This is a genomic window from Oceanobacillus sp. CF4.6 (assembly GCF_051262635.1).
Classification (GTDB): domain Bacteria; phylum Bacillota; class Bacilli; order Bacillales; family Amphibacillaceae; genus Oceanobacillus.
The window spans coordinates 1-111,587 of record NZ_JBIMEX010000014.1; the positions used below are offsets into that span (position 1 = coordinate 1).

General features: G+C 38.0%; 137 protein-coding genes, 1 tRNA gene, 1 pseudogene and 1 riboswitch. Of the genes and pseudogenes, 105 read left to right on the plus strand and 34 right to left on the minus strand.

What is annotated here, in order from left to right; genetic code table 11:
• Positions 1–390 precede the first annotated feature (390 nt).
• Entirely contained in the window at positions 391–1,377 is a 987-nt protein-coding gene (locus ACHABU_RS17210) for a P1 family peptidase (RefSeq protein ID WP_435766199.1), read from the minus strand.
• Positions 1,378–1,557: 180 nt separating this feature from the next.
• Here ACHABU_RS17210 and ACHABU_RS17215 point away from each other — a divergent pair, with 180 nt between their 5' ends.
• Positions 1,558–2,055: a peroxiredoxin family protein gene (locus ACHABU_RS17215; protein WP_435766200.1), complete on the plus strand. Its 498-nt coding sequence runs from the start codon at positions 1,558–1,560 to the stop codon at positions 2,053–2,055.
• Positions 2,056–2,198: 143 nt separating this feature from the next.
• Here the strand turns inward: ACHABU_RS17215 and ACHABU_RS17220 are convergent, their stop codons facing one another.
• The 4 genes from ACHABU_RS17220 to ACHABU_RS17235 form a co-directional block, all read right to left on the minus strand.
• Positions 2,199–3,494, minus strand: a complete 1,296-nt coding sequence (locus ACHABU_RS17220; RefSeq protein ID WP_435766201.1) for a tyrosine-type recombinase/integrase — start codon at positions 3,492–3,494, stop codon at positions 2,199–2,201.
• A 117-nt stretch (positions 3,495–3,611) separates the two neighbouring features.
• A complete protein-coding gene (locus tag ACHABU_RS17225) occupies positions 3,612–4,115 on the minus strand; it encodes an ImmA/IrrE family metallo-endopeptidase (RefSeq protein ID WP_435766202.1) in 504 nt (167 codons plus the stop codon).
• A gap of 97 nt (positions 4,116–4,212) precedes the next feature.
• Complete coding sequence (locus ACHABU_RS17230) at positions 4,213–5,052, minus strand: hypothetical protein (RefSeq protein ID WP_435766203.1); 840 nt, start codon at positions 5,050–5,052, stop codon at positions 4,213–4,215.
• Between the two features lie 74 nt (positions 5,053–5,126).
• Entirely contained in the window at positions 5,127–5,537 is a 411-nt protein-coding gene (locus ACHABU_RS17235) for a helix-turn-helix domain-containing protein (RefSeq protein WP_435766204.1), read from the minus strand.
• Positions 5,538–5,711: 174 nt separating this feature from the next.
• On the opposite strand from ACHABU_RS17235, the gene ACHABU_RS17240 reads away from it, so the two are divergent.
• From ACHABU_RS17240 to ACHABU_RS17595, 72 genes are all read left to right on the plus strand, one after another.
• On the plus strand, positions 5,712–5,939 hold the full coding sequence (locus ACHABU_RS17240) for a helix-turn-helix transcriptional regulator (protein ID WP_435766205.1): 228 nt from the start codon (positions 5,712–5,714) through the stop codon (positions 5,937–5,939).
• Complete coding sequence (locus ACHABU_RS17245) at positions 5,939–6,718, plus strand: Rha family transcriptional regulator (RefSeq protein WP_435766206.1); 780 nt, start codon at positions 5,939–5,941, stop codon at positions 6,716–6,718. Before ACHABU_RS17240 ends, ACHABU_RS17245 begins: the two co-directional genes overlap by 1 nt.
• Positions 6,719–6,910 (plus strand): helix-turn-helix domain-containing protein, encoded by a 192-nt coding sequence (locus tag ACHABU_RS17250; protein WP_435766207.1) that lies wholly within the window; start codon positions 6,719–6,721, stop codon positions 6,908–6,910.
• Between the two features lie 71 nt (positions 6,911–6,981).
• On the plus strand, positions 6,982–7,497 hold the full coding sequence (locus ACHABU_RS17255; protein WP_435766208.1) for a helix-turn-helix domain-containing protein: 516 nt from the start codon (positions 6,982–6,984) through the stop codon (positions 7,495–7,497).
• Positions 7,494–7,772 carry a hypothetical protein gene (locus tag ACHABU_RS17260; protein WP_435766209.1) on the plus strand — a complete coding sequence of 93 codons (279 nt, stop codon included), beginning with the start codon at positions 7,494–7,496 and terminating at the stop codon, positions 7,770–7,772. Before ACHABU_RS17255 ends, ACHABU_RS17260 begins: the two co-directional genes overlap by 4 nt.
• The gene (locus tag ACHABU_RS17265) at positions 7,762–7,902 is read left to right on the plus strand and encodes a hypothetical protein (protein WP_435766210.1); all 141 of its coding nucleotides are present in this window, start codon (positions 7,762–7,764) and stop codon (positions 7,900–7,902) included. The genes ACHABU_RS17260 and ACHABU_RS17265 overlap by 11 nt, the downstream gene beginning before the upstream one ends.
• A 13-nt stretch (positions 7,903–7,915) precedes the next feature.
• Positions 7,916–8,194: a hypothetical protein gene (locus ACHABU_RS17270; RefSeq protein WP_435766211.1), complete on the plus strand. Its 279-nt coding sequence runs from the start codon at positions 7,916–7,918 to the stop codon at positions 8,192–8,194.
• A 221-nt stretch (positions 8,195–8,415) separates the two neighbouring features.
• Positions 8,416–8,688: a hypothetical protein gene (locus tag ACHABU_RS17275; RefSeq protein ID WP_435766212.1), complete on the plus strand. Its 273-nt coding sequence runs from the start codon at positions 8,416–8,418 to the stop codon at positions 8,686–8,688.
• A gap of 92 nt (positions 8,689–8,780) precedes the next feature.
• On the plus strand, positions 8,781–10,745 hold the full coding sequence (locus ACHABU_RS17280; RefSeq protein WP_435766213.1) for a hypothetical protein: 1,965 nt from the start codon (positions 8,781–8,783) through the stop codon (positions 10,743–10,745).
• Positions 10,746–10,961 (plus strand): hypothetical protein, encoded by a 216-nt coding sequence (locus tag ACHABU_RS17285; RefSeq protein WP_435766214.1) that lies wholly within the window; start codon positions 10,746–10,748, stop codon positions 10,959–10,961.
• Positions 10,962–10,980: 19 nt separating this feature from the next.
• A complete protein-coding gene (locus ACHABU_RS17290) occupies positions 10,981–11,901 on the plus strand; it encodes a recombinase RecT (RefSeq protein ID WP_435766215.1) in 921 nt (306 codons plus the stop codon).
• Positions 11,902–12,603, plus strand: a complete 702-nt coding sequence (locus tag ACHABU_RS17295; protein WP_435766216.1) for an MBL fold metallo-hydrolase — start codon at positions 11,902–11,904, stop codon at positions 12,601–12,603.
• Between the two features lie 14 nt (positions 12,604–12,617).
• Positions 12,618–13,055: an HNH endonuclease gene (locus ACHABU_RS17300; RefSeq protein ID WP_435766217.1), complete on the plus strand. Its 438-nt coding sequence runs from the start codon at positions 12,618–12,620 to the stop codon at positions 13,053–13,055.
• Positions 13,056–13,084: 29 nt separating this feature from the next.
• The gene (locus ACHABU_RS17305) at positions 13,085–14,035 is read left to right on the plus strand and encodes a Lin1244/Lin1753 domain-containing protein (RefSeq protein WP_435766218.1); all 951 of its coding nucleotides are present in this window, start codon (positions 13,085–13,087) and stop codon (positions 14,033–14,035) included.
• Positions 14,032–14,298 carry a hypothetical protein gene (locus ACHABU_RS17310; protein ID WP_435766219.1) on the plus strand — a complete coding sequence of 89 codons (267 nt, stop codon included), beginning with the start codon at positions 14,032–14,034 and terminating at the stop codon, positions 14,296–14,298. Before ACHABU_RS17305 ends, ACHABU_RS17310 begins: the two co-directional genes overlap by 4 nt.
• Positions 14,299–14,889 carry a hypothetical protein gene (locus ACHABU_RS17315; protein WP_435766220.1) on the plus strand — a complete coding sequence of 197 codons (591 nt, stop codon included), beginning with the start codon at positions 14,299–14,301 and terminating at the stop codon, positions 14,887–14,889.
• Positions 14,886–15,077 (plus strand): hypothetical protein, encoded by a 192-nt coding sequence (locus tag ACHABU_RS17320; protein ID WP_435766221.1) that lies wholly within the window; start codon positions 14,886–14,888, stop codon positions 15,075–15,077. Before ACHABU_RS17315 ends, ACHABU_RS17320 begins: the two co-directional genes overlap by 4 nt.
• A 220-nt stretch (positions 15,078–15,297) precedes the next feature.
• The gene (locus ACHABU_RS17325; protein WP_435766222.1) at positions 15,298–15,471 is read left to right on the plus strand and encodes a hypothetical protein; all 174 of its coding nucleotides are present in this window, start codon (positions 15,298–15,300) and stop codon (positions 15,469–15,471) included.
• Positions 15,471–15,605, plus strand: coding sequence for a hypothetical protein (locus ACHABU_RS17330; RefSeq protein ID WP_435766223.1), 135 nt, complete (start codon positions 15,471–15,473; stop codon positions 15,603–15,605). The genes ACHABU_RS17325 and ACHABU_RS17330 overlap by 1 nt, the downstream gene beginning before the upstream one ends.
• A complete protein-coding gene (locus ACHABU_RS17335) occupies positions 15,602–15,844 on the plus strand; it encodes a hypothetical protein (RefSeq protein WP_435766224.1) in 243 nt (80 codons plus the stop codon). The genes ACHABU_RS17330 and ACHABU_RS17335 overlap by 4 nt, the downstream gene beginning before the upstream one ends.
• Before the next feature lie 26 nt (positions 15,845–15,870).
• Entirely contained in the window at positions 15,871–16,299 is a 429-nt protein-coding gene (locus ACHABU_RS17340) for a hypothetical protein (protein ID WP_435766225.1), read from the plus strand.
• Positions 16,300–16,425: 126 nt separating this feature from the next.
• Positions 16,426–16,935, plus strand: coding sequence for a dUTP diphosphatase (locus ACHABU_RS17345; RefSeq protein WP_435766226.1), 510 nt, complete (start codon positions 16,426–16,428; stop codon positions 16,933–16,935).
• A 5-nt stretch (positions 16,936–16,940) separates the two neighbouring features.
• On the plus strand, positions 16,941–17,138 hold the full coding sequence (gene fbpA, locus ACHABU_RS17350; protein WP_435766227.1) for a Fur-regulated basic protein FbpA: 198 nt from the start codon (positions 16,941–16,943) through the stop codon (positions 17,136–17,138).
• Positions 17,135–17,662, plus strand: coding sequence for a Holliday junction resolvase RecU (locus ACHABU_RS17355; RefSeq protein ID WP_435766228.1), 528 nt, complete (start codon positions 17,135–17,137; stop codon positions 17,660–17,662). The genes fbpA and ACHABU_RS17355 overlap by 4 nt, the downstream gene beginning before the upstream one ends.
• Positions 17,663–17,686: 24 nt before the next feature.
• A complete protein-coding gene (locus ACHABU_RS17360) occupies positions 17,687–17,947 on the plus strand; it encodes a hypothetical protein (protein ID WP_435766229.1) in 261 nt (86 codons plus the stop codon).
• 21 nt (positions 17,948–17,968) lie between these two features.
• A complete protein-coding gene (locus ACHABU_RS17365; protein WP_234402331.1) occupies positions 17,969–18,346 on the plus strand; it encodes a replication terminator protein in 378 nt (125 codons plus the stop codon).
• Positions 18,347–18,367: 21 nt separating this feature from the next.
• Positions 18,368–19,078: a hypothetical protein gene (locus ACHABU_RS17370; protein ID WP_435766230.1), complete on the plus strand. Its 711-nt coding sequence runs from the start codon at positions 18,368–18,370 to the stop codon at positions 19,076–19,078.
• Between the two features lie 52 nt (positions 19,079–19,130).
• On the plus strand, positions 19,131–19,319 hold the full coding sequence (locus tag ACHABU_RS17375; RefSeq protein ID WP_435766231.1) for a hypothetical protein: 189 nt from the start codon (positions 19,131–19,133) through the stop codon (positions 19,317–19,319).
• A complete protein-coding gene (locus ACHABU_RS17380) occupies positions 19,319–19,504 on the plus strand; it encodes a hypothetical protein (RefSeq protein ID WP_435766232.1) in 186 nt (61 codons plus the stop codon). Before ACHABU_RS17375 ends, ACHABU_RS17380 begins: the two co-directional genes overlap by 1 nt.
• 29 nt (positions 19,505–19,533) lie before the next feature.
• On the plus strand, positions 19,534–19,668 hold the full coding sequence (locus tag ACHABU_RS17385) for a DUF3797 domain-containing protein (RefSeq protein ID WP_435766328.1): 135 nt from the start codon (positions 19,534–19,536) through the stop codon (positions 19,666–19,668).
• On the plus strand, positions 19,665–19,850 hold the full coding sequence (locus ACHABU_RS17390; RefSeq protein WP_435766233.1) for a hypothetical protein: 186 nt from the start codon (positions 19,665–19,667) through the stop codon (positions 19,848–19,850). Before ACHABU_RS17385 ends, ACHABU_RS17390 begins: the two co-directional genes overlap by 4 nt.
• Positions 19,847–20,008 (plus strand): hypothetical protein, encoded by a 162-nt coding sequence (locus tag ACHABU_RS17395; RefSeq protein ID WP_435766234.1) that lies wholly within the window; start codon positions 19,847–19,849, stop codon positions 20,006–20,008. Before ACHABU_RS17390 ends, ACHABU_RS17395 begins: the two co-directional genes overlap by 4 nt.
• A gap of 166 nt (positions 20,009–20,174) precedes the next feature.
• Positions 20,175–20,372 carry a hypothetical protein gene (locus tag ACHABU_RS17400; RefSeq protein ID WP_435766235.1) on the plus strand — a complete coding sequence of 66 codons (198 nt, stop codon included), beginning with the start codon at positions 20,175–20,177 and terminating at the stop codon, positions 20,370–20,372.
• A gap of 11 nt (positions 20,373–20,383) precedes the next feature.
• Positions 20,384–20,492 (plus strand) — tRNA-OTHER (locus ACHABU_RS17405).
• A gap of 111 nt (positions 20,493–20,603) precedes the next feature.
• Positions 20,604–20,759, plus strand: coding sequence for a hypothetical protein (locus ACHABU_RS17410; protein ID WP_435766236.1), 156 nt, complete (start codon positions 20,604–20,606; stop codon positions 20,757–20,759).
• Positions 20,760–20,885: 126 nt separating this feature from the next.
• Positions 20,886–21,374 carry a sigma-70 family RNA polymerase sigma factor gene (locus tag ACHABU_RS17415; protein ID WP_435766237.1) on the plus strand — a complete coding sequence of 163 codons (489 nt, stop codon included), beginning with the start codon at positions 20,886–20,888 and terminating at the stop codon, positions 21,372–21,374.
• Between the two features lie 180 nt (positions 21,375–21,554).
• A complete protein-coding gene (locus tag ACHABU_RS17420; RefSeq protein WP_435766238.1) occupies positions 21,555–21,794 on the plus strand; it encodes a hypothetical protein in 240 nt (79 codons plus the stop codon).
• A gap of 59 nt (positions 21,795–21,853) precedes the next feature.
• Positions 21,854–22,702, plus strand: a complete 849-nt coding sequence (gene terS / locus ACHABU_RS17425) for a phage terminase small subunit (protein ID WP_435766239.1) — start codon at positions 21,854–21,856, stop codon at positions 22,700–22,702.
• Positions 22,702–24,042, plus strand: coding sequence for a PBSX family phage terminase large subunit (locus ACHABU_RS17430; RefSeq protein ID WP_435766240.1), 1,341 nt, complete (start codon positions 22,702–22,704; stop codon positions 24,040–24,042). The genes terS and ACHABU_RS17430 overlap by 1 nt, the downstream gene beginning before the upstream one ends.
• 3 nt (positions 24,043–24,045) lie before the next feature.
• Positions 24,046–25,578, plus strand: a complete 1,533-nt coding sequence (locus ACHABU_RS17435) for a phage portal protein (RefSeq protein WP_435766241.1) — start codon at positions 24,046–24,048, stop codon at positions 25,576–25,578.
• Positions 25,571–26,482 carry a phage minor head protein gene (locus ACHABU_RS17440; protein WP_435766242.1) on the plus strand — a complete coding sequence of 304 codons (912 nt, stop codon included), beginning with the start codon at positions 25,571–25,573 and terminating at the stop codon, positions 26,480–26,482. The genes ACHABU_RS17435 and ACHABU_RS17440 overlap by 8 nt, the downstream gene beginning before the upstream one ends.
• 12 nt (positions 26,483–26,494) lie before the next feature.
• Positions 26,495–26,656 carry a hypothetical protein gene (locus ACHABU_RS17445; RefSeq protein WP_435766243.1) on the plus strand — a complete coding sequence of 54 codons (162 nt, stop codon included), beginning with the start codon at positions 26,495–26,497 and terminating at the stop codon, positions 26,654–26,656.
• Positions 26,657–27,778: an XkdF-like putative serine protease domain-containing protein gene (locus tag ACHABU_RS17450; protein ID WP_435766244.1), complete on the plus strand. Its 1,122-nt coding sequence runs from the start codon at positions 26,657–26,659 to the stop codon at positions 27,776–27,778.
• 21 nt (positions 27,779–27,799) lie between these two features.
• Entirely contained in the window at positions 27,800–28,756 is a 957-nt protein-coding gene (locus ACHABU_RS17455; RefSeq protein ID WP_435766245.1) for a phage major capsid protein, read from the plus strand.
• A gap of 18 nt (positions 28,757–28,774) precedes the next feature.
• Positions 28,775–29,116, plus strand: a complete 342-nt coding sequence (locus ACHABU_RS17460; RefSeq protein ID WP_435766246.1) for a hypothetical protein — start codon at positions 28,775–28,777, stop codon at positions 29,114–29,116.
• A 6-nt stretch (positions 29,117–29,122) separates the two neighbouring features.
• The gene (gene yqbG, locus ACHABU_RS17465; protein ID WP_435766247.1) at positions 29,123–29,503 is read left to right on the plus strand and encodes a protein YqbG; all 381 of its coding nucleotides are present in this window, start codon (positions 29,123–29,125) and stop codon (positions 29,501–29,503) included.
• Complete coding sequence (locus ACHABU_RS17470; RefSeq protein WP_435766248.1) at positions 29,500–29,856, plus strand: DUF3599 family protein; 357 nt, start codon at positions 29,500–29,502, stop codon at positions 29,854–29,856. Before yqbG ends, ACHABU_RS17470 begins: the two co-directional genes overlap by 4 nt.
• Positions 29,853–30,359 carry an HK97 gp10 family phage protein gene (locus tag ACHABU_RS17475; RefSeq protein WP_435766249.1) on the plus strand — a complete coding sequence of 169 codons (507 nt, stop codon included), beginning with the start codon at positions 29,853–29,855 and terminating at the stop codon, positions 30,357–30,359. Before ACHABU_RS17470 ends, ACHABU_RS17475 begins: the two co-directional genes overlap by 4 nt.
• Positions 30,360–30,370: 11 nt before the next feature.
• Positions 30,371–30,814 carry a phage portal protein gene (locus ACHABU_RS17480; protein WP_435766250.1) on the plus strand — a complete coding sequence of 148 codons (444 nt, stop codon included), beginning with the start codon at positions 30,371–30,373 and terminating at the stop codon, positions 30,812–30,814.
• 53 nt (positions 30,815–30,867) lie between these two features.
• The gene (locus tag ACHABU_RS17485; protein ID WP_435766329.1) at positions 30,868–31,044 is read left to right on the plus strand and encodes a hypothetical protein; all 177 of its coding nucleotides are present in this window, start codon (positions 30,868–30,870) and stop codon (positions 31,042–31,044) included.
• On the plus strand, positions 31,045–32,385 hold the full coding sequence (locus tag ACHABU_RS17490) for a phage tail sheath family protein (RefSeq protein ID WP_435766251.1): 1,341 nt from the start codon (positions 31,045–31,047) through the stop codon (positions 32,383–32,385).
• A 3-nt stretch (positions 32,386–32,388) separates the two neighbouring features.
• The gene (locus tag ACHABU_RS17495) at positions 32,389–32,835 is read left to right on the plus strand and encodes a phage tail tube protein (RefSeq protein ID WP_435766252.1); all 447 of its coding nucleotides are present in this window, start codon (positions 32,389–32,391) and stop codon (positions 32,833–32,835) included.
• Between the two features lie 64 nt (positions 32,836–32,899).
• A complete protein-coding gene (locus tag ACHABU_RS17500) occupies positions 32,900–33,367 on the plus strand; it encodes a phage tail assembly chaperone (protein ID WP_435766253.1) in 468 nt (155 codons plus the stop codon).
• Positions 33,368–33,408: 41 nt separating this feature from the next.
• Positions 33,409–33,555: a hypothetical protein gene (locus ACHABU_RS17505; RefSeq protein WP_435766254.1), complete on the plus strand. Its 147-nt coding sequence runs from the start codon at positions 33,409–33,411 to the stop codon at positions 33,553–33,555.
• Between the two features lie 22 nt (positions 33,556–33,577).
• The gene (locus tag ACHABU_RS17510; protein WP_435766255.1) at positions 33,578–37,975 is read left to right on the plus strand and encodes a hypothetical protein; all 4,398 of its coding nucleotides are present in this window, start codon (positions 33,578–33,580) and stop codon (positions 37,973–37,975) included.
• Complete coding sequence (locus ACHABU_RS17515; protein WP_435766256.1) at positions 37,968–38,651, plus strand: LysM peptidoglycan-binding domain-containing protein; 684 nt, start codon at positions 37,968–37,970, stop codon at positions 38,649–38,651. The genes ACHABU_RS17510 and ACHABU_RS17515 overlap by 8 nt, the downstream gene beginning before the upstream one ends.
• Positions 38,648–39,625 (plus strand): XkdQ/YqbQ family protein, encoded by a 978-nt coding sequence (locus ACHABU_RS17520; RefSeq protein ID WP_435766257.1) that lies wholly within the window; start codon positions 38,648–38,650, stop codon positions 39,623–39,625. Before ACHABU_RS17515 ends, ACHABU_RS17520 begins: the two co-directional genes overlap by 4 nt.
• Positions 39,622–40,005 carry a DUF2577 family protein gene (locus ACHABU_RS17525; protein ID WP_435766258.1) on the plus strand — a complete coding sequence of 128 codons (384 nt, stop codon included), beginning with the start codon at positions 39,622–39,624 and terminating at the stop codon, positions 40,003–40,005. The genes ACHABU_RS17520 and ACHABU_RS17525 overlap by 4 nt, the downstream gene beginning before the upstream one ends.
• Positions 40,006–40,020: 15 nt before the next feature.
• Entirely contained in the window at positions 40,021–40,440 is a 420-nt protein-coding gene (locus ACHABU_RS17530; RefSeq protein ID WP_435766259.1) for a DUF2634 domain-containing protein, read from the plus strand.
• On the plus strand, positions 40,441–41,505 hold the full coding sequence (locus ACHABU_RS17535) for a baseplate J/gp47 family protein (protein WP_435766260.1): 1,065 nt from the start codon (positions 40,441–40,443) through the stop codon (positions 41,503–41,505).
• The gene (locus tag ACHABU_RS17540; RefSeq protein WP_435766261.1) at positions 41,502–42,374 is read left to right on the plus strand and encodes a putative phage tail protein; all 873 of its coding nucleotides are present in this window, start codon (positions 41,502–41,504) and stop codon (positions 42,372–42,374) included. Before ACHABU_RS17535 ends, ACHABU_RS17540 begins: the two co-directional genes overlap by 4 nt.
• On the plus strand, positions 42,375–42,665 hold the full coding sequence (locus tag ACHABU_RS17545) for a hemolysin (protein ID WP_435766262.1): 291 nt from the start codon (positions 42,375–42,377) through the stop codon (positions 42,663–42,665).
• 3 nt (positions 42,666–42,668) lie between these two features.
• On the plus strand, positions 42,669–43,178 hold the full coding sequence (locus ACHABU_RS17550; protein ID WP_435766263.1) for a signal transduction protein: 510 nt from the start codon (positions 42,669–42,671) through the stop codon (positions 43,176–43,178).
• 196 nt (positions 43,179–43,374) lie between these two features.
• Entirely contained in the window at positions 43,375–43,758 is a 384-nt protein-coding gene (locus ACHABU_RS17555) for an AAA family ATPase (protein WP_435766264.1), read from the plus strand.
• A complete protein-coding gene (locus ACHABU_RS17560; protein ID WP_435766265.1) occupies positions 43,758–44,765 on the plus strand; it encodes an SUMF1/EgtB/PvdO family nonheme iron enzyme in 1,008 nt (335 codons plus the stop codon). Before ACHABU_RS17555 ends, ACHABU_RS17560 begins: the two co-directional genes overlap by 1 nt.
• Positions 44,766–44,842: 77 nt before the next feature.
• The gene (gene avd, locus ACHABU_RS17565) at positions 44,843–45,187 is read left to right on the plus strand and encodes a diversity-generating retroelement protein Avd (RefSeq protein ID WP_435766266.1); all 345 of its coding nucleotides are present in this window, start codon (positions 44,843–44,845) and stop codon (positions 45,185–45,187) included.
• Positions 45,188–45,207: 20 nt separating this feature from the next.
• Positions 45,208–45,414: a hypothetical protein gene (locus tag ACHABU_RS17570; protein ID WP_435766267.1), complete on the plus strand. Its 207-nt coding sequence runs from the start codon at positions 45,208–45,210 to the stop codon at positions 45,412–45,414.
• Positions 45,415–45,508: 94 nt separating this feature from the next.
• On the plus strand, positions 45,509–46,606 hold the full coding sequence (locus ACHABU_RS17575; RefSeq protein ID WP_435766268.1) for a reverse transcriptase domain-containing protein: 1,098 nt from the start codon (positions 45,509–45,511) through the stop codon (positions 46,604–46,606).
• Positions 46,603–46,749 (plus strand): hypothetical protein, encoded by a 147-nt coding sequence (locus ACHABU_RS17580; protein ID WP_435766269.1) that lies wholly within the window; start codon positions 46,603–46,605, stop codon positions 46,747–46,749. The genes ACHABU_RS17575 and ACHABU_RS17580 overlap by 4 nt, the downstream gene beginning before the upstream one ends.
• A gap of 158 nt (positions 46,750–46,907) precedes the next feature.
• Complete coding sequence (locus ACHABU_RS17585) at positions 46,908–47,255, plus strand: hypothetical protein (protein WP_435766270.1); 348 nt, start codon at positions 46,908–46,910, stop codon at positions 47,253–47,255.
• A 4-nt stretch (positions 47,256–47,259) separates the two neighbouring features.
• On the plus strand, positions 47,260–47,493 hold the full coding sequence (locus ACHABU_RS17590) for a phage holin (RefSeq protein WP_435766271.1): 234 nt from the start codon (positions 47,260–47,262) through the stop codon (positions 47,491–47,493).
• Positions 47,494–47,509: 16 nt separating this feature from the next.
• Positions 47,510–48,511: a peptidoglycan-binding protein gene (locus ACHABU_RS17595; RefSeq protein ID WP_435766272.1), complete on the plus strand. Its 1,002-nt coding sequence runs from the start codon at positions 47,510–47,512 to the stop codon at positions 48,509–48,511.
• 73 nt (positions 48,512–48,584) lie between these two features.
• Here ACHABU_RS17595 and ACHABU_RS17600 read toward each other — a convergent pair whose 3' ends face one another.
• The 7 genes from ACHABU_RS17600 to ACHABU_RS17630 form a co-directional block, all read right to left on the minus strand.
• Positions 48,585–49,067, minus strand: coding sequence for a helix-turn-helix domain-containing protein (locus ACHABU_RS17600; protein ID WP_435766273.1), 483 nt, complete (start codon positions 49,065–49,067; stop codon positions 48,585–48,587).
• Positions 49,064–49,627 (minus strand): hypothetical protein, encoded by a 564-nt coding sequence (locus tag ACHABU_RS17605; RefSeq protein ID WP_435766274.1) that lies wholly within the window; start codon positions 49,625–49,627, stop codon positions 49,064–49,066. The genes ACHABU_RS17600 and ACHABU_RS17605 overlap by 4 nt, the downstream gene beginning before the upstream one ends.
• Before the next feature lie 128 nt (positions 49,628–49,755).
• Positions 49,756–51,975: an ATP-binding protein gene (locus ACHABU_RS17610; RefSeq protein WP_435766275.1), complete on the minus strand. Its 2,220-nt coding sequence runs from the start codon at positions 51,973–51,975 to the stop codon at positions 49,756–49,758.
• A complete protein-coding gene (locus ACHABU_RS17615; RefSeq protein WP_435766276.1) occupies positions 51,976–52,110 on the minus strand; it encodes a hypothetical protein in 135 nt (44 codons plus the stop codon).
• Entirely contained in the window at positions 52,110–52,532 is a 423-nt protein-coding gene (locus ACHABU_RS17620; protein WP_435766277.1) for a hypothetical protein, read from the minus strand. Before ACHABU_RS17620 ends, ACHABU_RS17615 begins: the two co-directional genes overlap by 1 nt.
• 109 nt (positions 52,533–52,641) lie before the next feature.
• Positions 52,642–52,815 (minus strand): hypothetical protein, encoded by a 174-nt coding sequence (locus ACHABU_RS17625; RefSeq protein WP_435766278.1) that lies wholly within the window; start codon positions 52,813–52,815, stop codon positions 52,642–52,644.
• Between the two features lie 97 nt (positions 52,816–52,912).
• Positions 52,913–53,095 carry a helix-turn-helix domain-containing protein gene (locus ACHABU_RS17630; protein WP_435766279.1) on the minus strand — a complete coding sequence of 61 codons (183 nt, stop codon included), beginning with the start codon at positions 53,093–53,095 and terminating at the stop codon, positions 52,913–52,915.
• Positions 53,096–53,596: 501 nt separating this feature from the next.
• Positions 53,597–53,744: riboswitch (FMN riboswitch) on the plus strand.
• Positions 53,745–53,935: 191 nt separating this feature from the next.
• Between ACHABU_RS17630 and ribE the strand changes: the two genes are divergently transcribed.
• The 5 genes and pseudogenes from ribE (at position 53,936) to helD (ending at position 61,017) form a co-directional block, all read left to right on the plus strand.
• Positions 53,936–54,586: a riboflavin synthase gene (ribE, locus tag ACHABU_RS17635; protein WP_435766280.1), complete on the plus strand. Its 651-nt coding sequence runs from the start codon at positions 53,936–53,938 to the stop codon at positions 54,584–54,586.
• A gap of 17 nt (positions 54,587–54,603) precedes the next feature.
• Positions 54,604–55,206, plus strand: a pseudogene (ribB, locus tag ACHABU_RS17640) (3,4-dihydroxy-2-butanone-4-phosphate synthase); the annotation flags it as partial.
• Between the two features lie 33 nt (positions 55,207–55,239).
• A complete protein-coding gene (gene ribH, locus ACHABU_RS17645) occupies positions 55,240–55,710 on the plus strand; it encodes a 6,7-dimethyl-8-ribityllumazine synthase (protein WP_435766281.1) in 471 nt (156 codons plus the stop codon).
• Positions 55,711–56,036: 326 nt separating this feature from the next.
• Complete coding sequence (locus ACHABU_RS17650) at positions 56,037–57,920, plus strand: ABC-F family ATP-binding cassette domain-containing protein (protein WP_435766282.1); 1,884 nt, start codon at positions 56,037–56,039, stop codon at positions 57,918–57,920.
• 778 nt (positions 57,921–58,698) lie between these two features.
• Entirely contained in the window at positions 58,699–61,017 is a 2,319-nt protein-coding gene (gene helD, locus ACHABU_RS17655) for an RNA polymerase recycling motor HelD (protein WP_435766283.1), read from the plus strand.
• A 65-nt stretch (positions 61,018–61,082) separates the two neighbouring features.
• Here the strand turns inward: helD and ACHABU_RS17660 are convergent, their stop codons facing one another.
• Positions 61,083–62,801 (minus strand): DNA-binding protein, encoded by a 1,719-nt coding sequence (locus ACHABU_RS17660; RefSeq protein ID WP_435766284.1) that lies wholly within the window; start codon positions 62,799–62,801, stop codon positions 61,083–61,085.
• A gap of 306 nt (positions 62,802–63,107) precedes the next feature.
• Here ACHABU_RS17660 and ACHABU_RS17665 point away from each other — a divergent pair, with 306 nt between their 5' ends.
• Complete coding sequence (locus tag ACHABU_RS17665; RefSeq protein ID WP_435766285.1) at positions 63,108–63,776, plus strand: hypothetical protein; 669 nt, start codon at positions 63,108–63,110, stop codon at positions 63,774–63,776.
• A gap of 53 nt (positions 63,777–63,829) precedes the next feature.
• On the opposite strand, the gene ACHABU_RS17670 is transcribed toward ACHABU_RS17665, so the two are convergent.
• Both ACHABU_RS17670 and ACHABU_RS17675 read right to left on the minus strand, forming a co-directional pair.
• The gene (locus tag ACHABU_RS17670) at positions 63,830–65,173 is read right to left on the minus strand and encodes a CoA-disulfide reductase (RefSeq protein ID WP_435766286.1); all 1,344 of its coding nucleotides are present in this window, start codon (positions 65,171–65,173) and stop codon (positions 63,830–63,832) included.
• A gap of 59 nt (positions 65,174–65,232) precedes the next feature.
• Positions 65,233–66,576 carry a sodium-dependent transporter gene (locus tag ACHABU_RS17675; protein ID WP_435766287.1) on the minus strand — a complete coding sequence of 448 codons (1,344 nt, stop codon included), beginning with the start codon at positions 66,574–66,576 and terminating at the stop codon, positions 65,233–65,235.
• A 384-nt stretch (positions 66,577–66,960) separates the two neighbouring features.
• Here ACHABU_RS17675 and ACHABU_RS17680 point away from each other — a divergent pair, with 384 nt between their 5' ends.
• Positions 66,961–68,181, plus strand: a complete 1,221-nt coding sequence (locus ACHABU_RS17680; protein WP_435766330.1) for a saccharopine dehydrogenase family protein — start codon at positions 66,961–66,963, stop codon at positions 68,179–68,181.
• Positions 68,182–68,258: 77 nt separating this feature from the next.
• Here the strand turns inward: ACHABU_RS17680 and mreBH are convergent, their stop codons facing one another.
• Positions 68,259–69,266, minus strand: coding sequence for a rod-share determining protein MreBH (gene mreBH, locus ACHABU_RS17685; RefSeq protein WP_435766288.1), 1,008 nt, complete (start codon positions 69,264–69,266; stop codon positions 68,259–68,261).
• A 462-nt stretch (positions 69,267–69,728) separates the two neighbouring features.
• Here mreBH and ACHABU_RS17690 point away from each other — a divergent pair, with 462 nt between their 5' ends.
• From ACHABU_RS17690 to ACHABU_RS17700, 3 genes are all read left to right on the plus strand, one after another.
• Positions 69,729–70,688, plus strand: a complete 960-nt coding sequence (locus tag ACHABU_RS17690; RefSeq protein WP_435766289.1) for a CAP domain-containing protein — start codon at positions 69,729–69,731, stop codon at positions 70,686–70,688.
• 331 nt (positions 70,689–71,019) lie between these two features.
• Complete coding sequence (locus ACHABU_RS17695; protein WP_435766290.1) at positions 71,020–72,015, plus strand: glutaminase; 996 nt, start codon at positions 71,020–71,022, stop codon at positions 72,013–72,015.
• Positions 72,016–72,030: 15 nt separating this feature from the next.
• Positions 72,031–72,696 (plus strand): SOS response-associated peptidase, encoded by a 666-nt coding sequence (locus ACHABU_RS17700; RefSeq protein WP_435766291.1) that lies wholly within the window; start codon positions 72,031–72,033, stop codon positions 72,694–72,696.
• A 51-nt stretch (positions 72,697–72,747) separates the two neighbouring features.
• Here the strand turns inward: ACHABU_RS17700 and ACHABU_RS17705 are convergent, their stop codons facing one another.
• Positions 72,748–74,118, minus strand: a complete 1,371-nt coding sequence (locus tag ACHABU_RS17705; RefSeq protein WP_435766292.1) for an alanine/glycine:cation symporter family protein — start codon at positions 74,116–74,118, stop codon at positions 72,748–72,750.
• A 174-nt stretch (positions 74,119–74,292) separates the two neighbouring features.
• Here ACHABU_RS17705 and ACHABU_RS17710 point away from each other — a divergent pair, with 174 nt between their 5' ends.
• The 3 genes from ACHABU_RS17710 to ACHABU_RS17720 are packed head-to-tail and all read left to right on the plus strand — an operon-like array spanning position 74,293 to position 75,941.
• Positions 74,293–74,766: a low molecular weight protein-tyrosine-phosphatase gene (locus ACHABU_RS17710; protein WP_435766293.1), complete on the plus strand. Its 474-nt coding sequence runs from the start codon at positions 74,293–74,295 to the stop codon at positions 74,764–74,766.
• A 14-nt stretch (positions 74,767–74,780) separates the two neighbouring features.
• The gene (locus ACHABU_RS17715; RefSeq protein ID WP_435766294.1) at positions 74,781–75,077 is read left to right on the plus strand and encodes a YtxH domain-containing protein; all 297 of its coding nucleotides are present in this window, start codon (positions 74,781–74,783) and stop codon (positions 75,075–75,077) included.
• 42 nt (positions 75,078–75,119) lie between these two features.
• Positions 75,120–75,941 carry a YihY/virulence factor BrkB family protein gene (locus tag ACHABU_RS17720; RefSeq protein WP_435766295.1) on the plus strand — a complete coding sequence of 274 codons (822 nt, stop codon included), beginning with the start codon at positions 75,120–75,122 and terminating at the stop codon, positions 75,939–75,941.
• An 18-nt stretch (positions 75,942–75,959) separates the two neighbouring features.
• Here the strand turns inward: ACHABU_RS17720 and ACHABU_RS17725 are convergent, their stop codons facing one another.
• On the minus strand, positions 75,960–77,894 hold the full coding sequence (locus ACHABU_RS17725) for a heavy metal translocating P-type ATPase (protein ID WP_435766296.1): 1,935 nt from the start codon (positions 77,892–77,894) through the stop codon (positions 75,960–75,962).
• A 330-nt stretch (positions 77,895–78,224) separates the two neighbouring features.
• On the opposite strand from ACHABU_RS17725, the gene ACHABU_RS17730 reads away from it, so the two are divergent.
• From ACHABU_RS17730 to pdaA, 5 genes are all read left to right on the plus strand, one after another.
• Positions 78,225–79,109 carry a transporter substrate-binding domain-containing protein gene (locus ACHABU_RS17730; protein WP_435766297.1) on the plus strand — a complete coding sequence of 295 codons (885 nt, stop codon included), beginning with the start codon at positions 78,225–78,227 and terminating at the stop codon, positions 79,107–79,109.
• Between the two features lie 97 nt (positions 79,110–79,206).
• The gene (locus tag ACHABU_RS17735) at positions 79,207–79,890 is read left to right on the plus strand and encodes an amino acid ABC transporter permease (protein ID WP_435766298.1); all 684 of its coding nucleotides are present in this window, start codon (positions 79,207–79,209) and stop codon (positions 79,888–79,890) included.
• A 126-nt stretch (positions 79,891–80,016) separates the two neighbouring features.
• Positions 80,017–80,811 (plus strand): YfkD family protein, encoded by a 795-nt coding sequence (locus ACHABU_RS17740; RefSeq protein ID WP_435766299.1) that lies wholly within the window; start codon positions 80,017–80,019, stop codon positions 80,809–80,811.
• 136 nt (positions 80,812–80,947) lie between these two features.
• Positions 80,948–82,258 carry a Na+/H+ antiporter family protein gene (locus ACHABU_RS17745; protein ID WP_435766300.1) on the plus strand — a complete coding sequence of 437 codons (1,311 nt, stop codon included), beginning with the start codon at positions 80,948–80,950 and terminating at the stop codon, positions 82,256–82,258.
• A gap of 66 nt (positions 82,259–82,324) precedes the next feature.
• Positions 82,325–83,116 carry a delta-lactam-biosynthetic de-N-acetylase gene (gene pdaA, locus ACHABU_RS17750; RefSeq protein ID WP_435766301.1) on the plus strand — a complete coding sequence of 264 codons (792 nt, stop codon included), beginning with the start codon at positions 82,325–82,327 and terminating at the stop codon, positions 83,114–83,116.
• A gap of 128 nt (positions 83,117–83,244) precedes the next feature.
• Here the strand turns inward: pdaA and ACHABU_RS17755 are convergent, their stop codons facing one another.
• The 3 genes from ACHABU_RS17755 to ACHABU_RS17765 all read right to left on the minus strand — a co-directional run bounded on the left by ACHABU_RS17755 (position 83,245) and on the right by ACHABU_RS17765 (position 86,785).
• Entirely contained in the window at positions 83,245–83,958 is a 714-nt protein-coding gene (locus ACHABU_RS17755; RefSeq protein ID WP_435766302.1) for an ABC transporter ATP-binding protein, read from the minus strand.
• Between the two features lies 1 nt (position 83,959).
• On the minus strand, positions 83,960–85,594 hold the full coding sequence (locus tag ACHABU_RS17760; protein ID WP_435766303.1) for an ABC transporter permease: 1,635 nt from the start codon (positions 85,592–85,594) through the stop codon (positions 83,960–83,962).
• A 126-nt stretch (positions 85,595–85,720) separates the two neighbouring features.
• Complete coding sequence (locus tag ACHABU_RS17765) at positions 85,721–86,785, minus strand: Fe(3+) ABC transporter substrate-binding protein (protein WP_435766304.1); 1,065 nt, start codon at positions 86,783–86,785, stop codon at positions 85,721–85,723.
• A 259-nt stretch (positions 86,786–87,044) separates the two neighbouring features.
• Between ACHABU_RS17765 and ACHABU_RS17770 the strand changes: the two genes are divergently transcribed.
• Positions 87,045–89,189 carry an AAA family ATPase gene (locus ACHABU_RS17770; protein ID WP_435766305.1) on the plus strand — a complete coding sequence of 715 codons (2,145 nt, stop codon included), beginning with the start codon at positions 87,045–87,047 and terminating at the stop codon, positions 89,187–89,189.
• A gap of 118 nt (positions 89,190–89,307) precedes the next feature.
• On the plus strand, positions 89,308–90,177 hold the full coding sequence (locus tag ACHABU_RS17775) for a ComEC/Rec2 family competence protein (RefSeq protein WP_435766306.1): 870 nt from the start codon (positions 89,308–89,310) through the stop codon (positions 90,175–90,177).
• A gap of 155 nt (positions 90,178–90,332) precedes the next feature.
• On the opposite strand, the gene ACHABU_RS17780 is transcribed toward ACHABU_RS17775, so the two are convergent.
• The 8 genes from ACHABU_RS17780 to ACHABU_RS17815 all read right to left on the minus strand — a co-directional run bounded on the left by ACHABU_RS17780 (position 90,333) and on the right by ACHABU_RS17815 (position 95,961).
• Positions 90,333–91,109 carry an ABC transporter permease gene (locus ACHABU_RS17780; protein ID WP_435766307.1) on the minus strand — a complete coding sequence of 259 codons (777 nt, stop codon included), beginning with the start codon at positions 91,107–91,109 and terminating at the stop codon, positions 90,333–90,335.
• On the minus strand, positions 91,109–92,017 hold the full coding sequence (locus ACHABU_RS17785; RefSeq protein ID WP_435766308.1) for an ABC transporter ATP-binding protein: 909 nt from the start codon (positions 92,015–92,017) through the stop codon (positions 91,109–91,111). The genes ACHABU_RS17780 and ACHABU_RS17785 overlap by 1 nt, the downstream gene beginning before the upstream one ends.
• Positions 92,018–92,221 carry a PLD nuclease N-terminal domain-containing protein gene (locus tag ACHABU_RS17790; RefSeq protein ID WP_435766309.1) on the minus strand — a complete coding sequence of 68 codons (204 nt, stop codon included), beginning with the start codon at positions 92,219–92,221 and terminating at the stop codon, positions 92,018–92,020. It lies immediately after the preceding gene.
• Positions 92,222–92,243: 22 nt separating this feature from the next.
• Positions 92,244–93,350: a DUF1648 domain-containing protein gene (locus ACHABU_RS17795; protein WP_435766310.1), complete on the minus strand. Its 1,107-nt coding sequence runs from the start codon at positions 93,348–93,350 to the stop codon at positions 92,244–92,246.
• Positions 93,347–93,742 carry a GntR family transcriptional regulator gene (locus ACHABU_RS17800; RefSeq protein WP_435766311.1) on the minus strand — a complete coding sequence of 132 codons (396 nt, stop codon included), beginning with the start codon at positions 93,740–93,742 and terminating at the stop codon, positions 93,347–93,349. Before ACHABU_RS17800 ends, ACHABU_RS17795 begins: the two co-directional genes overlap by 4 nt.
• Before the next feature lie 281 nt (positions 93,743–94,023).
• Positions 94,024–94,155 (minus strand): YfhE family protein, encoded by a 132-nt coding sequence (locus ACHABU_RS17805; RefSeq protein WP_379498223.1) that lies wholly within the window; start codon positions 94,153–94,155, stop codon positions 94,024–94,026.
• A gap of 66 nt (positions 94,156–94,221) precedes the next feature.
• The gene (locus ACHABU_RS17810) at positions 94,222–94,779 is read right to left on the minus strand and encodes a GNAT family N-acetyltransferase (protein WP_435766312.1); all 558 of its coding nucleotides are present in this window, start codon (positions 94,777–94,779) and stop codon (positions 94,222–94,224) included.
• Positions 94,780–95,061: 282 nt separating this feature from the next.
• Positions 95,062–95,961, minus strand: coding sequence for a TIGR01777 family oxidoreductase (locus ACHABU_RS17815; RefSeq protein WP_435766313.1), 900 nt, complete (start codon positions 95,959–95,961; stop codon positions 95,062–95,064).
• Positions 95,962–96,162: 201 nt separating this feature from the next.
• On the opposite strand from ACHABU_RS17815, the gene recX reads away from it, so the two are divergent.
• Together recX and ACHABU_RS17825 are read left to right on the plus strand one after the other, a co-directional pair.
• On the plus strand, positions 96,163–96,975 hold the full coding sequence (recX, locus tag ACHABU_RS17820) for a recombination regulator RecX (protein WP_435766314.1): 813 nt from the start codon (positions 96,163–96,165) through the stop codon (positions 96,973–96,975).
• A 60-nt stretch (positions 96,976–97,035) separates the two neighbouring features.
• Positions 97,036–97,371 carry a YfhH family protein gene (locus ACHABU_RS17825; RefSeq protein ID WP_435766315.1) on the plus strand — a complete coding sequence of 112 codons (336 nt, stop codon included), beginning with the start codon at positions 97,036–97,038 and terminating at the stop codon, positions 97,369–97,371.
• Between the two features lie 30 nt (positions 97,372–97,401).
• Here ACHABU_RS17825 and ACHABU_RS17830 read toward each other — a convergent pair whose 3' ends face one another.
• Positions 97,402–98,388 (minus strand): metal-dependent hydrolase, encoded by a 987-nt coding sequence (locus ACHABU_RS17830; protein ID WP_435766316.1) that lies wholly within the window; start codon positions 98,386–98,388, stop codon positions 97,402–97,404.
• A gap of 67 nt (positions 98,389–98,455) precedes the next feature.
• Here ACHABU_RS17830 and mutY point away from each other — a divergent pair, with 67 nt between their 5' ends.
• Positions 98,456–99,550, plus strand: a complete 1,095-nt coding sequence (gene mutY, locus ACHABU_RS17835) for an A/G-specific adenine glycosylase (protein ID WP_435766317.1) — start codon at positions 98,456–98,458, stop codon at positions 99,548–99,550.
• 19 nt (positions 99,551–99,569) lie between these two features.
• Here mutY and ACHABU_RS17840 read toward each other — a convergent pair whose 3' ends face one another.
• Positions 99,570–99,770, minus strand: coding sequence for a hypothetical protein (locus ACHABU_RS17840; RefSeq protein WP_379498230.1), 201 nt, complete (start codon positions 99,768–99,770; stop codon positions 99,570–99,572).
• A 164-nt stretch (positions 99,771–99,934) separates the two neighbouring features.
• On the opposite strand from ACHABU_RS17840, the gene ACHABU_RS17845 reads away from it, so the two are divergent.
• The 3 genes from ACHABU_RS17845 to ACHABU_RS17855 all read left to right on the plus strand — a co-directional run bounded on the left by ACHABU_RS17845 (position 99,935) and on the right by ACHABU_RS17855 (position 102,755).
• Positions 99,935–100,219: a gamma-type small acid-soluble spore protein gene (locus tag ACHABU_RS17845; protein ID WP_435766318.1), complete on the plus strand. Its 285-nt coding sequence runs from the start codon at positions 99,935–99,937 to the stop codon at positions 100,217–100,219.
• 159 nt (positions 100,220–100,378) lie between these two features.
• A complete protein-coding gene (gene ntdP / locus ACHABU_RS17850; RefSeq protein WP_435766319.1) occupies positions 100,379–100,906 on the plus strand; it encodes a nucleoside tri-diphosphate phosphatase in 528 nt (175 codons plus the stop codon).
• A gap of 97 nt (positions 100,907–101,003) precedes the next feature.
• Positions 101,004–102,755 carry an ABC transporter ATP-binding protein gene (locus ACHABU_RS17855; protein ID WP_435766320.1) on the plus strand — a complete coding sequence of 584 codons (1,752 nt, stop codon included), beginning with the start codon at positions 101,004–101,006 and terminating at the stop codon, positions 102,753–102,755.
• A gap of 586 nt (positions 102,756–103,341) precedes the next feature.
• Here ACHABU_RS17855 and ACHABU_RS17860 read toward each other — a convergent pair.
• A complete protein-coding gene (locus ACHABU_RS17860; protein WP_435766321.1) occupies positions 103,342–104,637 on the minus strand; it encodes a glutamate-1-semialdehyde 2,1-aminomutase in 1,296 nt (431 codons plus the stop codon).
• A 186-nt stretch (positions 104,638–104,823) separates the two neighbouring features.
• Between ACHABU_RS17860 and ACHABU_RS17865 the strand changes: the two genes are divergently transcribed.
• From ACHABU_RS17865 to perR, 5 genes are all read left to right on the plus strand, one after another.
• A complete protein-coding gene (locus ACHABU_RS17865) occupies positions 104,824–105,258 on the plus strand; it encodes an ion channel (RefSeq protein WP_435766322.1) in 435 nt (144 codons plus the stop codon).
• A 58-nt stretch (positions 105,259–105,316) separates the two neighbouring features.
• Positions 105,317–105,784 carry a thioredoxin-dependent thiol peroxidase gene (gene bcp / locus ACHABU_RS17870; RefSeq protein WP_435766323.1) on the plus strand — a complete coding sequence of 156 codons (468 nt, stop codon included), beginning with the start codon at positions 105,317–105,319 and terminating at the stop codon, positions 105,782–105,784.
• A gap of 163 nt (positions 105,785–105,947) precedes the next feature.
• Positions 105,948–106,895, plus strand: coding sequence for a D-2-hydroxyacid dehydrogenase (locus ACHABU_RS17875; protein WP_435766324.1), 948 nt, complete (start codon positions 105,948–105,950; stop codon positions 106,893–106,895).
• Position 106,896: 1 nt separating this feature from the next.
• The gene (locus ACHABU_RS17880) at positions 106,897–107,454 is read left to right on the plus strand and encodes a cob(I)yrinic acid a,c-diamide adenosyltransferase (RefSeq protein WP_435766325.1); all 558 of its coding nucleotides are present in this window, start codon (positions 106,897–106,899) and stop codon (positions 107,452–107,454) included.
• Between the two features lie 93 nt (positions 107,455–107,547).
• On the plus strand, positions 107,548–108,033 hold the full coding sequence (gene perR / locus ACHABU_RS17885; RefSeq protein WP_435766331.1) for a peroxide-responsive transcriptional repressor PerR: 486 nt from the start codon (positions 107,548–107,550) through the stop codon (positions 108,031–108,033).
• 59 nt (positions 108,034–108,092) lie between these two features.
• Here perR and pabB read toward each other — a convergent pair whose 3' ends face one another.
• Together pabB and ACHABU_RS17895 are read right to left on the minus strand one after the other, a co-directional pair.
• Positions 108,093–109,832, minus strand: a complete 1,740-nt coding sequence (gene pabB, locus ACHABU_RS17890) for an aminodeoxychorismate synthase component I (RefSeq protein ID WP_435766326.1) — start codon at positions 109,830–109,832, stop codon at positions 108,093–108,095.
• 83 nt (positions 109,833–109,915) lie between these two features.
• Positions 109,916–110,299, minus strand: a complete 384-nt coding sequence (locus ACHABU_RS17895; protein WP_435766327.1) for a YgzB family protein — start codon at positions 110,297–110,299, stop codon at positions 109,916–109,918.
• 124 nt (positions 110,300–110,423) lie between these two features.
• Here ACHABU_RS17895 and ACHABU_RS17900 point away from each other — a divergent pair, with 124 nt between their 5' ends.
• Positions 110,424–111,305: a nucleotidyltransferase-like protein gene (locus tag ACHABU_RS17900; protein ID WP_435766332.1), complete on the plus strand. Its 882-nt coding sequence runs from the start codon at positions 110,424–110,426 to the stop codon at positions 111,303–111,305.
• Positions 111,306–111,587 lie beyond the last annotated feature (282 nt).

The window sequence follows — 111,587 nt, forward strand, 5'->3', positions numbered from 1 at the left end:
TTTTCGCGGGCGGCTGGTGAGCCAACTTGCGCTAAAGCGCAGCGTTGTCTCACCTATGCCTTTCCTCCCGCAGAAGTCTCCGTGTATTTCCCAGAGCTAGTTAGAAGAGTTGCTGACTATTACTACACTCGTGGGCTGACATAGCATTACAGCTTCACCAGTCCGGGTGAGCAGCGGGCGGTGACTCCAGCGGGAAAAGCACGTGTCCGAAGACCCCGCAGAGTGGGTTTCTCGAGGAGGCTGAGGCCGTGCCCGCGGAAAGCATCCGCCCAGAGCGATCTCGGACGACGGGATAGCAGTTACGTCGTAGTTTATAGATATTGTGGCATAATCTTTAAGAGAACACCCAAATTATATTATAAAAGGTGGAAAGCAAATGCTTTCCACCTTTTATAATGGAGCCTTCTCTAGAACTCTTCCTTTTCTACCTTCTGTAGTTTCCGCATGTTTTAAAGAACTGATAATAGCCTCTTCTGTTGATTCAACTACGGCTTGAAATAATTGGTTCATCACGGAGTGGTCATCTCGAATAAAGGATAAAGAATCCAAAATAGAAGTATGATTGTGATCATGCTTATTTGCTGTAGAGAAGGCAATGGCGATATCACCACTACCATGATCAATATTGCTTCCAGTTCGAGCGAGTCCTGCTGCACAACGTGTGGCTAGGCGTTTTAATTGGCGGTCATAGAGCGGAGCATCGGTAGCTATGATCATCATAATGGAGCCATCAGGCGTATCTTGATTTTTTCTCTTCCAGTCAGCAAATAACGCATCATCACTTTTTCCGAAATTACTTACAACCAGGCAACCGACAGTATAGTCGTGCTCATCAACTGAAACAACGCGTGAAGCCGTACCGATACCACCTTTGTACCCGAAACATTGCATCCCTTTTCCCGCACCAACAGCACCTTCTTCGACTGGGTGTGTCGTGGCATTATGAATAGCTTCTACCGCATGATCTGGCGTGATTGCTTGAAGTCGAATACTATTCAGAAAGCTATCGTTACATTCCCCGACTACAATATTAATCGTTCCTGTTGTATCACCGATTTCCTCATTTTGTTCCAACATATATTTTAATGCACCTTGCTTAACGGCTCCAACACTGAACGTATTGGTTAACATAATAGGAGATTCCAATAGTCCGATTTCCTCAATTTGCACGAGGCCTGCTGTCTTACCAAATCCATTGATAACGGAACTTCCAACATGGAGTTTTTGCCTGAATATATTCCCGGAATGAGGGAGAATTGCAGTTACACCAGTACATATTGTATTTTCTTTGTCGACTTTTTCAAATAACGTAACATGTCCTACTTTTACATCTTGGACATCGATAATACAATTATTTTTACCTTTTTGTAATTTCATAATAATCTCCTTTAGTAGGAATGAGATTGAAGTGGATAAAAGCTTTATTATTTTCCCCTTTTTACAGTGCTTATTCATAATTTAAATTTTATTATAGCAAATCTGTGGGGAAATGATTATATTTTGAATGTAAATAAGCAACTAAGGAAAACTATATGTAACAACTTAGTGGAGGTCAAAATGAAGAAAATACTTTTTATAACAATTTTAACTTGCATATTTCTTTGGACCACAGGCACAATTATGGCGGACACAACCGGTACCGAGATTGGAAATCAAGCACCTGATTTTGAATTGATGACAATGACTGGTGAAAAGGTAATGTTATCTGATTACAAAGGGCAACGAATCATGCTAAACTTTTGGGCTACCTGGTGTCCGCCGTGCAGGGAGGAAATGCCTGATATGCAGAAATTTTACAAGGACAAGGATGCGGTTGTATTGGCAATTAACTTGACTGATATGGAAAGGAATAAAGACCAGGTAACACAATTTGCTAATGAATTCGGATTAACATTTCCAATTTTGATGGATGAAGAAGGAGAAGTTTCCACTTTGTACAGAATCAGTCCGATTCCAACGACATATATGATTGATTCGAAAGGTGTCATTCGTTATAAGGCATATGGTGCATTGGACTATGAACGTATGGTTGCGGAATATGAAAAGTTACAATAATATCTTTTGTATGTTAGGTACGAGCATTGTTAATTTTTGCAAGTAGGTTATAAATAAAAAAAATTACTGTATATCGTTCGTGAAACATGTTATACTATATAAAAATCAATATGCAGTATTCCTTCGGGGTAGGGTGAAAATGTTCACTCTTGCCCCGTTTTAATTACCTCTTTAAACCTTGATGCATCAACCTTTCTTCTTTGGGTGCTTGTTGACAAAATATCGGTTGTTGACGGATTGTTGACGAATTGCCTTGGATCGAACTTATTGAACCTTTCTGCGGTCGATTTATTCGCCTTCTTTGAAACGTGCCCATAAGTGTCGGTTGTGATTTTTGAGCTAGAGTGACCTGCCCGATTTTGTACATTTAATAAACTCTCTCCATCCTCGAGTAAGTACGTAATCATTGTATGTCTTAAATCATGAAGCCTAATATTTTTTAATTTATGTCTTGTTTTTAATTTGGCCCATGTAGAAGTGACTGTTTCTGGCGTGTACGGAATACCATTACCAGGATGGAATATGTAGTCATCATCTCCACCTTCCCAGTCATCGTCCATTAGTTTCTTTTCTTCGACCCATATCTCTTGGAATTCCTTCATTTCTTCCATATACCAATTTGGCATTGTGATTATCCGAAGATCTTCATTTGTTTTTGTTGTTTTAATATGAGGCCTGCCATTCTCGAAAAACGGAATACTTCGAGTTAATTTAATGTAACCTTCTTCAAAGTTTAAATCCGGCCATTGTAGAGCAACGACTTCACCACGCCGCATTCCGGATATTGCTGAAGTTATAAAGAACATTCGCCAAACAGTATCTTCTTGGTACATTGCTTCCATAAATTGAAGAACGTCTTCTTCTTCATAGTATTTCATTTTTTTCTTTCTTATTCTAGGTCGGCTCAGTCCGTGCATTGGACTTTCTTTTATAACTTTCCATTCGACGGCTTTATTAAAGACAACGCGCATAGTTTTATCTATTTCATAGATTGTTGAATCTGATAATGGTTTATCTCTTTTGCTTGCTGCGGCACCAGGTTGGGATATATCATAAATAAAATCGACAATATGAAGCGGTTTGATCTCTTCTAGTCGGGTATAACCAAAACGAGGCAGTATATAATTATCTAATTTTTCCTTATAATTACGGCATGTCTTTACAGCCAATTTTACCTTGGCGTGCTTTTTATGCCAGTCCTCTACGAAATCTTCAAACTTTAATTTTTCGGGGTTAATGTATTCGCCCGCATCAACCTCAATTTGAAACTTTACTAATTCCTTATCGATGTAATCTTTTAATCTTTTATTAGTTTTCAGCAACGCTTCGTCTTCGATGCGGATGGTTTTCGTTTTCTTCTTTCTCTTTCCCTTTCCATCATATCCAGCTTCCACAACAAGCAGATAAGAGTTGTTGCCACGTTTCTGATAACTTGCCATAATGCAGACCTCCTCAACCTAAAGCATAAAATGTTTTTTTATCCTAAACCACTAAATTTTCATGCCAATTTATTCCTACCCTATTAATACGCATGTGTTGACCTGGTGTTTTTCAAGTTAATTTGTCATGTTCTGATGGCTGATTATGATTTTTTTATGAAACATTGCTCCCGCTATCTGATTTTCGTAGTGCTGCAGTCTCGCTTCGGCAAATCCATTTGTTACCTGAAACGTTTCCGCTATCATAGATACTGCGTGACTTCGGTATTCGGGAAATTTCATTTCCCGAAGCAGAAACGTTGGTATACAGAAGTGCAGTGAAAAATTTTTCGCCTGAGACTCCTGTTTTAGGCGAAATGATTCTGGCATACTTACCTGCGCGCCGGAATGAAAGAGGGCGTGCGCCAATTCGTGAGCGAATATTTCTTTTTGTAATTCTTTTGGCAACCGAGGATCTAAAATAATAGTGTTCCTCATTGTAAACGGTGGTTTTTCAAAGTAGAACAATGTAATTCCAAGCCTCTCGGCAACATCTTCAATAGGATGATCAGGATCTATGACCCCTAACTTTAAATATAGTTCCTCGATTACATCTTCTAATGTTGTCATCGGATATATCACAAAACCCCTCCCAGTTGTTAAAAACATATGTTCTATTTAAGTGTATAAAATACGGTGTACAAATTAATGCACACCATTGATGAAACAATGACTTTATTTATTCAAATTCCCAATGTGTAATAAGGTAAACGTAATTGACATTCCCATCCGGGTCACTAAACATTGACATTTTGTGCAGTCCTTCTCCAGGAGTAATAGTACCATAGTTTTCCCAGTAAATTACACTTTCGGTTTCCTCACTGCTCAGCCAATGAGGGAAACCGTATTCAGCAAGAAAAAGATTACGAGCTTCTTCGTCTGCAAACATGATGTCTTCTTTAGGGGTCAAAGTAATTCTTCCTGCAACATCGTCTATAAATAAGATTTCTATCGCGCCATCATCGTAAGCGAATGTTGTGGTAGGATATTCTACGCCGTAAGAATTGAATGATCCCTCTTCAATCTTTTCCCCTTCTCCAAGTATATTAGTTACTTCATCTATATTTTTGTTAGCCGATTCATATACATCAAAAGATACCTGAGAGATACTATCGTTGCTCGAACTATCGTTTGATTCTTCTTCCGAATCTGAAAGTCCAGATTCCTTAACTTCCTCTTTTTTCTGTTCTTCTAATTCTTGTTGTTTTTTCTCTTTTTCGGCCTCGAATTGGTCATCTTCCCCTTTGTCCTGGTCAGTAGATTCGTCTTCGTTATCTCTTTCGGCTACTTCCTCAGTTTGTTCAGGCTTCTCGTCCTTGGCGTTCGCCGAAACATCTTCTTCAAGTGGTGGTGTGTTTATAAGAGAAATAATCATGATACCAATTAAAGCGCTCATTGAAATGAAAATACGTTTTAAGGCCATTCCCTTTTTAAAAATTAACTTAACTAGCAATAAAACAATAAAAACAAGAAAAGCAAGCATACTCAATGCAAACAATATAAAAAATAAATCTTCCATATACATCCTCCCCTAGTAAAATATTCCTTTCTAATTTAAAAAATAAACACGATTATAAAAACCGTGGTGCAGAGTTATTTGTCTTTTCTCTTTTTCGCCTTCTGCTGCATAAACTCGATGTAATTTCGAATATCTTCTATATCATCCTGAGTAAAATTCTTCCAATCATCAATATTATGAAAAAACAAATCTTCTATATTATAATCTTCTACTATCTTTTTTAATTCTGCAAGTGAGTCGTATTCGTTACTGTTTATAACTTTGGGTTGAGTTGTCCTTCCCGTTAGATAATCAGTTCTCACATCGAATAATTCAGCAATTCTATTCACCATGTCTATCGGAGGCATTTTTGTTCCGTTTTCATAAGCGGTGTACGTAACTCTAGCCACGCCGATTTTATCCGCGACATATTGTTGTGTCCATTTTTTATCGATTTCTTTCAATTTTTCCCTATAGTTTTTTATTCTATTAGAAATAATTGTCACAAAAATCACTACTTCCTTGTGTATATATTAAATATTATAGTTGTTTCTTTCGGTAACTTCATTAAATGTTTCTTAAAGTATAAATTTGTTTAAAATATATGTTGACATGTTCCTTTAAAGAACCTATAATGAAATTATGTTAAATAGTTCCCATCAGGAACAAGGAGGTGCATCATGCGATATTGGTTAAAAGAAATGCGGGTTAGCAGAAGGTTAACTCATGAAGAAGTGGCTAAGCTATCGGGCATTTCAAGAAGTCATTACACTCATATAGAACAGGGCAATAAAACACCATCTGTAGAAGTCGCAAAAGCAATTGGCAAAACATTAAAGTTTAACTGGGTGCTTTTTTTTGAAACAAACAGTTCCCAAAAGGAACAAAATAAAATGGAGGTTGTGTAATGAATGAATTAGTTTTCATTGATAACGGTCAAGCTGTAACAGACAGCCTTGCAGTTTCTGAAGTTTTTAACAAAAATCACAATCACGTATTAAGAGATATCGAATCTCAATTAGAAAAACTCAACCAAGCTGATGAACAAAAATGGGGTATGACCAACTTTGGACAGACCCAATATCAACACCCGCAGAACAAGCAATGGTACACAAAATACAATTTGACAGAAGATGCGTTCGCTATTATTGCGATGTCCTACGTAACTCCAGAAGCAATGAAGATGAAAATTAAATTTCTGAATGAGTTTAAGCGAATGAAGCAAGAACTCGAAAACAAAGCGCCTAAAAACCAACTTGAAATTCTGCAAGGCACCATTAACCAGTTAGTAGAACAAGACAAACGAATGAACCAGATAGAAGGCCAGGTCAATAACATAACTAATATCGTTTCCTTAAACAATGTTGAATGGCGCGAAAAAGTCGGAGTCATTCTTAAAAAGATTGCTAAGAACTGGACGGGTGTTGATCCGTATCGAAGTGTTATCAAATTGAGTTATGAACGATTTGAAAAACGAGCCGGATGCAAATTAGATATCCGATTGAATAACCGTAAAGAACGCGCTATTGCTCAAGGGATGTCTAAATCTTATGTACAGAAAATCAATAAACTTGATGTTATTTCTGAAGAAAAGAGATTAGTAGAGATTTATCTCCAAGTTGTTAAAGAAATGGCAATTGAGTTCAGAATTAACATCAATGACTTTAAATTCGAGGATGTGATTTAAGTGCAACGTTTCACCGCCAAGGAAGCAGCTGAATACTTAGGAGTTCATACAGATACGATTTACACCATGGTTCGGCAAAAAGAAATCCCTCATTTCAGATTGCGCAGACGGATAATGTTTTCAAAACCTGCCATCGATGGGTGGATCCGCAACCAAGAGTACGAGAGTACAAAAGACACTGAAGCTATCTAACATCTATGAACCTATCATACCATCAAACCAAGTCTTATAGGCTTGGTAATAAAAGACAGAGGAGAATAGAAATGGATATCGGAAAACCGTTAAAGGCAATGAGATTACGAAATAAACTTTCTCAGGAGAATGTAGCAAAGGATACGTTTATGGACCAAACAATGATTTCCAAAATTGAAAAAGGAACCAGGAGCGCCTCTGAGGACTTCGTTAAAGTCAGCGCTAGTTTATATGCTGATGCGCAATATGGATTTGAAGTTGCTAGAGAAACAGCCAGAGATTACATAACACCCTTAACGACGGCGAACAAATCCATTGAATGGCATCGATTAGCTTTGGAAGAGGTTTTTGTTAAACAAGCAGCTGAAGCTATTGAACATTTTAATGAAGTTAGTTTAGTAAAGCATCCTAGATATGCGGAAGAGAGCGACATCGAAGTTATTGAACAAGGGATGAAAGAGCTGCTGGATGTACAGGCAACTATTAATTCTTTCCTAACAATTTTAGAGCAAGAATATCCAGTGTCAGTAAAAGAATGTATGAGAAAAAGGATGCCTGAATGGAAGGCGAAAGGGTGGATTGTATGAAACTAGAACAACATTTTTTACCCAACGATATTAGTGAAGCAAGCAAAGAATACTGGTGCGCATTAGATCTTCTATGCATGACTATGGCTAACCTGGAAGAAGGAAATATTGAAAAGGCAAAAAGCTTATCGGTTGACCTTTTGAATTCACTTCATGGATTAACCAACATGTCGGAAAAGAAAATTCAAACGGATAAAATGAAATATTTTGCACAGCATTTAAACAGTTCTGGGATACACATCGAATTAGTGAGGAGGCAGTTACTTGATAAATAAAGCGCGTAGAAAACTAACAGATTATTTTATAGGTGATGTTGATGAGGTTCCTGTATCGGATGAAATATGGTTTTACGGTTTTGCTACAGTCTTACTGGTTGTTCCGGTGATAGTATTCATATTCGGATAGGAGGTTTAAATATATGGAAATACCTGATTATATGGTTGAACAGTTGGAAGAAATATTAAAGCTTAAAAATAAAGAGAGTGAGCTAACAAGTCAGATATGGCCCGATTTAACAAAAAAGTTCGCTACTAAGTATCCGGAAAAAGAAAAAAGTCATGAAAATAAATTATCGACTGCGCTATGGATCGCTCTATGTGAACAAGAAAGGCTTTTGGAGAAGAACATAAGAGAAAAGGAAGTAATTTTAAAAGAAAGAGAACAAAAAAATAACTCGTGCGACAACACGAGTCATTAACAAAAATATCATTTCTTATATTCTATCAGTTTACAAATTCGAAGGCAAGGACCAGTTAGTCCTTCCCTTTGTGAGCAGGAGCGTTTGGACACCCATCCCTCCCTGATAATGTCCATCACTCGGATGTTCCTGCTTACAAAGGGTGCGATTAACACCCATTCCATTACATAACAGCGCGTTCGTTACCTGCTGTTAAAACTATGTCAGAAAGGAGGGATCTTATGGAGTTAAAAGAACTCATTAAACACTCAAATGCGATTATTAAAGCTGAAAAAGCAGGAGTGGAACACATGTGGGGCAATGAAATCATCTTAAGCTCTGATTTGTTTTTGGAGATGGTTACGAAGTATAAACTGCCAACAGAAGAATCAACTAGTGCAGATAGTGGTAATTACCATTTGAGTTTCGGTCTTAATGGAATCGAATATTACACCATCGTTTCTGCTGAAGAGCATGCCGAAAGATTCCAGGAAAACAAAAAAATGACCAGCTGAGAACTGGTCATTGGATATTCGCTCTATTAATGTAACTACCCTAATTATAAGCGAATATCCTCATTATATCAAGATATGGAGGAATTATTAAAATGAAACAAATTAAACTTGTGAAACTGGATTTTACTAATTTTAAAGGTATTAAACGTTTTGAATTAAATTTGGATGGAAAAGACGCTGATGCACTTGGCGATAATGGTACAGGGAAATCTACTTTATTTGATGGTTTTGTATGGCTTTTATTCGACAAAGACAGCCAAAACAAAAAGGAATTCCAGATTAAAACATTGGTTAATGGAAAAGCGATATCGAAGTTAGATCATGAAGTGGAAGCCACTCTTACGGTAGATGGAAAGCAATTAGTCCTGAAGAAATCATATAAGGAAAAATGGACTAAAAAGCGCGGTAACCCAACTCCAAACTTTACAGGTCACACAACGGATTATTATATCGATGGAGTTCCATCGAAAAAGAAAGAATTTGAAGAGAAGGTAGCTTCAATTGTTGATGAAAACATATTCAAGTTGCTGACGAATCCATCTTTCTTTAATGAACAGTTATCCAAAGATGAACGCAGAGACTTGTTGTTGGAAATAGCTGGGGACATTACGGTGGAGGACGTTATAAATTCGAATCCCGCCTTAACGAAATTAAATAACATATTGAATGGTAGAAGCATTGAGGATCATAAGAAAGTAATAGCTGCCAAACGCAAAGAAATTAACCAAGAATTAGTTCGTATTCCGGTTCGGGTCGATGAGTTGCACAGAGGGTTGCCTGATGTTAACGGACTTGATAAACAGCAGATATTAAAAAGTTTAGATTCATTATCTAATGAATCCGACTCAAAGCATATTCGAATCAATGATATTAAAAATGGCGGAGAGGTCAATAAGTTAAAGACTCAGATCAGCGAGGTTGATTTACAAATTTCAAATGTCAAAAATGGACATGCACAGCAAGGACAACAAGAGTTATATAGCTTAAAAGCACGATTGCAAGAAGAGCAGTCTAATGTGAGTTCTTTCCAATCAGATATCAGAAATCATGAATACAGAATAAATAACAATAACTCAAATGCACAAGAGTTGCAGGGCCGTATGGAAGAACTTCGCAGGCAATGGGTAGAACAAAACTCCCAAGAGTTCGACCATGAAAACAACTGTAGTTGCCCTAGTTGTGGACAGGACCTTCCAGAGGAACAACTAGAAGAAGTAAAACGTAACTTCAACCGAAATAAATCGAATCTCCTTGGAACAATTAATCAAAAAGGAACCGAGCTTAAACAAAAGGTTGAAACTATTCAGACTGAAAACTTTTCAATTAACGCTCAAATCGATAAATTAAACGGCCAGATTGAGAAGAAACAAGCCGATATCCAGAAACTAGAAAAGAAAATTAGTGAAGCGGAGAACAACGTAAGGCCAATCGCTGAAAATACTTCTTATCAAAAGCTTATTCAAGAAAGACGAGCTATAGAACAACAAATCGAACAAATCCAAGCATCCGTTGAAGAATCAGTCCAAAAGGTTCAAACGGAAATCCGAGATCTAAAAGAAAAACAAAATAGCCTTTCCTCTGATTTAAGCGCCTTAAATGAATCAGAAAGAGCTAAACAAAGAATTTCGGAACTGGAAGAACAGGAAAGTGTGCTTGCTGCTGAATTTGAACGGCTAGAACTTGAATTGCATCTTACAGAGGAATTTACTCGCACCAAAGTTAACCTCCTGGAAGAGAAAATCAATAGCAAGTTTAAGTATGCCAGGTTCGACCTGTTTAAAGAAAACATTAACGGTGGCCTTGAAGAAATATGCGAATCCACTTTGGATGGAGTTCCTTACAGTTCCGGGTTGAACAACGCAGCCAAAATAAACGTTGGTTTAGATATCATCAATACACTTTCCGAGCATTATGGTGTACAAGCTCCGATATTCATCGATAACGCTGAGAGTGTGACTAAATTAATTGATATCGATTCGCAAATCATTAGTTTGATTGTTTCCGAACAAGACAAACAGTTACGCGTTGAAACCAAAGTGGAAGAGGAAGTGGCGTAAGTGAATGAATTTAACGTATTGGAAAGTATTCAAGGGCAGAAAAAATATTGCGAGGAACAAAATCTGCCTCACTTTGCGCCAGGTAACGGAATCTGTTGGAACTGTAATAGAAACATTTATGAGCCGGGTAATAAGGGTTTTGGAATTACAAGTGAACAAGCAAGAAATGAATTAGTAACAGGTTGTCCACATTGCAATAGAAGTTATTGCGATTAATTAAAAGGAGGAAAATTAAATGAGTAATAATAATCAAGTGGCAATAATTCAAAAGGATATCACGGACGACGTTAATAAAAGCTTAACAAGGTTGCAAGATGATGGGTTGCAGCTCCCGGCAAATTATAACGCTAGTAACGCTTTAAAGAGTGCGTTTTTCAAATTGAGAGAAGTAAAAGATAAAAACGGTAAGCCGGCAACAGAAGTTTGCACAAGAGAATCTATTGCCAATGCGCTGCTAGATATGGTTGTTCAAGGATTAAGCCCAGCTAAGACGCAGTGTTATTTCATTGTTTACGGTAGTCAGTTACAACTTAATCGTTCTTATTTTGGTACACAAGCAGTTCTTAAGCGATTAACAAATGTAAAGGATATTTGGTCAAACGTAATTTTCGACGGTGATGTGTTCGATTACGAAATAGATGGCGGACGCGAAAAACTATTGAAGCATGAAACAAACTTTTTGAATAGAGATAACTCTATTTTAGGAGCTTATGCAGTAGTCAGAACTAATGATGACGAAGAAATATTGACGGTCATGACGAGAAAAGAAATTGATGCTTCTTGGAGTCAAGCAAAAACCAAAAATGTACAAAATAAATTCCCGCAAGAAATGGCTAAACGTACAGTTATTAATCGTGCCGCCAAGGCCTTCATCAATACAAGTGACGATAGTGATTTACTCGTAGAAGCTATCAATAACTCAACTGAAAATGAGTATGACAATGATCGCGTTGATGTAACTCCGGAAGAAGAAGCAAAGCAACAAATTAGTGAGAATGCTAATGCAGAAGAATTAGATATTGCAGACGCTGACTATACAGAAGTTGAGCTAGAAACAAACAAAAATGACCAACAAACACCAGTAGATAAAGTAACCAAAGACATGGAAGACAAACAATCTCAAGAGAACTATCAGCAACAAGGACTTGCATTCTAAATGATTGAAATAAAAACACTTGCTTCCGGAAGTAAGGGGAACTGCTACTACATTACAGACGGCAGCACTCCCTTGCTCTTGGAATGCGGTATACCATTTAAATCGGTCAGAAAGTCACTTAATTTTCAAACTAGTAACCTATCAGGGTGCTTGGTCACCCATGAGCATAAAGACCATTGTGCAGGCTTGAATGATGTGCTGAAGGCAGGAATAAACACTTACATGAGCAAAGGCACCCAAGAAGCATTAGGCATAGATCATCACAGAATAAAGCCTGTTGAAGCAAAGAAGCAATTCGAAATCGGAACATGGACAATATTACCCTTCGATGTTGAACACGATGTTAATGAGCCGTATGGTTTTCTGATTGCAAATAAGAACGGTGAGAAGATTCTGTTCGCTACTGACACCTATTACATTCGATATAAGTTTAAAGGGTTAACGCATCTTCTGATTGAGTGTAATTACAGCATGGATATATTGAATGAGAATATCGAAAACGGACGTACTCATAAAGGAATGAAGAAACGACTCATCAAGTCACATTTCAGCTTAGAAAACGTAAAGGAGTTTCTTAAAGCAAATGATCTTTCCAAGGTTCAGGAGATCCACTTGCTGCATTTATCTGATAGTAACAGCAATGAAGAACAGTTTAAGAGAGAAATACAGGAATTGACCGGGAAAGTCGTCTACACGGCTTAAAGATGGAGGTTTACATGACCACAATAAAGTCTAGTCAAGCAGATAATTTCGAAGATTTTCCAGAAAGAATTTGTGACACTTGTGAAAAGTTAATAGAAGGATTGCCTCATCTTCACTGGGGAGAAAAAGATTTTGACTTATGTTTCCCTTGTTTAAATGATCTTCACATTAAAAATTTCGGTGCTGATAAAGATGAAAATAGTTCTAAATCATATAGAAAAGCTCAAATACCTAATGTATTAAGATGGAAAATTTGGCGAAGAGATAACTTCACATGTCAATATTGCGGTGTTCAGGAAGACCTTTCGATTGACCATATCTTCCCTGAATCTAGAGGAGGAGGACTGGTTGAGAATAATTTGGTATCATCCTGCAAAAAGTGCAACTCAATTAAAGGTAATCGTACACCGGAAGAAGCAGGAATGATTATCACGAACGACCCAAGAGATTAAAGGAGAAAGATTGGAAAAGAGGTGAGGTAATGGTTAGGCCTATTAAAGAAGGTCTTGATTACTTCCCACTAGATGTTGACATAGATCAGGATGACAAAATTGCATTAATTGAGGCCAATCATGGACTAGAAGGATTTGGTGTAGTCATCAAGTTATTAATGAAAATCTATGACAACAGTTACTACTATCGGTGGGAAGAAAAAGAACAATTATTATTTTCGAGAAGAGTAAATGTTGACATAAGCAAGGTTAATGTTGTCATTAATGATTGTTTAAAATGGGATCTATTCTCCAAACCGCTATACGAAAAGCATCAAATCCTTAGTTCTAAAGGTATTCAAAAGCGATATTTAGAAGCTTCTTCCAGGAGGAAAGAGGTAAGAATTGATGATGAACACCTGTTATTGAGCCGAAAGGAAGTTAATGTATACAGAAACTTAATTATTGTCAGCAACAATCTAGTAAACGACGACATTAGTACACAAAGTAAAGTAGAGGAAAGTAAAGTAAAGGAAAGTAAAGAGAAAGTAAAGGAAATAAACACTCCAACTTCTCCTGATGATGCGATTGTTTTTTATCAGAATAACTTTGGTGTTATCTCTCCACATGTTTCTGAAGACTTACTATCTTGGATAAATGACATGGGAGAAGACCTGGTCCTCGAATCTTTAAGTAGAGCCCTTGATAGAAATAAAGCGAATTGGGGATACGCTAAGAGTATTTTGCAGTCCTGGCATAAAAAAGGTATTAAAACGATTGAACAAGCCAAAGCAGAGGAAGTTCAATTCCAAAACCAACAGGCTACTAAAAAACCATATTATCAAAAACAACAATCAAATGAAGTTGTTCCCGACTGGTTTAAAGACAAAAAGCATAAACAAGCAGCATCTCAATCAAGTTCAAGCAACGAAACCAAAAATACTGATGAAATAGCAAAACGTTTAGCTGAATACCAACGAGCTTCAGGAGGTGGGTCATGATTGCAAAACCACCAATTAAACGTATTAAAAAGAGCAAACAAGAACAGGTATCTGGAAGTGGAGTAGTTTACTGCCTCGGTGATTTAGACCCTGCATTCTCAGAGGTTCTTCTGGAAGAAGTAACCGAGCTTTATGAGATGGGATATGAACCGGAAGAAATCGGTTCGTTACTCCACCGGGATCCGGACGAAATATTTATTGCATTATTTCATCAGTCAAGGCACGGGAAAACAAAAAGACTATTTGGGAAAAGGAGGATATAAATGAGCGTAAAAACGAAGGTTACTGCTGAACAGAAAAAAGCAATTGAATGGGCTTTAAAATATAGTCCTATGTACAAAGATAATCCAAATGAATTGTTACAAAGACATGGATTTTCAAAATATGATGAACCAGGTTTTGAGTCACCTTTAAAGTCATTGAATGAATTGAACACTTTGAGTTTAGCTAAAGCATTAACAATCGGTTATGAAGTCGAACCAGAGTTTAAGGTTGGGGATTGGATAACTCATAAACTAACCGGAGACATTGGAAAAGTAACAAAAACGGATCCTTTACGTGTTGATAATGGAATGGGCGGTTATTCCGGTGGTTATCGATATTCCACGCCTGAAGAAATCGAACAGGAAAAAGAGCGTAGGTGGTGGGATAAGCTAGGAAGAAAAGTGAATGAATTTAAAATGACTGATGTAATTAGAGTCGAAAACGGAATTGGGCTTTATGAAGTAGTTACTAATTATGATAATCAGCGTCTATCTATTACGCATGATTTTGCAAATACTGAATTTACAATCTATGTGGATGAAGCGACACTAGTTGTCCCGTCGGATAAAAGATTGGATATGAAACCATGATCGGACGTATATACAGCGATAAATCGTCTTATGCAGTTGGAACGAATGAAGTTGAATGTATCGAATTAACAAACCATGGCAATAAGAATACGACAGTATATAAGATTACTCGCACTGATAGTTCCTTTTTATACGCAGGCATGCTGGAACATGAAGTTGAAAACCGATTGGATGTGAATGCGGAATGAACACCAGAGAAGCAAAACAAGATCTCGAAACCATTTTAAACAATCAGAAGTCCATTAGCATTCCGAAACTAAGAAAACTCCTTAAAACGTCTTATTTTCACGAGATATCGTTATTGAAAAGCGAGAATAAAAAGTTAAAGAAGAAAGTTAATCGCCAGATAAACGAACTAAGCAGGTTGAAGGGTCATGGGTAACCAAAAAGACAGTGGGGGTGAAAGTTATGAGAGTTCATATTGTCCAAGAACAACTTGTAAGCAACCACATCATAGAACAGCTGAATGAATTGAACTATTACGATACGGACGGAAAAACCAGGAGAGAGCTTATTCATAAGCTGGCCACACTAAAAGAAATGCAGGTTGATATAGAACATCCGGAAAGTAAGTGGTTCTAATGGCAGAAAAGAAAAAGCATAGGGGTCCGGATCCGGTTGTTATTCCGAAAAAGGTTTCGGAGTGGATCTATGGCAGCGGAACAAAAGCTTATGTAAATAATTTCAAAACAGGTGGAGGTAAGAAGCAGAAATGAGTCAATTAAGTCTGTTTGAAGTTGAAGCATCAGAAGTGATTATCCCGGATGATGTTGTCTCCCCTCTTGAATCAAATAAAAGTACGAAATCAAAAGAATTTAAGAAGCAACAGGAACGATGGTCCAGATATGTTAAAGCTGTACAAGACTCTTTTAATTGCTCCTGGTTCGAGGCTAGTAAACTATTAATCTCTCATCGGGATAAAAGAGAATCAATCAGGATCAAGCTAGCGGAGTAGATAGAAAATGCGAAGGAGTGAGAACTTTGAACAAAACTCAAGTTGAAGATATGGAACACGCATTAAGAAACGGCAATAGATTCTATTCAGGAACAGACGACAAAAACTGGAACGAATTAGTTGAAGGTGGTTTTGCTACAAAGCACCCTGGTTGGGAAGATGATAAGGCTTACTTTCGAGTAACAAATGAAGGTAAAGAAGCATTAAAGCTTACCGATTATCAGCTAGGTAAACTTAAACATGCATTTGGTTTAGATTATTCTAAGAAGCCATATAGGAACTATTATCATTGCAATAAAGACAATGACGAATGGGAAGATATGTGTGCTAAAGGGTATGCCACCAAAAGAATTTCCAAAGAAGACGGAATTTTATATTTCGGAACTTTAAAAAGTCTTAGAGAAGTGTATCGTCGTAATGTTTCTCGAAAATATTTCGATGCGATTGATGCGTAGTTCGAACAAAGTCCGAAATACCAGGAGGGATCCCAATGGAACCAACATACGACATCAGCAAGAAATTCTGGATTGAATATGAAGATGGAGAAATTATAGCAGTTGCGATTAATGAGGAGAATGATGATGAATCTACCAAAGCTATTTGAAATACAAGCAGGATTGAATTATCACATTGAAAAAGAAAAAGGTCTCGAAGGGCAGGACTTGATTCCGCAGAAAATACTTGCTTTACAGGTTGAACTTGGAGAGCTTGCTAATGAACTTCCAGAAGCATTCAAATTTTGGAGCAACAAGGAAAATAATTATGATAAGGCTCTAAAAGAGTATGTGGACGGATTGCATTTTATATTGAGCATTGGGTTGGATTTGGAGTTTGTTAATTATCCTATGATTGGGAATTCACCAGAAACCAAGACAATATCGGATATGTTCCTTGTCACTTTTGAAGCGATTAATATGTTCTATCGAGCTTACTTTTCGGGAAATGAGGATTCAACTGAAATAAAATACACAATCGTTTTCGATACCTTCATAACTCTTGGAGAAATGCTAGGTTTCACTACAGAACAGACAGAACAAGCATATCTAGATAAAAACAAAATAAACCACGAAAGGCAGTTGAACGGATATTGAATGATATGAAAGAAATAGATGCCGGCTTACGTAGCACCGAAGTCACTCAACGGAAGAAATACCTTATCAAACAACTGCATAAGATGCGAATCTATAAAACTAGTGATGGTAGACGGCTAGATGATGTGAGTCTCTATACGCTGGAATGGACTCACATTCAATGCAAAATTAATGCAGCCAAAGCGTATGGTGATCGCTCATGACTGTATACACCGGAAAACGAGGAATGGATTTCGAAAACACCTTGAACTATACCAACCAGATCTACATAAATCAGAACCGGGCAATCATAAATAAACGCCCCACCCCGGTCAAGGTGCTTAAATCGAAAGGAACAAGGGTGCTCAGCGGGTTTTACGAAGAAAAGAGCACCGTGGACTATGACGGATTGTATAACGGGAGAGCGGTAGTTTTTGAAGCCAAAACAACTAAATTAAAACGACTGCCACTGGATATGATTTCTAATCACCAGGTTAAATATTTGAACGATGCAGAAAAGCAAGGAGCCATATCATTTCTAATCGTCGAAATGAGGGTAACTAGAGATGTTTTCTTCATCCCGAACAACATGCTTCAGAAGTATGTTAAAGAAGCTAAAAACGGCGGCCATAAATCAATTCCTATACGTGATTTAGAAGTTTATGCACAACCAGTCAAAACTCAAAAGGGAGTTCCATTGGATTATCTCAGTGTCGTTGATCAGTTAATTACTGCGGATGCAGTTTAAAAATAAAGGAGGGAGGTAATAAAAGTGAAGTTTTTTGAAGTAAATGAACCTTATTACGCATTGATTAAAGCAGAAACGAAAGAGAGTGCGCTTTTAGGCTATAATTCATCGGTTGCTGACTTGGAGGGCATTGAGGAAGTAAGAGAAGTGGAACGCGATTATGCTATTGCGAAATATAGCAGGGCATTATCCGGAGATGGCAAAGAAGTTTCTTTGAAAGATGTTCTTACGGATATTCGTGATGGAAATCAGCTTGTGCTAATCATAGATGGCGCACTAATTTAAAAAAACAGGAGGGATTTATTAATGGACTACATGATCGATTTAAACGAATTTGCAGAAGGAGCACTAGCAGCAAAGGTAAATACTGAACTCGAAAAGGTTCTGGAAAACATTGCAGACCCAAACACGGATCCGAAGAAAAACAGAACCATCACTATTTCTATCAAAATTCATGGTGATGAGAAGAGGGATGTTCTTAACACTAGCGTTTCTACCAAATCCAGTCTTGTTGCAATGAAAGAAGTTGAAACAAAACTAATGATGGGTGCAGATAAACAAGGAAACATCATTGGAAAAGAGTTGCGTTCTGGTGTTAAGGGGCAAATGTTCTTAGATCCAGAGGGTGATGTTTCTCAGGATGACGGAGAAAAGGTACTTAGTTTCAGAAACCAAACAAAATAATAAAAAATGGAGGAATGAAAAATGATTAAAGAAGCATTGCAGTACATTGTCGGGATGGGAAAAGCCGAAATTCACGAAAGGAACGGACAAGATTGGTCGGATAAAAAGCTCCATTTGTTGGATTCTCCAACAGCAGCACCTTTTACAGTTCATACATTGTCAGGATTGGTAGATTACTTGAAATCATCAAATCTCGACAGCAAGGATCCAAAGATTGTGCATGTAGCCAGTCCTACGGAAGTGCGTGTTGAATCGTATTTAAATGCGGATAGGGAAAGAGACTACTTTATTCGAGCTGATGCACTGACCCCAAGTTTCCGTTTCGATAACTGGTACAGCACGGAGGAATTTAACATCAAGCTGCAGTCTTGCTTCGTAAAAAATGATGATCGTGACATTATGCTGAAGGTAGTTGGAAATATCACTGAGGACCAGGTCAAAACAGTTAGTGATGATGGAGTCTCCCAGGCGGTCGTAGCGAAAGTAGGAGTTGCTTCCGTTGGAAATGTCGAAGTTCCTAACCCTGTTGAGTTGGCGCCATATCGTACCTTTGTTGAAGTGGTACAACCAGAAAGTGATTTCGTCTTCCGGATGCAATCGGGACCGCGATGTGCATTGTTTGAAGCTGATGGTGGCGCCTGGAAAAATGAAGCGATTAGAAACGTTAGAAAATACCTTGATTCAGCACTGGAAGAAGAAATCGAAAAAGGTAATATTACCATCATTGCTTAAATAATTCATGGCCCGTTCCGGCGGGCCTGATAATAAAAATAGGGGTGACTAGATGGACAAAGTAATCTATATTTTCTGGTGCGTTATTTCGTTTTCCCTCTTGATTTTAATGGCTAACGCCTTGAATGAGGTTACAGAGTTGGAATCAGAAATAGAGTTTCTTAAACAAGAAAATGCCATTCTGCAAGATGATGTATGGAGCTTGAGTCAATACTTGATGAAACAACAGGAGGCAGATTGATGAATTTAAAGTCTAGTATTAAAAAGCTACCGGAAGATGGATTGTTTCTGGTTTATCAGGACGCTATAAATAGAATCGGTTCTCACTCTTTAGGAGGGTGCTCTGTCCCGGAATATATACGCAAACAAGAAGAAATAATCAGCGTTGTTCAAGATGAATTAAAGGAAAGGAAACAAATCAAATGAACGCTTATAAAGTCGTAGAATTAATAAGCATGTATGCTGCTTGTCCAGCGTGCGGAAATGACAAGGTAGGCAACGGCGAGGGTTCAGTAAGCGTTGATGAAGACACATTCGCGAGAACTTGCAAGTGCGGATTCAAAATTGAATTGAAGGAGGAATATGTGTGATTGAAGAATTAGAGCGTGCAAAGAAACTATTAAACTTAGTTTTTGATATAGATGCGGGTCAGGAAGACGCGCGAACAATCGATGATATTAAAGTCATCATAGCGAAGTCCATAAGCGAAATAAACACATTGCAGGAAGACAATTATAAGTTACGCCAAATGATTGGGAGGAATATATCGTGAATTTAAAGAAGCCTATTGAGGAACAGGTAGATGATCATATCGTAAACAGAATTGAGGCGTTGAAAAATCGTCTCAAGGAATCAGGTGGGAAAGATGATAGCCTCTTAAAAGAGCGCCTATCTATCTATTTAGAAATAGCAGGAGGCGAAAGAGTTTGAGGAAGTTCAAATGGTGGATTCAATGTAAGTTCCAGAATAAACATAGATACGATTACTATAACGATCGGTGCATTGTTTGTGGCAAACATAAATAAAAAAGCCAGGAGATAAGCCTCCCAGCTAATTATTAGACAATCATATTATAACACATTGGGGGCTTGCACACATGGAAATAAAGAAGACCGAAATTGAAGTTGATTTAGAGACATTGACTGCTAATATTGATGCTAGCCAAAAAGGTGAACTATATGTTGTGCAAGAAGGTAAAATTTTCATGTATCCTTTACCTAAATATGGTAAAATAGAGCTATCAAGTCAGAATTATAAGATAGGTAAACCGAAGTATCAAATATCTGCGGATTGATCGTAAAACTGCGATGGTGGCGGAATTGGCAGACGCACCAAGGAGATTAGCACCTTGGCGGATAACGTTAGGGAAGGTAAGGCTTCCTTTGCTATGCAGGTTCGAATCCTGCCCATCGAAGTTAAAATAGAAGAAGCCTCGTTGGAGAACCCAAGGGCACTGAATGACGTGTAAAAGCGTTGTTTGGTGCTCTTTTTTGTATTTAAAAATTGAATATCAGGAGGAACTTTGATGGTTATAGCATTCCAAATTATATTATTTATCGTTATTTTAGTAAGTCTGTTCATGGTTATCGGTGCAGCTGATGACCTAAAGCTAAGAAGTCACGCAACCGGGATTTGTATGGCGGCAATGGCCTCATTCATAGTCAGTGCGGTTGTCCTATGAGAAAACAAAAATATGTTATTTGTTGGGTAGTAGATAAATATCGGAGAGATAAACGAACAGGCGCTATATCTCCTGTTTCCAGAAGTGAGTATGTTCAACATCTATTTAACGAGGGGATGGGTTGGGATGAACAGTCAAGAGTTGGAAAATTGGGCAGATAGAATATTAGATGAGTACAAGGATGGCCGAAGAGATTTAGGGAGGATGAAAAGCTATCTTGATCCCGAATCATATATGGATAAAAAACAGATTAACAGTATGATAGATGATATGTCATTTTCGATTGATTGGATGAAAACAGGCAGACAACCAGGTTTGTATCGCGGCGTTGATAAAAGAGATGCATATAGGATCAAACAATATGACGAAATTGAGATTATTCCGGATATTGCAGAGCAGTTAGAAAGAGAATCTTTGTATATGGACCAAGAACAAAGACAATCGTTGCTTAAGTTATTCAAAAATTTTTCTGATAGAGAACGACAATGCTACATCATGTATGAGGCTGAACAATTAAGCATGCAGAAAATCGCTAATAGGTTAGGGATTAAAAAAAGAACAGTGCAACAATACATTGAACGAGCAAGAGAGAAAGTTAGTTTGACAGCTTCATGACGTACGAATTGACGTACGGAGTCCCTATTGTTAGAAGGGGTCTTGTTAGAGCACTAGCCTAGTATAGAGCGTGTTCTTTTAAAGACCTTACGGTCTTATAATAATAATATTGTATAATTTGTAAATTATACAGGTAAATAACCCTCTTTTGTCGTATGATGAAAATAGGGGGGTGTTTAAATGAAATTGAAATCTGCAGATGAATTTCTCGACCTTTATGAGACTTACAGAAAACAAGGAAGTTCCGTTCCTACTAAAGAGGAACTTCTTCTCGAGATAATTAAAGTTTACTATGATTCAAACACAAGAAGCGATAAAAAACGTTCAGCAAAATTATTGTTAAAAAGCAAAGAAAAACTTCAAGAATATGATCTCTGGAAGTATATTGATGATGAAGAATTAAATAGAAGATTAGTGTAAGCATCCAAATGGGTGCTTTTTTAATGTCCAAAATACAATCGGAGGTGGAGTTGATGTAGATGGCCAGAAAGAGAGATCCACGCAGAAATGAAGCTTTTGAAATATGGAAAAAGCATAAAGGGGATATAACAAATCGTTCTATTGGAGAACAATTAGATGTTCCAGAGAAAACGATAAGCTCTTGGAAAAGTAGAGATAAATGGAATGAAGTACTGCATGAGGGTGTTCGTAGTACTGCGAAGGAAAAGCGTAGTACTACGAATGCTAGAATGAACCCGGATGAAGAGGGACAAGAAAGCAAAGCTTCATTTGATACGAAAAATAAAATTCGCTCAAGGTACAGAGAAGGAAGCAGAAAAGGCGCCGGCAATCCTAGTCCGGACAAGAAATTCACAAAACGAAACTCAGCCGCATTAAAGCACGGACTGTTTAGCAAGCACATCCCCCAAGAGACATTAGACATAATGGGGCAGATGGGCAGAGATGACCCAGCTGATTTAATATGGGACCAAATCATGATTCAGTATGCCGCCATCATTCGGGCCCAGCATATTATGTATGTTGAAGACAAATATGAAACAATAAAAGAATTAAAGAAATTGAAAGTTGAAAGTGGATTTGGTATGGATGGACAAGCAGTCGAAATCCCTGTAGAGCAAGAATATGAAATACAATTTGCTTGGGATCGTCATGCCTCTTTCATGAATGCCCAATCTAGAGCAATGTCGGAGTTCAGGAGCCTTATCAAGCAATTTAATGAAATGGCTTATGATGATGACGAACGATTGTTGAAACTTGAACAGATGCAGCTGGGAATCGAGAAAACAAGAGCCGAAATCGATCGCATGTCTGATGACGGTGACGACGACCCAATTGAAATTTTGATTAAAAGAAAAGGTGATGGGTAATGGCAGTTGCTGTTGAGAAAGAAGTCAACCCACACTTTGAAGAATTTCTTTTTGATTGGAATCAGAAGTTTCAAGTCCTGGTAGGTGGTTACGGATCCAGTAAGAGTTATCACGCTGCGTTAAAGGTTGTGTTGAAGTTGCTTCAGGAGAAGAGGACAGCGTTAGTTGTTCGTGAAGTATACGACACGCACAAAGACAGTACCTTCTCGTTGTTCCGTGAGATTATCGAGGATATTGGCCTTTTGGATGATTCCGGAAAGAAGAAGATATCCAGGGGGAAAATAAGACCCAAAGAAAGTCCATATGAATTGAAGTTTTCTAACGGTTCCAAGGTTATTTTTAAAGGCATGGATAAGCCGCAAAAGTTAAAGTCTATCAATAACGTCTCCTTGATTTGGTTAGAAGAGTGTTCCGAGATCAAATATGCAGGATTTAAAGAGCTTCTGGGACGTTTAAGACATCCCACCTTAAAACTACACATGATATTGTCTACAAACCCAGTAGGTGAGGATAATTGGACATTTACGCACTTCTTTGAAGATAAATTAAACAAAAGAAAAGTATTAAGTGATGTTGTCCTTTATCAAAAACGTACAGTAGTGGTAAAAGATACGTATTATCATCACTCCACCGCAGAGGATAACTTATTTCTCCCACAGAGTTATATAGATCAGTTAGAAGAAATGAAAGAGTATGATCCCGACCTTTACCGAATTGCCCGGAAAGGTCGTTTTGGTGTTAATGGAATAAGAGTGCTACCGCAATTTCAAAGCGAACCACATGAGAAAGTAATGGCTTCCATTAATGCTATTAAGAAGCCGATAAACAGAGTCGGCATGGACTTTGGTTTTGTTGAGTCCTATAATGCTGTCCTTAGAATGACCGTAGACACCGAAAAACGTTATCTATATATCTATTGGGAGTATTACAAAAACGGAATGACGGACGATGAGACTGCTGAGGAATTAGAAGAATTCAAGGAGAGTGGCGAAAGAATAATAGCTGACTCCGCAGAGCCAAAAACAATTGTATATTACAGGAAACTCGGCTTTAATATGCGTGGCGCTCATAAGTTTCCTGGTTCCCGGCTGCAAAACACAAAGAAGGTTAAGCGATTCAAGAAGATTATCTGCTCTGATAACTGTCCTAACACAATCAGAGAGTTAGAAAACCTTGTATACGCCAAAGATAAGAACGGAAACATCATAGAGGATGAATTCGCGATTGATCCACATACATTCAGTGGCATTTGGTACGGATTGGATGGTTACGAGGTTACAGATTTAAAAGAAAAAGCCAAAGGCAGACCAATCGTTGAGAGACCTGGTGGAAGGAGGTAGACCATGCCTGAACAAACAACAGTAAGAGCTAGGGTAATAAAATCCGATATATCATCAGGAACGAAACAAATCTATAAGGATGATTTCGCTGACATGTATGGAGAAATCATTTCACCGCCATACAATTTAGCGGAATTGAAAACAATAGGGGAATATTCTTCCATTCTGCAGCAATGTATTGATGCCTATAAAACAAACATGATTGAATTTGGAATCGAAGCAGATTATAAGTTAGACATCAATGCTGATGATATTGACAAGTCAACCAAAGAATATGCAGAAAAAGAGAATGTCAGGTTAGAAGAATTTATTCGTTATTTAACCTTAGATGAGTCGCCAGAAATGGTTCTTGGTTACATCGTCGATGATAAAGAAAAGACTGGAAATGGTTATGCGGAGATTCTTAGAGACGGATTGGGTATTCCTGTCGGAATGGAATATGCGGATGCTCAGTATATGAGAGTTTGCAAGAAAACAACACCAGAAGAGATCAGCTACACTATATTCGAAAATGGTGTAGAAAAGAAAGTGAAACGGTGGAAGAAATTCCGCAAGTATGTTCAGATGATTGACGGTAAAAAGGTGTACTTTAAAGAGTTTGGAGATCCTAGAATTATGGATAGCCGAACCGGTAAGTTTGATGACAATACACCGGATAACTTAAAAGCAACCGAAATATACCATTTCAAAATTGGCTCTGGCACTTATGGTAAGCCGAGATGGATTGGGACGCTCATTAGTTTGTATGGCGCCAGAAAAGCAGAAGAATTGAATCTGATGTACTTTAAAAACGGCAGACATATTCCTGCTGCCATTACAGTATCTAACGGAAAGTTGGACAATGCTTCCTACGAAGCACTCCAAGGATATATGAATGATCTGCAAGGAACTGAAAACGCTCATAAGTTCCTGCTGTTAGAAGCTGTCGGTTCAACAAATGAAGATTCCCAAGGCGATGAGAAGGTAACTCCTGCAAAAGTGGAAATAAAATCATTAGCAGAAATCTTGCAGCAAGACGCTCTATTTCTTGATTATGATAAAAATACTAGACAAAAGATTCGTTCATCCTTTCGATTGCCGCCGCTCTATACAGGTGAATCGCAGGATTTCAACAAAGCTACTGCTGATACCGCTAGGAAAGTTACAGAAGAACAAGTATTTGGCCCTGAAAGAAAAACGTTAGCAAGGATACTTAACTCACTATTCTTGGAGCCGTTAGGTTTAAAACATGTAAAGTTGACTGTTAGGGGACCTGATTTTAGAGACCCGATTGAAATAGCGAAAGCATTATACCCGTTGATTTCAGCAGGTTCATTATCTCCAAACGATTTAAGGCCGCTTTCCGGGCAAGTCTTAGGTCAGAAACTAGATGCATTCCCTGATGAATACAATGTTCCGTTCCAGATGTTGTTAAAAAATCAAGAACAATCGGGACCCTTAGAGGGAATAATTCAGAAGTCGGATGATAAACAAGAAGATCTTATAAATTTGATGAAAGACATTCGAGACGTATTGGAAATGAAGTCCAATGAATAAAGTTGATAATCTGTTGAAGAACATCAATGCATTTATCCAAAAAGCTGAAGAGGACGAGGAACCGTTCGAGGATAAGATAGCGGACTTTCCTGGTTCCGATAAGATATCTGGTTACATCGAGGAATATGAAAAGAAAGTGGCCAAGCTATTGAGAAACCAACGCAAATATTACGTTGATGCATTTAATAGCTTTGTTTCCAAAGATGATCGGATGACGATTGAAGCGTTTATTATCTATATGGAAAATAACTTGTTTGCAGCCGATGAGTTCGCAGAGGAGTTTGGCAATCTGTCAGCTGAATTTCTACAAATGACTATCGAGGAACTAACCAACGTCATCATGGAATCCATAGACAAGGACATTGGATTTGAAGTTCTTTCAGGTCGAACAACGAACTGGATTAAAGACTGGTCAGAGGAATTAGCCGACATTATGAATCTCAATACGCACAGCGCGCTAGAAAAAGAGCTATTGGATGTCCTTGATAAAGGTGAATCTATCGCCCAGGCCGAATTGAGAATGAAAGATTTGCCTGAGTTTGATAGAAACAGAGCCAGAGCAACCGCCAGAACTGAAATTTTAACTGCTTCCAGTCGTGCTAATTGGGAATCTTTCCAACAAAGCCCGGCTGTAGAACAAAAGAAATGGAAACATAGCGGAACAAAGAAGAATAATCCTCGGTCCACTCATGTTGCTATGGATGGTGTGACTATTGTCGTGGATGAATACTTTCTAATTGATGGCGAAGAAGGATTATATCCTCGGGATACATCATTTTCAGCTAAGAATAGGGTGAATTGCGGGTGCGCTGTAGGTCCAGTCGTTAATGAGGACATTATTGGATTATCCAAAGAGGAAAAAGAGGCTATCAGGCAGGAAGTTCTAGCGGAATTAGAATCATAAGGAGGTGTGAAAATGGCTTTTGCTATATGTCCTGCCTGCGGAGGAACCGTAGCAGGTGGAGAAAATCATAAATGTAAACCGATACCTTTTAACGTGTTTATGAACATTGAAGATAAATATAAATTAGGTTCTGCAGAAGTCAAGATGATAGATTTGAAAGGGGGTGAACAATAAATGCCAAGAGAACTTATTAACGCTAACATCACACATGTAAGCTACGTGGATAAGGGAGCGAATAATAAACAGTTTTTCTTTACGAAATCAAATAGCAAGGGCGAACCGGATTTTCAAAAAGAAGTAAAAGTATTCGTGAACAAGGATGATGATGAACAACAGCTTGTATACGGACTTGTGTACGAACCTGATGTTGAGGATTCACACGGAGACTTTATGACACCTACCGAAATTGAAAAGGCAGCACACGTATTTATGAAAGACGCCAGGAACATCGATAAGCAACATGATTTTAATTCTGGTGTCGGTGAAGTAGTGGAATCATACATCGCTCCTGCTGATTTTGAAATCGGAGAAGAGTCTATCACAAAAGGTTCCTGGATACTCGTCACTAAAGCAAATGATGAAATTTGGGAAGACATCAAGAAAGGCGATATAACTGGTTATTCCATGGCTGGCACCGCTGAAATCATCGAAAAAGAAGAAAATAAGTCAAAAAAAGAGCCGGCTTCCAAGTCTCATGAGAATGAGGATGATGTGAAGGGTTTTTTTAATACGATGAAAAGCTTCTTTAGTGGTGAAAAGATTCAAAAAGGCGAAGTTAGGGATAATTATGAACGCAATCAGAAACGTCGTAATTTATGGGCTGTATGGGATGGGTTGGAAAATGTATACTATGATTCCCTGTGGGATAACAGAACCCCTGATATAGCCGATTTCGAACGATTAGAAGAAGGAACAAAAGAGTTTTTAGAGATACTTCAGGAAATTAAAAACCCGGAGGATGTCCAAAAAGCTCTGGATAGCAAAGAAGAACATAAAAGAAAGGATGAGGATGAAGTGAAAAAGGAAGATATTGAAAAGATGCTTGACGATAAACTAGGTCCTATTTCGAAACGCTTAGACGGCATCGAGAAAGAAGAAGGAGATAGCAACGAACCAGGAGAAGGCGACATCATGAAACAGTTCTCTGACATTCTTGATAATAAGTTAGGAACAATCACTGAGCGTCTTGAAACCGTTGAAAAGGCTCGCGGAATCTCAAAACAAGCCGACGTGGAAGAAGTAACAAACGAAAACAAAGATACCGTACAGAAAGGTTATATGCGCCATTTCGGCTAATATAAATGAGGAGGAAAAACAATGCCAACAAATCAACAACTTTTAAGTAAAGAATCAGCAGTTGTAACATTGAAAAAGAACCTTGACATCCCTATGGCTGTTAGTGATGCAGAGGCGTTTTTAGTTGACACGATTAATACAGCCTCTACACTTCCAAAACTTGCACCTATTTACCGCGACGTCGCAGCCGGTAACCTAGACGCATTAAGCGTGGGTCGTCGAAAACTTCGTCAAGCGGGCAAAGACGATACCGCAACAGGCACGGATTCGATTGCTAATCGCAAAATTCCATATGCTGTTCGAAAAGTTAAATGGGATGAATGGTTGCAAAATGATGATGTATTTTACTCTGTTTCTGCTCGTGGGGATAATGTCGAAGAAAAAGCAATTAACATGATTCAACAGCAATTTGGCGTGGATCTTCAGGACCTTATCTTTAATGGGGATACTGCTGCAGTTATTTTAGATTCTGATGGAGTGACCGAGATTCCAGATCCATTCCTTAGCATTGTTGATGGTTTCGTTAAGAAAATGAAGCAATCAACTTATAAAACGGACTTGGCAACAGCAGAGCCAACTATTTTGGACTTTATCAATCATATCCAGTTGCTCCCTGAACGTTACAAGAGCTTCTCTGATGTAACTTGGTTCATCACACAGAGAACAAATGATAAATTGGTTGCTTTAATTGCCAATCGTCAAACAGGCTTCGGTGATGCAGTGCTTCAGGATGGGAAAATAACTCGTCTTGGTGGATATCCAGTTGAAGTAGTCGCTGAAATGCAGAGTGGTTTTGCTGCATTAACTCCAAAAGGCAACTTGAAACCAGTATTTACTCGTCAATTGCGTTACATTCGTACTGCTGACGGAGCAACTGCAGCGGCTAAAGATGCAACTTACCATGTCCTTTACAGCTATTTAGATGCAATCGTTCGTGAAGTACCAGCTGTTGCGTATATGTCAGGAGACAAATTATAAAAGAGGAGGCAATTATCCATGCCAAAAATTCAATATAAGGAAAAAGAAGGCGTTCTTCACATTGGAGGAGGTCGTTTTTTCTATGCGCAGCAACCCGCTGAAGTAGATGAAAAGGAAATAACTGACCTTCTAAACAAATACAGTGATCTTGAGGAAGTTGAGGAGGAACCAGAACAACAGGTTCCTCCTCAACAGGATGACGGATATACCAAAACATCCATCAAGAAGCTTAATGCTGATGAACAACGTGAATTAATCGCTGAGTTCGGCGGAGATCCGGAAGAAACAAACAACGAAGATGATCGCATAGAGTTAATTCTTCAATTACAGGAAGAGAAAAACGCAGAAAAAGGAGAGTGATAGGTTATGACTATCACTCCTCTAGAATTAAAAGCGTATACGGATTTTCCCACTGTGAAAGATCGTGAAGATTCGAAAATTCAAAGTGACATCCTCGAAGCGGAAACGCATATCGAAAAGAAGCTCGGAAGACCGATAAGTGATTTTGATCCTTTGCCAGAGAAAATGAAACTGGCTTTATTAAAAGTCGCTCAATTTTTTGCGCTTATAAATAGCGATGAATCAATGGTCAAAGGATTCAAATCTGAGAAAATAGGAGACTACTCTTATACACTTAAAGACGGAACATCACTAGCTATGCCGGATGTACAGGATTTGATTTCAGATTATGTCGCGGAAGATACTTCAACTGATGGCGGGTTTTTCATGAGGATGAGGTCTATATGAGCTATGGCAGCTTATTAACTCATCGTTGCGACATTTATCACTTGAAGACTAGGCCTAAGAGCTCCACCAGTTTCGGTATACCAATTGATGATCTCCAAGAAGAATACTATTACGATGAACAGCCAGATTTAACAGAAGTGGAGTGTTATTTCACGGAAAAGAATCAGAACGTTATCCAAATGGAACCTAATGCAAATATAACCCAAAGTTATCGTGTTCATTTCCTCGCTTCTGCTGATGTTCGAGTTAATAGCAAAATGGTTTGGGAAGGCACTACATTCAAGTCCCAGAAGCCAAGGAAAGTTAAGAATCATCATCAAGAAGTCACTGTGAATAGGAATGACACTCTATGAAACTCGAAATCGATGGATTAGAAGAGTTCATGGAAGCGGTGAAGAAGGCAGCTGACGGCGGGTTCCAAGATAAACTAGAGTTATGGCTTGAAGCAATGGGCATGGAGTTCCTAGATATGGTTCAAGATGAAATCATTCGGACGGAAACAGTCGATACCAGGAGATTACTTAACTCATTTGGAAAAGGCGATCGAGAAAACATGTGGAGTATCAACGAAGGCGGATTATCGCTCGAAGTTGGTACGAATCTTGAGTATGCAAGTTTTGCTAATGATGGCCATACAACAGTTGACCTTAATTCCGGCAAGGACAGTCGATGGGTTCCTGGCTATTGGAGTGGTGATCGCTTTGTATATGAGCCAGGGTCCGATGAGGGCATGCTATTAATCCTTAAATGGGTTGATGGCACAAATTACTGGGACAATGCTTTTGCGATATTTGAGAAAATCTTTGAGAAGAGTCTCGATGTACAATTGCAAAAATGGATGGACGCTGAATTTTAGGAGGTGGTGCATTGAACCCAGAAGTAGGATCTGTTATGAGTTATTTTCATAAATTATTTCCGGTAGTGGTGTACACGAAAGAAGTTCCAATCAATTTTGAAAGGCCATCTCTTTATTTTCCCACACCATTTACATTTGACGGGAACGATACTACAAACACTTTCGTAAAAACGTATAACCTGACTGTGAAGTTGTTCCATCAAGATTCGCAACTAGCTGACAGTAAAGCAGAGCTCATTGCTGATGCGGTCAGGAGTAATCGGAGTGTTATCCCTATCGTGGATACAAAAGGCGTAGAAACAGGCGATTTTATTCGTTTTGGCAGGATAGAAACGCGTATAGGTGATAAAGGCGTAGCTACTATCATCATGGAATGGACAAGCCGTTACTATTTCGAAGAACCAGAATGGAATGTAGCTGAATATATCGAATTTCAAAGCGGGGTGAAAGAATAGTGGCGACTAATCAAAACAATAAAACGGCAACAAAAGAAGAGGTTAAGAAACCGATAGCGAACGGTAAACCTAAGTTCTACTTAAACGACCTAAGAGAGCACAGTCAAGAATTGTTTGGTGTAAAACCAGAAGTTCTAGACGGTGCTTTTTTAAATGTCAAAGAAACTCAAATCACCAAAGATGAAGCTGACAAGATGATTAAGGATTTTTTAAAAAAGGAGGTCAAATAAATGAATGGCGGAACATTTACTCCAGGTAGCGAAAAGGTACGTCCTGGTATATATTTCAACTTCAAATTAAGAGCTAATGAACGTGTAACGGTAGGTGAACGTGGGAGGGTTGCACTTCCAGTTGTACTAAATTGGGGAGAGCCTAAGAAATTGATTGAAATCTCTAATGAGAGAGACGCTTCTCAAAAATTAGGCGTGGATATGACAGATGAATCCATGTTCCTAGTTCGTGAAACAAAGAAAAAAGCTGGTACAGTTCTAGTTTACCGTGTAAACGAGGGCGTAAAAGCAACTGCGACGCTTGATGTTGCGGACCTAAGCACGATTACGGTTACCGCTAAATACGGCGGTTCAAAGGGTAATGATATCACCATTCGAGTTTCTGAAAACGTGGTAGATGCTACTAAAATGGATGTAGTTACATTCTTGGATAATCAAGAAGTTGACCGCCAAACGGTGGCTGACGCCTCTGAATTAGTTGCTAACAATTATGTAACATTCTCCGGGTCCGGTGTCCTTGTTGCTACTGCAGGAACAAATCTTGTTGGTGGGGAAGACGGAACAGCTGCAGCCACGGATTACACAGATTTCTTTGCAGCTGCAGAAACAGAAAACTTTGATGTGATTGGATTGCCTGTCGATGATGATGCGATTAAAACAACTTTCGTTTCATTTGTGAAACGAATCCGAGAAGACCAAGGGGTTAAGATTGTCGGAGTTGTTGCTGGTCACGGTGCAGGTTATGAAGGCATTATCAATGTTACAAACGGTGTTGTATTAGAAAATGGAAAGACATTAACTGTTCCAGAAACCGTTGCATGGGTAGCAGGAGCAAGCGCTGGTGCCACTTTAAATCAATCTCTGACATTTATGGATTACGAAGGCGCAACTGATGTAATTCCTAAATATGACCATGACGAAACGGTTGACCGTTTGCAAAAAGGAGAATTCCTATTCACGTATGATAGTCGTGGCAAAACTGTTTCTGTTGAACAGGATATTAACTCTTTAGTAGGAACAAGCAAAATGTCTAAGAACAAAATCATTCGTATTCTTGACGCAGTCAATAATGACGTGGTTAGAAGTCTTAAACAAGCCATTAAAAACCGCAAAAATACAGGTGAAGACATCCCGGCCAACGCTGACGGAGCGTCGATTGTTAAAACTGCTATCTCTGTTTATTTAAACGAATTGCAAGGCAACAATGTAATCCAAAACTTCGACCCAGCGGAAGACTTAATCGTGGAAGTTACTACTACAGGGGACGGATTCAACATCACTCTAGGTGTTCAGCCTGTTGATTCCGCCGAGAAATTCTATATTGATGTGGAGGTGCTATAAGCTATGGCATTTAGAGCTAAAAATGCAATCAGTGGTAAAGAAGGAAAGCTGTTTTTGGATGGCGAGCTAATGGCTCATATTAAAACGTTTGAAGCTAACGTAGAAAAAACAAAAGAGGAAGTCCCAATAATGGGTCGTCGTATGATGGGTCATAAGTCAAATGGTGGCAGTGGAACGGGTACCGCTACCTTCCACAAGGTTACTTCACGCTTTATCCAAATCATGAAAGATTACATGACCACCGGTGTTGATCCATATTTTACTATGCAATCCGTGTTGGATGATAAGACATCCGGACGTGGTATTGAGCGGGTCACTATTTACGACGTCAACTTCGACAGTGTAAAGGTAGCTGGACTAGATGTTGAATCATCAGCTCTAGAAGAAGAAGTTCCTTTCACGTTCGAAGACTTTGATCTACCGGAAGCACTTAGCAATACGTTTCAATAATGGAAAGGGCGATTAATTTCGCTCTTTTTTTATACTTAAAACTCATTAAAGGGGAGATTAACAAATGACAAACGAAAACAAAGACCAAAAAGAATCTGTAGAAGAGTCCATGGATTTATCCTTTTTCATGCCTGATAAAGTCGAGGTTACCGAAATTGTCGAAGCGCCTATTTCTAAACGTTTTAAAGATAAAAACGGTAAAATAATTCCTTTCAAATTCAAGACCATCACCACAGAACGAGTTGATGAACTGGAAAAGCTTCACACCCTCCCGGTAATCAAGAAAAATAAAAAGGTTGGCGAAAGAGTTGACCAAGCTCAGTTCATTGCACACATTGCTATTGACTCTACTATTTATCCTAACTTTAAAGCGCAGGAAATGAGAAAAGCTTACAAATCAGAAGACCCTATCGAGATTGCTAAAAAGGTACTTAATGTTGCCGGAGAATATTCCAACTGGATTGCTAAAGCTTCGGAAGTGAATGGATTTGATGATTCTGTCGAAGATCTGGAGGAAGCCGCAAAAAACTAATAACAGATGGGGATAAAGATGCGGTCTACCTTTATTATGCAATGATCGAATTGAACTATTCGCCGTCTGATTTAAAAGAATTATATGACGCTCCTAGGCATTTTAAAGCATTGTTATATGCAAACATAGGATTCAAGTTAGAACAACTTGCCAAGGAAGCCGAGGAATCAAATAATAAGAACAAATAATAAAGAGAGGAGGTAAATAAGGATGGCTAAACTAACGGCTAGGTTTGATATGGAAGACAAGATAACGAAAAAGCTTAAAAATATGCATGGGGACTTAGAAAAAATTGAGAAGTCAAGGGATAATATAAATAAGCCGATTGTCATGGAAGCAAAGGATAACGCCACAAAACAAATTAATAAAATTAATAAAAGTGTTGGAAAAGTGATTGGCTCCAAAGAAATTGAATTCGGCGTGGAAGATAATGCTACTAAAAAGATGAAAAAGATCAATGAAACCGCTGAAAAAATAGCTGAACCGAAAACAATCACTCTGAAAGTTGTGGATAAAGCAACGGACAGTTTAGCGTCAGTTAATAATTATATGAAAAGGCGTATGCCAAGAGCCCATGAATTAGTTGTAACAGCTAGAGATCGTTCCAAGTCTGTACTGGAAGGAATTAATAGATATCTAGGTAGAAATATCCTCGGGTTACATGTGTTTGAAATCATGGCCAGAGATCGCGCAATGCCTACCATGCATAAAATTGCTAATTACGCTCGTCGAAGCTTGTCAAAAGGGTACAACTTCTCTGTTAGAGCCATAGACGTCGCGACTAAAACGGTCGGTCGAATCGCTTCATATACACGAACGGCTCTTCCTGCATACCGTGATTTCACTATCCGGGCTATAAATGGTGCTTCTAATGTTATTGGTACCGTTAAGCGTGCGCTTTTTTCCATTCCTTCAATGATTACAGTCACGCTAGCTGTTGTAGGGATAGGTAGTTTAGGTAATGCCACTGTTGGTTCAGCGATGGATTTCGAGGGTTATGGAACAGCGATGACTCACTGGTTAGATGGGAATCAGAAACAAGCGGACGATTTAATCGGTTGGATGGGTAAATTTGCTGACACAACTCCATTCAGCTCAGCAGAATTGTTCCCGGCATTATCAAGAGGTATTGGCGTTGCGGATGGAGATATCAAACAAGCTCAACAATTATTGGAGATTTCGTCCAATATGGCAGCTTTATCACCTGGCAAAACCGTTCAAGATGCCATGGAAGCATTAGCGGACGCTCGTACGGGCGAATTCGAACGAATGAAAGAATTCAACATGAAAATCACCAAAGAAGATTATGATAGTGCTGGTTGGACTGGAATCGTTAGTGAAATTGATGGGACATTTAAAGATGGAGCTAAAAAGTTCTCTCAAACAGCATCTGGGCAAATATCTACCATAAAAGGCTATGCATCTACCATTTTTAGAGAAGCCGGAACTGGCGTACTGACATCCATGAAACCCCGATTAAATGAAATTACTAAATGGCTTGAAAACAACCAAGATACTTGGGGTGAATGGAAAGATACTGTCCAGACAGCCGGTGAGGATGCAGCTAACTGGGTATTCACCAAATTAGAGGGTGCATTTAGTTATCTTCGTGACAATTACCTGGAAAATGATGAATTTAAAAACCTTGATTTTGAAGGTAAAGTTAATTTTATCATGGATGATTTGGGAGAATGGTGGGATAAAACCGGACGCCATTGGCTTGTAGATGTCAGTAAAGATGTCGGGGAAGCGATTTTTGACGGTGTAACCTGGGGATTAAAAGAAGGTTTCAAAGGCATAGGAACCATGTGGTCTGATGCCATTAAAGACCCAAGTGTTGGTAGTTTTGCGAGCGCAGGAATAGCAACCGCAATTGGAATGTCTGTTATTTCACTGCTTGTTAGTCCTTTGATCACTGCTTTTAAAGTAGGTGGAGCAATCATAAAAGGCGCTCTTAGTGCAGGCAGGTGGATGGGTGGTTTATTCGGTAAAGGGAAAGGCCCTAAAGTTCCTCCGGTTGCACCTGTTCCAGGCAGAGGAAAGACCGTTAAAACAACAAACAACCCTACTGTTAACGCTAAAAATGCAAAGCCGGTATATGCGCAACCATGGTTCAATAAAGGGCAGAAACCTATCCTTAACGTACCAAATCAGAATAAGAATACCTCTAAACTCCCAAAAACCCCTAAAGATTTAGCAGAAGGGTTATCCGGTATTGCTAAATTCGGTAAAAGAATACCTGTTATCGGGACGTTGCTTGGCGGTTTGTCCATAGCTACCGCAGGAAAAGGTGAAAAAGCAGGAGCCGTTGGTGGTGTCGCGGGTGGTCTCGGTGGTGCGGCTGCAGGAGCGGCAATCGGATCCGTGGTTCCGGGAGTCGGTACAGTAATCGGCGGGATTTTAGGAGGTATCGGTGGCAGCACTTTAGGTCAAAAAATCGGAGACTCGATTAACTTAGATCCAGTCAAAGAGAAGTTTAACGAGGTAAAAGAGCAGATCAGCAGCACGCTCTTTAGTGGCGATTGGTGGTCCGGGAAGTGGTCATCCGTTAAAGGCTGGGCTGATGAGAAGTTAGAACCGTTGTCTACCACCTGGGAGAATATAAAAGGGACTGCATCAGAAACTTTATTCAGCGCTGACTGGTGGACAGGGAAATGGAATGGCATCAAGGATACAGCGACATCCACAATATTCAGTGGTGACTGGTGGATAGAACAAGCTGGGTTTATTTACGGTTATTTGGAAGAAACCATATTCAGCGGTGATTGGTGGAGTGAGCGTTGGGAAGGTGTTAAAGCAATAACAGCAGGAACCATATTTGATGGGGAATGGTGGAAAGAGAAGTGGGAAGGTGTCAAAGGGTGGACGGCTGAGAAGTGGGATTCGGCGATTGTTATATGGGAATCTATAAAGACTAAATTTGCCGAGACTGTCTTCAACTCCGAATGGTGGTTAGAAAAGTGGACAGCTGTTACAGGCTGGGCCCAAGAGAAATGGGACTCTGCTGTTGTAATATGGGAGTCTATTAAAACTAAATTCGCGGAAACAGTGTTCAATTCCGAATGGTGGCTAACCCAGTGGGAATCTGTTAAATCCTGGACACAGGAAAAATGGGATTCGGCAGTTGTTATATGGGAATCCGTAAAAACAGCATTTTCTGAAACAGTTTTTAATGGCGAGTGGTGGAAAGGTAAATGGGATTTAGTAACTGGTTGGGCATCCGAGAAATGGGACGGAGCCCAAGAAATCTGGGATAGTGTCAAGACTGACCTCAGCGAAACATTATTCGATGGTGAATGGTGGAAAGGCAAATGGGGAGACGTTATGGGGTGGGCTCAGGAAAAACTAGGCGGACTAGGTTCTTGGGTCGGAGGCATCGTAGATAACGTTAAAGAATCATTTGATGCCGGTCGTGAAAAAGGCAAAAAGGCAGCGAATAAACCCGTAACCGCAAACAGGCAAAGTGCTAATGCTAACTATGCAAATGGCGGATTTATTAATCGTCCACACCTTGGTTTAGTCGGTGAAGCAGGTCCTGAAATGATTATTCCTTTATCTTCTGGAAGACGAGGGCGTGCTATGGATTTGTACAATCAAACAGGCGCTATGCTAGGTGTGAAACCTTATGCTAACGGTGGTATGGTAGGCGGAATTGTTACACCGCAGACTCAGCCAACCTATATGAATAATTCCGAATTGAGATCACCAATAAATACTGTTTCGCAACTGCAAGGTATCAATAATTCAATTAACAACGTGCCTATAGAACTAGGTCGTTCAATTGCTGGCGCCTTATCCAAAACAAATAATACTATTTCTAGTGAATCATCTAGAATGAATGATTCCATCAATACTGGCACGTCTGGCTTGAAGGAACATATAAGCTCATTTAACGAAAAAATTCACAACAGTATATCTGGATTAAAAGAATATTTATCTAGCAAAATATCTAAAGTAGAGCAAAAAGCAGAACAGGCACTACTGACTGCAAATAATTCTAACAAATCATCCGCAAGCAACGGAAGTGGTTTAGAAGGTAGGATAGCTAGTTTAATTAAGCAGAGAGGGTCAACGGCCGAGAAATACTTTGCAGAAATCAAAGTGGACGGAGACTGGTTAAACGATTGGTCACATACAGGTGATAAAAAAGCGGATAAACCATATTTGTTAGCCGGTTTTGAATATGCAAAACACCTTGGTTTTGAACCGGGCGTAAATGGTTTAAAACATTTAAATCGTATTAAAGGATATGCCAAAGGAACGAACGGCCCTTTGAATAGTTCAGAAACAGCATGGGTTGGCGAACGCGGTCCGGAGTTAGTAAGGTTGCCTCGGGGCGCAGAAGTGTATTCGAATGACGAGAGCGTGGATATGGTTACTGGTAGGAATACAGTTCCTGCTGATCAAATGTCCGGTGTAGTTTCTTCAGGAACCACAAAAACATCATCAGGTGGTTCATCTAAGGTTATCAAGGTCTATATCACTGGGGAAAATAACTTTTATAACGACACTGATCCAGAAGAATTTGGCCAGAAAGTAGTCTCTGTAATCGAAAGGGAGCTAGAGACTGAATATAACGAGGGAGGGGAGATGGTAGTGTATGAGTAAAAGTGTATATGAATTTTGGATATCGACTAACGACAATAAAGACAGATTGCGCTTGCCGGTTAACCCTTCTTCCATTGACATAAGCAGCGGGTCCAAGAATGAATCTATTGATATATCTAATCTTGGCGAAATAACAGTATTGCAAGACCCAGCATCTAAAGTATTTCAGTTTTCATCTTTTTTACCGTTACATGCGAGCCCGTTGGTCGAATATAGTAATCACCCTAAGCCATGGGACGCTGTAAACAAACTTGAAAAGTGGAAGAATTCAAAAGAGCCGTTAAGGTTTTTAGTTACTGGAACTTCTATTAACATTCCTGTTTCGATTGAAATCTTTAATTATCAAGAAGAAGGTGGGGCTGTTGGTGATATTCGGTTTGATTTGTCATTAAAAGAGTACAAATTTGTCACTGTGCGGAAAATAAAGGTGAAAATCAACAAGCCGACAACAAAAAAATCAAGGCCTGCAGTAACACCAAAAGGGAAGACGCACAAAGTAGTCAGAGGTGATACGCTTTGGGGGATTTCTAGAAAATATTACAAGGATAATGGCCTTGGTTGGAAAAAAATTTGGAATTTAAAATCCAATAAAGATATGTTAATCAAAAGGGACAGCAGAAATAGAAAGAATCCGGGCCATTGGATATATCCTGGACAGGTGTTGAGGATACCATGATTGAGTTATTTCTTGTGCGAGCAAACGATATTATAGAAATCCCGACGCAATCTATTACTTGGTCAGGACAACGTTATAAATCAGCTAGAAAGATTATGGCTAATATTTTATATACTGATAAGGGCGGTCACCAGTACACGAAAGTGGAAGAGGGTGATACCGTCCTTTTTAAATGGAATGAAAAGGAACTATTTCGAGGCACAGTATTCAGTAAAGACCGCACAAAAAGTGGGACTCTATCATTAGTTGCTTATGACATGCTGCATCACCTGTTACTCAGCAAAGATATTTATGTGTTTGAAAATAAGAGAGCGACAGACATAGTAACCCGCATATGCAAAGATTTCCAAATTCCATATGGAGCAATGGCTAATACCAGCGTTCGTTTGAATGAAATATTTCAAAATGAAACAACCTTATACGATATCATACTAAGATCATTAGTAAATACGGAAAAAGAGTCAGGGCGAAGGTTTAGAATAGCTTCGAATAAGGGCTCTCTTAACTTAAAAGAGGTGGCTCCTGATGAGAATCAATGGGTTTTGGAAACAGGCGTTAACATCATAAATTACAGCTATACCACATCAATCGAGGAAACAGCAACAAGGGTAAAGATGATTGCTGGCGAGGAAAAGGACACCATTACAGTATCTGTCACTGATAGTTCCGGTCAGAAAAAATACGGTGTACTTCAGCATTTTGAAAGAGTCACCGAGAAAGTAAATAAGAGCCAGTTGACATCGATGGCAAAGAATACGTTGAACAAAAAGAAGGGAATCCAAAAGCATTTAGAGGTGGATGCGCTAGGTATCGATGAAATCACAAGCAACATGCCAATCTATGTCATCGAAAACGATATAAGTGTAAAAGGGACGTATTATGTCGATACAGATTCACACTTTTTCCAAGGGGAAAGGCATGATATGAAGTTAAAGCTGCTTGAAGAGAACACCTTACCGGAGGTAAATGTATGAGCATGAATCAAATCATTAAAAAGATGGCCGTTGAAGCTGTTCGATCCATGGGGACATTGGAATTTATAGAAGCTGAAGTACACAGCTCGCCACCTGACATTAGATTGAAGCTAAAAGGAAATAAAAAACTTATCATTCCAAGTTCTTTTATCATAATTCCGGAGCATTTAACCAGGCGTGTACAAACAGTAAATATATCTAGCTCTAATATTAGTGAATCTATGACATTGGCGGGCGATCCGTCACACAGTCATGACCTTCAATCTATTACTATGAAAAATGTTGAAATTGAGTACCTAGACGAATTAAAAAAAGGCGATAAGGTGATGGTTGCTGCTATACAAGGCGGGCAAACATTTTTTATTATAGATCGATTTTAAAAGGGGTGATTGAAAGTGCCTTTATCACCAGAAGTTAACATACCAGAATTGGAAGAAGACGAAGAGCAAGTCATCGAAACGATGCGGACGTACAAAATTGATTTTGAAAAGAATGAAATAACAAATGAATTCATTAATGGAATCGAAGCCATTTCACAATTTGTTCATATGAGAATGAGAACGCCGCGGTACGTTTATCCAATATATTCAACGGATGAAGGAAACGAAATAGAAGAACTGATTGCAGATAAAAACGTAACAGAGGAATTTAAAATAGTGGAGTTGCCGCGCTTGATTACGGAAGCTCTTATTTATGATGAGCGAATAACTGACGTAACGGACTATATCATTGAGCATATTGACGACGCCTTTCGTATCAGATTTAAAGTACACAGCGTTGAAGGGATTCTGGAAATAGAGGAGGTGTTTGAATAAGTGTTTGAACATATAACGCTTGAAACAATAATAGATGATATGCTAGCCGAAATTCCTGACGATATGGACAAAAGAGAAGGATCGATTATCTATAACGCGTTGGCTCCCGCAGCGGGGAAACTTTTTGAGGTATATACCTCTCTTGATCAAGTATTGGTCCTTGCCTTCCCACAAACAAGTGAAGGTGAATACCTTGAAATGATTGTAGAAGAAGAAGGCATTAAAAAGAATTATGCAACATCATCTATCAGACACTTTGAAGCCTCTGGAACGAGCGGACAAGTAGTCGAAGGAGAAAGGTTCTTTGTAGATGACATATATTTCGTCGCTCAAGAGACTATTAGCATTCCTGGTACTTTTCAAGCTAATTCAGAAGAAGTCGGCGCTGTGACAGCTATCTATAACCCTGAAACTATATTGCCAGTAGAAAATATTGAGGGGTTACAATCTGTATCTATGATTTTGAATCACGTGGACGACGTTGATGGAATCGACGATGAGTCGGACGAAGCATTACTACAAAGATATTGGGAGCGCGTTGGAAACGCACCGGGTCCTGGTAACAATTCGGACTATGTGCGGTGGGCGAAAGAGATTACAGGCGTAGGGAATGTGCTTGTTGAACCATTGTGGAAGGGTGAAGGTACTATCAGGGTAGTGGTGTTAACCCCTGACGGAAAACAAGCTTCTCTGTCTCTTGTAGATGAAGTGCAGGAACTTATAGACCCCGATTCAGAAGGTACAGGAGAAGGGAAGGCACCTCCGGGGGCGAGAGTCACTGTGGCCACCGCTGATTTACTCTATATAACAGCAACTATTCCGGGGATTGTGTTGGAACAGGGTTATACACTTGAACAAGTTAGAAGTAACGCGATAGAAGCTCTACAGAATTATCTAAGGGAAATAAATCCTGGTGGAGTTGTTCGTATTCGAGAAGCTGTCAGCGAGATTATTCATGCTCCTGGCGTATTAGACATGGGAGATTTACTCATTAATGGCGAACGCAATAACTTGGAATTAAACGTTGTCCAGCTTGTTGATCTAGGTGAGGTGAGTTTCGCATGAACGAACAAAAATTATTAGAAATGCTACCTCCTTATTTTGGACGGCTGAAACAAATGAAAGAGATCGCCAGAGTAGAAGGTATTCAGTTTAATAAACTAGACGAAGATATGGACGACCTTTTAAATCAGGCATTCGTCCAAACAGCTACCTGGGGACTTAGTTATTGGGAGCAGCAATACATGATACCGGTTCTTCATGAGAGCGAAGATTACGCATATCGCAGGCGCAGGATAATGACTGCTAAGCGAAGCAGCAAGGCTGATTTAATCGAAATATTACGAGCTATCGAGCCGATGTTAGAACTTGCTTGGGGAGGTAACGTGCTTCCTTTTACGATTGAATCCGATGCTGATTACTATGAATTCGGTGAATTAGTAAGGGTTTTGGAATCAGAGAAACCTTCACATTTAAACTATTCATTTTCTATTAAACCGAATGGATACACTATAAAGGCGGATCACCGAAGCCGATTCGAAATAGGTTTGCGATTGATTTCCGGGACTGCTAAATCCGGTCGTTATCCTCGTTATAATACAAGGGGGGAATCGCTTCACAGGAATCTAGGAATAAGCAGCGCGCAGATAACTGGGATTGCAGAATTGCAACGGTTATCCGGGCTTGTTAGTGGCGGTAATGATACTCCGACGGCTTTTGGTAGTGTTGAAAGGGAATTAATAACTTTTTCTAGCGGCGCAACAACCGGGTTATCTAAATATTACCCTTCAGGACCTTATAAACCAGGCAGTATCGCAACGGAATCAGCCGGAACAGTTATTAGTAAGGAATTATCAATGGACGGTTCTATGATTACGGGGTCATCCAGTGTGACGGCATGTGGATCCATCTCATCCGGAGAGGAGGTGGCATAATTGCTTAAAATCATTGACGAAATCGTTAATTATATAGACGAAAGAGCTGTAAAAGGTGATTACACAATCGGGGGAATAACTTACCCAGCCGAACTTAGACGCTCTATTGCCGATGGTGAAACGGTTCGAAAACATATTTATTTAACTCACCAGGATCCAACAGGTACTGTTACGAGGTCGAGGCTATTGGGAGAAGATGGGAAAGTAATTGCAGAGCGTACCGACAATCAAGTACACGAGGAAAATAAAGGTCTTTTGCTAGAATTTAAGTTCACTATCCAGGAGGTGTAAAACATGACAATAAAACAATATCGCGAACAATCTTATGTTCCAACAGAATGGGAAGATCAGGTTAAGGATAGTACAACGGGCGATACTTTAGTAGAAGGCACTCCTATCGCAGAAACAACATTAGGGAATATAGAAGCAGGTATTTTAACCTCGCATTTCGATATCGGGTTAGTCGCAACGATGGCTTTGCAATTGGCCAACTTAAGTCAATTAGAACTAGAAAAATACAAGGAACAGAGACTGCTACAAGGACAGGAAACCATCTCGAACAACGAAACTGATGATGGGTACTTCAGAACATCAGAGCCATTCGTAACCGTAGCATTAACGGGGTTTTCGCAAATCAATGCCCCGAACTACGATGTGAAAATAACGCCAATTTCATCAGACGATATGGGAGCTATAGGAGATTTAGAAGTGTATGACAAAACACAAAACGGTTTCAAAGTACGGATGACCGGTTCTGCAAAGACGGTCTCTTTTTTATGGACTTTGATTAATCCTAATGTTTAAAAGGGTGTGATCAAGATGGTTGCCTTATTAGAAATTTTTGTTGCTCTGCTACTAGGAATCCTTTTATATTTCATGTTATTTGGTGTCGGAGCATGGATAGCTATTGTTAACAATAGAAAAGATAAACTATAAAGTTAAGGATCCGATTTTAACGGGTCTTTTTTATTGCCAAAATTTAAAGAGGAGGGTTTTATAAATGATTATTTCAAATGCGAACGACGGTCAAAAAGCAGGTTATTCATTATCTGGAAATGTTTTAACGGTTGGTAATGTTTCTATCGATTTGCAAGATAAACAGAAAACCAATGAAAGAGTAATAGATATCTGTCTAGATAATCAATTAGAAACTATGCGCGAAGGCATGGGTGCTTGGTATGTAGCGAACGTGATTGTTCCTGCTAAAAAATACTCCTTCCAACCAACAGGAGAAAAAGACGAAGAAGGAAACGACATTATGGAAGAGGTAGAACTTCCGGTTGATTTACCGAAAGTAGAATTGCGACTCTGGGGTTTGCCTCCACAATATTTCGAAACAACTAATCAAACACAAGAAACTTTAGAACAAGGAGCTGAAGCATAATGCCATTTATCTTAAGTATTAAAGATACCTATAGACAAGCAGTAGAAGCAGCAACGGACGGAAAAAATACAGTCATGTATGACGATAAAGGAAATCCATCTATCATGGTTTGTATACCTCGATTTAACTTAAGTGATGTGATTGACGGAGCGCCAGATACTCCGCACCCTGCGTTTATTGTTGACGGAGTGGTTAAGTCCGAAATTTGGATTTCTAAATTCCAAAATATTGTTCATGATAGTCGAGCTTATTCACTTCCTGGAATGGATCCACACACATATGTGGATTTTGACCAAGCTAAACAATATTCTGTTAGCAAAGGCACAGGATGGCATTTAATGTCCAATGCTGAATGGGCGGCAATTGCGTTATGGGCTAAGAAAAACGGGACAATGCCTCGAGGGAATAATAATTATGGGAAAGATCATTCAGCTCCTTACGAAAGAGGACGCGAAACCGCGAAATCAGGAGACCAAACAGGTCGTGTAGCGACTGGATCTGGGCCGGCTTCATGGAGCCATGATGGTACCAACGCCGGGATATTCGATCTAAACGGAAATGTTTGGGAATGGAATGATGGTCTTAAGCTTGTGGATGGTAAGATTTATGTTCATCAAGATAATAATTTCAACACACCTGAAGATATATTGCAATGGGTGGATACGGGAGCGTTCTTTGATGTTGAATCCGGAAATCTGGTAATCAACGGATCTCGAACCTATATTATGGATGAAGCAACAAGTGAATCAAAATCAAGAACATTTGAGACATTGGCAGCTTACACAGGATATACAATACCTGAATTATTAAAACATCTTGCGATCGCACCGATTGACGCAAATCATGGAGGAGACTATGTTTATGCCCGTAACTACAGTGAGCGTATTCCTCTACGGGGTGGCGATTGGCTCAATGGTGCTCATGCCGGCGTGTTCTCTCTGAACCTGTACCGCGAGCGTTCGTATTCGGGTTCGAGCATCGGCTTCCGCTCTGCGCTGGTTTTGTAATCTGTAATCTGAAAACTGACAATCTGTTAGAGTCCGCGGTAGCGGACTCTTTGCATTCTTAATTTTAAGGAGAAAATATGAATAACAAAGACGATCTAAAGATATTACAAAAATGCTATGAAATGATTGAATATGGATATGTCGCCATGAGGCAATTTCCAAAAAGCGAAAGACACACGCTTGCAGCTGAAATAAAGAAAAGTATGTATGAGCTTTTGCATTTAATAATTCGAGCGAACAAACGTTATTTCAAGAAAACAACCCTCCAAGACATTGATATTGAAATAGATAATCTGCGCTATCTTATTCGGTTGTCTAATGGTTTGGGATTCTTGCCATTCAAACAATATGAAAATTGGTCAAGAAACCTAAACGAAATAGGAAAAATGCATGGAGGATGGATTAAATCAACAGCTAAATAGTTTTATGGGGAGTGAGCCATATGAGTGAGCGTATTCCTCTACGGGGTGGCAATTGGAACAATGGTGCTAATGCCGGCGTGTTCTATCTGAACCTGAACAACGAGCGTTCGAATTCGAATTCGAACATCGGCTTCCGCTCTGCGCTGGTTCTCATTATCCGAAACTCCAAGGACACGGTCCTTGTTGGCAGCATAAATGAAAACGGGCTTATTTCCCCGGCTTATTAGCCGAAAAATTAAATTGTTGGTGAATTAGTTAGTAGCAATTTCAGCGAAGAGTAATACAATCAACACATCATATTAATTTATTGGGGATAGATAATTGAAAAGATTTAAAGGTTTATACGAACAGATCATAGATTATGAGAATCTATGGAATGCATATCTAAATGCCAGAAAAGGAAAACGGTATAGGGGAGAAGTACTAGAATTTACTCATAATGTAGAAGAAAACCTTATCCAACTTCAAAATGAATTGATTCACAAAACATACAAGATAGGCAGATATAGAGAATTTTACTTGCATGAACCAAAGAAACGATTAATTATGGCCCTTCCATTTAGGGATAGAGTAGTTCAATGGGCTATCTACCAGGTAATAAACCCTTTATTTGATAAGCAATTTATAGACGATTCCTTTGCTTGTCGAGAAGGGAAAGGAGTTCAGAAGGCAGCTGATCGCGTTCAATATTGGTCAAGAAAATTAGAGAGAAGCCACAAAAAGCCATACTACTTGAAACTGGACATTTCGAAATACTTTTATCGTATCGATCATGACGTTCTGATAAACATCTTAAATCGAAAAATAAATGATAAAGACTTAATGTGGCTCCTCAATATAATAATTCGTTCAGAGGACACTCCTTTTGGGGTGCCTTTAGGAGATCACGGGTTTGAAAAAGAAAGAATTGACGGAATCGGAATGCCAATAGGCAATCTAGTTAGTCAATTATTTGCTAATCTCTACATGAACGAACTAGATCAATATGCAAAACATGAAATGAAGTTACATCACTACATCAGATACATGGATGATGTAGTTATTTTACATGAAGATAAAAAGGAATTACATAGGATATTTGAGGAAATAGAGGCATTTTTATCCTATGAATTAAAACTGCAACTAAATAATAAAACAACGATTAGACCTATTAAAGATGGTATTGAGTATGTCGGTTATCGGATCTGGCCAACGCACCGGAAATTAAGTAAGAAAACAGTTAAGAAAATGAAAGCTAGATTAAAATATCTCAAAAATTCATTCGCTCGAGGGGAGGTGAACGTAGATGATGTGCGGTCAACCCTTATGTCCTACTTAGGATTAATGAAGCATGCAAATTGTTATAATTTGAAAAATAAAATATTAAGGGAATTCGTATTAATGCGAAATACACAAGACAACGAGAAGGTGGCGTCATGACTAACGATGCTTATAAAGAGTTGCTGGACCTAATAAGTCATTACGAACAAGTAGTTTCAAGGCAAAGTGAATCTATCATTAGGCTTATTAATGAAAATGTAGAGCAAGAAAATATCATTAAAGAATGGATGAGAGAGCAATAAAACCTAAGCGCCTAATAAGGCTCTTTTTTTTATGGGGTAAAGCGAGGTAGTATGCGCTACCTCTCCCACCGCCGAGGGTTAAAGCAGTGGTATTAGGTAATACGAGACAAGTCACATTTTTAAGGGGGTAAAGTATGCCGGAAGAGGAGATGGAGGAAATGGATATTGAAGCACCTAAATGGTTGCAGGGCCATGAACACCGCATAACCAAAAATGAAAAAGATATAGAGAAGATTCAGTCGGATATGTCTGATTTAAAAGGTGACAACAAAGAATTCAAAAGCGACATTAAGGAATTAAAAGAATTTATTAACAAAGGTAATACTGATCAACTAGCTATTCTTAACGATATGAATGCACAAATGCGCGATGAATTTTTCAAAAAGAAATCTACCACTCACCATGAAAAATGGAAACTTTTCGGGATTGTCACAGGTGGGGTTGTCGGTGGTGGTGGACTCTTGACGGTCATAGTCACTTTAGCTTTTAAAATGATAGGAGGTTAGGAAGATGGACAAAGGAACTCTAATACGTACGATCGTACTGGTAATCGCATTGATTAACCAGTTTTTAGTGACCGCAGGATTAAATCCGATACCCGGAGACGAGGCGGTTTGGTACGAAGTAATTACAATTATATTTACAGGCATTGCTACAGCCACCACGTGGTTTAAAAATAACTATGTAACTGCAAAGGGCAAAAAGCAAAAAGAAGTATTAGACCGCAACGGGTTAACAAAATAAAAGGAGTGAGTAAATAATGACATATAAATTTGAAAACTTACCGCAATTAGTCGACAACAGAAGAACCATTCCCAAAGATGGTAATTACTCAAAGCGTACCCGATCAATCACCACCCGCGTTTGGCATCACTCATTAACAAAAAAGACATTAGGCGGTTCGGATGCTGCAAGTTTTGCAAAGTATCATATTAGTTTAGGTTGGCCGAGCATTGGCTACCACATTATTATAGAGCCTAAAAATATTGTTAATACACCAAAAGGCAAAAGAGCAAGAATCGTATATGCAAATGACATAAGCTTGAGAACGTATCACGTAGGCAACAGCAATCAATTTGCATTAGGCATGTGCGTTGCAGGTGATTATCGTTACGATGATTTAGACGATGCTACCAAAGCCACAATTGACGAGTTGCAAGAGGCGTTGGTTAGTGATGGGATAGGCAAAGAGGACAAGTCGCATAACGAAATGGCAGGCTATTCTTGGAAGTCTTGTTGTGTATTCAATTATAAAGAAGCCTTTAAATTCTTGGATGCTAAGAAGCCTAGTGTTGTTCCTGGCACGTACAAAATTCAAGAGGGTGACACATTTTGGGGCATTGCCAACAACGATGAAGGAATCACGGTTAATGACTTAATCACATCTAATCCAAACGTTAACCCTGCTAAACTACAAATCGGACAAGTTATCAATCTAGGGAAAGCTAAAAACGCTTATACACCAAAACCGGCTACACCTAAAAAGCCACAGTCAACTTATAAATATCCGTTGCCTGCTGGTGTGTGGAGACATTATAAAAAAGGTGGAAAGAGTGGATCCTTTAATGAAGTTGAACAAATTCAACGGGCATTGAACGCTATTTACTTCAAGTGTGGGAAAGTTGATGGATGGTATGGCGATTTATTAGAGGATGCAGTAAGACGATTCCAATTGATTTATATGCCTTACGAGGTCGATGGAGTATATGGCCCGAATACTAAGAAAAAATTACAAGCTGTTTTAAAATCAAAAGGGTACTAAAATAATTTAATCTATCTGTTATACTTTACTATTAAAGCCCCCAGCTGCGGAAACAGTTGAGGGCTTATTTTTATTATAATCCTCCTGGTCGTGGTTCTTCGCTATTTGCGATGCGTAGTTCCGGTTTATCAATGATCCACGTTTTGCCTATTTTCTTAGCTTTGATTTTCCCCTCTGCACAATAATTTTTTATTGTCCCTGGCGATAGACCTAAAATTTTAGCTGCTTCTTCCACTCCGATCACTCCGTCTAATGCATGTTGTTCGGTATGATAGCTATGCATATAGTTAGCTTTCAATGGATCATTATTAAATTCTGTTTCATCTATGCTAGAAAGAATTTCTTCAAACATATCCAACAACTGTAATTCATCTTGTTCAAACTTAGGTGCATACTCTAATAACTCTTTGTGGATTTTATTAAATGTCAATGCCGGTTTTTTACCAAAACGAACCATATGTTTTTCTGATATACTGATTTTACCCTTTTCAAAAACTTTGTGGGAGAGGACATTCGCTATTGCTAGCAAACGCCCGAATTTTTGGTCTCTATTCATAGTGCAACATCCTTTCTTTTTAATAGTTCCAGTGCTTCTCGGTGCGCTTCTTTACTTATTCTGATTGGGATATACCCCTCTTCACCTTCGTTGTGGAGGTCGTTGTAATTTCTTCTCCATTTTTTTAATTGTGCAGCAGTCATTAAGTTTTCAGTTCCTTCTTTTTCGGCAAGTGTTACAGTCTCTTTAGCGATTTCGATTTCTTCTATTTCAACTTCTTCTTCTTGGGTAAGTTCATTTACCATTTCCGCAATTGCTTCATTGATTGCAATCCCGATTTCATGACCTTGTGTGAAAATACGATCTCCTACTTTTGTATATTTTTTGCTAACATCTAATTTACGGCTGTGGTAAAGAGTATCAGTTAATTCGTTAAACTCAATCATACTAGCAGAGCGCGCGGTTTCGACAACTTTTCCATTTGCTACGATTTCGATTTTTGTTGTAGTGATTGTTTCTGTTCCTGTAACGTCCCCGTCTAAGTTAATTTCATTTTCAAATGCTTCTACAGCGATTCGAGCAACCGCTTTTCCGAATGGTACTTCTTTTACTAATTTCATTTTTGTTATCTCCTTTTGTTATGCGTTACCGCATTTATTAACTGTCTATAATATATCATGTGCGTTATCGCATGTCAACAGGTTTATATAAAAAGTTTTAATTTGTTTTTAGGCAATAAAAAAGACCGCTAAAGGCGGTCACTAGGTGGCGGGCACATCTTTGCGATTACAGGTTTTATTAAACCATCTTCTCCCGCTCTTATTATATTAATGGCATGGAACTTCTTCAACTTCAACCCATCTTCTACGGTAAATGGTTTTATTTCCTCTGCTAAGTCCTGAAATGTCTTTTTGCTCGATGTATACAGGTGATAGTGTGGTCCTGATGATTTAATTATTTCAGCTAAATCTCGCGGTATTTGTTCCCAAGAGTGAAACATCCATACATAACCCACTCGCCACTTGCGACTTTCTACCGCAGCTGATTTCCATGTTTTTGATGATCGTAAGAATTGATGAGGTTCGTCAAAAATAACAAAGAAGGGGAACTGATTCTTTTCTTCTCGTAATGTCATCGCAAGATCTATTTTAGTTGATAATAAATTAACGATTAAGTTAACGGCTTCTGGACCCAATTCCGATTTAGGGATATCAAAGATAAAAGCCTTTCGCTGACTCATAAGTTTAACCATATCGATTGAAGCATCAGACTCCATACATTCTGCTAAATATTCATCGCCCAGGATGGTGTCCAATCGATTAAGAATAGGAGCTAGTATTTGAGCCTTCTTACCATCACTCATAGCGTGAAAGTCTTTTAATGTTGATTTATAAAGCCCTTCATTCAGATAACTGATAGCCGCCAATCGGTATTCTTTGTCTTCGAATATTCGTATTATCTCAGATAATTTTCCTGTCTGCATGGCCATAACTGCAGCACGTATATACCTGGATGTTTGGGCCCCGGTTTCATCTGTAGTCGTATTGAAAAATCCTATTATTGTATTCGCTAGTCTATTCCTTGCCCTGGATGAATGTTGCACCTCGCACCAATCTAAAGAAATGGGAACTTTGCCTAAGCGGATCCTTTCAACTTTATCAGCTGGCAATGCTGCAACAACTTCATTTCCAATCTCCCCTTTAGCCGGATCAATAGCAAGAGCACCAAAACCATTATTAACAGAATTAACAATCCAGTTAGCGCCAAACCCTTTTGTTTTACCGGAACCCATACCTCCTATAACAGTACGAGGTAAACATAACTCATCCCAACTATTAATCGGCATGTGGATAGGTTGCTTTTTCCCTTTAAAAGTTACTTCTCCTAAAGGTATACCTCCTTTTTTAAGCGCGTCCGGTATATCAATTTCCTTTCCTGTAACAGTTTCTATAATTGGGTATTCATCCTGTAATGATTTCTGTGGCAGTTTGATAAAATGCATTATTTCCGGCGGAGTAAGTATTTGTCGCTTCCCAAAAAGAAAGGGCACTGATATATGACGATTTGTGACCTTGTTGATGAATTTTTCTAATTTATATGGCTTCACTTGTTTATCTTTTAGTTCATTGTCCTGGTTTAATTGTTTTAACGCTAAATTTAATCCTCTGGCAACCCTTCTTTTCCTGCGTTCATCCTTAGACTGCACAATAAATCGTAATGTAAAATCGAAACCGAAGTGACTGGACTTCAATTCTGTTGACCTATGAAATTCCTTTTTAGTCCATCGTTTCGGAGGCTTCCTTTCGAATTCTTCCCTTTCCTTTTCGGCGTCTCTATACCAGTGCTCTTCTGCAGATTGAATTCCAAACTGGATAAATACCTGGTCCATCCCTTGCATAAAACGGGATATTTCTAGTATTTCTTCCAGAGGTATTTGTTGCATGGTTTTATCTGTTTTTAGAGAAAGGAAGAAGGGGTGTTTTAATTTGTAATCAAAAGCTAGGCAATCTTTAGATTTAAATTTATCCTGCTTCTTTTTATCTTGGAGCGTTACATTTTTCCAAGTGACCTGAGCCTGTTGCTTAATCGAATCAAACAAATCATTATTGGTAGTGATGAATGTTTGATAAGATTTGCTAGTGATGAAAGTTTCAAAAAACACACGCTCTGGGTCGCTTATATTGCCGTTTCTTAAGCGTTCAAACAGTTCCGTGTATGAATCTGCCATAATGTCCGCAAACTGCTCTACTTTGTTATTTTTAACGTTTGAATGGGGTATAATTTGAAAAGTTTTATATGGGATTCCCTTTAACTGTTGTTTGCTCACTAACCTTAAAGGAACTACCTTGTTATTTATCCTAGCTTCAAGTTTTGGCTTAGACTTATTTATTGTTGGTAATTCTTTTAATGGCTGGATTACATTTGGAAACCGGAAGCTAAATGTGGATCCCTGTTGTACTACTTCCATTTAGAGCACCCCCATAATCGCTTTTATATTTTCCATTAGACCCACTAATTTTCCTTCCGGAGCTTCCACTGTCTGATACATTGCATAAAAAGTACCTGCTATAAAACCGAATAATAACCCTACAAAGAATCTCATTATTGACCCACCCCGTCTCTGACACCCTGGAACGCTTCAACAAGAGCTTCATTTAACATAGTTCCTACGATTGCAACAAGCATAAGGATACTTGGCACCAGAAATACTCCGCCAACTACCAAGGCAGTGGTTTTTAATGTAGCTGTTCCTGCACGTTTTTTAAATCCCAAAAGGATAAATCCAGATAAAGCAAATAGTATCCCGAGCCCCAATGCAATATCCTGAAAAACATGCGTAAGCGGCTGCATACTCTCATAAAAACTTTCTGCATGCGCTTTTTGAGTGAATAATAATCCTGATGTGGTCCATAGTGTTAAGGCAAATGCTTTTAGTTTGTTGGACTTTTGAAATATAGCTAAATCTTCCTGGGTGATCCGTTCTTCTGTGTCATACCAAAAGTGGCCATTTAAATTTACAATCATTTTTATCCCTCCAATAATGTATAATGCACAAAATTTTGTTCATACTAATAAAAAAGAGAGGTGAAACACATGTTACCATGGATGTTAATTGCTGCAGGAGCAGTGCTGATCACTTATTCCCAACTTCCACTTTAATAACATCGCGGTTGTATTTTAAATCTTTAGCGATAAGCGACTTTGCATAACCAGAGAAATTTTTGACGCTTTTAATTTGATCAAATAGATACTTATCTGTCGGATTATCTAAGTTAAATGAGATGGGTTTATTCTTCATTGTCGCCAATTCCGGAACCCCCTTAAATGTAATGATATGTAATTGTATGTAATGCAATTACATGTTATGCACAATATATTGTTTTTATAAACAAATAAAAAGCCGCCTATTTTGGCGGCCATATATCATATACAGTTTTGTTCAAAGCGGAAGCTATTTTATATGCTTTGTCTAATTGAGGGGCAGTTCCTCTTATATATGAAGATATTGTATTTCTATGTACGCCTGTTTTTTCAGAAAGACGTATTATATCTCCTTGCCTTAAAAATTCTTTTAGCTTACACTCCATTATATTTTCACCTCTATATGTAATTCTAAAGAAGAGGTGTGATTTCCTGCATCGCATATCATGTTATTTTAGCTTATCCTGTCGAAGGGCATAGATATCTTATAAAAGCTGTTGCCTACGCTACCAGCTTATGCGGGTAGAAACGGAAATATGCACTATTCAATGAAAAACTTAAAAAGGATGTGTTATTATGTTTTACGGAATGGGTTTGATTACCGGATTAATATTAGGATATTTATTAGGGATTTTTATTCACGCTGTTAAAAAAGGAATTAGAATAAAATTGTTTGGTTGCGAAATAAATATAACTAGGAACGAGAAAACTGAACCTGATAAAAGCAAGTATAAAAAGCTGAATTTGAATTGTTGACGAACTGTTGACTAAATTCGTCAACAACTATCCAAAATGATCATAATCAAACCGAAAAGAAAAATAGACAACCGTAATAACTTGCGGTATAATCGCATATAAGTTATAACTAAACTACAACATCATAAAAGTAGTTCCTTCGGGGTAGGGTGAAATTCCCAATCGGCGGTAATGAAGCATTGCTTCTAAGTCCGTGACCCGTGCGGTTTTTTAAACCAAGCGGTGGATCTGGTGAGACTCCAGAACCGACAGTTAAAGTCTGGATGAGAGAAGGGATTTTAGGCATGTAATTTGATAGTAGCTATCGTATTTTGCACGATTCTATCGTTGTGCAAGTACTTGGTATCACTATTATTATTCATGTACATTAAAATTCTAACTTGAAGCCTCTGAAGCTATTTTTCAGAGGCTTTTTTAATACGCCGATAATAAATTTAAATTGCAATATTAGGTAGGAGAGGAAGATGTAAATGTTCACGGGGATTATTGAGGAAATGGGAACAGTGGAAAAGATGCAAAATGTTTCTGAACAAGCTGTTCAGCTGACAATTGGATCTAAAAAGGTAATAGAAGATGTGAATATTGGAGATAGCATCTCAGTTAACGGAATTTGTCTAACGGTAACGCATTTTTCAAAGAAAAGTTTTCAAGTTGATGCTATGCCTGAAACAATCCAATCAACCTCATTACAATTGTTGAAACCAGGTTCACAAGTGAATTTGGAACGGGCAATGGCTGCCAATGGAAGGTTTGGAGGTCACTTTGTTTCCGGTCATGTAGATGGTACCGGAACAATTACCGAAAAAAAGAAGCAGGAAAATGCGGTTTATTATGACATTCAAATTCCTGAAGATCTAGCTCCATTTTTAATGCATAAAGGATCCATTACGGTTGACGGAACAAGTCTCACATTATTTGGCGTTCATAAAAATATAGTTACAATTTCACTGATTCCACACACGATGGCAGAAACGGTTCTTGGTGGAAAAGGCAAGGGTGATATCGTCAATATTGAATGTGACATGCTAGCCAAATATGTTCAAAATATGCTAAGAACTCAGCAAACAGATCAGAGCGACGGTATAAACGAAAATTTTCTTAAAACGAATGGTTTCATATAAATGGAGGAGGATTGCAAATGATTCATACAATAGACGAAGCTATAATTGAATTGAAAGCTGGAAAACCAGTTATTGTAGTAGATGATGAAAATAGAGAAAATGAAGGTGATTTCATAGCTTTATCTGAAAAAGCAACACCTGAAGTTATTAATTTTATGATCACATATGGAAAAGGGCTAGTCTGCACACCAATTCAAGAAAATCTTGCTAAAAAAATCGGACTTCCAATGATGGTTGCTAACAGCACAGACCCACTTGGAACAGCTTTTACAGTATCAATTGATCACATAGATACGACTACTGGAATCAGTGCAGTGGAAAGGTCAAACACAATACAAGCTTTAACAAGTCCAGAAGTAGGTATAGCTGATTTCAAGCGTCCTGGACACGTATTTCCGCTTATTGCAAAAAATGGCGGGGTACTGACTCGCTCAGGGCATACAGAAGCGGCTGTAGATTTAGCAATCTTAAGTGATGCTTTCCCGTCAGGTGTCATTTGTGAAATTATTAATGAAGACGGTGAGATGGCGAGATTGCCGGACTTAGAAGTAATGGCAGAAAAATTTGATCTTAAATTAATTACAATTGCAGATTTGGTTGCCTATCGGAAAAAGCATGAATTAATTCATAATTAGAATAGGGAGATGGAATAAATGGGGAACACATATGTAGGAAATGTTGTAGGTACAGATTTAAAAATTGGAATTGTAGTGGCAAGGTTTAACGAATTTATCACAGGTAAATTACTCGATGGGGCATTGGATACATTAAAAAGACACGGTGTAGCAGAAGAGAATATTGACACAGCCTGGGTTCCGGGAGCATTTGAACTTCCGTTAATCGCACATAAAATGGCTAATAGCAGTAAATATGATGCTGTTATTACATTAGGAACAGTAATACGTGGCTCCACACCCCATTTCGACTATGTTTGTAATGAAGCAGCAAAAGGAGTTTCCAATGCATCGATGCAAACTGGAAAACCTGTCATCTTTGGTGTTTTAACTACGGAAACGATTGAACAAGCAATCGAACGTGCTGGAACAAAGGCAGGCAATAAAGGAGCAGACGCAGCAGTAACTGCAATTGAAATGGCAAACATGATAAAAATGATAGAGAATTAATTCCATATAAAGTCGGGAAGTATATAGTCTTCTCGGCTTTTTGTATGGAAAATTACTGGAGAGTAGGATAAACTACTAGTTAGGGAATTTTTACGAACCGGAGGAGATTACAATCAAACTGTTAGTTGCGCAACTTGGTATTGTGGCAATGGTGTGGCTGGGGATGGCTTCCTTTTTTACAGATATGAATGATGTAAGCAAGATCATATTCTATATCGTTACATCATGGCTGTTGTTTTTAATTGTTATTGTTATCAAAAACTTTATTAAAACTCGGACTGGTAAAAAGAATTAATTGCTAATAAAAGCGTGAGGAAGGTTTAACTATGCTTACAATTGAAAATTTACATAAATCCTATGGTGAAAAAATACTTTTTAATAATATAACCTGCACAATTGCAGCACACGAAAGAATTGGATTGATCGGTGTCAACGGTACAGGGAAATCAAGTTTGTTAAAAGTAATTGCAGGATTGGAATCACCAGAAAAAGGCATGATTAAACATTCGAAAGATTATCATATTGAATATCTTGCACAGGAACCTGTTTTGGACCCGGATTTAACGGTTATCGAGCAAATTTATCATGGTGACTCTGCAGTTATGAAGCTGATGCGCACGTATGAAGCAGCATTGCTTACACTTCAAGAAGATGCTGACAATACCGATTATCAAGCTCGTTTGATGCAGTTACAGCAGGAAATGGATGCTGAAGAAGCATGGGAAGCAAATACGGCAGCGAAAACGGTGTTGACCAAACTAGGGATCACTGATTTCGGAAAAAGAATCACCGAACTTTCTGGTGGACAAAAGAAAAGGGTAGCAATTGCAAAAGCTCTTATTCAGCCGGCAGATTTATTAATTCTTGATGAGCCGACAAACCACCTAGATAATGAAACCGTTGAATGGCTTGAAAAATATTTGCAGTCCTATAAAGGTTCCATGCTATTGGTAACCCATGATCGCTATTTCCTAAATCGGGTTACAAATCGAATTTATGAGCTTGATAAAGGAAATTTGTATATTTATGAAGGAAATTATGAAATCTTTTTGGAGAAGAAAGCGGAAAGAGAAGCACTCGAAATCAGCAGTGAACAAAAACACCAGAATACATTAAAACGTGAACTGGCCTGGCTTAGACGTGGTGCTAAAGCACGATCAACGAAACAAAAAGCGAGAATCGACCGTGTGGAGGTTATGAAAGAGGAAACGTTTGACACGAATAAAGATAATGTGGATTTTCAAGTCGGGTCAACCCGACTAGGTAAGAAAGTTATTGAACTTAAAAACATCCAAAAATCCTATGATGGAAAAATACTTCTACAAGATTTCAGCCATCTGATTGTCCCTGGCGATCGTCTAGGAATTATTGGTGCGAATGGTTCTGGTAAAACAACTTTGCTCAATATCATGGCAAATCGCATAGAGCCGGACGAAGGTGAAATAGAGATAGGGGAAACGGTGAAAATTGGCTATTACACACAAGGTGATGAAGAACTGGACGGAAACATGCGCATCATCGATTATATTAAAGACGTGGCAGAAGTAATTCATACAAAGGATGGTCAGGTAATTACAGCGGCACAAATGCTAGAGCGATTTCTTTTTACACGTTCCGAGCAGTGGAGCTATATCCGTAAAATTTCCGGAGGGGAAAAGAGAAGACTATATTTGCTTAAAGTGTTGATGACGGAACCGAATGTTCTCTTCCTCGATGAACCGACCAATGACCTCGATACGCAAACGTTAAGTGTTCTGGAGGAATACTTGGATCATTTTCCTGGCGTAGTTATTACTGTTTCCCATGATCGTTACTTTTTGGATCGGGTTACAGAGCGTCTGTTGGTTTTCTCTGGTGAAGGTAACACGAGTCTTTTCTTCGGTAATTACAGTGATTACTTGGAAAAGCGCCAATTAAAAGAGGGTACACCGACGAAGACGAAGCAGGAAAAAGATGGGGAAAAACCGAAGAAACAGAAGAAAAAGCTTTCCTATAACGAACAACGGGAATGGGGAAAAATTGAAGGACAAATCATGGAACTCGAAAAAAAGGTAGAAGCGATTCAGCAGGGAATTGTTGATGCTGGAAGTGATTCGGAACAAGTACAAAAGCTTTTCGCAAAACAACAGGAAGCAGAAACTGAACTGGAAGCAAGAATGGACCGTTGGGAAGAGCTTTCGTTGCTCGTAGAAGAATTAGAGAAAGATTGAATCATTTATTACAATATGCTAATAATGAAGACAAGAAGACAATAGAAGAACACCACACAGAAAAGTCGTAAACGAATATCTGTGTGGTTTTTTAATACTGGCTCTTTTTGCCATACGTGAGATTGCAGTTACTCATCTCACTGAAAAGTATTATTGCTTTATAGTCTTCGTAGTTGAGATAAACTGCGAAGTAACTACTAGCTGATATCCAAAATCGTGTGCTTCTATCGCCGTCCGGGATCGCTCTGGGCGGATGCGCATCCTTAGGGCACGGCCTCAGCCCCGAAGAGAAAACCACTCTTCTGGTCTTCGGACACGTGCTGTTCCCGCAGGAGTCACCGCCCGCCGCTCACCCGGACTGGTGAAGCTGTTTTATGAGATTTTTATAGCAATCACTAATGCAGTTAATAGTTTGTAAACATCTAATTAGCTCTGGGAAATACACGGAGACTTCTGCGGGAGGAAAGGCATAGGTGAGACTCTGAAATGCGTCAGCATGAAGAGGCTCACCAGCCGCCCGCGAAAAGCGCAGTGTATTTCCCAGAGCGGTCGCCGAAGTTTCTGCATACCGATAGAAACCAACCAGCAGTTACTTCGTAGTTTATAGATATTGTGACAAAAGTAACAATTTTTTGATGAGATGAGTAACGGCAGTCCCAATCTATTGGAAATCTGCCGTAATAATTTATATATGGTGTAATATATTTAAGCGGTAGTAACAATAGATCAAGCAAGAGAAATTTATGGAGATGAACTTTTCTGAAATGGGGTTGAAAGAATGAGCCTGGAAAATGATAATCGTAGAGATGAACAACGTCGAGTTGATGAAGTCATCGATGAGGTTAATAAAAAAGTGGAAACATTATATTCTAAATCTGCAGGGTTAAAAGAAAATGTCATTGAATTAAGGAAGACCTTCTGGGACGATGTAACGGTAAATGTAGATGAACCGGATGACGTCAATGAAACACAGGCCAGCATTAAACAACAGGCAGAATTATTATCGGAAATAGAAAGATCCCATGGAAAGCTAGGCGAGCAACTAAAAACATTGAGAAAGCTAAAAGATTCTCCATATTTTGGACGAATTGATTTTGTTGAAAATCCAGGGATGGAAACGGACCGTATTTACATTGGTATTTCATCATTAATGGATAGGGATGATGAAAATTTTCTAATATATGACTGGCGTGCACCCATTTCAAGTCTATATTATGATTATCCTCCAGGAAAAGCAGCATTTAGAACAACAGAAGCTGAAATCACAGGCGAAATAACCTTAAAAAGGCAATTCATCATTAAACAAGGCAGTATTGAAGGGATGTTTGATACAGGGGTAACAATTGTCGATCAGCTCCTTCAGCAAGCGCTTGGGAACAATGCTAGCACCACAATGAGAAGCATTGTTGCTACAATCCAGAAGGAACAAAATAAAATTATCAGAAATGAACGCAGTAATCTTTTGATTGTCCAAGGGGTAGCAGGTAGTGGGAAGACTTCAGCAGCTTTGCAACGTATTGCTTATTTAATGTACCGATACCGCGAAGATTTAAATGCTGAAAATATCGTTCTTTTTTCTCCGAATCCTTTATTTACGAGTTATATATCCAATGTCCTGCCAGAGTTAGGGGAAGCAAATGTAAGACAAACAACATTTTTACACTACTTAGAAGCAGGTATTGGAAGGTTGTTCAGCGTAGAATCTCCATTCGAACAAATGGAATATGTATTAACTGAAACCAATCATGAAGATTATCGGATACGTTTAAAAGCAATCGATTATAAATCAGGACTTGCATTTAAAGATCTAATTGACGAATTTGTTTCAAGTTTGGAAAAAAGTAGTCTTGAATTTAAAAATATTTCCTTTCGTAAGGAAATCCTTTTTTCAAAACAACAAATAAGTGATTACTTTTATGCACTAGATGAAGATTTAGCGTTACCCAATAAAATGCAACTCGTCTCTGAATGGTTACGAAAAGAATTACGTCGTGTTCAGAAGAGTGAAAAGGATAAGGATTGGGTGATGGAGCAAGTAGAATTATTGGATAAGGAAGATTATTTAAAAGCGTACCATCAATCAGTGAAGCAAGATGATCTGAATGATTTCGCAAGTAATATGGAGTTGGAAGAGGAGTTCCTGCGTAAGGAAGTCGTAAAAAAGGTTTTTTCAAAGATTAAAAAGCGTGTGAAACGGTTGGAATTTGTTCATCTATCCGAGACTTTTTATAAGCTCTTTACGGAATGGAAACCTCAAAATGCTCCAGAATTTTGGGAGGAAGTCTGCACGCTGACAGTTAAAAATTTATCCAATAAAATTTTATTATGGGAAGATGCTACACCTTATGTCTATTTCAAAGGAAAACTACTCGGAGATGATGCAGATCGGTCTGTCCGGCATTTACTTATTGACGAGGCCCAGGATTATTCAGCATTCCAATTTGCCTATATCAAGCATATCTTTCCATATACGAAATTAACCTTGCTGGGAGATAGTAACCAGTCCATCTATACGTATGCTACAAAGGAAAATCCGCTGATTTCAGTAGATACGAAAAGCAGCTATGAAAAGATTACCTTGACAAAAAGTTACCGTTCCACAAAAGAAATTGTTGATTTTACCACCTACTTTGCACCAGGCAAGGAGTTAATTGAAGCCTTTAATAGGGAAGGAAGGCTACCGAGACTTGAAAGGTTAACGAATAAGGAAGCGTTAGTAAATGCAATCATTGAAAACATTGTGGTGCTTAGGGAAGAAGGGCATGAAACAATTGCGCTTATTTGTAAGACATTACAGGAGAGTGAGATACTTTATAAGCTATTACAGGACAAAATCGCTGTTAAACAAGTCAACGAGGAAACGTATTCCTTTGAGAAAGGATTGCTTGTACTGCCTGTATACTTGGCTAAAGGGATTGAATTTGATGCGGTTATAATTCCTGACGCATCCAAAGAACGTTATTTCATGGAGTCAGATAGAACGATTTTCTATACCGCATGTACGAGGGCAATGCATGCACTGGTGATGTTAACGATAAGCGAGCCAAGTCCTTTTATTCTGGAAGCACCACTGGATACGTACGATAGGAAGAAATAGAAAATGGGAATAACATATTTGTTACTATGTTATTCCCATCCAATTAAAATGTAGGATTTTCCAATCTAATTTAAACCTTCAATTTCAAGTTTTTCGACAATCGCTGTTCCATTATCCAATACATTAACATTAAACTGTACGTCATCCCCCTGCTGTAGAAATACAGCTAACGGTGCTTTGGCGGAGTTTAACGTATAAATGGTTTGATCACCCGTTAAAATAAACTGAATTAATTGGCCTGTTTCCTGATTTGTTACGACGACCCGGGCAACTTTGCCACTGCGTTCTTCAAGTCCAGATGCCTCGCCAGTTGATTCCACATTACTTGGGTCTTGCGCTAATGCCAGACGATAAGCGTCCAGTGTTTGTCTTGCCGAATCCCCAAAGACTACAAAATCAGAATCGGCAGCTTTAATATAGGCATAATGCTTGAATAATCCGTTTGGATCCAACACATTAACTACCCAAGTTGGGTTACCGTCAATGTTATACAATACCGGCATGGAGCCGGTCCAGTTTTTCTCTGGAAATTCTTTGTCGACAATTTCTCTTGCACCCTTACTATCCATGATTCCATTATTTTGAGCACCATTATAGTAAACTAATTCACCTGAACGGGCATTGACTAAAGTATACCCTAGTGCCGAATCAATGTTTTCCTTTGGTGAGGTCATATCGGTAAAATAATGCATGGCGCCAGTTTCATCAAAAATAGGAGTTACATTACTTTCCGTACCTGATTCATTCGGTATTTTTACATCTTTTTTACCGAATAAAGAGTTGAGCCAACCATGGACATATCTTCCAAAGTATTCGTTTTCTTCAGAAGCCATTTCCGAGCTGATCGAGCCGTCAACGAATTCAGGCGCTTTCTCTGTCTCATACATGGTTACTTCACTTGTTACAGGATCAACAACAGCCACATTTAGTTTGGACATATCCGGTTTATTTGTTACGCCAATGGGCTTGTAAAGCGTCTGAACATACCATGGTTTTCCATCTTCGTCCACCTCAATTTGAGCCTCACCACTTTTGATAAAGTTTGGATACGCTCCGTAAATTGTCCGCTCCATATTATGATTAAAGAAACTTGAATTTGTATACCTCATTTTACTTTCGATAAACTTCGGTTGAGCATTGACGTCTGTAGCAGAAATCATAAAGTAACCTTCCGTTTCCTTTCCACGGAAGTAACGCCAGAAATCAGTGAATTCAACCGGTGCTATAAACACAATGTCATCATTGACCTTCTGAACTTGGAGCTTTCCTAAATCATAAAATTGCGTGTTTGGCACAACGCTCATTGCTTTTTGTACTTTATTTCTTGCCGATTCTGGTGAAACAACAATTGGCGTTGCATCCTTGTCCAATGTTTTTGCTTCTTCCACGTTCTGTTTGGAGATGGAATCATAGGTGTCATTTAAAGCAAATATCCCTAAAATAAAAAATGCGGGTATTGCGATAACCGCTGCTGCAATAATACCTACAGATATGGTATCAAATTGCCGGCTAGTATTGGTAAACGGCTTACTCATTGTAATACCGTAAAAAGCCAGTACGCCAACAAACGCCACAAGCAAATTAGCAATTGTCATATTAGGGATCGTGATGGTTGGCATCATAATATAAACAATAATTGCGGTAACAATAAAAAGACTAATGAATACGAGTCCAATTGCTTTAAGGATTGTATTACGGTGAAGGTTATTCTTAACGATAAAGTACACCGAGATAATAAAATAAAGAATGAAAGAGAGAATGGTTGTTGTTAAAATTCCTATCATATACACAGCTCCTAATCTAGTTTGTATCTAAGTATACGTTATAAAAGCGGAATAGTTTCAAAAAGAATCGATTTTGTTTAACTTTTATTAACTTTCATTTAAAATACTCAATGGAAGATACCCTTCAGGAATTTGCGGATATGCGGTGATGTGGATAAGGAATTGCCTTGTGCATATATGTAAAATGTTAGATAATTGAAGAAACCATGTTTAAAAGTCCGTGATCTAAGGAAATATAACGGTGGACTGTATTTATTTTTAAAAAAAGTTATAATGAACACAAGGAATTTTCTAGGAGGAAACAATATGAAGCTATATCAAGTTAGAAAAGGTCAATTTGTCTTTTACCAGAATGAACTTCACAAAGTGTATTCCGTAAAAGCGATGTTTAAAAAATCAATTCACATGTACCGCTTAAAGGATATGAAGCAAGTACTGACACAAGCCTCAGAAATTGAACTCTACAGACCGAAACACAATGATACATTTATTTTTTATGGGAAACGGTATACCATTGACCAATATGCGAAGCCAAATCCAGGAGATTATATACTTATTGTTAAACCTACACCCGATTTTCTTGATCATTATTCTCTAAATGAAATTGAAAAAGTAGAAAGCTCTGAGGACGGAAATGTAATTACAACTCGGGACAACGGTGTGAAGCATAATGAATATGTTGTGCTTGTGGCTGGTAGACAGGATGCAAGTCAGGAAATAGCTTATTATGATAAAAATTTGGTGCCCGAGGAACAACAGCTGCAGGATGAGTCAATCAGTTATTTGGCAGAAAATGATGATGCATTGAAACCAGCTGTGGGAGATATTTATCTAGATGTACAGAATAATACGAAAGCAATGGTTGTTGCAATGACAGAAGATGAGGTTGTCTTTGGTCATGGTGTGCGCGTGCATGTTGCAGAATTGTTGGATGAGAAGAATTACGAACTTGTCTATCAGTTTGAAGCAGATTGATGTTCGTACTATAAATGGAAAACCCGGTTCCTCTAATCTGGACCGGGTTTTCTTTATTTATTTAATTCACTCAGCGCTTTGTATCCAACAACATTGATGGGATCTTTTGAGCTGGAATATACCGGTGAATAACCGAGTTCCAATTCAGGTAGATCTGCCACCGTTAATTTTCCTTTAATAGCGGTAGCAAGTACTGCCATACGTTTGTCGACTCCTTCATATCCAACAACATTAGCACCATACAATAAGCCGGTGTCTTCGTTATAGAATATTTTTATCCAAATTTTCTTTGATCCAGGATAATACGCAGCATGTGAATAGGAGGATAAAACGGTTTGCTTGAATATTCTTCCTTCCTCCTGAAGCGATGTGCTATTATGCCCGGTTGCTGCCACTGTTAAGTCAAAGACCTTTAAGATGGAAGAACCGAGATTGCCGCGGTATGGAACGGTATCTCCATTTAAATGACTGGAAATAATATATGCTTGTCTATGAGCGGGCCATGCAAGTGCCATTCTTTTGGCTGATCCTGTCAGGAAATCCTTGACTTCAACCGCATCCCCCAGGGCATAGATATCCGGATCTGTTGTTTGCATATATTCGTTTACGTCAATTGCACCTGTTTCCCCAAGGTCCAGGGAAGCTTCAGTGGCCAACTTTGTGTTTGGTTTAATTCCTATAGCTAAAATGGTCATGTCGCTATCTATTTTTTTCCCGCTGTTTAATTGTAATGTTTTTCCATCGTTATGGAAGGACTCTAATCCATCATTTAAAATTACTTCGACATCTTTTTCCTCCAAGTGCTCTTGGATGATTGCAGCCATATCTTCATCGACATTTTTAATCAGCTGCGGGGAGCGGTCTATGATTGTACATTTTAATTTTAAGGAATGCAGATTTTCAAGCATTTCCAAACCGATAAATCCAGCCCCTATGATGGTTGTTTTTGTTGGTTTAGCGTTCTTAATAAATGCATTAATTCGATCCATATCCTCGATGGTCCGCAATGTAAATGTGCGGCTATTTTCGATTCCCTCCACGTTGGGAACGATAGGCGCAGCTCCAGGGGATAGAATTAATTTATCATAGGATTCTTCGTTAATGATTCCGTCTACCTTATATTGAATGCTTTTCTTTGAACGATTAATGGATCGTACTTCTGAATTTGTATGGACTTCTACATCGTATTTATGGGTAAACTTTTCGACTGGATATAATAGATTATCTCGTTTTTCCACCGTACCCCCGATATGATAAGGCATACCGCAATTGGCAAAGGAAATATATCCGCATTTATCAAATAACAGGATATCGGAATCTTTATCTGTTCTGCGAATTTGGGCTGCAACGGTCGCACCGCCACCTACACCCCCAACGATAATTATTTTCTGTGTCATTGAATCTCTCCTTTCGGTTCGTTTTCGTCTGAAGCGATACGGGTATTAGTCATTAATAATTAGAGTACCCCTAAAGAGCTGAGAAAAACGATGATTATTGTAACTGGGACTACCCAACGCATTAATTGAAACCATATCTGATACGTGCTGCCAGGCAAATGATGACCGTATGAAAACTCTTGCTTGATAAGTGTTTTGTCCATTTTAAATCCAATAAATAAAGCAATGAACAAACATCCTGCAGGCAGCATAATATTACTTACCAAAAAATCACTGGCATCGAAAACAGTCAAGCCGAAAATTTTAAAGTTAGCAAGCAGGTTGGAAGATAATGCAGCAGGAATTCCTGCGATGAATACGACTGTTCCAGCAATTAAAGAAACCTTCTTGCGAGATCTTCCTTTCTTTTCCGTAAAAGCGGATGTAATTATTTCAAGCATACTGAAGGAAGATGTCAAAACAGCAAAGAGAAACAGCAGTAAAAATAAGCTTAGGAAGACTTCACCGAACGGCATTTGAGCAAATGCTTCAGGAAGTACAATGAACAATAGCCCTGGGCCTTCCGCTGGTTCCAGACCGAAAGCAAATACGACTGGAAAAATAGCGAGTCCGGCAAGGAGGGATACAAAAATATTCATTAATCCTACAGATCCAGCGGCAGCAGGTAAACTGACATCCTTTTTCAGATAAGAACTGTAAGTAACCATAACGGATATCCCTACTGCAAGCGAAAAGAAAGCCTGTCCGAGTGCGTATAATACATTTTCTGCGGTCAACTCGGAGAAATCAGGCTGAAGGAAGAAGCGAATCCCTTCCATTGCCCCTTCAAAGGTAACCGAACGAATAACAATAACAATAAAGAATACAAATAATAATGGCATTAATAGCTTGCTCGATTTTTCTATGCCGTTCTTAATGCCAAATGAGACAACAATCATATTTATAATCACAAATAAAGCTAATCCTAAAATAGTTATCAGAGGGTTTCCTGTAATCGTAGCAAATAACTCCGAATAGTTAGCGTTATCTTGAATAATCATTCCTGGTAAGGATAAGGCACTGTAGATTAAAACCCAGCCACCTACAACACTGTAAAAGGACATAAGTATAAAAGCTCCTACAACACCCCAATGTCCGATAAAAGACCAAGGGGATTTAGGTGCCAGTGATTGATATGCACTGACCGCTTCTTTTTGAGTCCCTCTACCGATGATGAATTCGGCTATTAATAGGGGAAGGCCAATAAGAATCGTAAAAGCAATAAATAAAAGGAAAAATGCACCTCCACCATTCATACCTGTCATATAAGGGAATTTCCAAATGGCACCAAGTCCGATGGCGGCACCTGCAGATGATAATATAAAGCCGAGCTTTGTCGACCATTGATCTTTTTTCTTGTCCATAAGATGTTAAATTCCTTTCATGTTTGAAAAAATTATCTTCCAAGTATATCACATACAAGGTTATCTTTGAATTTAAGACATATGTGCTAATGCTACGAATCGTCTATGGATGTACATCACTTCAGGAATTTCCCACATCATACCACCTCCGCAACGTTTTATCTACTGCGGAATTATTATTGATTTGGTCATTGGCTACGATATAAATCATATATTTATAAGATAATGGCAAATGACATTCAAAGCATACCTTTTCGGGAGGGATAGTTATGGCAACGATATCAATGGAAGTTCAAAAACTTAAAAACTATGTTGATGGAATAGCCAACTAGATCATATTTGTCATTTTTACCTGAATTTTTGAACATTCGCCTTAAGATCGTGATTCGTAGTAAACAGCAGGGAGTGAACGACATGAAAATAGGTGTACTCGGTTCAGGCTTAATGGGGAAAGAGGCAGCACGTGATTTGGCAGCGAGTAAGGATGTGACCACGGTAGGACTTGCAGACATCGATATCAACAGCGCACAAACCGTCTGCAATCAGCTGCAGTCGTCAAAATTAAAGGCGTTTCAAGTAAACGCTGCTGATTCAAAAGAGCTGGCAGCTTATATGAAGCAATTTGATGTCATAATCAATGCATTATTCTATTCATTTAATGAAGTTGTAGCGAAAACCGCAATTGAAGTCGGTGTAAGTTCCATCGATCTTGGTGGTCATATTGGTCATGTAACGGATAAAGTACTTACAATGGACGAAGAGGCAAAAAGGGTGGCAGTTACGCTTATTCCAGACCTAGGAGTAGCACCAGGAATGATTAATATTTTATCGGGATATGGCGCGAGTAAGCTGGATAGTGTGAAATCGATTAAACTTTATGTTGGAGGTATCCCGGTTAACCCAGAGCCGCCAATAGAATATAATCACGTTTTCTCCATGGAAGGAGTTTTTGATCATTATACAGATCCATCTTTGATCATCCGGAATGGTATCAAACAGGAAATCCCGTCGCTCAGTGAAATTGAACAGATTGATTTTGAAAAATTTGGTTCCCTGGAGGCTTTCCATACTTCCGGAGGGACATCTACACTTTCTCTTTCCTATCCAAATGTCGAAACATTGGAGTATAAAACAATTCGCTACCCAGGGCATGCGGCGAAGTTTAAGCTACTCGTGGACTTAAACCTTACAAGGAAAGATTATGAAGTGGCAGTTAACGGAGTGATGATCAGTCCAAGGGAAGTGTTTTTAAAAGTACTCGATCCCATTGCAGAATTAGGGGGAAAAGATGATGCCGTCTTATTAAGGGTAGTGGTGTCAGGTGAAAAAAGTGGAGCGTATGCTTCTTATAAATACGAAATGACAACATATAAAGATCGGAAAACAAATGTAACCGCAATGGCACGAGCAACCGCAAATACAATATCAGTTGTAGCACAAATGATTGGCAATGGGACGATTGCAAAAAAGGGTGTCTATCCACCTGAAAAAATTGTCCCCGGAAAGTTGTATATAGAGGAAATGGGAAAACGTGGAGTAAAAATAATGGAGTCCGAGCATATTGAAAAAAGCAGAGCTGTTTATAAAGGATTAAAAAAACAGTAGGACATTCTTGATAGAGATAAAAATAAATGCAAAATCCCACCTGCTTAAGGTGGGATTTTGCATTTATGAATGAATGGTTACTTTGCCGCTTTTTGTAATTTCCCTATCATTTTAAGAGCACGACCGGTTCCAATTGCCACAGATTCAAGTGGATTTGGAGCCATATGTACCGGGACGCTTATTTCTTCTGCAAGCCATTCCTGCATGCCGTTTAGTAGTGATCCTCCGCCGGTTAAGACAATTCCATTATCCACAATGTCTCCACTTAACTCTGGTGGGCATTCTTCCAAGGTTGAGCGAATGGTTTCCAATATTCTTTCGAGCGATTCCTTAATAGCATGATAGATTTCAGTTGACGTAATTTCAATAGTCTTTGGTAGACCGGTAACCATATCTCGGCCGCGAATATCCATCGTTGTTTCTTTATGATTTGGATGCGCATAACCGACTTCCATTTTAATATTTTCAGCTGTACGCTCACCGATTAGAATATTGTATTTCTTACGGATGTGCTGAATAATTTCCTCATCCATTTTATCCCCTGCAATGCGTACAGAATTACAAGATACAATTCCACCAAATGAAATGATACCTACTTCAGAAGTTCCTCCACCAATATCCACAATCACATTTGCAATTGGCTCATCAACCGGAAGATCTGCTCCGATTGCCGCTGCAACAGGTTCTTCAATGAGATGAACGTGTTTTGCTCCGTAGCTTGTCACAGCATTATGAATGGCGCGTCTTTCAACGGAAGTGCTCCCGGAAGGAGTACAGACAACCACGGTTGGTTTGCGCATGGACATGCCAAGTTTTTTACTGACTTTCTTTAATAATTCTTTCAACATTTGAGCAGTTACATCGTAATCCGCGATTACGCCATCTCTTAATGGACGAATAGGTACGATATGTTTTGGCGTTTTGCCGACCATTTCTTTTGCTTCTAAACCAACAGCCACAACTTGCTTTGTATTAATATCAATAGCAACAACTGAAGGCTCGTTTAAGACGATTCCTTTTGTTTTTGAATAGACAAGAATATTTGCCGTACCCAAGTCAATCCCAATTTCTGCATTTGAAAACATAATATGTTCCTCCATTGATGACAGATTATTTTATAGTACTTTTAATATGAAGTTACAGTTTCAGAAGGCAATGAATATACCTGAACAATACTGAAAATAAGCGTAATAGATTTTCCTCATCTTAAAGAACGTTACTCTTAAAGTTAAAACATTTAGGGGTAGAAAATCAAGTGACAATTTCATTACAAATTATTGCAGTATGTAACATGAATCCGCTTTTAGAAAGGTGTCAATCCTGACTTTCTAGTAATAATTTCCTATTTATTGAACATTTACCATACCTTCCGATTCCAGGAGGTCCTTCATCACTATGAAGAATAAGGATTTAAGATTAATAGGAAATATTGATATATAGAATTCATCGATATGGAAATTCCTCCCACAAATATTACAAAAAACCTATGCTATGATAATTTTGCACAAGAAAACACAACAAAAAAACCAAAAGGAGAGTGCATCTAGATGTTTAAGAAGATAGGAATCGTTACAGCATTGTCTACAGCTTTATTATTTGGTGGAGCTTTTTCATCCGACGCTGAGGCTTCAACAAAACAAAATCAGCAAGTTAATCTTTCATATAAAGTTCTTTATTCTGTGAATGGAGAATGGGGTACTGTTTCAGGAAATGATATGAAAGGTCTACTAGATAAAGTATCTAATAGATTTGATATTAACTGGAACAATATCGATTGGAAATCACTTCAAGTAACAGAGAATAATGAGAACACAGAAGAAAATGTGAAACAACCGGTAGAAGAAGCACCAGTTAAAGAAGAGGCGCCGGTAGAGCAACCAGTAGAAGAGGCACCAGTTAAAGAAGAAGCGCCGGTAGAGCAACCAGTAGAAGAGGCACCAGTTAAAGAAGAAGCGCCGGTAGAGCAACCAGTAGAAGAGGCACCAGTTAAAGAAGAAGCGCCGGTAGAGCAACCAGTAGAAGAGGCACCAGTTAAAGAAGAAGCACCAGCAGAACAACCAGCAACACCTGTACAACAACCAGTTCAGCAAGAAGCACCAGCTGAACAAAAGCAGGAACAGTCACAACAATTAAACCAATTTGAGCAAGAAGTAGTTGAATTAACAAACCAAGAAAGAGCAAAACAAGGTTTGTCAGCATTGCAAATTGACACCGAGTTAAGTAAAGTAGCTCGTGAGAAATCAAATGACATGGCTGTAAATAACTATTTCGACCATAACAGTCCTACGTATGGTTCACCTTTTGATATGATGAATAGCTTCGGTATCACTTATAATACTGCCGGAGAGAACATTGCACAAGGACAACGTACTCCTGCAGAAGTTGTAGAAGCTTGGATGAATAGTGAAGGTCACCGTGCAAATATTTTAAACGGTAACTATACACACATTGGTGTAGGTTATGTAGAACAAGGTAACCACTGGACACAACAATTTATCGGAAAGTAATATTTTAAAAAAGATTGGCATTGGTGATTAAGTAGTTCAGGTAACATGTTGGACTCAACTTCATTAACCACAGAAAAACGCTTGGACTTAAATCCAAGCGTTTTTTTTTGGGTTTGTATGGTCACTCATCGGCATTATGAGTGACCATTTTCTCTTATTACTGCTTAGTTCGGTCATGATAACCGAACTACATAATTGGTGATGCTGGTCCTTTTTTATCAAAATTCCTTGGCTCCTATTTAAGATTGTACGCAAATAATATGGGTAGAATAAAGATATATAGGGTAAAGACATATATACTTTAGTCAAAAATGCATATTGGGAGGTGTCTATGGTGCAAGGAACAGCTAATTTAAATACAGAACTAACAGAAAAATGGTTACAGGAATATGTAGACAGCTGGGTTCAGTTTTTTAAAAAGCAAACGGTGGATGGAGAAGTGGCTACTTACATACCAATTTTGGCGGAAGCAAACGCGGATGCATTGGGGATTTCAATTATTGGGAGAAATGGGACAATCATTAAGTCTGGTATTACAGAGGAAAAGTTCACAATCCAAAGTATTTCAAAAGTCCTGACATTTATAGTAGCATGTATGGAAAGAGGTCTAGCTTATGTACTGAGCCGTGTAGATGTGGAGCCAACCGGTGAAGCATTTAATTCAATCATGCATCTGGAAATGAAGCGGCCGAATAAACCGTTTAATCCACTAGTGAATTCCGGAGCAATCACTGTTTCATCTATGCTTGAGGGCAGAACATCTGATCAGAAGTTGGAGCCACTTTTCGTATTGTTGGAAAAGATGATTGGTTATCGTCCGGAAATAAATGTAAGAGCATATGAATCGGAGCGGGATACTTCCATGAAAAACAGAGCTATTGGCTATTATCTGTTGGAAGGAGACTATTTGGAATCAAATCTTGGTATAACATTGGAAACTTATTTTAAACAAAGTGCCATTGAGATTACGGTGGATGATCTTGCAAGAATTGGCTTAGTTCTATCAAATGATGGTTTCGATCCAAATACAAATGAAGAAATAATACCAAGGGCTATAAGTCGTCTTGCAAAAGCGTTAATGTTGACCTGTGGGATGTATGATGCCTCTGGTAAATTTGCCGCCTATGTTGGTGTGCCGGCAAAAAGCGGTGTATCCGGAGGGATTTTGGCGGTTGTTCCACCAAGGGTTAGGGATGAAGAGTTTCCCTTCCTGGAAGGCTGTGGGATTGGGGTTTATGGCCCCGCACTGGATAATCAGGGAAACAGTATTGGTGGGATTAAATTATTAAGGCATATTGCCAATCAATGGGATTTAAGTTTATTTTAGTGGGGAAGTGATTATATGTGCGGAAGATATACATTGCTGGCTGATGAGCTGGAAATATTGGAGGAATTTGAACTTCAAGAAGGCATTGAATCATTTAATCAAAGTTATAATATAGCGCCAGGCCAAAATGTTCTAGCTATTATTCATGACGGTAATAAGAAAAGGGCAGGCTATCTACGCTGGGGACTTGTTCCATCTTGGGCAAAGGACGAAAAAATAGGGTACAAAATGATAAATTCCAGAAGTGAAACCGCGGATGAAAAGCCGAGCTTTAAAAACCTGATGTCTCGCAAAAGATGTCTCATTATAGCAGACAGTTTTTATGAATGGAAAAAAACAGAACAGGAAAAGCAGCCGAAGAGGATTCAATTGAAAGATCGTAAATTATTTGCATTTGCTGGTCTTTGGGATAAGTGGGAACAGGAAGATCAAACATTATTTACTTGTACAATCCTAACCAAAGAAGCTAATTCATTTATGCAGGATATTCATCACCGCATGCCAATTATTCTTCCAAAGCAAAAGGAAGATGAATGGATACAACCAAATCAGCTACAACCTGAAAAAGCGAAACAATTACTACAGCATATGGATGATGAAGATTTTACTGCATACAATGTAGGAAATCATGTCAATGCAGCTAAAAATAACGACCCTTTATGTATAGATCCAATTGCATAATAATTAAAAAAGGGGATACCCTGATAACTCCCAGGATATCCCCTTTTGCTCTTATGCTGATTTAGCTTTAGTCTTAGCTATCTTTTCCTGTTCTTTTTCTTCTTTAGCAACCTTCATAAATTTCTTCGTTTCATAGACAACGACACCTGATAGACCTAATAGACCAATCAAGTTAGGGATTGCCATTAATGCGTTCATAATATCTGCCATCAGCCAAACGACATCAATTAATTCGATAGCACCGTAGAATACAACTAAGACAAATGCAATACGATAAATAGAAATAGCCTTTCTACTTTTGAATAAGTAATTGAAACATTTTTCTCCATAATAGGACCAGCCCACAAGTGTAGAGAAAGCAAAGAACACGATTGCAATGGTCACTAAGTATCCACCAGCATCACCCAAAAATGCTGAGAAAGATGCACTTGTTAATGGAGCTCCATCTAAACCACCAGAATACATATCTGCCATAACGATCGTAATACCTGTAATGGAACAAACGATAATGGTGTCAAATAAAACCTGTGTCATGGAAACAAGACCTTGACGACCTGGATAGTCTGTTTTTGCTGCAGCTGCTGCAATTGGAGCGGAACCCAAACCAGCTTCATTCGAGAAGACCCCACGTGCTACCCCGTATCTGATTACAGTTCCTAATATACCACCACCTACAGCGCTACCTGTAAATGCATCTGTAAAAATTAAGCCAACAGCGGCAGGGATAAGATCAAAATTCATTACCATAATAATTAAACCGCCAACAATATAAAATAATGCCATGATAGGAACGAAAAATGCAGTGACTTTACCAATACTTTTAATTCCGCCAAGAATAACTAAACCAGTTAAAATGGTAAGAACGATACCTGTTATCCACGTAGGGACATTAAAGGAAGTTTCCAATGCATCTGAAACGGAATTGGATTGAACCATATTCCCAATACCAAATGCGGCAATAGAACCGAAAATAGCAAATGAAACACCTAGCCATTTTGCCTTGAGACCTCTTTCAAGGTAATACATTGGTCCCCCGGACATCTCCCCTTTATCGTTTTCAACACGGTATTTAACAGCTAAAACAGCTTCCGCGTATTTAGTTGCCATTCCAAACAACGCCGTGATCCACATCCAGAAAACTGCCCCCGGACCACCGATTACAACCGCGGTTGCTACCCCAACTATGTTACCGGTTCCTATGGTAGCAGCCATCGCTGTGGTCAGTGCCTGATAATGGCTAATATCACCTTTAGACTTTTTATCTTGTCTCTTCGGGCTGAATGCTAATTTTAAAGCGTAAGGTAATGCTTTAATTTGCAAAAATCCCAATCTGAAGGTTAAATATAAACCTGTTCCAACAATTAATATTAATGTTGGTGGGCCCCAGACAAAACCACTAATCTCATTTAGTATGTCTATCATTTTTCATCCCCCTTTTATGTAAATATACTAGTTAATATTTAGAAAATTGTCAATAGTAAACGTTTTGTTTAACTTTGAAATTTGCGGATTTGCGATTAAAATAGGATACATATTTTGCTTATCGCATAGAAAGATGCTTATAATATATTTAGAAGCAGGAAGGGTGTTAAAATAATGGTACGTGTATTATTTGTCTGTTTAGGTAATATTTGTCGCTCCCCAATGGCGGAAGCAATATTTCGGGACCTGGTGAATAAGGAGAACTTATCTCACCAAATTGAAGTGGATTCTGGTGGAACAGGTAACTGGCATGTTGGTAAACAACCGCATGAAGGTACGAGGACATTACTGGAAAGAGAAAAAATATCCTTTGAAGGAATGCTAGGAAGACAAGTAGCTGAAGATGATTGGGATGATTTTGATTATATTATTGCAATGGATGATCAAAATCTAGAGGACTTGGGCAATATACGTAAAGTAAACGATTCTACCGTAGTTCGAAGGTTAATGGATTTTGTTGAAGATCCTGCTGAAGCTAATGTTCCGGATCCTTATTATACAGGGAACTTTGAATATACGTATCAGTTAGTATCAGCAGGGTGTTCTCACTTACTTCGTTATTTAAAGGAAAAACATCAATTTAATTAAAGGAGAGAATCAGGATGGGAAAACGCAAATTATTATTAAGTATTACAATTGGGGCAGCTGTAGGGGGAGTGACAGCGCTTTTTGACAGAGATACGAGAGATTACGCAAAAGAAAAGCTAACTTCAGCAAGGACAAATTCTACTTATTTTATGAATCATCCATCGGAAGCCATTCATAATCTGAAAGAAACGTTTGATCAATTTAACCAAACGTTTGCCAACGGAGCAGCAAATGCGATTAATGCTTTGGAACAAGTAGAAACAACATTGGACAAAGTGACGAATAAAAGTGAAGGTAAAGAAATAGATTAAAATAAAGATGTTCAAAGTAACTTTTCATGGGGAGCGGTGAATGTGAAAGATCTATTAAGCCTTGGCAAGCGGTTCTATCAACGCGTAGAAGAAGTAGATGTGTTCGGTCTGGCCGCTCAGTTGGCATATTTTTTTCTTTTATCTTTGTTCCCCTTTTTATTGTTTTTATTTAGCTTTATAGGCTATTTGCCAATCGATGTCCACGTCATTCTCGATACCATTGATTCTTTTGCACCTTCGCAAGTAATGGACCTCATTAACACCAATGTGGAACAAATGATGAACGAACAGAATGGTGGTTTGCTTTCCATCGGGATAATTGGTACACTCTGGGCTGCATCAAATGGCGTAAATGCCATTACCAGAGCTTTTAATCGTTCATACAGAATTGAAAGAAATCGCTCTTTTTTTATCGATAGGCTGATTGCGATAATAATGACCATTGCTATGGTAATTGTGATTATAGTCGCATTGCTGTTACCGGTTTTCGGAAGAATGATTGGTATATACATCTTCTCCATTTTTGGCTTGTCAGCGGGGTTTCTTGACGTATGGGAAACGCTCAGGTGGGTAGTTTCTTCAGCAATATTTTTTATCGTTCTTTTTTTTCTATATAAACTTGCTCCACATAAAAAGATTTACTTTAAAAATATCGTCTGGGGTACATTGTTTGCTACAGTCTCCTGGCAGATGGTTTCATGGGGATTCTCCTTCTACGTAAATCATATTGGTAATTATTCTGCGACTTATGGCAGTCTTGGAACGGTGATTGTTCTGATGATCTGGTTTTATTTGTTTGGTATCATCGTCATTACTGGCGGGGTAATCAATGCATTTATAAGAGAACATCGTTTATTAAAATAGCTGCCCAGTGGAGGACAGCTATTTTAATAAACGTAAACCATTCAATATGACAAGAATTGTACTTCCTTCATGTCCAATCACTCCAAGAGGGAGGTCTATTAACTGGAAGTAGTTACTGATAATCAATACCGTGATCACACTTAGTGAGAATACAATATTTTGTTTGATAACCCGATTCATCCGACTTGATAAATGAATGGAATTCGTTATCTTGGATAAATCATTTTTCATAAGGACAACATCTGCAGTCTCGAGGGCGATATCAGTTCCTTCTCCCATCGCGATACCGACGTTGGCACTGGCCAATGCAGGTGCATCATTAATCCCGTCTCCAACCATTGCTATTTTCCCGTACTTTTCCCGGAATTTTTTCACGTGTTCCACTTTGTCCTCTGGAAGGCAATTCGCAATATAATGATCGATGCCTGCCTCTTCAGCAACTGCTTTAGCAGTTAACTCATTATCACCGGTAAGCATAATCGTTGTAATCCCATTGTTTTTTAATTTTGTAATTGCTTTCTTTGTTGTTTGTCGTACCGTATCTTTCAAAGCAAAAACCGCAACAATTTCTTCATCTGCTTTGGCAAACGTCACTGTTTTACCTTCGGATGCGAGTTCAGCCAGTGCACCATTTTGAAAATCTTCTGCAGCTTCTTTTCCTACAAAATCAGCTTTACCGATTTTCCATTTCTTATGAAACGCCTCAGCCGAAACACCTTCTCCACTACTATTTTTCATGTTTAGCACTTCTACATGATTTAAGTTTCCGGCATTTTCCTCACAATAGGCAGTAATTGCCTTTGCTAGTGGGTGGATGGATTCACTTTCAATTGCGCCAATGGCAGACAAAATCTGTGTTTGATCATAGTCTGATGTAAAAAGTGCGTCGGTAACAATCGGTTTTCCATTTGTCAATGTACCCGTTTTGTCCAGTGTGATTGCTTTAATCTCACTTAAATTTTCAATATGCATGCCGCCCTTAAAGAGTACTCCTTTTTTGGCTGCATTGGATATGGCTGATAATGTAGCTGGAGATATCGATGCAACAAGTGCACAGGGAGAGGCTACGACAAGCAATACCATTGCACGATAAATGCTATCCGATAACGACCAACCAAATGCAAAATAAGGAAGAAACATCATAATCGCTACTACAATTAACACGATATATACATAAGAGCTTTCAAATTTCTCAATGAATAATTGGGAAGGTGACTTTTCTTCCTGTGCTGACTGTACTAATTGTATTATTTTTTGAAACAGTGTCTCATTTGGCTTTGTTGTAATTTTTACAGTAAGTGTGCCGTCAAGTGCGACAGTCCCTGAAAATACTTCATTGCTCTTTAACTTATTGACTGGCATGGATTCACCTGTAATGGTACTTTCATCGACGGATGATGATCCCTTTACAATCATACCATCGGCTGGAATACGCTCTCCTGCACGGATAAGTATCAGGTCATCCAGTTTTAATTCTGATACTGGAACAACCGTTTCATTCCCACCCCTAATTCGTAATGCTTCCTCTGGCTGAAGGTCCATTAATGAAGAGATAGCTTTATTGCTTTTATTCATCGAATAAGTCTCTAAGGCACCTGAAAGGGCAAAGATAAAAATAAGAATGGCTCCTTCTGTCCAGTATCCGATTGCAACAGATCCGATTGCCGCAAAAATCATTAGTATTTCGACATTCAGTTTCTTTGTGCGGATTGTTTCTGTAATCCCCTCTTTTGCTTTTGCGTAACCACCTATAGCGAAAGCGATAAGATGAAGCGTCACCCATAATGTATCCGATAAATAATCACCCATTGTCCAGGTTATTAAAATGAGAATTCCACTAATTAATGCAGCAATTAATTCAATATGTTCTTTCATTCGACCGATTCCAATTTTAGTAGAAACAGTACGTTCATTAGCAGTTCCTGAATGTATTGCATTTTCTTTGATATCCATTATCAATTACCTCCTTTAAATGAGAATAATAATCATTAGCATTTAACTATACGATAGAAAGTTTGTTTACTAAAAGCACGTTATAAAAGGTTATATACAACGATATACTCTAATTATAATTATTATAATCTAGTAACTGATTTTATTATAGCACTTCTGAATAATGAGTCAATACTAAATTTATGAATTCACCAATATATTTCCAGCTAGAATAAGTTGTTATAGATGGATTCTTTATTTTAATTGGAACAGAGTAAAAAACTTTTGTTTATCTGTATTCTTCTGTTACAATTATCTGAGAGTTTTATATATAACAAAGGAGTGGATGAAGTGAGGAAATTTAGTCTATATCTCGTATTTCTAGCGATAATCGCAGTATTAGTTGCCTGTGGTGATTCAGATAGTACAGAAGAGGAAACAAGTAATCAAGGGGAAGACAATGCAGAAGAAGTTACGGATGAAAGATGGGCAGAAATACAGGAAGCAGGAGAATTGGTTGTAGGAACATCAGGTACCTTGATTGGCGCTTCCTATTACGATGACAATGACGAATTGACAGGGTATGATGTTGAAGTTCTCCGTGAAATTGGCAATCGTCTTGGACTTGATGTCAGCTTTGAAATTATGGGAATTGACAGTATGCTTCCAGCTGTGCAAAATGGAAGAATTGATGTTGCAGCAAATGATATTGAAGCAACCGATAAAAGAAAAGAAGAATTTAATTTCAGTGAACCGTATAAGTATTCCTTTTCAACCATGGCAGTTCGTGAATCCGATAATTCAGGAATTGAAACATTGGAGGATTTAGAAGGAAAAATAGCTGGTGGTGGTGCAACAACCATCTATAGTCAGATTGCTGAACATTTTGGTGCAGAAGTTAAGACATATGGTAACGCACCGAATCAAGCTTATTTAAGTGATGTCAGTAATGCAAGAACAGATGTTGTTATCAATGATTATTATTTAACAAAGTTCGGTGTAGCGGCATTTCCTGATTATGATTTGCATCTGCATCCAACATTAAAATTTCATCCAACAGAACAAGCTGTTGTCATTCCTAAAGATGCGGATCAGCTTACCGAGGAAATGACCAATGCATTAAATGAAATGCGTGAAGATGGAACATTATCTGAACTAGCTATACAATTCTATGAAGAAGATGCTTCTACAAAGCCTGAGGGTGAAATCGAAGTAATCGAAGGTCTTGAACTGTAAAAATAATTCAAAAAGACGGTAAGACGGATACGTGATTTTTAGCTTTTTCGATTCCTTTTTATCTCCTTTTTGATATTCATTGTAAGGAGAATGATAAATGAACTTCAATGGATTTGATTTTGGAGGATTATTCGATATCGAACTGGCAATCGATAGTCTTCCCTTTATTTTAGAAGGCTTACCGATGACAGTTATTATTTCCATTGTTGGTATGGGAATTGGTCTTGTGCTGGGATTACTTCTTGCACTTGCCAGAGGATCCAAGAATATTCTATTGCGATGGCCATCCCGTGTATATATTTCCTTTATGCGCGGTACCCCAATGCTCGTATTTCTGTTTATATTATACTTTGGCTTACCCGTCGTTGGAATTGAATTTACTGCAATGACCGCTGCCATCATTGGGTTTGGCTTGAATAGTTCTGCATATATTGCCGAAATAGACAGGTCATCCCTTAACAGTGTCGATAAGGGGCAATGGGAATCCGCAAGAGCATTAAATTTGCCTTACTGGACAACATTAAGAAAAATCATTTTACCCCAGGCAACCCGTATTGCCATTCCCCCTTTAACAAATGTGTTCATGGATGTAGTAAAAGCGACATCACTCGCAGCTGTTATTACAGTTCCAGAGCTTTTCCAAAAGACACAAATTGTTGCGGGTAGGGAGTTTGATGCGATGACGATGTATGTACTTGTGGCTCTGATTTATTGGCCAGTTTGTATACTTATAGGGTACTTGCAGGAGAGCTTGGAAAGGCATTATAGCAAGTTTATTTAAAAAAAGATGCTCACTACGAGCGTCTTTTTTTATGTATTCATATAGACTTCAAATACTATTTGTTGCCGTCATGTATAATTTAGCTTTATCCGAAAAAAATAGGGGAAAAGAAAGGAATTGGAAAACATGAAAATAACTAAAATAATTGCCTTCGTAATCGTTGCTTTCTTAATGACCCTTTTTTCTCCATCAGTCGGCTCAACTGAAAAAAAGACAGATAAAGAAATGGAAATACCGAGTCATGTTTTAAATATATCGAAGGAAAATACGTATCCGAATTCGACGGAAGACCAAGAAGTTGTTGAACCAAGTGAATTAACGCAGGAGTTACTGGATGAAATGTCCATTCCTATTGAAAACCCGGATCTTATTAAAATGCTGAATGAATCATCCATTAGTCCATCCCCGATATCTTTCGGATATAGAGGTATGATCTATCTTGGGAGATGGGCATTGAATTATGATTCGGAGGAGTCGAATATTAACTGGGAATACCAGCAAATAAATTTGAATGAGCTTAATAATCTCGGGGGAGATACACCTCAAAATATGAATTATATACAACAGGAACAAAAAGAGATAAAAGGTGCATTAACCAATAAAATTGCTGACCCAGATGATATTAAAAAGATGATGCTTCTCAAGGCCAAGGGAAAGACAAAGCTACCATTATCTTATAATACGATTATTGGAAAAAACACAAAAAAAGACAATTCCTATGGAATACCAGCTAAGAAATATGGATATTTGCAGGCCTACGCTCCAGCAGTCAATGAAAAAGGTCAAGTTACCTTTGGAGAAGTATATGTGCAGTTAAAGGGTTCAAAAAAGTCAATTCAAATCAAGAATGTAACGAAGCAGGGCATTGGTGCCTGGATTCCCATACAGGATCATATATCTTTTTCATTTCAGCTAAAATAAGCTAAACCCTGTAATATTTTTACAGGGTTTTTTTACGTCAAGGGGTTGATTATTTTATTTTAATACTTTATCATGATAAAGTATTAAAGTTAGTAAAATAAAAACAACTTAGAATGACTTAGGGGGAAGCTTTAAAATGGAATGGATTGTGATTATATCTGTTTTAGTGATGACGATATTAAGTTTACTGCGAGTAAATGTAATTATAGCAATCATTGCTGCATCCGTTACTGCCGGTTTGATGGCAGGATTAAATATTGTTGAATCAATTGAATTAATGGTAAGTGGTATGGGGGGATCTGCCAATACAGCATTAAGTTATATCTTGCTTGGAGCGTTTGCCGTTGCAATCAGCTATACGGGCATAACTACGATATTGGTAAATTACCTGATTCGTGTCTTAACAGGAAAGAAGACAATGATGGTGCTGGCAATTGCTGGTGTTGCATCTTTATCTCAAAACGCAGTGCCTGTTCATATTGCATTTATACCTATCTTGATACCGCCATTATTAAAACTTTTTGATAAGATGCGTATGGACAGACGTGCCGTAGCAGTAGCATTAACATTTGGTTTAAAAGCGCCATATCTTATGGTACCTGCTGGATTTGGTTTGATTTTTCATGGAATAATTGTAGAAGGAATGGAAGCAAATGGTTCTTCCATCACACCTGGGGAAACGGCGTTAGCGATGTTAATTCCCGGTTTAGGAATGGTTGTTGGATTATTAGTTGCCATTTTTATAACATATCGAAAAGAGAGAGATGCAGTCCCAGGGGCAGGTGGCGCAGCGTTAGCCACGCAAACACCAGAGACGGTAAATGTTAAGTTTAACAAAAAACATCTTTTAACGATTGCATCCATTATTGCTGCTTTAATCGTACAAATAATTACCGAGAACTTAATAATAGGCGCCTTGACTGGCCTAGTATTTATGTTCCTGTTTCTTGTCGTACCATTTAAAAAGGCGGATAATATGATGACAGAGGGAATAAGTATGATGGGAACAATTGCCTTTGTAATGCTTGTAGCCTCCGGTTTTGGGACAGTTTTACAAGAGACAGGAGCTGTCAATGCTTTAGTTGAATTGTCTTCAGGTTATCTCCAAGATAATAAAGCACTTATTGCATTTGTTCTATTATTGGTCGGTTTACTAGTTACCTTAGGAATAGGATCTTCATTTGGAACAATTCCAATTATTGCGGCACTATATGTACCTATTTGTATGGCAGCGGGATTCTCACCAATGGCAACAGCCGCACTTATAGGTACAGCCGGAGCTCTTGGTGATGCTGGTTCACCAGCTTCTGATAGTACGCTCGGACCAACATCGGGATTAAACGCTGATGGAAAGCACCATCACATATGGGATACCGTTGTTCCGACCTTTATTCACTTTAATATCCCGTTGATAATTTTTGGTTGGATTGCAGCAATGGTTCTCTAAGTTGATTACGAAATGAATAAATGGAAACGAAATAGGAAAAGGTAAGAAAAAAACAGGTGGGTTGCTATGCGAAACTTTATTAAAGCATCAATCATCATTTTTCTTACTTTTTCTTTTTGCTTATTTAATCCCGATTCCATCGATGCATTTGGCTGGGGATATAAAAAGAATACCGATCATCAAGTCCCCGAGATAGGGGAGTATAAGAACTTGCTTGAAAAATATGGTGCCTACTATGTTGATGATTCTGGTGCCAAAACTATTTATATAACGTTTGATAATGGTTATGAAAAAGGTTATACAACGGAAATACTAGATGTATTAAAAAAAGAATCCGTACCAGCAACATTCTTTGTAACAGGTCATTATGTGAAAAGCGAACCAGAGTTAATTAAGCGAATGGTGGATGATGGTCATATAATTGGAAACCACTCCTATCATCACCCAGATTTTACGATATTAACGAAGGATGCAATTCAAAAAGAACTGGAAACATTGGAAGCAGCTGTAGCGGAAGTGAGTGATCAGAAAGATATAAAGTTCCTGAGGCCACCAAGAGGTGTATTTAATGAGAATACATTACAATGGGCAAATGAACTGGGGCTTGTTCATATATTTTGGTCACTTGCCTTTATCGATTGGAATGTTAGTGAACAGAAGGGTTCGGAATATGCATATGATCAAATCATGGATCAAATGCATCCTGGAGCCATTGTTCTGTTACATGCAGTTTCTTCCGATAATGCGGAAGCCTTGGAACGTATTATTCAGGAATTGAAGAAGCAGGGCTATAGCTTTAAAAGCTTACATGATCTCATTATTAAAGATAAGCTGCCAAAAGGATTTTATGGATTATAGAGCAATAAGGATTATTAGTAGGGTAGAACCGAGGCAGAAGAAAATCGGGAAATTTACAAAATAGAAAGCTCCCAGGCAATAGCTGTTCATGATGAATTGCCCGGGGGTTTTTGTATTAAATTTTAACCTCACTGTTTAACTAACTGCATTTGACTTTTCTTTATTGTTACATCCGTACAGATTGATTCCCACTTATAAGCTGCTCCGTCTCTCATCGTAATAATGCGATCAGCAATGGCACGTGAATCTTCCAGGTCATGGGTAACAAAAATAGAAGTGGTCCCTGTTTTCTTTATAATATTCTTTAGTTCATCTCGTATTCTTATTTGCAGGTCGGCATCGAGATTACTGAAAGGTTCATCCAGAAGCAATAAGGATGGTTTTGGTGCAAGGGCACGTGCTAATGCGATACGCTGCTGCTGACCGCCACTAAGCTCGTGTGGATAACGTTTTTCAAATTTCTTCATATTGATAAGGTCTAAAACTTCATCAACACGCTGCTGCTTTTCTTTATTAGTTTGCTTTTTTAGGCCGAACTTAATATTCTCAGCAACCGTCATGTGAGGAAATAATGCATAGTCCTGAAAGACCATACCAACACCACGTTTTTCTGGAAGGATAAAATGATGATCATCGGACATAACCTGATTATTTATTAGGATAGAACCAGCATTTGGAGTCTCTAGACCAGCGAGCAGACGGAGAACCGTGCTTTTACCACTCCCACTTTCTCCAAGTATTGACACAATTTCTCCTTGTTCAATCTCAAGATTGAATTTATGAATAATTTTATCCTTTGTATTATAATATCGAAATTCCAGGTTTTTGATCTGAATAAACATATTACTTCCGCTCCTTTTCTAAAACTTGATAGAAAACAAAAATAGCAACCGCACTGATTAAAATAATAATTATAGATGGTAAGGAAGCATCATATATTTGCTCATCACTTGCATATTGAAATGCTTTCGTTGATAAAGTATCAAAATTAAATGGTCTTAATATAAGCGTGAGTGGTAGTTCTTTTATTATTTCAATAAACGCTAAAATAAAACCACTAAAAATAGCTCCTTTTAATAAACGGATATCTACCTTGAAAAATGTTTTCGTTACCCCCATGCCAAGCATGCGTGAAGCTTCTGTATATTTATTTCCTATTTTATCAAACCCTGATTGAATGGAATTAAATCCAACAGCTAAAAACCGGATAATATAGGCTGATATAAGCATAAATAAGCTAGTGCTCAAAAAGAGTATTTGCCCCAACCCAATTGATTCATAAAAGCCGAAAAGCAGGTTGTCAATTGCAATAAATACAGTAAGAATTCCAACTGCTATGACAGCACCGGGAATGGAGTAGCCCAAGATTACAATCTGGGCGGATAGTTTTGATACAAAGCTTTTATGCATGCGTCCAAAATTAGCAATAATAATAGCAAATACAATAATCATTGCGGCTCCAACAAAGGAAACGACCAATGAATTAATAATCAGGGAAGTAAATACAGGACTTATAATGTCTTCGTATGTTAATAACATCCAATCAAACAATTGAATAAATGGGATAAGGAAACCCAGTACAAATATAAAAAGACTATAGCCAAACGCGGTCCATTTACGCCACCCTTGAAGTTTTATCGGTGTGAGTGGGCGAACCTTTGGTGATGAATAGCTATATTTTTTTCTTCCTCTAAGGAGTCTTTCAATGATCAAAATAGAAAAAACGATAAACATAAGCGTAGCAGAAAGCTTGATTGCTGCATTGAGATCATTCATGCCAAACCATGTTTGAAAGATGGAGGTACTAAATGTGGGGATACCAAAATATTGTACAACCCCATAATCATTTAATACTTCCAATAATACAAGACTTACCCCTCCGACAATTGCTCCACGTGAAATTGGAAGGACGATGCGAAAGAAGATTTCGAATGAATTGCTTCCGAGCAGGCGAGCATTTTCAATTAATGATGATGATTGATTGGATAGAAATGTTCGTGTAATCATATAGACATATGGGTATAAAAATAATGTAAAAATAAATACTGCACCAGGTAATGTCATGATGTCAAAATAGGCCTGGTTTGGATAGATATCAAATCGGTTTCTTAAGATAGTTTGAATAGTACCTGTGTAATTTAGGATCCCATTATAAGTGTAGGCTGCAATATATGGTGGGATCGCCAATGGAAGAATCAATCCCCATTTAAAGAAACGCTTCAATGGAAAATCAAATGCTGAAATAAGCCAGGCAAGGCTTGTGCCAATCAGTATGGTAAGTATTCCTGTGAATATCATAATAATACTGGTGTTCTTTAATAAAAGAGGTAGGATATGCTCTTTAATATGCTGCCAATTTTCACTTTCCTCTGTAAAGAAATTTAATAATATCGTTAGATTTGGTAAAAGAATCAGTAATAGAATAACTAAACTGAGTATAGTCCATAAATTAATATGGATTGGTAACTTTAATTTCAATAACGTACACTTCCCTTGGGTGTCTATCTTAACAAATTAATTATAAATTCACTTAATGATAACAGTTCTCAATAAAAATGTATATAAAAAATGCTGTATAATTATACAGCATTTTTTATACACTTATTATTTCCAGCCAATTTCATTCATGATTCTAATAGCTTCCCCGTTATGTTCACCAAGTTCGGTCAGGTTAATATCTTGTTCCTTGAATTCACCCCAGGATTGCAAGAGTTCTGAAGGCTCTACATTCGGATTTACAGGATACTCATAATTTGTTTCTGCAAATATAGATTGAGCCTCTTCTTGTGTTAAAAACTCCATAAATTTAATTGCATTATCTTTATTTTTACTGCTTGCAGTTAAAGCAATTCCACTAATATTGACATGTGTACCTGTTGTTTCCTGATTTGGAAAAATTAATGACAACTGTTCAGCAACTTTCACTTCTTCTTCCTCTTCAGAATTAAGCATTTGACCAAAGTAATAGGTGTTCATAACTGCAACATCGCCTTCTCCTGCGGCAACTGCTATTGCTTGATCACGGTCGCCACCTTTTGGATCACGAGCCATATTATCAACAATACCTTCAGACCACTCTCTTGCAGCGTCTTCACCGTCAATTTCAATGAAAGAGGCAAGTAATGACTGATTGTATATATTTGAAGAAGAACGGATTAGTACTTTATCCTGGAATTTATCATTAGTTAAATCCTGATAGTTTTGGATATCTTCTTCATTCACACGATCTTTATGGTAGGCAATGACGCGAGCTCGTTTCGTCAGACCGAACCAATGGTTATCCCCATCCTGATATTTACTAGGAATGTTTTCTTCTAGTATTTCACTATCTACTTCTTGTAAAAGATCATCTGATTTGGCACGATGCAGACGACCAGCATCTGCTGTTATAAATAAATCAGCTTCTGATGAACTGCCTTCTCGCTCCAGTCGAGCAATCAATTCATCATCCTTTCCTTTAATGACGTTGACATTGATTCCTGTTTCTTCAGTAAATTTACTATAAAGTTCATCATCTGTATCATAGTGACGGCCAGTATATAAATTAATTTCCCCGCTATCCTCACTTTCTGAAGTTTCAGCAGGTGTATCCTCCGTATCAGAAGAACAAGCTGCTAATATAAATAAGAAAAATAAAATAATGCTGGATAGAAATAGTTTTCTTTTCATCGTTACACCCCTTATGTATAATATAGAACTCCTAATTGATAATGAATATCATTATCAACCTATGCATAGTATAAATGAAACAGTTAATAAGTCAATAGGTTATAATGAAATAAATTAAAATTAGTATTTAAAAGGCAATTTTTTTTGGAACAAAATACTTGAAAGTCAAAATAGGTCAGGGTATAATAAAATCAAGGTCAAAGATAGTCAAAGTCAAATTTGATTAATATAGATTCAAATAACCAAGGAGGAATGGGAAATGCAATGTCAACAATGTGGTGTAAATCAAGCTAATATCAACGCACAAATGCATATAAATAATCAAAAAATGGAAATGCATCTTTGTAATGAATGTTTCCAGGAGATTCAAGGTAATATGATGAATTCGAATGACTTTTTCTCAAATACTCCATTTGGAAACGCGAATGATGCATTCTCGAATAACTTTTCTCAAGAAAATGGGGGAAGCAAAAGCAAAATGGAAACAAAAACAAAACGAAAATCAAGAAAAGGAAACGGCTTGATTGATCAATTAGCAAATAACGTTACAGATGAAGCGAGGGCTGGAAAGATTGATCCAGTAATCGGTCGTAATAAAGAAATAAGACGAGTGATCGAAACATTAAATAGAAGAAATAAAAATAATCCAGTGCTGATTGGTGAACCTGGTGTCGGTAAAACAGCAATTGCAGAAGGACTGGCTCTTAAAATAGTTGAAGGCAATGTACCTGCCAAATTACTCAATAAAGAAATATATTTGCTTGATGTAGCTTCACTTGTTGCAAATACAAGTATGCGTGGGCAATTTGAAGAGCGAATGAAAAAGTTGATTGAAGAATTACAATCCCGCGAGAATGTGATCCTATTTATCGATGAAATACACCTTCTAGTTGGTGCTGGTACGGCTGAAAGCTCGCAAATGGATGCTGGAAATATTCTAAAACCAGCGCTTGCTCGAGGAGAATTGCAACTAATGGGTGCAACAACATTGAAGGAATACCGTCAAATTGAGAAGGATCCAGCGCTTGAGAGAAGATTGCAGCCAATCATTGTAAATGAACCATCCCAGGAGGATGCAGTTAAAATCTTAGATGGTATTAAAGACCGCTATGAAAACTTTCATGAGGTGCGTTATTCAGACGAGGCTGTCCGTTCTTTTGTAACGTTATCAAGCCGCTATATCCAAGATAGATTTCTACCGGATAAAGCAATTGACCTTATGGATGAGGTTGGATCTCGATTAAACTTGGAAAATGCCCAAAAAGATTCGAAATCACTTCAACAACGATTGGACGAGGTTATCAAAGAGAAGCAGGAAGCAGCAGATAGAGAAGATTATGAACATGCAGCAAATCTTCGTTATCAGGAAATCCAATTGCAAAAACAAGTGGAAAAAGCTGTTGATGGCGAAAAAATATTGGATGTTGATATTACTGATATTCAGCTTATTGTGGAAGAAAAAACTGGGATCCCTGTAACCAAAATGCAGGCGGATGAACAGGAAAAAATGAAAAATATTGCAGCCAATCTTCGTAAAAAAGTAATTGGACAGGATGAAGCAGTCAATAAAGTTGCCAAAGCCATCCGCCGTAGCCGTGCAGGCTTGAAATCAAAAGGCCGTCCAATCGGATCATTCTTATTTGTAGGACCGACTGGGGTAGGTAAAACAGAGCTAACAAAAGTGCTCGCTGAAGAATTATTCGGCACCCGTGAATCGATGGTTCGTCTTGATATGAGTGAGTACATGGAGAAACATGCCGTTTCCAAAATTATTGGTTCACCACCAGGATATGTAGGACATGAAGAAGCAGGACAGCTGACAGAACGTATTCGTCGTAATCCGTATTCCATTCTTCTGCTGGATGAAATTGAAAAAGCACATCCAGATGTACAAAATATGTTCCTGCAAGCGATGGAAGATGGTCACTTAACTGACTCACATGGTAGAAAGGTCAGCTTTAAGGAAACCGTAATTATTATGACAAGTAATGCTGGCACTGGTGTGAAGTCCGTCAATGTAGGATTTAACAGCGATAGCCATGAATCGGTATCAACGTTGGAAAACTTGAGCGATTATTTCAAACCAGAATTTCTTAACCGTTTTGATGCAATTGTAAACTTTAATGAGTTAGCAGAAAGTCATCTACTGCATATTGTTGATTTAATGCTTGCTGAACTTGAAGAAGCGATTAAAGGGAATCATATTGCGATGACGATTTCTGATGAAGCGAAGCAAAAATTAGTTGAGCTTGGATATGATAAACGATTTGGTGCTAGACCATTGCGTCGTGTTATTCAGGATAAAATTGAAGATCAACTAACAGATCTAATTCTTGAAGAAGATGCGATAGAAAATGTTCATGTAAATGTAATCGATAATGAGATTAAAGTAGAAAAAGCATAAATAATGAAAACCGCCGACTTTCGGCGGTTTTTTTATACCCAAGTTTAAGTTCTTTTAATAACTTCTGGTAATCGGTGAAAAACTAATAAGAAATCCGAAGCTGTAAAGGATGTTTCTTATGAAAAAATGGCTTGTCTTTATTATGATTATAAATAGTTGTCTTCTCACTTTCCCAAACGAAAGCTACAGTGGATCCACTCTAGAAATGCAGGTCCACTTTATTGATGTAGGACAAGGAGATAGTATACTGATTCAAACGCCGCTAAACAGAATAATCCTCATAGATGGTGGACCGCCGGAATCTGGTGAAAAAATCGTATCTTATTTAGAAAAACTTCATATAAATAAGATTGATCTGTTGATAGCTACACATCCGGATATTGACCATATTGGGGGAGTTCCAACGGTAATGGACAACATCGAGGTTGATAAAATACTGGATACAGGAAAACTGCATCCAACGAAAACCTTTGCCAACTATATTAACCAGATCAGGGAGCAGAAAATACCTGTCCAAATTGCTGAAAAGAATGTCCCTATCGAGATTGATCCATTGATTAAAATTGATGTTTGGAATGCGTATGAAAGATATAAGAACAACAATAAATCATCAATTGTTCTAAAAATAGCATATAGGGATGTGGATTTTTTATTTATGAGTGACGTAGAACAGCAACAAGAGAAATCATTTCTTAAAGAGTATGATGTACAAGCGGAAATTATTAAAGTAGCTCATCATGGTTCAAAAACAAGCTCTTCACTCGATTTCTTAAAGGCAGTAAATCCCGAAGTCGCTATTTTGACGTACAGTAAAGAAAATGATTATGGACATCCAGTTAATCGCGTAATCAATAATCTGTATAACGTGAATGCGATGATTTACTCAACAGCTGCTCTTGGTAATGTAGTCATTAATACGGATGGCATGAATTACTTTGTTATTCCTGAAAGAAATCCAGTGAACAAACTAATGGATGTAGCTGGATAGTTTAAAAATAAGATTTCAGCTATGATTGGTCTTGGATTGCTTGGTGTTGGTCTAATTATTTATGATATTTCGTACGTCTTTATAAGAAGAATTACAACGGTAAAAGTTAAATAAAACAGAGGACTAATGCTCCTATTGCATTAGTCCTTTGTCAATTATTGCGCAAGCTCTTTCGATTTGAAAATAACAGTAGATAAAATTAATAGGATGATCGACATGATTATAGTGACGATTGCTGTTCCTACAAGGTTAGATGGAATACTTTCTGTTAAGAGCATTTCAAATATATAATTGGAAAGATTATTTGGACTCCATTCAAGTAAATGATTGAATACTTGCGTGACACCCTTCATTACCATGATTGTTAATATCGTTAAAAAGGCAACAAGGCCAGGAGTTTTGATCATGGAATTATAGAAGATAGAGAGTGTAACTACAAATGCCAGCCATAATCCGTAGAAGCAACTAATTAATAAAAAGTCTCCAAATGATAAACTTCCGTAAAGAATATTAATATAATACCAACTAGCTAGCATTCCTAAAATAAAGGAAACCCAAACAAGGATAAGAAGTGCTGCCCATTTTGCAGTGATATAATTGCTGTAAGAAACAGGTTTTACTAAAATAAGTTCGGAAATGCCGCTTTTTCTTTCACCAGCAATGGTTCCCATGGAGATAAGTACAATGATTAATACACCTAAGGTACTGAATTGAGAGAGACTCATCATGACGACTTCAGCAGGAGCAAAATCAGGAAGCTCAAATACTGCTCCATCGGGTAATCCACCAACGGCTTCCATAATCAGTGGCATATAATAATTGGAAATCGGGTCCATAATTGCAAGTAAAATCATAACCAATGGTACCCAAATTAATTTCTTGTTTCGCCAGATTTCCATCATTTCTTTTTTGAAAAGTGTGTTCCATTGCATTAATTATTCACCACTTTCATAAACATATCTTCCAAGGAAGCACGAACAAGTGTGAACCCATTTAATTCCCAGTTCTCATTTGAAGCAGCAGCTAAGATTTCATGTCTTGCCAACGTAATATCTTTAGCTGTAACCAGAAGTACATTTCTTGCAATATGACTTTCTGTTACACTCGGCAATGCGTTAACTTTGGATTGATAAACAGCTGGATTATCCTTAAATTCAAGTTTGATTGTCGATGTTTGATATTTGTGCCGTAACTCGTTGATTGATCCGGATTCTACCATTTCGCCTTGATGAAGAAGTAATAATTCATCACTTATTTCATCTGCATCACTAAGAATATGGGTTGAAAAGAGGATGGACATCTCTTGTTTTAATTCTTCCATTAAGGTTAAGACTTCCCGTCGACCTAGAGGATCCAGGGAAGAAACAGGTTCATCCAACAATAATAATTTCGGTTGATGAATGATCGCCTGTGCGATGCCAAGACGTTGCTTCATCCCACCAGAATATTTTCCAATTCGTTGGTTTCTTGCGTCATAGATCCCTACTTTTTTCAATAATTTTTCTGCTCGTTTTTGGGCCTCTATTTTGGGGATATATGCAAGCTGGCCACTGAATAGGAGAAACTCAAACCCGGTCATCCATGAATAAAATATAGGATACTGCGGCAAATAACCTATAAATTTCCGGATATCATCGTTTGCTTTCATGCCTGCAAAAGTTACTGTCCCCTCGGTAGGCTTTAGAAGTCCTGCTAACGTTTTTAATATCGTTGATTTACCTGCACCATTTGGCCCAATCAAAGCAATGCATTTCCCTTGTTGAAAGTCAAAACTTACTTTGTTCACTGCGACTTTATCTTGATATGTTTTTGTGAGGTTTCTAACGGTAAGCAAAGTCATTTAATCTCGCCTCTTTCCAAATATAAAATAGAGAATAGGGCCGATAATGTTAACGAAAACAATGATAAAAAACCACATCCATTTTGGACCGCGTATTTCTTCTTCCTTAGCCCAATCGATGATAGCGACAATGAGTAAAATTCCTTGAATAATTAGAAGCGGGGTGATAATTGCCCAGTTGATCGATTCAAAAAACGCTTGCATTCGAAGTACCTCCTTCAAAAATTTATGTTCCAAGTAGAAATGGGATGGCAAATGCGAAACCTATTATTCCCAAAAATATAATCCATGCGACCGGCCTAGCTAAATTAATGGTCCACCCTACGCCAAATCGCTTTTCCAAAAATAAGACTGGGTCTTCTTTATTAAAGTAAAACTGGCCAAGCTTCCAATACGTGTCATCATCCCGATTGATTACATTCCCGTTTTTTTCTGAAAAACTTTTCACTCTACTGCCTCCCTGGCCAGTTGTAATGGAAAGTATAATCGAACCAATGATTAAACCGAGTGTCACGATTAAAGGTATGAAGGTTAATACCTGTTGATTAATAGGATAAATAAAAGATAGTTGAATGATTGTAAACATTACTGTTAATGCCAATCCTGTAATAATAATATAGGCCGACCATCTTCTTCTAAAAAGGACATTTTTTCGAATCGATTCTTCCGGATTTTCCGGGTCTATTTGTTGTTTCGCACGCGCAATCATCTTATTTATGAATAAAAACAAAATAGTTAAATACATTTGCATAACAGGGTTAAGCAATACAGAACGATACGATTTCTCTGCCGTGTTAGTAACCTCACCCGCAAAGTTGTATTGCATAGGAATTCGATCTGGAATTTGCTGATAAGATTGCAGTGTCAATATAATTGTCGCGATGGTAATAAGAAAGGATAACAAGAACCATAAGTTAGAATAGGTAAGTTTCTTATCTCGAAAACGGATATCGACAAAAACAAGCTGTGAATTTTTATTTATCCAATTTTCCTTTTCTTTTATTTTCTTCATATCCATATGGTAATTCAAATAAACGAGAAAACTGCTGATGATATAAAATGTAAGTATTGCACTAAACAGGATACTGATCGAGTTTTCATTGTTTGGCAGAAAAGTAATGCTGATTAAGAAAATAACGGTAAGCAATAGACTGAGAACACTAGTTGAAACTGCATAACTTTTCCGCATTCCTTTAATATCTGTCCGATAATAAATTTCTGCTGGTATCGTAACACCAAAGCTTTCTGTTCTTCTTGTCCAGTAGGGTATGAATATAGTAGCAATGAAAACAGGAATTAAAATCAATACCAAAATAAAAATAAAACTGTTCATTCTTTTTCACCTTCTTCTGCAAATTCTTTAAAAATGGCACTGCAAACTTTCGTAAATTCTTCCTCACTGAGATCACGGCTAATGGAATTTGATATGAGGGGATGCAAGCTGTTTCGTAATTGTTTTTTATAATCATGGTCAGCTTTTGGAAAACCGTCTGGATTTATAACTACCCCTTTTTGACGGTGAATTAATATATATCCTTCTTGTTTCAACTGCTGATATGCCTTATTAACGGTGTGCAGATTAATGCCTATATCAGCAGCCAAAGAACGGACAGAAGGCAATGGATCACCATGATGGAGTTTCTTTTTTGCAATCCCTTCAATTACTTGATTTCGTAACTGCATATATATCGGTTCGGATGATTCTAAATCCAGTTGGATAAACACATGTCATCACTCCTTTAAACGTGTTCTAGCTGTTCTATTTAGATTATAACAGTTAGAACACATTTATAGCAATAAGTTCTTTTGCCTGTTTTAATTATCAACAGTTCTATCCACAACCAAAATAGCTATGTAGCACAGTTAATTAACTTTAATCCACAATATCCACAAGATTACAATAGTTATTCACAAATTAATGTTAATAACTACAACTACCTATTTGCATAGAAGTAAAAACTGACTTTTCTGTGGATAACATTAGGGCAAAAAAAGAAACCGAGCACTTAGCTCCGGTTTCCTTTTTGTGTGATCTGATTATAAACACGGTCCGCATTTTTGAACTCTTTCTGGTACAAAACTTCTTGAGTCTTCGATAGAAACTTTTCACTTTGCCCTGGTTTCATTTTAGCCATCATAATCCCTCACTTTAATGACTAGAATGCCCACTAAGGCAGAAAATTATGCGCAATTTGCAACAGGAATTAGGAAACTTCCTCATCTGTTGTCTGTACTTCCGTCATTTTAAATTGCTGATAGGACATGTAGTGTTCTTTGGTGATTACGAAAAGATCATAACTAGCTTCTTCACTGTTTATTTTTGTATATACATTATGATAGACATCGTTACCCAGAGCAACATAAGGTAATTTTAACACTGCCTTGAGGGACCGCGTATTTGTTTTTCTTACCTTCATAAATATGCCTTCAATTTGATAAGAGAAAAATAACATATCGAAAAATTGTTCTTTGGCCCGTTGATTATACCCTTTTCCGAAATAGGGCTGGCCAATCCATGTAGCCAAAAAACCATGGTTGTCATGAATATCAAATAGATTGATCGTGCCAATCGGGTGGTAATATTCATCTAAAATAGTTCGGGAAATTAGTTCCCCGTTTTCTTCTGCCTCTATAGTCTGCTTTGTTAGGAAATAAAACTCATCACTATTGTTTGCTTTATGTCTTACATAGGGAAAAACATCTGGGTGTACCATTTGTTCAAACAGCAAAGGGACCTCATGTAAATCACGCATTTTAAGCATAAAAAATACCCTCCTTATTCCAGGCGGGTAAAAACACTGATTTTCCATAAGGAAATCCAGTGAGAGGCCCACCCTCGAATTTTTATTTTAGCGTTCAACAAAAATTCGGGGTGGGAATCGAACCCACTAGAACCAGATAAACTGGTGGCGCACCATTTGCCTTCCCTATATAATTCTGTGTTGTAATGTAATTCTTATCAATTCATCTCTTTCGTATTTTGGTAATTTCATTTTACAATTTTTTTATCGAAAAGGAAATAGTTTTTTCGTGTAATTTGTGGTTTATTTTTTTTGTGATTTTGCAATTTCACCCAAGGCATCTTTCAGTTCAGGATAGGTAAATTCAAACCCATTTTCCAAAGCCTTTTGAGGTAATACGTATTGACCTTTTGTGATTAATTGTCCCATTTCCCCGATGGTCGCATGGATCAATGTGGAAGGAGTTCGAACCCAGTAAGGACGCTTTAGGCTTTTGGATAGTATTTTCATGAATTCCTTATTTCTCTTCGGATTAGGTGCAGTAATATTAACAGGTCCATGTAGTTGAGAGTGAAATATGCAATGCTCAATCAGTTTAACTGCATCTTCAACATGTACCCAGGACATCCATTGTTCACCACTACCTATTTTTCCACCAGCAAGCATTTTTACTGGTAAGCTCATTAGAGGAAGAGATCCTTCATTGCCTAAAACGATACCGAATCGAGCATAGACAGTACGAATACCTAATCGTTCAGCCTGCTGAGCGGCTTCTTCCCATTTCACTGTTACTTCTGCTAAAAAATCTTTCCCTACTTCGGTAGTAGATTCGGTGAAGATTAGATCTTCAGAAATTCCATAAAATCCTACAGCTGACCCACTGATAAAAACGTTTGGTTTGGTTTTCATATTTTTGATCATATCAATCATGTGGTTGGTAGCTTCTAATCTGCTGTTTATAATGTCGCTTTTCTTTTTTGCTGACCAGTAACCAAACAGGGATTCACCAGCCAAATTAATGACAGCTTCCATCATTGGCAGTTCTTCAACTGGGTAATTATAGTTTATGTAAGTGGTGTGGTCTGTGTTCAAATTTGTTTTCGGATTTCGAGTTAGTATATAGGTATGATGTCCTTTCTCATGCAAGGATTTAGATATATAGTTACCGATAAAACCGGTGCCACCGCTAATAAGAAAATTCAATGTAAGCCCTCCTAAATAAAAAACCTTTTACATTAATATTATATACTTCAATTCGATTCTTACCGTCCTAATTCATAAATTATTTCATCTATCAAGAAAAGCAATGCAACATGGAATTAAAATGTAGTGATTATTTTCCCATGTTGCTTACTGGGTTTCTTGATGCTCGTTCTGTTATTATAAAGAAAAGGGGTGAAAACGTTGAGGAAAATTACCCGGATCACTACGCAAGTTAAGCATAAGAGTCGGTTCAATATCTTTTTAAATACTGCTGATGGTGAAGCGTATGGCTTTAGTGTGGATGAAGCCATATTAATCGAGTATCGGCTTCGTAAAGGTTTTGAATTAGACGATTCCATGATTGCCACACTCATTCAAAAAGATACACTACATAAATCATATACCCAAGCCATTAACTTTTTAAGCTTTCGAATGCGAACTAGAAAAGAAATAGTCGATTATTTAGTGAAAAAAGAAGTCGATGAGGAACACATTGGTCAAATCATCAAAAAGCTAACAGATGAGAATCTTATTGATGATGAGCAGTTTGCGATTATGTTTGTCCGTTCGAGAATGAACACCTCGTCGAAAGGCCCAAAACTCATTAAAAAGGAATTGATTGATAAAGGTGTTTCGGCAATCCTAGCAGAATCAGCACTTGAGAATTATTCGTTTGAGAAACAATATGAAAAAATTAAAAAACTAATGGATAAAAAAATAAATAAGAATAAGAAGGAGTCATTCCGAAAACAGGTGCAGCAGCTGCAAACGAATTTAATGCAAAAAGGTTTTGCACAGTCTGCGATTAAGGAAGCATTTGCAGATATCCAGGAAGAAAAAAATTCAAATGTGGAATGGGATGCACTCGTTTATCAAGGAGAGAAACTGTTACGAAAGCACGAAGCGAAGCATGAAGGATATGAATTACGTAGAAAAGTGACAGAAGGTTTGTATCGTAAAGGATTTTCATTTGAGATCATTAACACGTTTTTAGATGAAAGCATAGAGGAATAAAAAGGGTTTTCATTTCTATGAAACAATTGGTAAAATAGGGATGGGGAAGGGGAGAACAAGATGAACTATCGGTATAGTGATTATTCCATTGAACAACTACATAGAGAAATAGGCGTTTTGAAAGAAAAGGCTCAGAAAGCAGAACAATTGGGAAATGTTTCAGAGGTTCAAATAAATGAGCGCAAAATGCAGGTTGCTTTAGCATATACCATGCACCCGGGTGACTTTTCAGCTGAAGAAAAATATCAATTGAAAATGGAGCCTGGTTTTACATTTAAAATTAACTATATAAATGGTGTTTTCGCATGGGGGCACCGAATTAATCTTCTCGAAGAAATGTATGAAAAAGAAGAGGCGCTTCCCATATCATTGCTTGGTAAGAAGGTAAAAAAATAAAAACAGCAGGCGAGTGTGCCTGCTGTTTTCCTATGTGCTTGGGTCGCCAACATATAATTTACTTTTGAGTTTGTGCTCAGAAAAAATCCATCCTGTATACGAACTGATAATTTCTATGTTTTCATTAATTTGTACTACCGCAACGAATGGATAGTAGTTTTTTGAACGATATCTTAAATCAATAAAGCGCACCTCTGTTACAGAGTCGAAGTAATTAATTTCCCAACGATACACGGGAGAGAAATTTAAGAATGCCTGAATGTTTTTATCCGTTTTTGCTATCTTCATAATGGAATTGTCAGGTAAAGGTACTTTCCAAAACTCATCCACAATTTCAATGTGACGATTTTCGACAGTGCCTACATAGAACTTATCCTCTGTTGTTATCGCAACACGCCAAAAGTTTTGTTTAATCGTTGGTGACGTTGCAATTTCAATAGTATCCGGATAATAATCTTTTATTTTTTTTACAATTTCTCTTTTGTCCATATAACGTTTGATATAATATAATACAATGACCGTGTAAATGGTCAACCAAGTATAGCCTGGATGTGCTCCGAGAGCCCAAGCGGCAATTCCTGCGATGTTCAGGAAGAATATATATGGGTCAAATGTGTTAATAAATCCCTTGGCTATCCATTTATTGCTGAATGGCCTGAATGCCTGCGTACCATATGCATTAAACAGGTCAACAAAGACATGGATGATGACAGCCAGAGATGTCCATAACCATAAATGCAAATAGTTAACCTGTGGGGCGAACATATATATCATACCGGAAACAAGCAATCCCCATAGTATGATTGCGGGAATCGAGTGAGATGCACCACGATGGTGACGTATATAAGTAGCGTTATTTTTCAGTTTAAAAACGGTATCAAAATCCGGAGCGTGTGAACCAACTACTGTCCCAATCAATACAGCATTGAATAGTGCAGGATCGCTATGCACTACAGGGTCTAAAGTGGCCAGTCCCCCCAGCGCGATACCCATTACGATATGAGTGCCAGTATCCATATAAAAAGTTCCTCCTTAAGGGAAACATAAATCTTTTAAGTTATTGTAACACAAAGGAAGTGCAATGATGACTAACCAAATATTAAAGAATTTCAACAATTTACAATTTGAACACGATCTTCTTCACTGGTATGCCGAAAGTAAACGGGATCTTCCGTGGCGAAGTGAAAATGATCCATATAAAATATGGGTTTCCGAAATTATGCTGCAACAGACCAAGGTGGATACTGTTATCCCTTATTTTAATCACTTTATAGAGAAATATCCGAGCGTTTACGAGCTAGCCGCTGCAGAACAACAAGATGTCCTCAAAGCATGGGAGGGTTTAGGTTACTATTCCCGTGCAAGGAATCTTCAAAACGCGGTAAGGGAAGTCGTAGAGGAATATGGCGGTAAAGTACCTTCCACACCTAAGGAATTGGGCTCATTAAAAGGAATTGGACCTTATACCAAGGGAGCAATTTTGTCTATTGCCTTTAATCAACCAGAACCTGCTGTCGACGGTAATGTCATGCGGGTTTTCTCAAGGGTTCTGAAAATAGAAGAAGATATCGCACAGCAAAGCACAAAAAAATTATTTGAGGATTATGTACGTGAATTGATATCAAAAGAAGATCCATCATCATTTAATCAAGCAATTATGGATCTTGGTGCAACAATCTGCACACCGAAATCACCAGGTTGTATGCTCTGTCCCGTACAAAATTATTGCAGAGCATTTGCTGAAGGTATTCAAGAAGAGTTACCAATTAAAAAGAAGGCCAAGAAACAAAAGAACCTATCCTATGTCGTCTTATTAATCGAAAATGAAAATGGGGATTTTGTAATTGAAAAAAGATCAGAAAACGGATTACTCGCAAATCTATGGCAATTTCCAATGGTTCCAATAGAAGAAATCGGTATGGATCATCTAGAAAATTGGATATACAGTGAGTATGGAGTACATATTAATCTCAGTAAACAAGTAGGAAATTTGAAGCACGTGTTTTCCCATCTGATTTGGAGACTGGAAATTTTCGAAGCCAAAACAACGCAGACAGAAATCCAAGACGATCGAATCATTTTTGTTCATCGAGATGACATTTCCAAGTATCCGTTTCCTGTATCCCATCAAAAAATGCTGAAATACATCGATAGCACAATCAAAGACGATACAGTATAAAAAAACAGTCAGGGCTCCCTTACTCATAGTGGGAGTCCTGACTGTTTTCCACTCGCTTATACATTTCCTTATTGATTTCATGTAGAATGGTCAATCCTTCTGAATTTATATAAGGGAGAATTTGTGAAAGCGCATGTTGAAAATATTGTAATTCGTTATCCTGCCATATCGTCTTACTCATCATGGACAGTTCTGTAAAGTCTCTTGGTGTATTATTCATAGCCATGTCCTCCAATAATGAAGTAAATCGCATTCATAAGTTATGCTATTTCACGGGTTTTATTCGCTGGTAAAATTTCCTGTATGACGTTCTGCTAATTAATAAAAATTCGTTGGATAAGTTTTTGCGAAATGGATAAATTAATTATTGCGGAGGTGATAGTGATGGCTAAAAAACCAAATCAAACAACTGCAGGTACAAATGTTCAAAAAGTGAAGCAACAAAACCAACAAGCAGCAAAAGGGCAAGGCAAGTTTGGTACTGAGTTTGCTTCTGAGACAAATGCTCAAGAAGTAAGAAAACAGAACCAACAAGCAGCACAAGGGCAAGGCCAGCAAAACCAACAAGCAGCAAAAGGACAAGGACAGTTTGGTACTGAATTTGCTTCTGAGACAAATGCTCAGGAAGTAAGAAAACAAAACCAAAAATCTCAATCAAACAAGAAGTAACAAATCGATATTCCAAGTTTTAAAAAAGAGTTTCCCTCTAATCATAGAGGGGAGCTCTTTTTCTTGGTTAGTCGTTATGCTTTATATTTGGAGTTGTTACCTTTATAATTAATGAATAAAATGAATACGGTATAACTATAAGGGGAAAGGACAGATAGTATGATGGCTCCGAGGGCGGGTTCTAAAATGCAAATACAGAGTTACAAACATAATGGACAGCTGCATCGGACATGGGAGAATAGTGTCGTTTTGAAAGGTACGGAATCCATTGTCATTGGTGCTAATGATAGAACACTGGTGACAGAGAGTGATGGTCGGACATGGATCACAAGGGAACCGGCAATATGTTATTTTCATGCGAAGTACTGGTTTAATATTATTGGTATGCTACGTGAAGATGGAATCCATTATTACTGCAATATTAGTTCCCCTTTTATATACGATGAAGAAGCATTAAAATATATTGATTATGATTTAGATGTTAAAGTGTATCCGGATATGACCTATGATCTTCTGGATGAAGATGAATATGATGAACATAAAGAATTAATGAATTATCCGGTTGTACTTGATCGGATTCTTTATAATAATATGGAATATCTGTTACGATGGGTAAGGCAAAGGAAAGGACCATTTGCTCCTGATTTTGTAGACGGGTGGTACGAGCGATATTTGACATATCGTTAAAATTTTAAAATCAACTCATTCAGCAAAAGGATTTATCCTTGTTACTAAGTCGTAGCAGGGATTTTCTATGGACACAAACAGTAGGGGAAGATTAATCATGAGCAGTGTTAAGCAGTACATGGAATTTGTAAAACCATATAAATGGAAGATACTCTGGACAATTTTGGTTGGAATTATCAAATTTGGTATTCCATTACTAATGCCTTTAATCTTAAAATATGTGATTGATGATATTATAGGTGCGGAGAATATTAATGATTCAGAGAAAATTAGTAATCTGTTATGGATTATGGGGATATCATTTGTTGTATTTCTTGTACTTCGTCCACCCATTGAATATATTAGACAATATCTTGCACAATGGGTAGGTAACAATATTTTGTATGATATTAGGGACAAGCTATTTGATCACATACAAAAACTGAGCTTGAAATTCTATTCTCAGACAAAAACCGGCGAAATTATTTCCCGGGTAATAAATGATGTCGAACAAACGAAGAATTTCGTGATTACTGGATTAATGAATATTTGGCTTGATCTTATTACAATTATTATTGCAATTTGTATTATGTTGACAATGGACGTAGGTTTAACCCTTGTTTCTATTATTTTATTTCCGTTGTTTGGATTTGCAATCAAATTTTTCTTCAGCAAATTACGTAGTTTAACAAGAGAGCGGTCACAAGCTCTTGCTGAGGTGCAAGGACATTTGCATGAACGGGTACAAGGTGTTCCAGTGACAAGAAGCTTTGCATTGGAAGAATATGAACAAGGTCAATTTCAAACCCGAAACAGAAATTTCCTTGATAAAGCATTACACCATACGGACTGGAATGCCAAAACCTTTGCCGTTACGAATACAATTACAGATCTAGCTCCCCTTTTAGTAATTGCATTTGCCGGATATCAGGTAATTTTGGGAAATGTAACAATGGGTACGATGGTTGCATTTGTTGGTTATATGGAAAGAGTATATAGTCCATTAAGAAGGCTTATTAACTCTTCCACAACGCTTGTACAGGCAATAGCTTCTATTGATCGTGTGTTTGAATTTATGAATGAGAAGTACGATATCCTTGATAAGGATAATGCGATTGAGCCTGGCAGAGTAAATGGAACAGTTGAATTTGATAATGTTTCTTTTATGTATGACGAAGAAGAAATTCCAGTATTAGAGAATATTCGTCTAAATGTCGAAAAAGGTGAAACGATTGCCTTTGTTGGTATGAGTGGTGGGGGTAAATCGACGTTGATTAGTCTGATCCCACGTTTTTATGATGTTACTGGCGGTGCAATTAAAGTAGATGGAATCGATATTCGCGATATGAAAGCCAGGTCATTACGAAATAATATTGGAATGGTGCTGCAAGATAACATTCTCTTCAGTGAATCGATTGCAATGAACATTCGGATGGGAAATCCGGAGGCCACCGATAAAGAAGTAGTTGAGGCTGCAAAGGCTGCGAATGCACATGACTTTATCAAAACACTGCCATATGGCTATGATACATTAGTCGGTGAACGTGGTGTGAAATTGTCTGGTGGACAAAAACAACGGGTGGCTATCGCGCGCGTATTTTTGAAAAATCCTCCGATATTGATATTCGATGAAGCGACATCTGCACTTGATTTAGAAAGTGAACACTTGATCCAGGAAACGATGGAAAGGTTAGCTTCCGAGCGTACAACATTTATTGTTGCACATCGATTGGCAACCATTACACATGCAAATAGAATTGTTGTTGTAGAAAATGGTCAAATCGTTGAAGTCGGTTCCCATAGTGAATTAATGCAAATGCGAGGTCATTATTATGATCTATATCAAATTCAGCATTTGGATGAAGAATAACCTTAAGCGGAAGCGACCGTTGAGAAACTCTGCATCTAGTCGCTTCTGTTCATGCTCATAAATTAATTAATTACAATATTTTTTTACTTTCTTAAATTATTAAGGCATAAGAAATGACCTCTACCGAATAGGAGAGGTCATTTTTAATGTTGAATTTTACGTAAAATATATAAACTGCGAACTAGGATAAGTTACTTCGGCGACCGCTCTGGGAAATATACTTCGCTTTCCACGGGCGGCTGGTTCCCTTCATGCTAACGCATTTTAGGGTCTCACCTATGCCTCTCTTCCCGTTGGAGTCTCCGTATATTTCCCAGAGCTAGTTAGAAGATTGCTGACGATTACTACATTAACGGGGGGGAGCTAAAATATCGTCATACAGCCTTACCAGTCCGGGTGAGCGGCGGGCGGTGACTCCTGCGGGAAAAGCACGTGTCCGAAGACCCCGCAGAGTGGGTTTCTCGAGGAGGCTGAGGCCGTGCCCGCGGAAAGCATCCGCCCAGAGCGATCCCGGACGGCGAGATAGCAGTTACTTCGCATTTTATCTCAACTCTGCGATGACTGAAGTGCAACAAACATTACGTCTTTATTTACCTGCCATTAGTTTAAAGGCTTTGCCTACAGCGTCAATTGTTTCCTCTATATCTGAATCTTTATGTTCGGTTGTTAGGAACCATGCTTCGTATTTAGATGGTGCTAGGTTAATCCCTTGCTCCAGCATTAATTTGAAAAACGTACCAAATTTCTCGCCATCCGTTGCTTCTGCTTGCGCATAATTCGTTATATGTTCGTCACCGAAATAAACGGTAAGTGCCCCGCGTAAACGGTTTACGGTAATCGCAATTCCAAATTCTTCCGCTTTTGCAAGAATACCAATTTCCAACTTTTCCCCAAGCTGATCGAGTTTTTCATAAACGCCGTCTTGTTTTAATACTTCCAGACAGGCAATTCCAGATGCCATGGATGCCGGGTTTCCAGCCATTGTTCCAGCTTGATAGGCAGGTCCAAGCGGTGCAACTTGTTCCATAATATCTTTTCGTCCACCATAAGCGCCAATTGGTAGACCGCCACCGATTATTTTACCCATCGCTGTCATATCCGGTTCTACACCATAAAGCTGCTGTGCACTGCCATAAGTAAATCGAAATGCTGTAATTACTTCGTCGTAAATGACGAGAGCACCTGCTTCATGGGTTAAATCATTGATTTCTTGAAGGAAACCTTCGTGCGGCTCAACAATCCCAAAGTTTCCAACTATCGGTTCTACTAATACAGCTGCGATTTGATCGCCCCATTTGGTCAAAGCTTCTTTATAAGCTTTAAGGTCATTAAATGGAACCGTAATAACATCCGCCGCAGTCGATTTAGGAACTCCTGCAGAATCTGGGGTACCCAATGTGGCAGGGCCTGAACCAGCCTGAACTAACACAGCATCAAAATGACCATGATAACAACCTGCAAATTTAATAATCTTATCTCGCCCCGTATAGGCTCTTGCAACCCGAATCGTTGTCATAACGGCTTCTGTACCTGAATTGTTAAATCGTACTCTTTCAAGTGAAGGAATCGCTTCTTTAAGCATTTTAGCAAATTGATTTTCCAAATTAGTTGGAGTTCCGTATAAGACGCCAGTAGTTGCGGCATGTGCAATTGCCTTTGCAATATGTGGATGAGCATGTCCTGTGATAATGGGACCGTACGCTGCAAGATAATCGATATATTTATTCCCATCAACATCCCAGAAATAGGGACCTTGGCCACGTTCCATGTATACTGGTGAACCCCCACCTACAGCTTTAAAGGAACGTGAAGGTGAATTGACACCACCAACAATATGTTCCAATGCTTCTGTATGTAGTTCCTCTGATTTTGTATGATTCATCTATATTTTCCTCCCTTAAATGTCCATGCATAACATGTAACATTTACTAATATAACAAAATTACCTAAGGAATACATGGATATTGATTATGACATCCTTCGCATATTTTTAATTTTAAGAGACAAGCAGACGGATATTTTGCATACATATATTATATAAAGGATATAAAAAGAGGGGCCTTCTAAAATGATAATACCTTGGCTATTGTTTCTTGCAGTTTGTTTTGTAGTCATAAAGAGTTTATATGATTTTATCCTCGGTAAAAAACGACATGTAATGATTAAAACATGGGATAATCATTTTTCAACAGAAGTGTTTGTATCGTTATTGGTTATTTATATTATTGTGATGTTTGGATATGGACTGATTTATTTTATCCTCTCCTTTCAAGGAATTATACTTGTGGAGAATGGGGAGTTGCGCCAGGTAAGTATACTTGGTTCGATTATACATTCGGTTTATTTCAGTGGTGTCACGATGCTTACGATTGGATATGGTGATATAACTCCGGTTGGAATTGGCAGGTTTATTGCTTTAACAGAAGCATTAATTGGGTACATCCTGCCTGCTGCATTTGTATTGAAGATGGTGCAATTTAGTGGGAGAAGCAGGGAAAAATGATTCTGTTTCTTCTATATGATATAGTAAAGCTAATACGTTATTTATGGAGGGGAATCATATGACAGTTGAAATTGGTAAAAAAGTAGAAGACTTCACATTACAGAATCATTCAGGGGAAGAGATTAGCTTATCTGATTTTGAAGGAAAACATGTTGTTTTGTATTTCTATCCAAAAGATATGACGCCGGGATGCACAACAGAGGCTTGTGATTTTCGTGATCAACATGAGAGCTTTGCTGAACTGGATGCGGTGATCATCGGAATAAGCCCTGACCCAGTGAAAAGTCACCAGAAATTCATTGATAAACATGAGTTGCCGTTTATGCTCTTGGCTGATGAAGAACATAAGGTAGCAGAGAACTTTGATGTATGGAAATTGAAAAATAATTTTGGTAAAGAATATTATGGAATCGAACGCTCCACGTTTATTCTCGATAAAGAGGGAAAACTACAAAAAGAATATCGAAAAGTTAAAGTAGATGGGCATGTGGAAGAAGCACTGACATTTATAAAGGAAAACGTATAGTTTAAATTAGAACAGTCCATTTCAGGGCTGTTTTTTAATAGCTTCGGAAATGATAAAGATACTTCACGTGAAAAAGAAAACACAAACGTACAATTGTTCATACTTTTCAGTTAGTGAGAAAACGTTTACTATATAAGATAGAAGAATAGGGGAGGGAACGGCAATGATTTTATTTACTGCTAAGGTTTCAAGAAAACATAAAGATAAGCTGGAAGCGACTTTCCAATCACTTGAATTTGTTTATTCGGAAAGTAAGGAGGAAACATACAATCACATAACAGAGGCAGAAGTTCTCGTAACTTATGGAAGTGATTTAACGGAGGAATTACTAAAAAACGCTGCTAGTCTAAAGTGGGTCATGGTACTGTCTGCAGGAGTAGACGATTTACCATGTCAATTTTTAGAGGAAAAGGGAATTGTGGTTACAAACGCCAGGGGAATACATAAAGTGCAAATGGCTGAATATGCTATATCTATGCTGTTACAAGTATATCGTCAGGAAAAATTTTTAATGAAGAACGAAACAGAGAAAAAGTGGGATAAATCGATAAAGGTTAACGAAATTACCGGGAAGACAATCGTTATTGCTGGTACGGGTGCTATTGGACAAGAAGTAGCACGTCTTGCCAAAGCGTTTCGGATGGAGACGATTGGCATATCAAGAAGTGGAAAGAAGGTAGAATTCTTTGATGAAAATCATACGAATGATAAATTGAAAAAAGTTCTGGTTCAAGCAGATTTTATTGTCTCTGTTCTGCCGAGTACAGAAGAGACAAAAGACTTTTTTAAAGAAGAACATTTTCATTCCATGCCTGAACATAGTGTTTTTCTGAATATGGGACGCGGCGATGCAGTAAAAACGGGAACCATCTTAGAGGCAGTTCAACATGGCGATATTGCTCATGCTGTATTGGATGTGTTTGAAGAAGAGCCATTGCCTGAGGATCATCCATTTTGGAGCGAAGAGAACATTACGATCACACCACATATTTCTGGTTTATCTCCAGATTATGTGAAAAGAGCGATGGAAATCTTTACAGCTAATCTAGAAAATTACATGGAACAAAAAGACAACTATATCAATAAAATAAATCTTTCCAGGGGGTATTAATATGCGCATCTATACTCGTTCAGGCGACAAAGGTCAAACATCATTGGTTTATGGGAAACGTGTTCCTAAAAATCATTTACGTGTAGAAGCTTATGGGACTTGCGATGAAGCTAATTCTGTTATTGGTTTGGCACTCGGTTTTTTGGATAAAGAAGATTGGGATGGAAAAGATGACTTTCTTGAGCAGATGCACCGTGTTCAAACCATTCTTTTTCATGTCGGGTCGGAACTTTCCACTCCAAAAGATAAGGAAGTTACGTGGAAGTTGAAAGAAGCTCATATAAAAGAAATGGAAAAGCAGATTGATGAATGGGACCAACATTTGGAACCATTAAAGAACTTTATACTGCCTTCCGGTCACAGTACCTCAGGTGCCCTGCATCATGCAAGAACAGTTGTAAGAAGGGCAGAGCGAATGGCTGTAGGGTTGGGTGATGAATTGGAGAACGACCTTGTTTTATCTTATTTGAATCGCTTATCTGATTTCTTATTTGTAGCAGCCAGATATGTTAATAAAAAAGTCGGCGTAGAAGAGTTAACGTTAAAAGTTGACATTTAAATAATGGTAATTTAATTTTCGGTGAATAATATACTCTTATTGACAGAAGGCTATGAAGACAGGTACACTAATTATAAAGATTATAATCTAATAATGTTATTAAACGGAATATATTTGAAAGAGAGGTGGTTGACGGTGTCTGAAGAACGATTACGGGAAGCGATTGATACATTGAAGGACTCAGGCGTCCGTATCACACCACAACGTCACGCAGTTCTTGAATACCTGCTTAATGCAATGGTCCATCCTACAGCTGATGAAATATATAAAGCGTTGGAAGGAAAATTTCCAAATATGAGTGTAGCAACTGTATATAATAACCTGCGCGTATTAAAGGAGATTGGGCTAGTTCGGGAATTGACTTATGGCGATTCGTCAAGTCGGTTTGACTGTAACACGTCTGATCACTATCATATTATTTGTGATTCATGTGGAAAGATAGTTGATTTTCATTATCCATCACTTGATGAAGTAGAATCGCTTGCGGAGCAGGTCACAGGATTTGATGTGAGTCATCACCGTCTAGAAGTATACGGTAAATGTGATGGATGTCAGAAACTGCCAGCACAGAAACACTAACAACACAGAAACACTAAAAATAAGTAAAAAACCAAATGCTATCAAAGCATTTGGTTTTTTTAATGATTTTTCTTAAATATTACCGGTACCCACTTCCTGACACTGTTGATCAACCAGATCCTTGAAAATGTTGAAAGCTCTTCGATTGCTATTTTTCTTTCTGAAATGATACCTTTTTGCAGTAAATCTTCCCTGTATGTGCCTGCTAAGAGACCGGAGTCCAAGGAAGGAGTATATAGTGTGTCATTTATCTCTACGACTACATTTCCTGTGGTAAATTCAGTAATTTCCTTTTCGTCATTCCATAACAGAACATCAAAAGCAGTTGGATGCTGTTTTAATATATTTTCATAGATTCCCCGGTTTGTTGTTTTGTAATGGAGGAATACATTTTCTTTCGATATAGGTATCGTTGCCAATTCGATTTGAACAGGTTCCACAAATGGTTTAATTTCACTACCTTCTATATAGAGATCACCTTTTCGACTTAAAAGTAATCGAACCTTCCAATTTCCTTCTGCGTGTTGTGCTGCATACGCATGCAATTTTTGTTTGACAGTAATTGTATCCAATTGATAGTTAAAATGTTGTGCTGTCCGGTGTAGCCTGTTTAAATGATTGTCTAAAACAAGATAGGATCCGTCTTCGAGTCCAAGGGATTCCAGTAAATCAAATTCGAGCGGTTCAACATCCAATACCTTTGCTTTAAGGAGGACTTCATTATATTCTTCTTTTTCGGTAGAATCCCAGGTAATACCGCCACCTACACCATAATGAGCACTTCCGTTTTTGTTATCCATGATTACTGTGCGAATCGGCACATTAAAAATCGCCTCTTTGTCAGGGGTTATATAACCAATGGCGCCACAGTAAACTTCTCTTGGACTGCTCTCCAGGTTATGAATAATATCCATTGTACTTATTTTAGGTGCACCAGTAATAGAACCACACGGAAATAGTGCTTTAAAAATATCAGAAATCGTTTTATCATTGCGAATTTCCCCCGTAACAGTTGAAGTCATTTGGAAGACAGTTGGATATTCTTCTATTGAATATAAACTGGGTACCTCCACACTCCCTTGTTTTGCGATCATTCCAAGATCATTCCGTAATAAATCAACGATCATCACATTTTCGGCGCGGTTTTTTTCAGATTGGTACAACCAGTTGAAGTTAGATTTATCTTCTTGTTGATTCTTTCCTCGGCCGATGGTGCCTTTCATTGGCTTTGTCGTAATCTTACCTTCTTTTAAATGAAAAAATAATTCGGGTGAGGCTGAAATGATGGAGTAGTCTCCTATATTTAAATAGGCACTGTAATTAGCTGCCTGAGCTTGTGCTAATCGATTGTAATAAGAGACCGGGTTCCCAGTGAATTCTGATTGCATTCGAATTGTATAATTAGCTTGATATGTAATACCCTGCTCAATATAATTTTTGATTTGATTAATACGTTGGTTATATTCATTTACGTTTGTTTGGGCTTTCCACTTCGAGGTGGAAAAGTCTTCAAAGCTTTGAAGAAGCGTCTGTTCAGGTTTATCAAAAATCCCAAACCAGAGGAGAGGCATTTCTGAATTGGGATGTACCTTATAGGCTTTGTCAAAAGCAGGTGAAGCTTCATAGGAGATATAACCAGCAGCATAATACCCGTTATTGGTTTCTATCTCAATTTGTTCCAGTAAAGGAATTACTTCTTCTATTGAAGAGGTGGAAATGACTTTGATGGGATGTTTAAATAATAATGGATTATTTTTCCCATCTTCGTTAATAAAATCAAAATGCAGCAGTGGTATCATCCAACGTTCTTCCTTTCTTGCAGGTATATAGGAATTTCTATAATCATTTTTAAAAAAATCCGTCGGTATCGACGGATTTAGCATTACTTATTGTTGTTTTTATTTACTTTTGCATATTTACGTTTATTGTATTTTTCATCAAATGCTTCGCCTTCCAAATTCCGATCCATTGTCAATGGTTGTTTGCAGTGCATACAAGCATCAACGCGCCCGAGCATTTTAGTTGGCTTTTCACAGCTTGGACATACGACGGGAACCGCCCTTAACGACAAAGTACCAATCCAAACGTACACAGCACAGCTTAAAAATACCATTATTACACCTAATAAGAAGAAGATTACCATCAGCCATTCGATGCCCTTAGTTAATATCCCTGCATACATTAATAAAATTCCACCGAAAACCAAAATTAAAGCAAATGATCTTATTTTATTTATTTTACTTGAATAAACCAATTGTTGAGCCATGTTGTTCCCCCTTAATTTACATTTGTAGTATAGCATATATTTATAAATATTTTGAAGTTCAATAAAGGATTTCACTTAAATGTAACGAACTATTATAGTAATAGAAGAATGGAGGAAATGAATGATGGAAAATTTCCTGAGACCAATATATCAAGAACACGCGAGTAATCCCAGCACATTGGGTATTTTAATAATAGAAAAGACACAGTTTGAAAGCCCGATTACAGATGATTTCGATGTCATACTGCTTATTATAGTTAAGGACTATGAACATTCCTGGTATGTAAAACACTATGAAGTAACAGATAAAACGGCAGCAATACATATTGTGAGGGAAGATACTTTATTGGGGTGGATTGAAACAAGTGGATATCGAAGAGCGGTTGAATGGGTCATTTCTGGAAAAACCGTGTTTGATCGTAATGAATACATTCATGATTTAAAAGAACATCTTCGGGATTTCCCCCTTGAAAAACGGGATGTAAGAAAGGCAATTAATTTTGGTAAACTTATAAAGTCTTATAGTGAAGCAAAATCTCTATATGAATCAGGAGAACTTAAAGACGCGCATAGTAAAATCTTAGACTCACTTCATTATCTAGCAAGACTTTCGGTAATCGAAAAGGGATATTATCCGGAAGTAACTGTCTGGACACAAGTAAAAAATATTGATCTAGAAGTATATAAGTTATATGAAGTATTCATTGATAGTAATGAAGAAGTGAAGCAAAAGATTGAATTAATGATCATTGCCATGGATTTTGTTATTAACAATAGAGCAAAGGCATCTGCTAAGCATCTATTGGATATGATGGAGACAAAGGATTCTCCTTGGTCTTACACAGATATTAAGAATCTGCCTAATGTTCAACTTTACACCTATGATTTGAGTGCCATTCTTTCCTATCTCGTTGAGAAGAGCATCATTTCGGTATTTCTGGAGGAAACAAAAGGTGTTGGCGTATTCCATAGAAAATACACCTTAAATAAAATGGGTAACAGTTAAGGATAGATTGAATAGAATAGTCTGAACTGCTAAAGAGTCCTGGGTGCATGAATCACAGTAAGGCTAGCAAAAGATACTTGTAGAAATGCACTCTAGGCTTTTGTAAAGGAACTGAAAACGTATTGTAAAATAATCGTTGACTTTAATAAGTAACCATGGTAAGGTTATATCCGTTGCCAATTTCCACACGGAATAGCGACAAAAAATTAAAAAATAATCGTTGACATCAAATCAGTGATTATGTTATAGTAGAGAAGTCGCCGCTAAAGGATGCGACTTACA

What these genes read in the sequence shown, in the direction of transcription:
- ACHABU_RS17210 (WP_435766199.1), bottom strand. Translation starts at nt 1,377, where the DNA reads ATGAAATTACAAAAAGGTAAAAATAATTGTATTATCGATGTCCAAGAT.
- ACHABU_RS17215 (WP_435766200.1), top strand. Translation starts at nt 1,558, where the DNA reads ATGAAGAAAATACTTTTTATAACAATTTTAACTTGCATATTTCTTTGG.
- ACHABU_RS17220 (WP_435766201.1), bottom strand. Translation starts at nt 3,494, where the DNA reads ATGGCAAGTTATCAGAAACGTGGCAACAACTCTTATCTGCTTGTTGTG.
- ACHABU_RS17230 (WP_435766203.1), bottom strand. Translation starts at nt 5,052, where the DNA reads ATGGAAGATTTATTTTTTATATTGTTTGCATTGAGTATGCTTGCTTTT.
- ACHABU_RS17240 (WP_435766205.1), top strand. Translation starts at nt 5,712, where the DNA reads ATGCGATATTGGTTAAAAGAAATGCGGGTTAGCAGAAGGTTAACTCAT.
- ACHABU_RS17245 (WP_435766206.1), top strand. Translation starts at nt 5,939, where the DNA reads ATGAATGAATTAGTTTTCATTGATAACGGTCAAGCTGTAACAGACAGC.
- ACHABU_RS17255 (WP_435766208.1), top strand. Translation starts at nt 6,982, where the DNA reads ATGGATATCGGAAAACCGTTAAAGGCAATGAGATTACGAAATAAACTT.
- ACHABU_RS17260 (WP_435766209.1), top strand. Translation starts at nt 7,494, where the DNA reads ATGAAACTAGAACAACATTTTTTACCCAACGATATTAGTGAAGCAAGC.
- ACHABU_RS17270 (WP_435766211.1), top strand. Translation starts at nt 7,916, where the DNA reads ATGGAAATACCTGATTATATGGTTGAACAGTTGGAAGAAATATTAAAG.
- ACHABU_RS17275 (WP_435766212.1), top strand. Translation starts at nt 8,416, where the DNA reads ATGGAGTTAAAAGAACTCATTAAACACTCAAATGCGATTATTAAAGCT.
- ACHABU_RS17280 (WP_435766213.1), top strand. Translation starts at nt 8,781, where the DNA reads ATGAAACAAATTAAACTTGTGAAACTGGATTTTACTAATTTTAAAGGT.
- ACHABU_RS17290 (WP_435766215.1), top strand. Translation starts at nt 10,981, where the DNA reads ATGAGTAATAATAATCAAGTGGCAATAATTCAAAAGGATATCACGGAC.
- ACHABU_RS17295 (WP_435766216.1), top strand. Translation starts at nt 11,902, where the DNA reads ATGATTGAAATAAAAACACTTGCTTCCGGAAGTAAGGGGAACTGCTAC.
- ACHABU_RS17300 (WP_435766217.1), top strand. Translation starts at nt 12,618, where the DNA reads ATGACCACAATAAAGTCTAGTCAAGCAGATAATTTCGAAGATTTTCCA.
- ACHABU_RS17305 (WP_435766218.1), top strand. Translation starts at nt 13,085, where the DNA reads ATGGTTAGGCCTATTAAAGAAGGTCTTGATTACTTCCCACTAGATGTT.
- ACHABU_RS17310 (WP_435766219.1), top strand. Translation starts at nt 14,032, where the DNA reads ATGATTGCAAAACCACCAATTAAACGTATTAAAAAGAGCAAACAAGAA.
- ACHABU_RS17315 (WP_435766220.1), top strand. Translation starts at nt 14,299, where the DNA reads ATGAGCGTAAAAACGAAGGTTACTGCTGAACAGAAAAAAGCAATTGAA.
- ACHABU_RS17320 (WP_435766221.1), top strand. Translation starts at nt 14,886, where the DNA reads ATGATCGGACGTATATACAGCGATAAATCGTCTTATGCAGTTGGAACG.
- ACHABU_RS17325 (WP_435766222.1), top strand. Translation starts at nt 15,298, where the DNA reads ATGAGAGTTCATATTGTCCAAGAACAACTTGTAAGCAACCACATCATA.
- ACHABU_RS17330 (WP_435766223.1), top strand. Translation starts at nt 15,471, where the DNA reads ATGGCAGAAAAGAAAAAGCATAGGGGTCCGGATCCGGTTGTTATTCCG.
- ACHABU_RS17335 (WP_435766224.1), top strand. Translation starts at nt 15,602, where the DNA reads ATGAGTCAATTAAGTCTGTTTGAAGTTGAAGCATCAGAAGTGATTATC.
- ACHABU_RS17345 (WP_435766226.1), top strand. Translation starts at nt 16,426, where the DNA reads ATGAATCTACCAAAGCTATTTGAAATACAAGCAGGATTGAATTATCAC.
- fbpA (WP_435766227.1), top strand. Translation starts at nt 16,941, where the DNA reads ATGAAAGAAATAGATGCCGGCTTACGTAGCACCGAAGTCACTCAACGG.
- ACHABU_RS17355 (WP_435766228.1), top strand. Translation starts at nt 17,135, where the DNA reads ATGACTGTATACACCGGAAAACGAGGAATGGATTTCGAAAACACCTTG.
- ACHABU_RS17365 (WP_234402331.1), top strand. Translation starts at nt 17,969, where the DNA reads ATGGACTACATGATCGATTTAAACGAATTTGCAGAAGGAGCACTAGCA.
- ACHABU_RS17370 (WP_435766230.1), top strand. Translation starts at nt 18,368, where the DNA reads ATGATTAAAGAAGCATTGCAGTACATTGTCGGGATGGGAAAAGCCGAA.
- ACHABU_RS17375 (WP_435766231.1), top strand. Translation starts at nt 19,131, where the DNA reads ATGGACAAAGTAATCTATATTTTCTGGTGCGTTATTTCGTTTTCCCTC.
- ACHABU_RS17380 (WP_435766232.1), top strand. Translation starts at nt 19,319, where the DNA reads ATGAATTTAAAGTCTAGTATTAAAAAGCTACCGGAAGATGGATTGTTT.
- ACHABU_RS17385 (WP_435766328.1), top strand. Translation starts at nt 19,534, where the DNA reads ATGTATGCTGCTTGTCCAGCGTGCGGAAATGACAAGGTAGGCAACGGC.
- ACHABU_RS17400 (WP_435766235.1), top strand. Translation starts at nt 20,175, where the DNA reads ATGGAAATAAAGAAGACCGAAATTGAAGTTGATTTAGAGACATTGACT.
- ACHABU_RS17410 (WP_435766236.1), top strand. Translation starts at nt 20,604, where the DNA reads ATGGTTATAGCATTCCAAATTATATTATTTATCGTTATTTTAGTAAGT.
- ACHABU_RS17415 (WP_435766237.1), top strand. Translation starts at nt 20,886, where the DNA reads ATGAACAGTCAAGAGTTGGAAAATTGGGCAGATAGAATATTAGATGAG.
- ACHABU_RS17420 (WP_435766238.1), top strand. Translation starts at nt 21,555, where the DNA reads ATGAAATTGAAATCTGCAGATGAATTTCTCGACCTTTATGAGACTTAC.
- terS (WP_435766239.1), top strand. Translation starts at nt 21,854, where the DNA reads ATGGCCAGAAAGAGAGATCCACGCAGAAATGAAGCTTTTGAAATATGG.
- ACHABU_RS17430 (WP_435766240.1), top strand. Translation starts at nt 22,702, where the DNA reads ATGGCAGTTGCTGTTGAGAAAGAAGTCAACCCACACTTTGAAGAATTT.
- ACHABU_RS17435 (WP_435766241.1), top strand. Translation starts at nt 24,046, where the DNA reads ATGCCTGAACAAACAACAGTAAGAGCTAGGGTAATAAAATCCGATATA.
- ACHABU_RS17440 (WP_435766242.1), top strand. Translation starts at nt 25,571, where the DNA reads ATGAATAAAGTTGATAATCTGTTGAAGAACATCAATGCATTTATCCAA.
- ACHABU_RS17445 (WP_435766243.1), top strand. Translation starts at nt 26,495, where the DNA reads ATGGCTTTTGCTATATGTCCTGCCTGCGGAGGAACCGTAGCAGGTGGA.
- ACHABU_RS17450 (WP_435766244.1), top strand. Translation starts at nt 26,657, where the DNA reads ATGCCAAGAGAACTTATTAACGCTAACATCACACATGTAAGCTACGTG.
- ACHABU_RS17455 (WP_435766245.1), top strand. Translation starts at nt 27,800, where the DNA reads ATGCCAACAAATCAACAACTTTTAAGTAAAGAATCAGCAGTTGTAACA.
- ACHABU_RS17460 (WP_435766246.1), top strand. Translation starts at nt 28,775, where the DNA reads ATGCCAAAAATTCAATATAAGGAAAAAGAAGGCGTTCTTCACATTGGA.
- yqbG (WP_435766247.1), top strand. Translation starts at nt 29,123, where the DNA reads ATGACTATCACTCCTCTAGAATTAAAAGCGTATACGGATTTTCCCACT.
- ACHABU_RS17470 (WP_435766248.1), top strand. Translation starts at nt 29,500, where the DNA reads ATGAGCTATGGCAGCTTATTAACTCATCGTTGCGACATTTATCACTTG.
- ACHABU_RS17475 (WP_435766249.1), top strand. Translation starts at nt 29,853, where the DNA reads ATGAAACTCGAAATCGATGGATTAGAAGAGTTCATGGAAGCGGTGAAG.
- ACHABU_RS17490 (WP_435766251.1), top strand. Translation starts at nt 31,045, where the DNA reads ATGAATGGCGGAACATTTACTCCAGGTAGCGAAAAGGTACGTCCTGGT.
- ACHABU_RS17495 (WP_435766252.1), top strand. Translation starts at nt 32,389, where the DNA reads ATGGCATTTAGAGCTAAAAATGCAATCAGTGGTAAAGAAGGAAAGCTG.
- ACHABU_RS17500 (WP_435766253.1), top strand. Translation starts at nt 32,900, where the DNA reads ATGACAAACGAAAACAAAGACCAAAAAGAATCTGTAGAAGAGTCCATG.
- ACHABU_RS17505 (WP_435766254.1), top strand. Translation starts at nt 33,409, where the DNA reads ATGATCGAATTGAACTATTCGCCGTCTGATTTAAAAGAATTATATGAC.
- ACHABU_RS17510 (WP_435766255.1), top strand. Translation starts at nt 33,578, where the DNA reads ATGGCTAAACTAACGGCTAGGTTTGATATGGAAGACAAGATAACGAAA.
- ACHABU_RS17515 (WP_435766256.1), top strand. Translation starts at nt 37,968, where the DNA reads ATGAGTAAAAGTGTATATGAATTTTGGATATCGACTAACGACAATAAA.
- ACHABU_RS17520 (WP_435766257.1), top strand. Translation starts at nt 38,648, where the DNA reads ATGATTGAGTTATTTCTTGTGCGAGCAAACGATATTATAGAAATCCCG.
- ACHABU_RS17525 (WP_435766258.1), top strand. Translation starts at nt 39,622, where the DNA reads ATGAGCATGAATCAAATCATTAAAAAGATGGCCGTTGAAGCTGTTCGA.
- ACHABU_RS17540 (WP_435766261.1), top strand. Translation starts at nt 41,502, where the DNA reads ATGAACGAACAAAAATTATTAGAAATGCTACCTCCTTATTTTGGACGG.
- ACHABU_RS17550 (WP_435766263.1), top strand. Translation starts at nt 42,669, where the DNA reads ATGACAATAAAACAATATCGCGAACAATCTTATGTTCCAACAGAATGG.
- ACHABU_RS17555 (WP_435766264.1), top strand. Translation starts at nt 43,375, where the DNA reads ATGATTATTTCAAATGCGAACGACGGTCAAAAAGCAGGTTATTCATTA.
- ACHABU_RS17560 (WP_435766265.1), top strand. Translation starts at nt 43,758, where the DNA reads ATGCCATTTATCTTAAGTATTAAAGATACCTATAGACAAGCAGTAGAA.
- avd (WP_435766266.1), top strand. Translation starts at nt 44,843, where the DNA reads ATGAATAACAAAGACGATCTAAAGATATTACAAAAATGCTATGAAATG.
- ACHABU_RS17570 (WP_435766267.1), top strand. Translation starts at nt 45,208, where the DNA reads ATGAGTGAGCGTATTCCTCTACGGGGTGGCAATTGGAACAATGGTGCT.
- ACHABU_RS17580 (WP_435766269.1), top strand. Translation starts at nt 46,603, where the DNA reads ATGACTAACGATGCTTATAAAGAGTTGCTGGACCTAATAAGTCATTAC.
- ACHABU_RS17585 (WP_435766270.1), top strand. Translation starts at nt 46,908, where the DNA reads ATGGATATTGAAGCACCTAAATGGTTGCAGGGCCATGAACACCGCATA.
- ACHABU_RS17590 (WP_435766271.1), top strand. Translation starts at nt 47,260, where the DNA reads ATGGACAAAGGAACTCTAATACGTACGATCGTACTGGTAATCGCATTG.
- ACHABU_RS17595 (WP_435766272.1), top strand. Translation starts at nt 47,510, where the DNA reads ATGACATATAAATTTGAAAACTTACCGCAATTAGTCGACAACAGAAGA.
- ACHABU_RS17600 (WP_435766273.1), bottom strand. Translation starts at nt 49,067, where the DNA reads ATGAATAGAGACCAAAAATTCGGGCGTTTGCTAGCAATAGCGAATGTC.
- ACHABU_RS17605 (WP_435766274.1), bottom strand. Translation starts at nt 49,627, where the DNA reads ATGAAATTAGTAAAAGAAGTACCATTCGGAAAAGCGGTTGCTCGAATC.
- ACHABU_RS17610 (WP_435766275.1), bottom strand. Translation starts at nt 51,975, where the DNA reads ATGGAAGTAGTACAACAGGGATCCACATTTAGCTTCCGGTTTCCAAAT.
- ACHABU_RS17615 (WP_435766276.1), bottom strand. Translation starts at nt 52,110, where the DNA reads ATGAGATTCTTTGTAGGGTTATTATTCGGTTTTATAGCAGGTACTTTT.
- ACHABU_RS17620 (WP_435766277.1), bottom strand. Translation starts at nt 52,532, where the DNA reads ATGATTGTAAATTTAAATGGCCACTTTTGGTATGACACAGAAGAACGG.
- ACHABU_RS17630 (WP_435766279.1), bottom strand. Translation starts at nt 53,095, where the DNA reads ATGGAGTGTAAGCTAAAAGAATTTTTAAGGCAAGGAGATATAATACGT.
- ribE (WP_435766280.1), top strand. Translation starts at nt 53,936, where the DNA reads ATGTTCACGGGGATTATTGAGGAAATGGGAACAGTGGAAAAGATGCAA.
- ribH (WP_435766281.1), top strand. Translation starts at nt 55,240, where the DNA reads ATGGGGAACACATATGTAGGAAATGTTGTAGGTACAGATTTAAAAATT.
- ACHABU_RS17650 (WP_435766282.1), top strand. Translation starts at nt 56,037, where the DNA reads ATGCTTACAATTGAAAATTTACATAAATCCTATGGTGAAAAAATACTT.
- helD (WP_435766283.1), top strand. Translation starts at nt 58,699, where the DNA reads ATGAGCCTGGAAAATGATAATCGTAGAGATGAACAACGTCGAGTTGAT.
- ACHABU_RS17660 (WP_435766284.1), bottom strand. Translation starts at nt 62,801, where the DNA reads ATGATAGGAATTTTAACAACAACCATTCTCTCTTTCATTCTTTATTTT.
- ACHABU_RS17665 (WP_435766285.1), top strand. Translation starts at nt 63,108, where the DNA reads ATGAAGCTATATCAAGTTAGAAAAGGTCAATTTGTCTTTTACCAGAAT.
- ACHABU_RS17670 (WP_435766286.1), bottom strand. Translation starts at nt 65,173, where the DNA reads ATGACACAGAAAATAATTATCGTTGGGGGTGTAGGTGGCGGTGCGACC.
- ACHABU_RS17675 (WP_435766287.1), bottom strand. Translation starts at nt 66,576, where the DNA reads ATGGACAAGAAAAAAGATCAATGGTCGACAAAGCTCGGCTTTATATTA.
- mreBH (WP_435766288.1), bottom strand. Translation starts at nt 69,266, where the DNA reads ATGTTTTCAAATGCAGAAATTGGGATTGACTTGGGTACGGCAAATATT.
- ACHABU_RS17690 (WP_435766289.1), top strand. Translation starts at nt 69,729, where the DNA reads ATGTTTAAGAAGATAGGAATCGTTACAGCATTGTCTACAGCTTTATTA.
- ACHABU_RS17695 (WP_435766290.1), top strand. Translation starts at nt 71,020, where the DNA reads ATGGTGCAAGGAACAGCTAATTTAAATACAGAACTAACAGAAAAATGG.
- ACHABU_RS17700 (WP_435766291.1), top strand. Translation starts at nt 72,031, where the DNA reads ATGTGCGGAAGATATACATTGCTGGCTGATGAGCTGGAAATATTGGAG.
- ACHABU_RS17705 (WP_435766292.1), bottom strand. Translation starts at nt 74,118, where the DNA reads ATGATAGACATACTAAATGAGATTAGTGGTTTTGTCTGGGGCCCACCA.
- ACHABU_RS17710 (WP_435766293.1), top strand. Translation starts at nt 74,293, where the DNA reads ATGGTACGTGTATTATTTGTCTGTTTAGGTAATATTTGTCGCTCCCCA.
- ACHABU_RS17715 (WP_435766294.1), top strand. Translation starts at nt 74,781, where the DNA reads ATGGGAAAACGCAAATTATTATTAAGTATTACAATTGGGGCAGCTGTA.
- ACHABU_RS17725 (WP_435766296.1), bottom strand. Translation starts at nt 77,894, where the DNA reads ATGGATATCAAAGAAAATGCAATACATTCAGGAACTGCTAATGAACGT.
- ACHABU_RS17735 (WP_435766298.1), top strand. Translation starts at nt 79,207, where the DNA reads ATGAACTTCAATGGATTTGATTTTGGAGGATTATTCGATATCGAACTG.
- ACHABU_RS17740 (WP_435766299.1), top strand. Translation starts at nt 80,017, where the DNA reads ATGAAAATAACTAAAATAATTGCCTTCGTAATCGTTGCTTTCTTAATG.
- ACHABU_RS17745 (WP_435766300.1), top strand. Translation starts at nt 80,948, where the DNA reads ATGGAATGGATTGTGATTATATCTGTTTTAGTGATGACGATATTAAGT.
- pdaA (WP_435766301.1), top strand. Translation starts at nt 82,325, where the DNA reads ATGCGAAACTTTATTAAAGCATCAATCATCATTTTTCTTACTTTTTCT.
- ACHABU_RS17755 (WP_435766302.1), bottom strand. Translation starts at nt 83,958, where the DNA reads ATGTTTATTCAGATCAAAAACCTGGAATTTCGATATTATAATACAAAG.
- ACHABU_RS17765 (WP_435766304.1), bottom strand. Translation starts at nt 86,785, where the DNA reads ATGAAAAGAAAACTATTTCTATCCAGCATTATTTTATTTTTCTTATTT.
- ACHABU_RS17770 (WP_435766305.1), top strand. Translation starts at nt 87,045, where the DNA reads ATGCAATGTCAACAATGTGGTGTAAATCAAGCTAATATCAACGCACAA.
- ACHABU_RS17775 (WP_435766306.1), top strand. Translation starts at nt 89,308, where the DNA reads ATGAAAAAATGGCTTGTCTTTATTATGATTATAAATAGTTGTCTTCTC.
- ACHABU_RS17780 (WP_435766307.1), bottom strand. Translation starts at nt 91,109, where the DNA reads ATGCAATGGAACACACTTTTCAAAAAAGAAATGATGGAAATCTGGCGA.
- ACHABU_RS17785 (WP_435766308.1), bottom strand. Translation starts at nt 92,017, where the DNA reads ATGACTTTGCTTACCGTTAGAAACCTCACAAAAACATATCAAGATAAA.
- ACHABU_RS17790 (WP_435766309.1), bottom strand. Translation starts at nt 92,221, where the DNA reads ATGCAAGCGTTTTTTGAATCGATCAACTGGGCAATTATCACCCCGCTT.
- ACHABU_RS17795 (WP_435766310.1), bottom strand. Translation starts at nt 93,350, where the DNA reads ATGAACAGTTTTATTTTTATTTTGGTATTGATTTTAATTCCTGTTTTC.
- ACHABU_RS17805 (WP_379498223.1), bottom strand. Translation starts at nt 94,155, where the DNA reads ATGATGGCTAAAATGAAACCAGGGCAAAGTGAAAAGTTTCTATCGAAG.
- ACHABU_RS17810 (WP_435766312.1), bottom strand. Translation starts at nt 94,779, where the DNA reads ATGCTTAAAATGCGTGATTTACATGAGGTCCCTTTGCTGTTTGAACAA.
- ACHABU_RS17825 (WP_435766315.1), top strand. Translation starts at nt 97,036, where the DNA reads ATGAACTATCGGTATAGTGATTATTCCATTGAACAACTACATAGAGAA.
- ACHABU_RS17830 (WP_435766316.1), bottom strand. Translation starts at nt 98,388, where the DNA reads ATGGATACTGGCACTCATATCGTAATGGGTATCGCGCTGGGGGGACTG.
- mutY (WP_435766317.1), top strand. Translation starts at nt 98,456, where the DNA reads ATGACTAACCAAATATTAAAGAATTTCAACAATTTACAATTTGAACAC.
- ACHABU_RS17840 (WP_379498230.1), bottom strand. Translation starts at nt 99,770, where the DNA reads ATGAATAATACACCAAGAGACTTTACAGAACTGTCCATGATGAGTAAG.
- ACHABU_RS17845 (WP_435766318.1), top strand. Translation starts at nt 99,935, where the DNA reads ATGGCTAAAAAACCAAATCAAACAACTGCAGGTACAAATGTTCAAAAA.
- ntdP (WP_435766319.1), top strand. Translation starts at nt 100,379, where the DNA reads ATGATGGCTCCGAGGGCGGGTTCTAAAATGCAAATACAGAGTTACAAA.
- ACHABU_RS17855 (WP_435766320.1), top strand. Translation starts at nt 101,004, where the DNA reads ATGAGCAGTGTTAAGCAGTACATGGAATTTGTAAAACCATATAAATGG.
- ACHABU_RS17860 (WP_435766321.1), bottom strand. Translation starts at nt 104,637, where the DNA reads ATGAATCATACAAAATCAGAGGAACTACATACAGAAGCATTGGAACAT.
- ACHABU_RS17865 (WP_435766322.1), top strand. Translation starts at nt 104,824, where the DNA reads ATGATAATACCTTGGCTATTGTTTCTTGCAGTTTGTTTTGTAGTCATA.
- bcp (WP_435766323.1), top strand. Translation starts at nt 105,317, where the DNA reads ATGACAGTTGAAATTGGTAAAAAAGTAGAAGACTTCACATTACAGAAT.
- ACHABU_RS17875 (WP_435766324.1), top strand. Translation starts at nt 105,948, where the DNA reads ATGATTTTATTTACTGCTAAGGTTTCAAGAAAACATAAAGATAAGCTG.
- ACHABU_RS17880 (WP_435766325.1), top strand. Translation starts at nt 106,897, where the DNA reads ATGCGCATCTATACTCGTTCAGGCGACAAAGGTCAAACATCATTGGTT.
- perR (WP_435766331.1), top strand. Translation starts at nt 107,548, where the DNA reads ATGTTATTAAACGGAATATATTTGAAAGAGAGGTGGTTGACGGTGTCT.
- pabB (WP_435766326.1), bottom strand. Translation starts at nt 109,832, where the DNA reads ATGATACCACTGCTGCATTTTGATTTTATTAACGAAGATGGGAAAAAT.
- ACHABU_RS17895 (WP_435766327.1), bottom strand. Translation starts at nt 110,299, where the DNA reads ATGGCTCAACAATTGGTTTATTCAAGTAAAATAAATAAAATAAGATCA.
- ACHABU_RS17900 (WP_435766332.1), top strand. Translation starts at nt 110,424, where the DNA reads ATGGAAAATTTCCTGAGACCAATATATCAAGAACACGCGAGTAATCCC.